The 115,343-nt window shown below is 54.9% G+C and carries 97 protein-coding genes and 3 pseudogenes (1 of these 100 running past the window's edge); 53 read left to right on the top strand and 47 right to left on the bottom strand.

The window, feature by feature from the left end; translation table 11 throughout:
* A pseudogene (locus PLU01S_RS13875) lies at positions 1 to 824 on the top strand (LysR substrate-binding domain-containing protein); the annotation flags it as partial.
* Here the strand turns inward: PLU01S_RS13875 and PLU01S_RS13880 are convergent.
* From PLU01S_RS13880 to PLU01S_RS25725, 5 genes are all read right to left on the bottom strand, one after another.
* Entirely contained in the window at positions 821 to 1,597 is a 777-nt protein-coding gene (locus tag PLU01S_RS13880) for a substrate-binding domain-containing protein (protein ID WP_074825856.1), read from the bottom strand. The pseudogene PLU01S_RS13875 and the gene PLU01S_RS13880 sit on opposite strands and share 4 nt — an antisense overlap.
* A gap of 34 nt (positions 1,598 to 1,631) precedes the next feature.
* Entirely contained in the window at positions 1,632 to 2,927 is a 1,296-nt protein-coding gene (gene tcuC, locus PLU01S_RS13885; RefSeq protein WP_074825860.1) for an MFS transporter, read from the bottom strand.
* Between the two features lie 295 nt (positions 2,928 to 3,222).
* Entirely contained in the window at positions 3,223 to 4,518 is a 1,296-nt protein-coding gene (locus PLU01S_RS13890; RefSeq protein ID WP_074825863.1) for a PQQ-dependent sugar dehydrogenase, read from the bottom strand.
* Positions 4,515 to 4,943, bottom strand: coding sequence for a DUF2231 domain-containing protein (locus PLU01S_RS13895; RefSeq protein WP_074825865.1), 429 nt, complete (start codon positions 4,941 to 4,943; stop codon positions 4,515 to 4,517). The genes PLU01S_RS13890 and PLU01S_RS13895 overlap by 4 nt, the downstream gene beginning before the upstream one ends.
* Before the next feature lie 215 nt (positions 4,944 to 5,158).
* Positions 5,159 to 5,470 (bottom strand): hypothetical protein, encoded by a 312-nt coding sequence (locus tag PLU01S_RS25725; protein ID WP_074825867.1) that lies wholly within the window; start codon positions 5,468 to 5,470, stop codon positions 5,159 to 5,161.
* On the opposite strand from PLU01S_RS25725, the gene PLU01S_RS13905 reads away from it, so the two are divergent.
* The 4 genes from PLU01S_RS13905 (at position 5,469) to PLU01S_RS13920 (ending at position 10,298) form a co-directional block, all read left to right on the top strand.
* A complete protein-coding gene (locus PLU01S_RS13905) occupies positions 5,469 to 6,089 on the top strand; it encodes a (2Fe-2S)-binding protein (protein WP_074825869.1) in 621 nt (206 codons plus the stop codon). The genes PLU01S_RS25725 and PLU01S_RS13905 overlap by 2 nt on opposite strands.
* Positions 6,089 to 7,078, top strand: a complete 990-nt coding sequence (locus tag PLU01S_RS13910; RefSeq protein WP_074825870.1) for an FAD binding domain-containing protein — start codon at positions 6,089 to 6,091, stop codon at positions 7,076 to 7,078. Before PLU01S_RS13905 ends, PLU01S_RS13910 begins: the two co-directional genes overlap by 1 nt.
* Positions 7,075 to 9,300 (top strand): xanthine dehydrogenase family protein molybdopterin-binding subunit, encoded by a 2,226-nt coding sequence (locus PLU01S_RS13915; protein WP_074825872.1) that lies wholly within the window; start codon positions 7,075 to 7,077, stop codon positions 9,298 to 9,300. The genes PLU01S_RS13910 and PLU01S_RS13915 overlap by 4 nt, the downstream gene beginning before the upstream one ends.
* 629 nt (positions 9,301 to 9,929) lie before the next feature.
* A complete protein-coding gene (locus PLU01S_RS13920; protein ID WP_010799111.1) occupies positions 9,930 to 10,298 on the top strand; it encodes a histone-like nucleoid-structuring protein, MvaT/MvaU family in 369 nt (122 codons plus the stop codon).
* 703 nt (positions 10,299 to 11,001) lie between these two features.
* Here the strand turns inward: PLU01S_RS13920 and PLU01S_RS13930 are convergent.
* Together PLU01S_RS13930 and PLU01S_RS25730 are read right to left on the bottom strand one after the other, a co-directional pair.
* On the bottom strand, positions 11,002 to 11,349 hold the full coding sequence (locus tag PLU01S_RS13930; RefSeq protein ID WP_074825874.1) for a hypothetical protein: 348 nt from the start codon (positions 11,347 to 11,349) through the stop codon (positions 11,002 to 11,004).
* A 920-nt stretch (positions 11,350 to 12,269) separates the two neighbouring features.
* Positions 12,270 to 12,410 (bottom strand): hypothetical protein, encoded by a 141-nt coding sequence (locus PLU01S_RS25730; protein ID WP_010799109.1) that lies wholly within the window; start codon positions 12,408 to 12,410, stop codon positions 12,270 to 12,272.
* A 617-nt stretch (positions 12,411 to 13,027) separates the two neighbouring features.
* Between PLU01S_RS25730 and PLU01S_RS13940 the strand changes: the two genes are divergently transcribed.
* Both PLU01S_RS13940 and PLU01S_RS13945 read left to right on the top strand, forming a co-directional pair.
* The gene (locus tag PLU01S_RS13940; RefSeq protein ID WP_074825884.1) at positions 13,028 to 14,185 is read left to right on the top strand and encodes an SDR family oxidoreductase; all 1,158 of its coding nucleotides are present in this window, start codon (positions 13,028 to 13,030) and stop codon (positions 14,183 to 14,185) included.
* A gap of 357 nt (positions 14,186 to 14,542) precedes the next feature.
* Positions 14,543 to 14,992 carry a PA2169 family four-helix-bundle protein gene (locus PLU01S_RS13945; RefSeq protein WP_010799107.1) on the top strand — a complete coding sequence of 150 codons (450 nt, stop codon included), beginning with the start codon at positions 14,543 to 14,545 and terminating at the stop codon, positions 14,990 to 14,992.
* A gap of 155 nt (positions 14,993 to 15,147) precedes the next feature.
* Here the strand turns inward: PLU01S_RS13945 and PLU01S_RS13950 are convergent, their stop codons facing one another.
* The 3 genes from PLU01S_RS13950 to PLU01S_RS13960 all read right to left on the bottom strand — a co-directional run bounded on the left by PLU01S_RS13950 (position 15,148) and on the right by PLU01S_RS13960 (position 19,161).
* Positions 15,148 to 15,411, bottom strand: a complete 264-nt coding sequence (locus tag PLU01S_RS13950) for a PapB/FocB family fimbrial expression transcriptional regulator (protein ID WP_010799106.1) — start codon at positions 15,409 to 15,411, stop codon at positions 15,148 to 15,150.
* A gap of 407 nt (positions 15,412 to 15,818) precedes the next feature.
* Positions 15,819 to 17,528, bottom strand: a complete 1,710-nt coding sequence (locus PLU01S_RS13955; RefSeq protein ID WP_074825886.1) for a cation:proton antiporter domain-containing protein — start codon at positions 17,526 to 17,528, stop codon at positions 15,819 to 15,821.
* A 409-nt stretch (positions 17,529 to 17,937) separates the two neighbouring features.
* Positions 17,938 to 19,161, bottom strand: a complete 1,224-nt coding sequence (locus tag PLU01S_RS13960) for an MFS transporter (RefSeq protein ID WP_074825889.1) — start codon at positions 19,159 to 19,161, stop codon at positions 17,938 to 17,940.
* 1,405 nt (positions 19,162 to 20,566) lie between these two features.
* On the opposite strand from PLU01S_RS13960, the gene PLU01S_RS13965 reads away from it, so the two are divergent.
* On the top strand, positions 20,567 to 20,803 hold the full coding sequence (locus PLU01S_RS13965; protein ID WP_010799101.1) for a hypothetical protein: 237 nt from the start codon (positions 20,567 to 20,569) through the stop codon (positions 20,801 to 20,803).
* An 86-nt stretch (positions 20,804 to 20,889) separates the two neighbouring features.
* Here the strand turns inward: PLU01S_RS13965 and PLU01S_RS13970 are convergent, their stop codons facing one another.
* From PLU01S_RS13970 to budC, 4 genes are all read right to left on the bottom strand, one after another.
* On the bottom strand, positions 20,890 to 21,906 hold the full coding sequence (locus PLU01S_RS13970) for a hypothetical protein (protein ID WP_074825891.1): 1,017 nt from the start codon (positions 21,904 to 21,906) through the stop codon (positions 20,890 to 20,892).
* A 152-nt stretch (positions 21,907 to 22,058) separates the two neighbouring features.
* Complete coding sequence (locus tag PLU01S_RS13975; protein ID WP_074825893.1) at positions 22,059 to 23,444, bottom strand: PepSY-associated TM helix domain-containing protein; 1,386 nt, start codon at positions 23,442 to 23,444, stop codon at positions 22,059 to 22,061.
* Between the two features lie 82 nt (positions 23,445 to 23,526).
* On the bottom strand, positions 23,527 to 23,946 hold the full coding sequence (locus tag PLU01S_RS13980; RefSeq protein WP_139803983.1) for a hypothetical protein: 420 nt from the start codon (positions 23,944 to 23,946) through the stop codon (positions 23,527 to 23,529).
* A 131-nt stretch (positions 23,947 to 24,077) separates the two neighbouring features.
* Complete coding sequence (gene budC / locus PLU01S_RS13985) at positions 24,078 to 24,842, bottom strand: meso-2,3-butanediol dehydrogenase (protein ID WP_074825898.1); 765 nt, start codon at positions 24,840 to 24,842, stop codon at positions 24,078 to 24,080.
* Positions 24,843 to 25,529: 687 nt separating this feature from the next.
* Between budC and PLU01S_RS13990 the strand changes: the two genes are divergently transcribed.
* From PLU01S_RS13990 to PLU01S_RS14000, 3 genes are all read left to right on the top strand, one after another.
* Positions 25,530 to 26,675 (top strand): aldose epimerase family protein, encoded by a 1,146-nt coding sequence (locus PLU01S_RS13990; RefSeq protein ID WP_074825900.1) that lies wholly within the window; start codon positions 25,530 to 25,532, stop codon positions 26,673 to 26,675.
* Positions 26,676 to 26,731: 56 nt separating this feature from the next.
* On the top strand, positions 26,732 to 29,134 hold the full coding sequence (locus PLU01S_RS13995) for a glucose/quinate/shikimate family membrane-bound PQQ-dependent dehydrogenase (protein WP_074825902.1): 2,403 nt from the start codon (positions 26,732 to 26,734) through the stop codon (positions 29,132 to 29,134).
* 212 nt (positions 29,135 to 29,346) lie between these two features.
* Positions 29,347 to 30,426 (top strand): nucleoside hydrolase, encoded by a 1,080-nt coding sequence (locus PLU01S_RS14000; protein WP_074825904.1) that lies wholly within the window; start codon positions 29,347 to 29,349, stop codon positions 30,424 to 30,426.
* Positions 30,427 to 30,611: 185 nt separating this feature from the next.
* Here PLU01S_RS14000 and PLU01S_RS14005 read toward each other — a convergent pair whose 3' ends face one another.
* Positions 30,612 to 31,535 carry a putative bifunctional diguanylate cyclase/phosphodiesterase gene (locus PLU01S_RS14005; protein WP_074825907.1) on the bottom strand — a complete coding sequence of 308 codons (924 nt, stop codon included), beginning with the start codon at positions 31,533 to 31,535 and terminating at the stop codon, positions 30,612 to 30,614.
* Positions 31,529 to 33,886: a diguanylate cyclase domain-containing protein gene (locus PLU01S_RS14010; RefSeq protein ID WP_074825909.1), complete on the bottom strand. Its 2,358-nt coding sequence runs from the start codon at positions 33,884 to 33,886 to the stop codon at positions 31,529 to 31,531. The genes PLU01S_RS14005 and PLU01S_RS14010 overlap by 7 nt, the downstream gene beginning before the upstream one ends.
* Positions 33,887 to 34,061: 175 nt before the next feature.
* On the opposite strand from PLU01S_RS14010, the gene PLU01S_RS14015 reads away from it, so the two are divergent.
* The 3 genes from PLU01S_RS14015 (at position 34,062) to PLU01S_RS14030 (ending at position 37,147) form a co-directional block, all read left to right on the top strand.
* A complete protein-coding gene (locus PLU01S_RS14015; RefSeq protein WP_074825912.1) occupies positions 34,062 to 34,796 on the top strand; it encodes an SDR family NAD(P)-dependent oxidoreductase in 735 nt (244 codons plus the stop codon).
* A 246-nt stretch (positions 34,797 to 35,042) separates the two neighbouring features.
* Entirely contained in the window at positions 35,043 to 35,576 is a 534-nt protein-coding gene (locus PLU01S_RS14020) for a gluconokinase (protein WP_074825914.1), read from the top strand.
* Positions 35,577 to 35,773: 197 nt separating this feature from the next.
* Positions 35,774 to 37,147: a GntP family permease gene (locus PLU01S_RS14030; protein ID WP_074825918.1), complete on the top strand. Its 1,374-nt coding sequence runs from the start codon at positions 35,774 to 35,776 to the stop codon at positions 37,145 to 37,147.
* A gap of 68 nt (positions 37,148 to 37,215) precedes the next feature.
* Here PLU01S_RS14030 and PLU01S_RS14035 read toward each other — a convergent pair whose 3' ends face one another.
* From PLU01S_RS14035 to PLU01S_RS14075, 9 genes are all read right to left on the bottom strand, one after another.
* Complete coding sequence (locus PLU01S_RS14035; protein WP_139208792.1) at positions 37,216 to 38,280, bottom strand: serine hydrolase domain-containing protein; 1,065 nt, start codon at positions 38,278 to 38,280, stop codon at positions 37,216 to 37,218.
* 666 nt (positions 38,281 to 38,946) lie between these two features.
* The gene (gene moaA / locus PLU01S_RS14040) at positions 38,947 to 39,939 is read right to left on the bottom strand and encodes a GTP 3',8-cyclase MoaA (protein ID WP_074825921.1); all 993 of its coding nucleotides are present in this window, start codon (positions 39,937 to 39,939) and stop codon (positions 38,947 to 38,949) included.
* Between the two features lie 39 nt (positions 39,940 to 39,978).
* Positions 39,979 to 40,875 (bottom strand): peptidylprolyl isomerase, encoded by an 897-nt coding sequence (locus tag PLU01S_RS14045; RefSeq protein WP_083397906.1) that lies wholly within the window; start codon positions 40,873 to 40,875, stop codon positions 39,979 to 39,981.
* 59 nt (positions 40,876 to 40,934) lie between these two features.
* Entirely contained in the window at positions 40,935 to 41,756 is an 822-nt protein-coding gene (gene narI, locus PLU01S_RS14050; RefSeq protein ID WP_074825923.1) for a respiratory nitrate reductase subunit gamma, read from the bottom strand.
* Positions 41,749 to 42,504 (bottom strand): nitrate reductase molybdenum cofactor assembly chaperone, encoded by a 756-nt coding sequence (gene narJ / locus PLU01S_RS14055; RefSeq protein WP_074825925.1) that lies wholly within the window; start codon positions 42,502 to 42,504, stop codon positions 41,749 to 41,751. The genes narI and narJ overlap by 8 nt, the downstream gene beginning before the upstream one ends.
* 2 nt (positions 42,505 to 42,506) lie before the next feature.
* Positions 42,507 to 44,045: a nitrate reductase subunit beta gene (gene narH, locus PLU01S_RS14060; RefSeq protein WP_074826190.1), complete on the bottom strand. Its 1,539-nt coding sequence runs from the start codon at positions 44,043 to 44,045 to the stop codon at positions 42,507 to 42,509.
* A gap of 10 nt (positions 44,046 to 44,055) precedes the next feature.
* A complete protein-coding gene (locus PLU01S_RS14065) occupies positions 44,056 to 47,811 on the bottom strand; it encodes a nitrate reductase subunit alpha (RefSeq protein ID WP_074825927.1) in 3,756 nt (1,251 codons plus the stop codon).
* Between the two features lie 68 nt (positions 47,812 to 47,879).
* Positions 47,880 to 49,295, bottom strand: a complete 1,416-nt coding sequence (locus PLU01S_RS14070; RefSeq protein WP_074825931.1) for a NarK family nitrate/nitrite MFS transporter — start codon at positions 49,293 to 49,295, stop codon at positions 47,880 to 47,882.
* Positions 49,296 to 49,315: 20 nt separating this feature from the next.
* Positions 49,316 to 50,569, bottom strand: coding sequence for an MFS transporter (locus tag PLU01S_RS14075; protein WP_074825934.1), 1,254 nt, complete (start codon positions 50,567 to 50,569; stop codon positions 49,316 to 49,318).
* 236 nt (positions 50,570 to 50,805) lie between these two features.
* Here PLU01S_RS14075 and PLU01S_RS14080 point away from each other — a divergent pair, with 236 nt between their 5' ends.
* Entirely contained in the window at positions 50,806 to 52,608 is a 1,803-nt protein-coding gene (locus PLU01S_RS14080) for an ATP-binding protein (RefSeq protein WP_074825937.1), read from the top strand.
* Positions 52,605 to 53,243, top strand: coding sequence for a two-component system response regulator NarL (gene narL / locus PLU01S_RS14085; protein ID WP_074825939.1), 639 nt, complete (start codon positions 52,605 to 52,607; stop codon positions 53,241 to 53,243). Before PLU01S_RS14080 ends, narL begins: the two co-directional genes overlap by 4 nt.
* Here narL and can read toward each other — a convergent pair.
* On the bottom strand, positions 53,240 to 53,875 hold the full coding sequence (gene can, locus PLU01S_RS14090) for a carbonate dehydratase (RefSeq protein WP_216822610.1): 636 nt from the start codon (positions 53,873 to 53,875) through the stop codon (positions 53,240 to 53,242). The genes narL and can overlap by 4 nt on opposite strands.
* 145 nt (positions 53,876 to 54,020) lie before the next feature.
* Between can and PLU01S_RS14095 the strand changes: the two are divergent.
* A pseudogene (locus PLU01S_RS14095) lies at positions 54,021 to 54,688 on the top strand (Crp/Fnr family transcriptional regulator).
* Between the two features lie 56 nt (positions 54,689 to 54,744).
* Here PLU01S_RS14095 and moaB read toward each other — a convergent pair.
* Positions 54,745 to 55,324, bottom strand: a pseudogene (moaB, locus tag PLU01S_RS14100) (molybdenum cofactor biosynthesis protein B).
* A 356-nt stretch (positions 55,325 to 55,680) separates the two neighbouring features.
* Positions 55,681 to 56,511, bottom strand: coding sequence for a formyltransferase family protein (locus PLU01S_RS14105; protein ID WP_074825943.1), 831 nt, complete (start codon positions 56,509 to 56,511; stop codon positions 55,681 to 55,683).
* A 604-nt stretch (positions 56,512 to 57,115) separates the two neighbouring features.
* Between PLU01S_RS14105 and PLU01S_RS14110 the strand changes: the two genes are divergently transcribed.
* The 4 genes from PLU01S_RS14110 (at position 57,116) to PLU01S_RS14125 (ending at position 61,650) form a co-directional block, all read left to right on the top strand.
* Positions 57,116 to 58,306 carry a DegT/DnrJ/EryC1/StrS family aminotransferase gene (locus PLU01S_RS14110; RefSeq protein WP_074825946.1) on the top strand — a complete coding sequence of 397 codons (1,191 nt, stop codon included), beginning with the start codon at positions 57,116 to 57,118 and terminating at the stop codon, positions 58,304 to 58,306.
* Positions 58,303 to 59,826, top strand: coding sequence for a lipopolysaccharide biosynthesis protein (locus PLU01S_RS14115; protein ID WP_376748346.1), 1,524 nt, complete (start codon positions 58,303 to 58,305; stop codon positions 59,824 to 59,826). Before PLU01S_RS14110 ends, PLU01S_RS14115 begins: the two co-directional genes overlap by 4 nt.
* A gap of 2 nt (positions 59,827 to 59,828) precedes the next feature.
* Entirely contained in the window at positions 59,829 to 60,761 is a 933-nt protein-coding gene (locus PLU01S_RS14120; protein WP_074825953.1) for a glycosyltransferase, read from the top strand.
* A gap of 112 nt (positions 60,762 to 60,873) precedes the next feature.
* Positions 60,874 to 61,650, top strand: coding sequence for a WbqC family protein (locus tag PLU01S_RS14125; RefSeq protein WP_074825956.1), 777 nt, complete (start codon positions 60,874 to 60,876; stop codon positions 61,648 to 61,650).
* Between the two features lie 126 nt (positions 61,651 to 61,776).
* Here the strand turns inward: PLU01S_RS14125 and PLU01S_RS14130 are convergent, their stop codons facing one another.
* A complete protein-coding gene (locus tag PLU01S_RS14130) occupies positions 61,777 to 62,016 on the bottom strand; it encodes a TIGR02647 family protein (RefSeq protein ID WP_019366276.1) in 240 nt (79 codons plus the stop codon).
* Between the two features lie 254 nt (positions 62,017 to 62,270).
* Here PLU01S_RS14130 and PLU01S_RS14135 point away from each other — a divergent pair, with 254 nt between their 5' ends.
* Positions 62,271 to 63,179 carry a LysR family transcriptional regulator gene (locus PLU01S_RS14135; protein ID WP_233432162.1) on the top strand — a complete coding sequence of 303 codons (909 nt, stop codon included), beginning with the start codon at positions 62,271 to 62,273 and terminating at the stop codon, positions 63,177 to 63,179.
* Between the two features lie 24 nt (positions 63,180 to 63,203).
* Here the strand turns inward: PLU01S_RS14135 and PLU01S_RS14140 are convergent, their stop codons facing one another.
* Both PLU01S_RS14140 and fusA read right to left on the bottom strand, forming a co-directional pair.
* Complete coding sequence (locus PLU01S_RS14140; RefSeq protein WP_083397908.1) at positions 63,204 to 63,779, bottom strand: helix-turn-helix domain-containing protein; 576 nt, start codon at positions 63,777 to 63,779, stop codon at positions 63,204 to 63,206.
* A gap of 226 nt (positions 63,780 to 64,005) precedes the next feature.
* The gene (fusA, locus tag PLU01S_RS14145; protein WP_074825959.1) at positions 64,006 to 66,105 is read right to left on the bottom strand and encodes an elongation factor G; all 2,100 of its coding nucleotides are present in this window, start codon (positions 66,103 to 66,105) and stop codon (positions 64,006 to 64,008) included.
* A 281-nt stretch (positions 66,106 to 66,386) separates the two neighbouring features.
* Here fusA and PLU01S_RS14150 point away from each other — a divergent pair, with 281 nt between their 5' ends.
* Complete coding sequence (locus tag PLU01S_RS14150; protein ID WP_074825962.1) at positions 66,387 to 67,109, top strand: pirin family protein; 723 nt, start codon at positions 66,387 to 66,389, stop codon at positions 67,107 to 67,109.
* Between the two features lie 440 nt (positions 67,110 to 67,549).
* Here the strand turns inward: PLU01S_RS14150 and PLU01S_RS14155 are convergent, their stop codons facing one another.
* The 3 genes from PLU01S_RS14155 to PLU01S_RS14165 are packed head-to-tail and all read right to left on the bottom strand — an operon-like array spanning position 67,550 to position 73,264.
* A complete protein-coding gene (locus tag PLU01S_RS14155; RefSeq protein WP_074825964.1) occupies positions 67,550 to 68,977 on the bottom strand; it encodes an efflux transporter outer membrane subunit in 1,428 nt (475 codons plus the stop codon).
* The gene (locus tag PLU01S_RS14160) at positions 68,970 to 72,092 is read right to left on the bottom strand and encodes an efflux RND transporter permease subunit (RefSeq protein WP_074825966.1); all 3,123 of its coding nucleotides are present in this window, start codon (positions 72,090 to 72,092) and stop codon (positions 68,970 to 68,972) included. Before PLU01S_RS14160 ends, PLU01S_RS14155 begins: the two co-directional genes overlap by 8 nt.
* Positions 72,092 to 73,264 carry an efflux RND transporter periplasmic adaptor subunit gene (locus tag PLU01S_RS14165; protein WP_074825970.1) on the bottom strand — a complete coding sequence of 391 codons (1,173 nt, stop codon included), beginning with the start codon at positions 73,262 to 73,264 and terminating at the stop codon, positions 72,092 to 72,094. Before PLU01S_RS14165 ends, PLU01S_RS14160 begins: the two co-directional genes overlap by 1 nt.
* A 151-nt stretch (positions 73,265 to 73,415) precedes the next feature.
* On the opposite strand from PLU01S_RS14165, the gene PLU01S_RS14170 reads away from it, so the two are divergent.
* From PLU01S_RS14170 to PLU01S_RS14210, 8 genes are all read left to right on the top strand, one after another.
* A complete protein-coding gene (locus tag PLU01S_RS14170) occupies positions 73,416 to 74,117 on the top strand; it encodes a response regulator (protein ID WP_074826199.1) in 702 nt (233 codons plus the stop codon).
* 12 nt (positions 74,118 to 74,129) lie between these two features.
* On the top strand, positions 74,130 to 75,434 hold the full coding sequence (locus PLU01S_RS14175; RefSeq protein WP_074825973.1) for an ATP-binding protein: 1,305 nt from the start codon (positions 74,130 to 74,132) through the stop codon (positions 75,432 to 75,434).
* Between the two features lie 15 nt (positions 75,435 to 75,449).
* Positions 75,450 to 75,842 (top strand): hypothetical protein, encoded by a 393-nt coding sequence (locus PLU01S_RS14180; RefSeq protein ID WP_074825976.1) that lies wholly within the window; start codon positions 75,450 to 75,452, stop codon positions 75,840 to 75,842.
* A gap of 813 nt (positions 75,843 to 76,655) precedes the next feature.
* Positions 76,656 to 77,075 carry a DoxX family protein gene (locus PLU01S_RS14190; RefSeq protein WP_074826201.1) on the top strand — a complete coding sequence of 140 codons (420 nt, stop codon included), beginning with the start codon at positions 76,656 to 76,658 and terminating at the stop codon, positions 77,073 to 77,075.
* A gap of 68 nt (positions 77,076 to 77,143) precedes the next feature.
* Positions 77,144 to 78,007, top strand: a complete 864-nt coding sequence (locus PLU01S_RS14195; protein ID WP_074825982.1) for a DedA family protein — start codon at positions 77,144 to 77,146, stop codon at positions 78,005 to 78,007.
* Positions 78,004 to 78,807: a 2,5-didehydrogluconate reductase DkgB gene (gene dkgB, locus PLU01S_RS14200; protein ID WP_074825985.1), complete on the top strand. Its 804-nt coding sequence runs from the start codon at positions 78,004 to 78,006 to the stop codon at positions 78,805 to 78,807. The genes PLU01S_RS14195 and dkgB overlap by 4 nt, the downstream gene beginning before the upstream one ends.
* 81 nt (positions 78,808 to 78,888) lie before the next feature.
* The gene (locus PLU01S_RS14205) at positions 78,889 to 79,800 is read left to right on the top strand and encodes a LysR family transcriptional regulator (protein ID WP_074825988.1); all 912 of its coding nucleotides are present in this window, start codon (positions 78,889 to 78,891) and stop codon (positions 79,798 to 79,800) included.
* 466 nt (positions 79,801 to 80,266) lie between these two features.
* Positions 80,267 to 81,472, top strand: coding sequence for an MFS transporter (locus tag PLU01S_RS14210; protein WP_139208793.1), 1,206 nt, complete (start codon positions 80,267 to 80,269; stop codon positions 81,470 to 81,472).
* Between the two features lie 59 nt (positions 81,473 to 81,531).
* On the opposite strand, the gene PLU01S_RS14215 is transcribed toward PLU01S_RS14210, so the two are convergent.
* Positions 81,532 to 82,248, bottom strand: a complete 717-nt coding sequence (locus tag PLU01S_RS14215) for an amidotransferase (RefSeq protein WP_074825991.1) — start codon at positions 82,246 to 82,248, stop codon at positions 81,532 to 81,534.
* A 393-nt stretch (positions 82,249 to 82,641) separates the two neighbouring features.
* Here PLU01S_RS14215 and cfa point away from each other — a divergent pair, with 393 nt between their 5' ends.
* On the top strand, positions 82,642 to 83,805 hold the full coding sequence (gene cfa, locus PLU01S_RS14225) for a cyclopropane fatty acyl phospholipid synthase (RefSeq protein WP_074825997.1): 1,164 nt from the start codon (positions 82,642 to 82,644) through the stop codon (positions 83,803 to 83,805).
* Positions 83,806 to 83,856: 51 nt separating this feature from the next.
* Here cfa and PLU01S_RS14230 read toward each other — a convergent pair whose 3' ends face one another.
* Complete coding sequence (locus tag PLU01S_RS14230; RefSeq protein ID WP_139208795.1) at positions 83,857 to 84,621, bottom strand: OBAP family protein; 765 nt, start codon at positions 84,619 to 84,621, stop codon at positions 83,857 to 83,859.
* Positions 84,622 to 84,898: 277 nt separating this feature from the next.
* Here PLU01S_RS14230 and PLU01S_RS14235 point away from each other — a divergent pair, with 277 nt between their 5' ends.
* On the top strand, positions 84,899 to 86,161 hold the full coding sequence (locus PLU01S_RS14235; protein WP_074826002.1) for a DUF2254 domain-containing protein: 1,263 nt from the start codon (positions 84,899 to 84,901) through the stop codon (positions 86,159 to 86,161).
* Between the two features lie 25 nt (positions 86,162 to 86,186).
* Here the strand turns inward: PLU01S_RS14235 and PLU01S_RS14240 are convergent, their stop codons facing one another.
* The 8 genes from PLU01S_RS14240 to PLU01S_RS14275 all read right to left on the bottom strand — a co-directional run bounded on the left by PLU01S_RS14240 (position 86,187) and on the right by PLU01S_RS14275 (position 94,093).
* The gene (locus PLU01S_RS14240) at positions 86,187 to 86,669 is read right to left on the bottom strand and encodes a DUF421 domain-containing protein (RefSeq protein ID WP_074826005.1); all 483 of its coding nucleotides are present in this window, start codon (positions 86,667 to 86,669) and stop codon (positions 86,187 to 86,189) included.
* 302 nt (positions 86,670 to 86,971) lie between these two features.
* A complete protein-coding gene (locus PLU01S_RS14245; protein ID WP_010799056.1) occupies positions 86,972 to 87,304 on the bottom strand; it encodes a Na+/H+ antiporter subunit G in 333 nt (110 codons plus the stop codon).
* An 8-nt stretch (positions 87,305 to 87,312) separates the two neighbouring features.
* Entirely contained in the window at positions 87,313 to 87,582 is a 270-nt protein-coding gene (locus PLU01S_RS14250; RefSeq protein ID WP_010799055.1) for a K+/H+ antiporter subunit F, read from the bottom strand.
* A complete protein-coding gene (locus PLU01S_RS14255; RefSeq protein WP_074826008.1) occupies positions 87,576 to 88,064 on the bottom strand; it encodes a Na+/H+ antiporter subunit E in 489 nt (162 codons plus the stop codon). The genes PLU01S_RS14250 and PLU01S_RS14255 overlap by 7 nt, the downstream gene beginning before the upstream one ends.
* A complete protein-coding gene (locus PLU01S_RS14260) occupies positions 88,061 to 89,563 on the bottom strand; it encodes a monovalent cation/H+ antiporter subunit D (protein ID WP_074826011.1) in 1,503 nt (500 codons plus the stop codon). The genes PLU01S_RS14255 and PLU01S_RS14260 overlap by 4 nt, the downstream gene beginning before the upstream one ends.
* Positions 89,560 to 89,883 carry a Na+/H+ antiporter subunit C gene (locus PLU01S_RS14265; protein ID WP_010799052.1) on the bottom strand — a complete coding sequence of 108 codons (324 nt, stop codon included), beginning with the start codon at positions 89,881 to 89,883 and terminating at the stop codon, positions 89,560 to 89,562. The genes PLU01S_RS14260 and PLU01S_RS14265 overlap by 4 nt, the downstream gene beginning before the upstream one ends.
* Positions 89,883 to 92,681: a monovalent cation/H+ antiporter subunit A gene (locus PLU01S_RS14270; RefSeq protein ID WP_074826013.1), complete on the bottom strand. Its 2,799-nt coding sequence runs from the start codon at positions 92,679 to 92,681 to the stop codon at positions 89,883 to 89,885. Before PLU01S_RS14270 ends, PLU01S_RS14265 begins: the two co-directional genes overlap by 1 nt.
* Before the next feature lie 1,220 nt (positions 92,682 to 93,901).
* A complete protein-coding gene (locus PLU01S_RS14275) occupies positions 93,902 to 94,093 on the bottom strand; it encodes a hypothetical protein (RefSeq protein ID WP_074826016.1) in 192 nt (63 codons plus the stop codon).
* 291 nt (positions 94,094 to 94,384) lie between these two features.
* Between PLU01S_RS14275 and PLU01S_RS25740 the strand changes: the two genes are divergently transcribed.
* On the top strand, positions 94,385 to 94,534 hold the full coding sequence (locus PLU01S_RS25740) for a hypothetical protein (protein WP_159435102.1): 150 nt from the start codon (positions 94,385 to 94,387) through the stop codon (positions 94,532 to 94,534).
* 17 nt (positions 94,535 to 94,551) lie between these two features.
* Here PLU01S_RS25740 and PLU01S_RS14280 read toward each other — a convergent pair whose 3' ends face one another.
* Complete coding sequence (locus PLU01S_RS14280) at positions 94,552 to 94,992, bottom strand: hypothetical protein (protein WP_074826017.1); 441 nt, start codon at positions 94,990 to 94,992, stop codon at positions 94,552 to 94,554.
* A gap of 246 nt (positions 94,993 to 95,238) precedes the next feature.
* On the opposite strand from PLU01S_RS14280, the gene PLU01S_RS14285 reads away from it, so the two are divergent.
* The 11 genes from PLU01S_RS14285 to PLU01S_RS14335 all read left to right on the top strand — a co-directional run bounded on the left by PLU01S_RS14285 (position 95,239) and on the right by PLU01S_RS14335 (position 105,928).
* The gene (locus PLU01S_RS14285) at positions 95,239 to 95,487 is read left to right on the top strand and encodes a hypothetical protein (protein WP_074826018.1); all 249 of its coding nucleotides are present in this window, start codon (positions 95,239 to 95,241) and stop codon (positions 95,485 to 95,487) included.
* Between the two features lie 663 nt (positions 95,488 to 96,150).
* Positions 96,151 to 97,449 (top strand): NAD(P)/FAD-dependent oxidoreductase, encoded by a 1,299-nt coding sequence (locus PLU01S_RS14290; protein WP_019366256.1) that lies wholly within the window; start codon positions 96,151 to 96,153, stop codon positions 97,447 to 97,449.
* A 29-nt stretch (positions 97,450 to 97,478) separates the two neighbouring features.
* Positions 97,479 to 97,844, top strand: a complete 366-nt coding sequence (locus tag PLU01S_RS14295; protein ID WP_074826021.1) for a cupin domain-containing protein — start codon at positions 97,479 to 97,481, stop codon at positions 97,842 to 97,844.
* A 24-nt stretch (positions 97,845 to 97,868) separates the two neighbouring features.
* A complete protein-coding gene (locus PLU01S_RS14300) occupies positions 97,869 to 98,534 on the top strand; it encodes a helix-turn-helix transcriptional regulator (RefSeq protein WP_083397910.1) in 666 nt (221 codons plus the stop codon).
* A 91-nt stretch (positions 98,535 to 98,625) separates the two neighbouring features.
* Positions 98,626 to 99,465, top strand: a complete 840-nt coding sequence (locus tag PLU01S_RS14305; RefSeq protein ID WP_074826023.1) for a MoaF C-terminal domain-containing protein — start codon at positions 98,626 to 98,628, stop codon at positions 99,463 to 99,465.
* Positions 99,458 to 100,243, top strand: a complete 786-nt coding sequence (locus PLU01S_RS14310) for an SDR family NAD(P)-dependent oxidoreductase (RefSeq protein ID WP_074826026.1) — start codon at positions 99,458 to 99,460, stop codon at positions 100,241 to 100,243. The genes PLU01S_RS14305 and PLU01S_RS14310 overlap by 8 nt, the downstream gene beginning before the upstream one ends.
* Positions 100,244 to 100,330: 87 nt before the next feature.
* Positions 100,331 to 101,131 (top strand): SDR family oxidoreductase, encoded by an 801-nt coding sequence (locus tag PLU01S_RS14315; protein WP_074826028.1) that lies wholly within the window; start codon positions 100,331 to 100,333, stop codon positions 101,129 to 101,131.
* A 112-nt stretch (positions 101,132 to 101,243) separates the two neighbouring features.
* Positions 101,244 to 102,248 (top strand): helix-turn-helix domain-containing protein, encoded by a 1,005-nt coding sequence (locus tag PLU01S_RS14320; protein WP_074826029.1) that lies wholly within the window; start codon positions 101,244 to 101,246, stop codon positions 102,246 to 102,248.
* Between the two features lie 53 nt (positions 102,249 to 102,301).
* Complete coding sequence (locus tag PLU01S_RS14325) at positions 102,302 to 103,231, top strand: SphA family protein (RefSeq protein ID WP_074826032.1); 930 nt, start codon at positions 102,302 to 102,304, stop codon at positions 103,229 to 103,231.
* 9 nt (positions 103,232 to 103,240) lie between these two features.
* On the top strand, positions 103,241 to 104,461 hold the full coding sequence (locus tag PLU01S_RS14330) for an MFS transporter (RefSeq protein ID WP_173869085.1): 1,221 nt from the start codon (positions 103,241 to 103,243) through the stop codon (positions 104,459 to 104,461).
* A 24-nt stretch (positions 104,462 to 104,485) separates the two neighbouring features.
* The gene (locus tag PLU01S_RS14335; protein ID WP_074826036.1) at positions 104,486 to 105,928 is read left to right on the top strand and encodes an amidase; all 1,443 of its coding nucleotides are present in this window, start codon (positions 104,486 to 104,488) and stop codon (positions 105,926 to 105,928) included.
* Between the two features lie 61 nt (positions 105,929 to 105,989).
* Here PLU01S_RS14335 and PLU01S_RS14340 read toward each other — a convergent pair whose 3' ends face one another.
* Complete coding sequence (locus PLU01S_RS14340) at positions 105,990 to 106,673, bottom strand: SDR family oxidoreductase (protein ID WP_074826039.1); 684 nt, start codon at positions 106,671 to 106,673, stop codon at positions 105,990 to 105,992.
* Between the two features lie 176 nt (positions 106,674 to 106,849).
* Here PLU01S_RS14340 and hpaB point away from each other — a divergent pair, with 176 nt between their 5' ends.
* Both hpaB and hpaC read left to right on the top strand, forming a co-directional pair.
* Positions 106,850 to 108,412, top strand: coding sequence for a 4-hydroxyphenylacetate 3-monooxygenase, oxygenase component (gene hpaB, locus PLU01S_RS14345; protein ID WP_010799032.1), 1,563 nt, complete (start codon positions 106,850 to 106,852; stop codon positions 108,410 to 108,412).
* 54 nt (positions 108,413 to 108,466) lie between these two features.
* Positions 108,467 to 108,979 (top strand): 4-hydroxyphenylacetate 3-monooxygenase, reductase component, encoded by a 513-nt coding sequence (hpaC, locus tag PLU01S_RS14350; RefSeq protein WP_074826042.1) that lies wholly within the window; start codon positions 108,467 to 108,469, stop codon positions 108,977 to 108,979.
* A 47-nt stretch (positions 108,980 to 109,026) separates the two neighbouring features.
* Here the strand turns inward: hpaC and hpaA are convergent, their stop codons facing one another.
* The gene (hpaA, locus tag PLU01S_RS14355; RefSeq protein ID WP_074826045.1) at positions 109,027 to 109,959 is read right to left on the bottom strand and encodes a 4-hydroxyphenylacetate catabolism regulatory protein HpaA; all 933 of its coding nucleotides are present in this window, start codon (positions 109,957 to 109,959) and stop codon (positions 109,027 to 109,029) included.
* Positions 109,960 to 110,110: 151 nt separating this feature from the next.
* Between hpaA and PLU01S_RS14360 the strand changes: the two genes are divergently transcribed.
* The 6 genes from PLU01S_RS14360 to PLU01S_RS14385 all read left to right on the top strand — a co-directional run.
* The gene (locus PLU01S_RS14360; protein ID WP_074826048.1) at positions 110,111 to 110,767 is read left to right on the top strand and encodes a fumarylacetoacetate hydrolase family protein; all 657 of its coding nucleotides are present in this window, start codon (positions 110,111 to 110,113) and stop codon (positions 110,765 to 110,767) included.
* A gap of 10 nt (positions 110,768 to 110,777) precedes the next feature.
* Positions 110,778 to 111,551, top strand: coding sequence for a fumarylacetoacetate hydrolase family protein (locus PLU01S_RS14365; protein ID WP_010799028.1), 774 nt, complete (start codon positions 110,778 to 110,780; stop codon positions 111,549 to 111,551).
* A 1-nt stretch (position 111,552) separates the two neighbouring features.
* Positions 111,553 to 113,013, top strand: a complete 1,461-nt coding sequence (gene hpaE, locus PLU01S_RS14370) for a 5-carboxymethyl-2-hydroxymuconate semialdehyde dehydrogenase (protein WP_074826051.1) — start codon at positions 111,553 to 111,555, stop codon at positions 113,011 to 113,013.
* A gap of 133 nt (positions 113,014 to 113,146) precedes the next feature.
* On the top strand, positions 113,147 to 114,004 hold the full coding sequence (gene hpaD / locus PLU01S_RS14375; RefSeq protein ID WP_074826055.1) for a 3,4-dihydroxyphenylacetate 2,3-dioxygenase: 858 nt from the start codon (positions 113,147 to 113,149) through the stop codon (positions 114,002 to 114,004).
* Positions 114,005 to 114,071: 67 nt separating this feature from the next.
* A complete protein-coding gene (locus PLU01S_RS14380; RefSeq protein ID WP_074826062.1) occupies positions 114,072 to 114,464 on the top strand; it encodes a 5-carboxymethyl-2-hydroxymuconate Delta-isomerase in 393 nt (130 codons plus the stop codon).
* 47 nt (positions 114,465 to 114,511) lie between these two features.
* Positions 114,512 to 115,343, top strand: partial view of an MFS transporter gene (locus PLU01S_RS14385; RefSeq protein WP_074826066.1) — the 5' portion only. 476 nt of this gene lie beyond the right edge of the window; 832 of the gene's 1,308 nt are visible here — the first part of the coding sequence; it begins with the start codon at positions 114,512 to 114,514; the stop codon falls past the right edge of the window.

The raw sequence follows: 115,343 nt of genomic DNA on the forward strand, positions 1-115,343 counted from the left end.
TCTCTCAACCGGCTTTGAGCCGTCGCATCGATAAACTGGAGGGGGCGCTCGGGGTAAAGCTGTTCGAGCGAACCACACGACGAGTAAGCCTTACCATGGTAGGTCGGGCATTTGCACCGCGGGCCGAACGCCTCCTCAATGACCTGGATGATGCGCTGCTAGGAATAAGCGAAGTGGCTTCCAACCGTACGGGGCGGGTAACCGTGGCCTGCGTTCCTTCTGCGGCATATTACTTCATGCCAAGTGTTATCGCCCGCTACCATGCTATCTATCCCAAGGTACGCATAAAGCTAATTGACACCAGTGCCAACAAGGTATCTGCGGCTGTTATCAGCGGTGAGGCTGATCTAGGCCTAAGCTTTTCCGGCAATCTCGATCAGGACGTAGAGTTTGAATGACTGGTACAGGAGTCTTATGTCGCGGCCTGTCGGTGTGATCATGCGCTGGCAGGGAAAAAAGCGGTACGTTGGGATGAGTTCTATCGCTACGACTACATTGTAGTCGACAAGACATCAGGTAATCGTTTTCTGCTGGACCAAGCACTTGCTCATATTGCACCGGAGCGTCTTAGTATTTGTGAGACCCGTCATGTGACGACCATGCTGGGTATGGTTGAAGCAGGACTTGGCATTGCAGCGGTCCCTGCCATGGCCCTGCCGGCTGGCCATCATCCGGTTCTCACCAGTGTGCCGCTTATTGATCCGGTTGTGGAACGTCACGTAGGTATTATCAAACGGCGCGGCCGCGCCCTTTCTCCAGCCGCAGCCGCTTTGGAAAAGCTGCTTATCGATATGAAAGCGCAGCCGTCAAACAGGCCGGCTTAAGGTACTGAATCCAACCCCGTCGAGCGGACCTGCTGCTGAACCTCCTTGGATGAGAGGTATTGCAGCAATGCTCTAGCCTCCTCTGGATGCGCTGCGCCTTTGGGAATAGCACCTGCAAAACGGGTAACCGACTGAACCGATTCAGGAATTTTCCCTATAAAGGTTACGCCAGGCACAGGCAATAGCTCACTCACCTGTTGAAACCCCAGTTGGTAATCTCCCCTGGCAACCATGGAACCTACCGGATCCTTTTCAATCATCTTTGCCTTCGGTTTTACCTGGGTTTCAATACCGAGTTTCTTGAACAGCTGATTTTGAATGTATACACCACTGGCGCTATCAGAATACGCGATAGAGTCGGCCTTCAGCAGTGAGGCTTTCAGCTTTTCCACGGTATCGATCTCAAGCTTGGGGGAGCCCTTTCGAACCACTGCACCTATACGGGAATCGGCCAGCTCAACTCGAGAGTTCTCCTGAATCTTGCCCTGTTTGATCAGCTCATCAAGAGCATATCCGACCATGATGACTACATCGGCCTGTTCACCTCTTGCCAGGCGATTTGGAATAGCCTCGGGAGACTTGCCCATCGAAGGACCGCGGCTCGTTTGTAAAGTATCCCCGCGCTGGGCGGCAAATTCTGGTGCCAACTGTTGATAGGCGGCAGTAAACCCACCGGATATCATTACCTTTAGATCTGCTGCCTGAGCCGTTCCCACTAGGCTATATCCCAGCAGAGCTACTGCGAACACACTTCTCTTGATAAATGCCGTCATGATTATTCTCGCTTATAGACGATACAGGGGTGTTTCAGGCGGTCTGCAGCTGCAGGGAGCTGCGGCGATACAGGTAGCACGTCGCCAACAGTGCGCAGATAGCTGCAAAACTCATCCAGTAACCAGGCGCGGCCCTATCGCCCGTCGCTTGGATCAGAGCAGTTGAAATGGCTGGGGTAAATCCTCCAAACACAGCGGTAGCCAAGCTATATGCCAGCGAAAAGCCTGCCACCCTGACCTCAACCGGCATAATTTCGGTTAACGCAGGAATCATGGCGCCGTTATATAAGCCATAAAGAAACGACAGCCACAGCAGAACGCCTAACATAAGCCCAAAGCTGGGCGCATCCGCCAGATATGACAGGGCTGGATACGTGGTCACGATAGCAAGTGCAGTCATCGCAATGAGTAATGGCTTGCGCCCGAACCTATCGGATAGCGCCCCGCCAATAGGCAGCCAGATAAAATTTGAGACGGCGACGAGCAGCGTTACCAGCAAGCTGTCCGAGGCACTTAGCTTGAGTACCGTCTTGCCAAACGTAGGCGCATAAACGGTAATCAGATAGAAAGCCGTGGTGGTCATGGCGACCATCAGCATGCCAGCTACTACTACCGTCCAGTTATCCAGCAGAGTCCTTAAAACCTCGTGCATTGCAGGATGATGACGGCGGGTGTTGAACTCCTGAGTTTCCTCAAGCTTGCGTCGTAACACGAAGATAAACGGAACGATCAAACAGCCCAGCAGAAACGGGATGCGCCAGCCCCAATCGGCAATTGCAGACTCGGAAAGCCAGTGGTTGAGTCCAAAACCTAAAGCCGCGGCTACTACGATGGCAACCTGCTGGCTGCCTGACTGCCAACTTGTATAGAACCCCTTTTTACCTGGAGTCGCAATCTCGGCCAGATAGACCGATACACCACCCAGTTCGGCACCTGCGGAAAAGCCCTGGAGTAGACGGCCAGCTAGCACGAGCAAGGGGGCCCAGAACCCTATGCTGTCATAACCCGGCACCAAGACGATCAAGAAGGTCCCGGCAGCCATAATCGAAAGGGTTACGATCAAGCCCTTGCGACGCCCTACCTGATCGATGTATGCACCCAAAATTACAGCCCCCAGAGGGCGCATTAGAAAGCCAGCGCCAAAAACTGCAAAGGTCATCATCAGAGAGGCAAATTCGCTGCTAGCTGGAAAGAAGGCCTTGGCGATATAAGTGGCGTAGAAGCCAAACAGGAAGAAATCAAACTGCTCAAGAAAGTTGCCCGACGTCACGCGGAATATTGCACCAATCTTTGAGCCAGAAGCGGCACTGTGACCATGAGCAGGAACCATAGAACACTCCACGTCTTGTCTCATATGCAGAAGGCATATGTCTTTTTGTAACAAGAAGAGTGGAGAAAAAATATTGATTTGATAAGTGCATATTAGTGATCGACTAATGCGTACACTACATTAATGACATTGCACTGGAGCACACATCTTTAACAGTGCATTACCTGCTAATGCGATGCGTCAGAGGATCAGAGTGGTAGATAAAGGATAGATAACGAGACGTATCCGCTGACTGCCCCTGATATTTCCTTGGTGGGTACGGACGGCCCTATAGGACCGTCCTGCGCAGAACCAACTACTGCGTCCGCGTCACCCGCCATACGGTGTTAGCCAGATCATCAGCGATGATGAGCGCACCGCGTGGATCGACCGTTACGCCCACCGGACGGCCACGGGTTTTCCCGTCATCTCCACGGAACCCTGTTGCAAAATCAACAGGATCACCAGACGGGCGTCCGTTGCTGAATGGTACGAAGACCACCTTGTAACCGACCGGATTCTTTCGGTTCCAGCTGCCGTGCTCGCCAACAAATACGCCATTGGCAAACTTGTCACCCATTTCCGGTATTGAGAAATCCACACCCAGCGCGGCGACATGGGAGCCCAGCGCGTAATCTGGCGCGATGGCAGAAGCAACCTTTTGCGGATTCTCTGGCTTCACTCGAGGATCGACGTTCTTGCCCCAATAACTGTAGGGCCAGCCATAGAATTGGCCCTCACGAACCGAGGTCAGGTAATCCGGAACCAGATCAGGGCCCAGCTCATCCCGTTCGTTCACCACGGCCCATAATTGCCCCGTCTCCGGCTGAATGGTCAATGCTGTCGGGTTACGCAGACCGGTCGCATAGGGTTTGTGAGCGCCCGTTTCAGCGTTGACTTGCCAGACCATTGCGCGATCTACCTCGGCTTCCATGCCGCGCTCGGTAATATTGCTGTTGGAGCCGATGCCCACGTAGAGAAAACGACCATCCGGACTGACCGCCAGCGATTTGGTCCAGTGATGGTTAATTTCCGCAGGCAGATCGGTAATCTTGGTCGGTGGACCGCTGGCCTTGGTTTGACCATCCACATAGTCGAAGCGCACCAGCGCATCCTGATTGGCCACGTACAGCTTACCTTCAAACAAAGCCAGACCGTACGGTGCGTTTAGGTTCTCGGCAAAAACCTCTTGAATCTCGTAGGTACCGTCACCGTTTGCATCGCGCAGTAATGTAAGGCGATTGCCCCCCTTTACCTTAGTATTGCCTTCCGCCTTGATGACCCCGGCAATAACATCTTTTGGCTTGAGTTTCGCTGCGTTACCGCCCCGGCCTTCCGCCACCAGGATGTCCCCGTTGGGTAGTACAAGGGTTTGCCGTGGGATTTTAAGATCCGTTGCGATCGCTCTGACGTCGTAACCCTCAGGCACTTTTGGCTTTTTATCGCCCCAGGGTGCTGGATCAGCAATCTTCATACTCGGTAGCAGGCCGCGCTCGGGATTAGGTAGCTTTGGATCACCACCGTGTGATTGGGTGGCTTCTCCCTCGCCACCGCCACACGCGCTTAGCATTACCGCCATGCTCAGTATCGTCAGTGCATTCGAATTTCTCATCTTGCACCTCCTGAGCGCAGGTTGGTCAGGCCGATCCAGGCTGCAACAACGCTAAGCAACGTTACGACAACCGAGAGAGACAGCCCCATGGGCATCGACGCCCAGGCATCCTTTGCATGCTCGAAGGCATTAACCAGCCCTAGTATCCAGGTAATCAGCAGGAGCAGGAAATACATCAACGGCCGCCTGCCCTTATGATCAGCGCGGATCAGATTGACCAGCGCGAACAATAGCGCCAGCCCGCAGAAGAGTTCACCTCCGACAATCAGCCAGGACGCAAAGTTGTTCCACTGGATCTGGTATGTCTTGGAATAGGCAATGTCGCTGAGCAGTGCGCCAAGAAACAGCGGCACGGTTCCGGCAAGCAGTATTGCATGCAGCGGACCGGGTGTAACTCTATAGGTCGGATGAAGTGCAGTGGTCACGGGAGCTCCTTTTCTCTGTTATGTCTTGCAAAAGCCGTATGCAGGTGTACCGGTGGTCAGGTGCCTGCCGGCGATGCCATAGCAAAGGAACGCAGCGCTTATGTGTTAGTTCACGGCTGCCCATTGAATGAAACATATTGAAACCTCTGAAGGCGCTCTACGCCGGGGCTTCTGCCGATCCGACCCTTCGACATGCTCCAGCAGAAGGAAGCGACCTATACAACAAGAAGGATGTTCTGCACGGCCTGCTTCATCGCAAGTTTCGAAACACACATCCTGTAATCAATGGTCGGAAAACGTATGACTATTGCCGGACCTTTCTGTCCTGAAGGCGGTCCGTCTAAAGCGGCCTTGCTGACGCAGAAGCGGTGAGCCGCCCGTGACCACTCCTGAATGGGCGTGCCCGTGATCGCTGCGAGCCAGCCCCGTCGGCAAATGGATAACGCATGTATCAGGCATGCGCGGCCGTTTTCGAGCGGGTCAAGTCTTGTGGCGAGACGGAACGTCCCAACGATGAGGACTTCCATGAGCGACTCGATATCCCCCAACCGCCGCAGCTTTCTTAAGTCTGTGGGTGTATCCAGCCTAGCCGTCGCCTCGGCTCCAGTTTGGGTTCAGGCCATTCAGGCCGCACCTGTCGACGATACCCAGCAACCTCTACAACCTGGCGAGCAAAGGATCACCCTGAAGGTGAACGGCCAGGCTCACACACTTAATGTTCCTGCTAACGCCATACTGCTTGATGTACTGCGTGACCGTCTGCAGCTGACCGGTACCAAGAAAGGGTGTGACCACGGTCAATGTGGTGCCTGCACCCTGCATGTGAACGGGACGGCAGTGAATTCCTGCCTGTCGCTGGCTGCCAGCCATGACGGTGATGAGATCACCACTATTGAAGGTCTAGAAAAAGACGGCAAGCTACATCCGGTCCAGGAAGCTTTCTGGGAACACGACGCTTATCAGTGTGGCTATTGCACTTCCGGGCAGATCATGAGTGCCGTGGCGATCCTGAATGACCCTTCCATTGGCAGCGACGATTCCAGCGTCCGCGAAGCCATGAGCGGCAATATCTGCCGCTGCGGTGCCTACAAAAACATTCTTGCGGCCATACAGTCGGCCCGCGGCAAGGTGAAGGGGGCCAGCTGATGCGTAGCTTTCAATTTGATGGTGCAACCAGCACCGAGCAAGCGCTAAAGGCTGGCCAGTCAGACCAGGCGATGTACCTGGCTGGCGGCACCACGCTCCTTGATCTCGTGAAGCTTGACGTTATGCAGCCCGAACGGCTGGTGGACATCAACCGTGTAGGCCTCAACAGACTGGAGCGCCAGGACGATGGCAGCGTGCGTATCGGTGCCCTGGTCACCAATACAACGTTGGCTCAAGACAATTACATTGTCCAGGCCTATCCCGTGCTGTCTCAGGCACTGTTAGCAGGCGCTACGACACAATTACGTAACAAGGCCACCACCGCTGGTAACGTCATGCAACGGGTGCGCTGCCACTACTTTCGCGACAACGTTTCGCCCTGCAACAAGCGCAAGCCCGGCAGCGGTTGCTCGGCGATCGAGGGTGACCATCGCTCGGTCCATGCTGTCCTGGGCACCAGCCAGCACTGCATCGCCATGCATCCATCTGACATGTGCGTGGCGATGGCGGCTATTGGTGCGACTGTTCATGTACAAGGTCCCAAGGGTGAGCGGACGATCGACTTCCTCGATTTCCATCTGCTGCCCGGTGATACCCCCGAACGTGAACACGCCCTCGCTCCTGGCGAACTGATTACTGACATCACGCTTGCACCACCACTGGCCAACAGCCGTTCGGGCTACCTGAAACTGCGCGATCGCGCCTCCTATCAGTTCGCGCTGGCGTCGAGCGCTGTCATCGTGCAGATGCAGGGTGATCGCATCACCGACGCGCGTATTGCGCTGGGAGGCGTCGGCACCAAGCCCTGGCGAGCCCATGAAGCGGAACAGTCATTACGCGGTCAGCCCGCCAATGACGAGACCTTCCGCCGTGCAGCGCAGCTAGCGCTACAGGGTGCCACGCCTTATCGGCACAACGCCTACAAAATTCCCCTGGCTCAGCAGGCCATCGTACGTAACCTGCAGACACTTACCGGAGGTATGGCATGAACGACATCATCGGCGCGGGTCCCAGGCGAGTCGACGGGCGACTCAAGGTCACCGGCCATGCCCAATACACTGCCGATCATGGACTTAAACGCATGGCGTATGCCTATGGCGTCTACAGCACCATCGCCAGCGGCCGTGTCACCCGTATCGATACCGATGAGGCTCAGCGCATGCCGGGCGTACTCGGGATCTTCCACCACGGCCATTTCACTGAACTCTATCGCCCACCCAAGATGAAGCTGAACCCAGCTAAGATTGACCGGCTTGTGAAGGTTGATGAAAGCCGTCTGCCGTTCGAGGACGACCGCGTTTATTACGCCGGTCAGTTCGTGGCCATGGTGGTAGCCGACTCCTTTGAACAAGCCCGCGCAGCGGCCTACAGGGTCAAGGTTGAGTATAAGGAAGAGCCCGCCTTAGCCACACTCGCGCAAGCAAAAAAGGAGCAGTCGCCCAAAACTGCCGGCTCGGATTACTCACGCGGAGACCCACAGGCTAGTTTTGACAAGGCAGCCCATCGCATCGATTTCACGTATACCACACCTGTCGAAACCCATAACCCAATGGAGATGCACGCCACGACCGCCTATTGGGAAGGTGATCGATTATTCGTGTATGAATCCACGCAGTCGGTAATCGTGCACCGCAACACCTTAGCCCGTATCTTTGGTTTGAGTCCAGACAAGGTTGAACTGCAATCGCCCTTTATAGGTTCGGGCTTTGGCAGCAAGCTCTGGGCGTGGCCGCACTCCCCTGCCACTTGCGCTGTCGCGCGACTTGTAGGTCGTCCCGTACAGTTTGTGGTGCCACGTCCACAGATGTTTACTACCACCGGCCATCGTCCAGCCACCGAGCAACGACTGCGGCTCGCCACGGACGACCAGGGAAAGCTACTGTCGGTACGACATGAATCGGTCAACAGCACGTCCTTTACTGACCAGAACACCGAGAGCTGCGGTAGCGTGACCAAGAGTCTCTATAGCTGCGCTAACTTGGCTGTTACCCATGCGACCTTGCAGGTCAACCACGGTACGCCTACGTCCATGCGTGCACCGGGCGCTGCACCGGGTCTGTTCGCACTGGAGTCAGCCATGGATGAAATGGCGGAGGCCATTGGCATGGACCCGCTGGCATTTCGCAAACTCAATGCTTCGACTCGGGACGAAAGCAAAGACATGCCTTGGTCCAGTAATCACCTTCAGGAAGCCTTCGAGAAGGCCGCAGCCAAATTTGGTTGGGACAAGCGAACCCCAGAACCCGGCTCGATGCGAGACGGCCATGAGGTAATCGGCTATGGCCTGGCGGCCTGTAACTGGGATGCCATGCGCTGCGCCTGTGAGGCCCGAGTATCACTGCGTGCCGATGGGACGGCTTACGTCACTTGTGGCGCGCAGGATATCGGGACCGGCACCTATACCATCGTTGCCCAGGCCGTGAGCAAGATCACCGGCCTGCCACTGGAAAAGATCACTGTACAGTTGGGTGACTCATCCTTTCCGCCCGGCCCCGTTTCTGGCGGCTCCTGGGCAACCGCCAGCGTTCTACCCGCCGTGGCGGAGGCTACCCGGGACGCTATTGAGCAACTAAAGAGCTTTGCTATAGAGGACGGGCCATTCAAGGGTGCCGACCCCAAAGCCTTGGAGTTCGCTAATGGCCGGCTGGTCAAGGATGGCGAAGCGCTGGATTTTGCCCACCTGCTTACCACACGGCGTTTGAGCAGTGCGGAAGGCGAAGCCCGAACCGAGACAGCGGATAAAAGTGATGTTTCGATCCGCTCCTTTGGTGCTCATTTCGTGGAAGTACGGTGGGACCCGGGTATCTCTCGTCTGCGTGTATCGCGGGTGGTCAGTGCGATAGATGTCGGGCAGGTCATCAACGCCAAAGCCGCCGCGAATCAGGTGGAGGGTGCGATCGTAATGGCTATTGGCATGGCAATGTTCGAGGCTACCAGTTACGACGAGCGCAACGCCATGCCCACCAACAATGACTACGCCGAGTACATGGTGCCGGTACATGCCGACCAGCCGCCGGAACTGGACGTGGTACTGCTTGATTATCCTGACTATGCCCTCAACGAGTTTGGTGCTCGCGGTATCGGTGAAATTGGTATTACAGGGTTGGCGGCTGCCATTGCCAACGCGGTGTATCACGCTACCGGCAAACGCATCCGCGACTTGCCGATCACGCTGGACAAGCTGATGGATGAGGTTCCCCAGGCTGTATGAGTCGCCGCGGCCCAGGGATGGGCGCCGGGGTTACGAAATAAGATATTTCCTGTACGCAGTCGGATCAGCTCTTGCCATCAATACCAAAAACCTTCTATCTCGTACCCGTTAAGGTGGTAATAAATAGGCGGCATTCTTTATCATCAGTGCGCACGGCTCTCTGGCGAGACAATCAAACTTTACCTTAGACTCACGTCTTACTAAAGCTATGTGCAATCATTGCTGAAAGTATGCGATACACCGCGGTTGCTTTTAAGGTAGTCTTAGACCATAGGCTTTAAATAGACGACTCCGCGCCCTACTTGATGATGTTATTTTTGCCTAAAAATAACTAATCTACCCTGATAACACACTATCGACTTCAAAGCAGCTGGGAAACAGTAGCAGGCGCTATTGAGTAATCAGCTGTCGCCTGAAACGGGTCGCTGATCCGTGTTTTAGTGACTTGCTTCAAAAAGATGTTCATTAATCAGGTGAGCAAGCCGGTTACTTAAGTTTGAACGCCTATACTTTTGACCACATTAATCGCGTAGACTAGCACCAGCTTCTTATTATATTTTAAGTCATCCAGACGTGCCGGCTAAGGCGTATCCGGGTGAAACTTTCACATCATAAACGTTAAGGTATTTATGTCCAAGCTTGCAGAATTTCGTGCTGCCGAAGAACAATTAAAGGCCCAGCTACAGCTACTCGAATCTCTCAAAAACGATGAATCTCTACAGCGTGAAATCGAGTTTGAATCCAAGCTTCAAACACTGATGAGCGATTATGGCAAAAACCTGGGCGACATTATTGCCATTATTGATCCGGGTTATTCTCGCAAACCACGTGGCTTGGTTGCGCACCCAGAAAAGGCGCCCCGCCGTGCACGCTCCGTCAAGCGTTACAAGCACCCTGAAACAGGCGAAGTGATCGAGACCAAGGGCGGCAACCACAAGACGCTCAAAGCCTGGAAGGCTGAGCATGGTGCTGACGTGGTTGAAGGCTGGCTTCAGTAAGTACCACGCTTATACGGCTGCCTATTCAGCAACCTGCAGAGTAGGCGGCCGTAACGCCCTATAGTGCTACTGCTAGAGCAAAGAGGGGTTAATACAAGGTATTTTCGCAAGCCGGCCAGGCAACGCACGGTCATAGACATCGCCATCAATTTCCGACCTGGATAACACTTTTAATATCTGACCTGGCGTTGGTAATGTGGCCCGGCCGATATGGCTGGCATCGTCCCAAAGCCCAGAGCGAATAATAAATCTACTGCACTGAAAGTAGACAGCGTTAACGCTGCCCCGGATTACTGTTTTGGGTGCCTGGTTGTTTACAGCAAAACGCGAAAGAAGATCAGGCTAAAGAGTGATTTTAGCTGCCCCGTTTACACGAAGGGTCTCGCCTACACCAGGGAGAAGAAAAAGTAGTGCTACACGTGGATCCTGAATGATGTTGCGCAAGCTGTCGATTCGGTTATTCCCTCTTCGATCCGGTAGTAATGGCGTTCAACTATTTTCAATATGTGTGACTCTGCGCGGTGAGGCATCAAGCCCCCAGGCACGGCAGTAGTATGGTTCGAAATAGATATAGCACTAGCGGCTTCAAAGATGGACGTAGCTCGTCCTAATGAGCACAGAACAATTTGAACGCTATTAGAACCTAATCGACAGACCACCAAAGTTCTAGACAATAGAGATTGTTTTTGGCCTGCTGAATCATTTAGATCTGGACCTTCATTCCATAATCTTCGTCCTCAACCTGAAGAGCAGCAAATTGGAATTGGAGATCATGCTGAAGGTGCTCAATTAAAGCATTGGCAACTGCTAGTGCGTTTCGAGATGGTTTTTCTTTAGTGTACTGACCAAGCGAGCCTTGGAAGAAACGCGCCAATTCTTCGATAGCCTCATCGCTTAAGCCTAAGCAGCGCACACTTGAAGACTCATCCAAACCTCTATGCGCCTGTTGGTGAGCGAACTTGAAGGTAAACAGAAGACCGCCTTCTTGATATACGGTACTAGAAGCGGCTGCTAAGCCTTCCAAAAAACCAAGCGTACGGTCGCTAAGCATAAAATCTCTAATATTTTGGCTAAAGGGCGAGCTTCAGCCAGTCCCAGTGAGCGAAGCGAACGACCTTGAACACTGGTTAGGCTCGACCGACAGGCTTAACGCTGGAGCTAATCGAATAGCTTGCTTCTTCGTGCACCGCTCTGAAATATAGCGAAATCGCTTCAGACAAACTTTGGATTTGGATGCTATTAAACTCCAGCGTGGCTAGCCGCCCAGGCGACCAGTCAACGAGCTGCCATGAGGGCAGTGCGGCAAATACTTGCTGTGCGAAGGCGTTGGGCGGCCGCTCTGAGCTATAGGCAAAGTCAACGATGTTACCGTATACGCTGACCCAGTGAATGGGCTTAGCATCGCTACTTAGCGTTACGATCAAATGCGGATTTAAAGGTAGTAGGTCATCGGTGCTGCACTGAAGGGCCGCAGCAATGAGATGAGCGATATTTTTCTGATGCATCCTAAAGCCTAACTATTATTAGACGTCATGTGACGGATAACACGCTGGGCGCGTTTGACGGATAACCTTCCTTGTCATCTTCATTATTTCTGTCTAGGGAGAACGTTCGCGAGGTGCGCAGACTGTATAAGGGGATTATCCATCATGCAAGAGGAGCCCTCCTCCTGTAGTAAATTACCTCACTCAACCGGAACGAAACGTGTCTATAGCGACAAGCAGAGAGGCGTTCGTTTAAAGCAGAAGCACCTGAACATACTGCACGGCTGGTTCGTGATGAATAGATTTACTCAAACGAACTGCTTAGCCATACCTACTCAACGCAATGCCCTAACCTTAACGCACTGATCGTCAGGTTTGTGTCGAAGCGTGGTGCAGGTTATCTGAATAACCTGCACCAGCATTTCTTGCGATACGAAACGGACAGTCTTTACCGCATCGCGGCCAGGCTTTTAAACCATGTTGCCTTTTACTTACCCAACACAACGCTACGCGCCGCGAGCCTCGCTTTCCTGAAGTCAAAGTGGATTCCCAAGGCTTTTGCCTTGGCCCGCGACTCTTCCATTAGAGCATTCAACTGTTCACGGCGCTGCTGGAGGGTAGTTGTCATTATTCTCACCTCTATTGATGTTATCCATTCCCTTGGCGACTTTTGCTATCCCTACGTTCAATAGATAGGTAATTAGTGACTGGCCGCTAAATGGTAGGACAGAGCCAAATTAAAAAGTTGCCTTGCTGAAAAAATAAGTTACGTAGCCTTTGATCGGAACCTGTACGAGTAAGCAGCTAAGGCTTACCTGCGACTGACTTTAAAGTCGTCAAATAGGGTCATGACTCTGCTATCAGATTTTCTATTTGGCTTTTGGCCAGCGCTTAAAGCCACTTTTAAGTCCCTTCCGTGACTGATTGTCCCCCTCTTGCATTATCCGTTTGCCGGTTCACAAATGCTGATAAGAAGAATTGAGCAAATCAGAGGTTTTCTAAAAAGGTAACTCACTGGCTAAAGCTATTCCTAGCTTTTGTATTTAAGGCTTAATGAGGCTGTGGTGTAAAACCTACACAAGCAGTTCCTGTCGCTCTATCTCAGGCCTTTCATAAAGGCTTCATGCGACGAGTCTAAAGTGTGGATGTGCTGACTTGCGGTCAGGCGCAGGCAGTTCATGTGCTTAAAGCAACATGGTAACTCCTGGCCACTTGTCCTGTAATAAACCCATGTGGAGAACATTAGTGGACAAGGCTTACGAAGGAAAGAATGTACTGATCACCGGCGCTACGGGCTTTATTGGTTCGATGTTGCTCAAGACCCTGTTGGAAAAACTCGAAGGTGTCGGTCGGATTTACTGCCTTTATCATACAACGCCTCCTTCTCAAGCTTATGCTCATGACAAACGAGTCGTATGGATAAAGGGCGATATCAGGAAGGAAAATTGGGACATTGCCACCTCTTGGCTGCAGGAAATCAGGAAGGATGTGGACATTGTTTTCCACCTGGCTGCGTATACCCGTTGGGATACCGACATACAGGATCAGGTACACGCCAACACGCTGTCTGCTCTACAGGGTGCAACGCTTGTCGCTACCTTTGAAAAACGTGCACTATTTTTGGTTACATCCAGCTATTGGGCACTATGTAATCGCTCAGCGACGGAGCATATTGAGGAACGAATCTATCAGGACTCAACGGCGGAATCTGAACTGGAAGAGATCGTCACGAAAGGAGGCAGCGCAAGGCTTAGTGAATGGCCTAATGCTTACGCCTATTCAAAGAATCTGATGGAACGCCTATTACACCAGCGCTACCCTCACCTCCCTATTATGGTCGCGCGCATTACTTCAGTCACAGGCGCCTGGGCCTATCCAAGTAAAGGTTATTGCAATTTTTCCATCTCCCTGCCCGCTTTCATCCGATCCATTGCGCTTGGAGGCGTTAAACATTTCCCGGTATCCATGAAAACGGCGATCAACGACATGATCCCCGTGGATATTTGCGTCAATATGTTATTGGCAAATGCCGTAGACCCTTCAAATAGCCTGTTTCAGGTTATCCATTGTTCATCCGCTACACGCAATATTCCTACATTGGGTCAGGTGGCTGAAATGGCTGGCCATATCAGCTATTTCGAGAATCAGTACGAGTTTGACGAGGCGTTGGCTCACCTGAATGAAAAACAGGCAAAGCTTAATAGAGTCATCGTTGAAGCGTATGGATTCGCGATGGAGAACCGCTTCATTTTCAACGATGCCCAGGTACGTCGGCCGTTGCAGTGGATGTCACAGGACGCTCTCGCCAAGTTTCCTATTGATGTCGAAGAGCTGGAATGGACTGCCATAATTGCAGCGATGAAAAAGGAACTGTCCCTACTGGCGACTGCCAGGGCCGCGTAATCAGGGCTGACGGAACTAAGGCGAGAGGACTTGAGTAATAACCTCTCGCCTACTTTATTTTCATATTGATCGAAATCGGGCCTACAACGGATAGAGAATTGCTACGCCGTTAAACTCATCCATTCAATAACGTAGCGCGCTCATGTCTCACCTAGACTCCGTTGAGGACGCGCCCCACTCCGTAGCTGATCCGCTCCTGGTGCAGCTCAAATAACCAAGTGCTTAGAGCTTCCCTTTGCACCAAAACCGCTGTTCAACCATCACGAATTGAACGAAGCCACACCGGAACGGGTCAGCTAAATAGCCTCGTCGTACAGACCAGGCTACACCTATTTGAACTGCCTGGAGGTAATCTTTATGGATAACAAAGCGGTAATTTCTGAGCTGAACGACTTGATTGAAACCTGTCTGGATGGCTACAAGGGGTTTCAGGAATGCGCCGATGACCTGAAGGATCCGAAACTCAAGTCAACCATGGCAGCCCGCGCACAGGATTGCAGCACAGCTGCAACCGAGCTTCAGCAACTCGTAACCAAGCTAGGCGGTGATCCGGAGCAAAAGGCCAGCGTATCGGGCGCCCTCCACCGCAAGTGGGTCGATATCAAATCGTCAATTACAGGTAAGAGTGACGAAGCGATTTTAAATGAATGCGAGCGCGGCGAAGATGTCGCTCTCAAGAGCTACAAGCAGGCGCTTGAAAAGGATTTGCCTGCGGATGTTCGCGCTGTCGTAGAGCGGCAGCTGCAAGGGGTGCAACGAAACCATGACCAGGTCAAGGCACTCAGAGACGCTGCACGAGCAAGCTAAGCCCTTAGGCGCCGCAAAGAGATGCCTTGCAAGAGGCTCTCTTTCGGCTCGGCTTTCAGCGGTGATGAGCACCTTCTACGACGCGTATATCAAGCAAAAATTGCTAGCATTAATCTACGCTCCGCCAGCTCAACAGTAACCTGGGAGGCTGGGTATCAATCACTGGCGTAGTTATAAAACTTGCTCAAGCGTCTCGCTCGTTCACTCTCGCTTTCTAGGGCATAAAGCCTGCGGTAGAACTGGCTGCGGTTTACCCCATTACTCTCACAGGCCTCGGTTACGGGTACACCTTTTATCAGAAAGTCTTCCAAGGCGCGAATAACCCGTTCCCCCCGGATGGAAGTACCCTCCAGTAACAGGTCAAAGTGCTCACGCTCAAGTGCTCCAGGTTTCAAGAAGGACAATGTACGGGCGCGCATGGCTCTCTCAGCAGTCTAATGACAGGTATGTGTAACAGGTAGGCGAGTAATCGTTGAGATAGAGGCAGGTCGCCTCTAGATACCACTATACCTGAGTTACCTTAATAGGTTATCAATAGTATAGCTTGTTTTTAGCAGATGGAACCTCCAGTTTCTGCTCTTCTGGTGTATCGAATGTTCAAGCCACAATGCGGGTTAGAGGCCTGGTAAACCGCTTATAGCCTTGCAAGCTGAGATCTATACCTTAAATCACAGCGGCGCTATCCGAGTTGGAATTTGTCTGAGCGCTCATCACTAACAGTGACGTAAGGTTGAAGCAAGGCGTAATTAGCTACGCCTTGCTTCACTAGCCCACAATGGTTATGTACATAATCCTCAAACTTGATTCGTCTGGGATACGCTCTCCGTTACCGATGAGCTATCAACTCCACAAAACGAGTTGAAACATGACTTGCCATGCCCTTCGCCAGTTCCTCTTCCCCGAAGAACACCGTACCGACTCCATCCCGCCGCAGGAGCTGTGATTCATCCTCACTGTGAGTGCGAACGACAACCTCTACTTCTGGATTTAACGTTTTGGCGGTTTCTACCATTTGGCGCGCGTTGAGTGGATCAGGAGTTGCGATGACCAGCATAGCGGCCTTGGCAATATGGGCCTGGATAAGCACAGCAGGGTCCGCAGCATCGCCGGAAACAGCCGCTTTGCCTTCCTTACGCAACTGATCCACCATTTCCCTGTTCTGCTCAGCAATGACGTAAGGAATCCCCTGTTCGTCCAATACCTTTGCTATCCGCCGCCCAACTCGTCCATAACCAACTAGAACAATTTGGCGCTCCAGGTATTTACGGTCCGTATCCATGGGAAGTTCAGCATAAGGGTCCTGCCTACTTTCAAGCTCGCGTGCAAACGACGAGCGCGCCAGCACCCAACGGCGTACGGGCTCGATCAGGGTAAACAATAGCGGATTGATCGCAATCGAGACGAGCGCACCGGCCAATACCAAGCTCATCCCCTCCTGCGTTAGCAGCCCCAGCGTCAAACCGAGACCGCCTAATATGAAAGAGAACTCTCCTATCTGGGCAAGACTCGCAGCTACCGTCATGCCGGTAGTGAGCGGATAGCGTAGCGACAATGTGATAACCAGCGCTGCCAGCGATTTTCCCAGCACAATGATAGCCACAACGGCCAGCACATGGACCGGCTCCTGGACCAGGATCATGGGGTCGAACAGCATCCCTACGGATACAAAGAACAATACCGAGAAGGCGTCACGCAATGGCAAGGACTCTTCGGCAGCCCGATGGCTGAATTTGGACTCCCTCATTACCATACCGGCAAAGAAAGCACCCAACGCAAAAGATACATTAAAGAGCTTGGATGCACCGAAGGCAATACCGATGGCAATCGCGACGACCGCTAGCGTGAAGAGTTCGCGAGAGCCTGTTCGCGCCACTTGCCAGAGCAGCCATGGCAGCGCTCGGCGTCCGGCAATGAGCATCAGCGCGACGAAGGCAACGATCTGCAGGAGGGTTTTCCCAAGCGTTACCCAGAGTAGCCCGTCCTGCGCGGGCAATGCTTCGCTGGTACTACCGAGCATGCCTGCCAGTGGAGGTAGCAGTACCAGCACCAGTACGGTTGCCAGATCTTCAACGACCAGCCAGCCGACGGCAATACGGCCGTTCATGCTGTCTAGCACTCCGCGCGCCTCCAATGCTTTAAGCAGCACGACAGTACTGGCACACGACAGGCAAAGACCAAAGATAAGGCCGTTACCCCAGCTCCAGCCCCACCAGTGAGCCAGTACAGCGCCCAGTACCGTGGCGAGACTCATTTGTACGATAGCGCCAGGAATGGCGATGCGCTTGACCGAAAGCAGGTCACCAATGGAAAAGTGCAGCCCTACGCCAAACATCAGCAGCATCACACCAATCTCGGAAAGCTCCGAGGCGATGTGCATGTCAGCAACAAAACCGGGTGTGGACGGGCCAATGAAAATGCCTGCCAACAAATAACCAATCAGTGCGGGTATTCGCATCTTTTCGGCCAAAAAGCCCAGTATCAACGCGACAACAAGTCCCGCAGCAATCGTCGTAATAAGGGGAATGTTGTGCTCCATAGAACTCCTTCTAACGTGTCCAGTATTCATCCGCTAGATATGAGCATAACTGGCCGGACTTTCATTCACCCTTACTGATTGGATAAAAAAATGTCCTTTCATTACAGGATGTTAATGGCATCCTTTCGGTATGGGTAATAGTTTGATGGACAATGCAAGGTTCCGTGCCCGCGTACGGGTTCAGGCTTGAGCGGCCTTTACTTCCTTATAAAGACGAAGATTGGAACAAACTACGCTGCGATAGGTATTTTGAGCGCTGTCATGTTTGCTTTTGGTGGTTATCTTGACTACAGGAATTTCCAAAAGGAAAAGCAATAAAAAGTTAGCCGAGACCTCTAGTTAGGGGCGAACAAACTCAGCGACTCCAAGAGGCAAGCAGATTGCCCCTTGGAGTACGTTAGATGTCGGCTCAATGCGTGCGTTTAGATTGGGTAGAAGGTAGAAAGATCGTAAGAATCCCCAAGAGCGGCATGAATGAGCACAGCGTGTAGACGTACTCGATACCACGCAGGTCCGCCAGATGGCCCAGCGCTGCGGCTGCAATACCACTAAAGCCGAACATAAGCCCAAAGAATACACCGGCGATCATGCCTACGTTGCCGGGCACCAGCTCTTGGGCATAGACCACAATGGCGGAAAAGGCCGACGCCAGGATAAATCCAATAATCACGCTCAACACGCTGGTCCAGAAGAGATCAACGTACGGCATGGCCAACGTAAACGGCGCGGCCCCCAGAATGGAAAACCAGATTACCGCCTTGCGCCCGATCCTGTCGCCAATGGGACCACCAAAGAACGTACCTGCTGCCACTGCGCCCAGAAACAGGAACAGATGCAGCTGGGAGCTGGCCACCGACAAGTGAAACTTCTCGATCAGATAAAACGTGAAATAGCTGGTGATGCTGGCCATGTAGATATATTTGGAGAAAACCAGCAAGGCCAGGACGACCAAGGCTCCCGTGATCTGGCGGCGAGACAGCCCATGCGTAGCTTCACGTCCCTTCTTTTTCCCCGCCGTATTCAAGTGCCCTCGATACCAGAGGCTAAGCCGATATTGCACGCCGATGGCAAAGAGTCCGAACAGGCCGAACCACACGATATTGGATTGGCCGAAAGGGATGATGATCGCTGCAGCGAGCAATGGCCCTACGGCGGTTCCTGCGTTGCCTCCTACCTGGAAAGTAGACTGAGCCAGACCAAAGCGGCCACCGGAAGCCAGACGGGCAACCCGCGAGGTCTCAGGATGAAAGGTGGATGAGCCAACCCCAATCAGCGCCGAGGCTACCAGTATGGTCGAAAAGGTATCGACAAACCCCAGCATCAGGATGCCTATCAATGTACAGACAGCGCCAGCCGGAAGCAGAAACGGTTTTGGATGGCGATCCGTATAGAAACCAATCCACGGCTGTAGCAAAGAAGCTGTGACCTGAAAGGTCAGCGTAATCAGCCCTACCTGGGTAAAGGTCAGACCGTAATTTTCCCTCAGCATGGGATAAATGGATGGGAGGACCGACTGGATAAGGTCATTGATCAGGTGCGCGAGCGCGCAAGAGAAAACAATGCTCATCACAAGGGGATTGGCGGCAGAGGCTGAACGGATGGAAGTGTCAGCCTGGGCAGTAGGCACGGACATGAACGGTACTCGTTATACTCATTGTTTGGTACCGTACTGTGCCATTTCGTAAGCATGGTATCTAGATACAATTCGAAACAGTGTGCAGGTCCGGTTGCGGTTTACTTATAAGCAAGGCAAATACGGCACCTTAAAAGCCACATGCTATCCAGTATGAAAGACGACCGGCAGGAAGACCTCACTGGCACCAGCGAGGCGGATCAATTCAGTACTCAAGACGTTACCCGGACCAGAGCCACGACGCCGCTCCATCACAGGCACATCAGTTGGGATTGATTGAGGCTACCATCCTGCCGTTTATGAAGGATCACTTTACAAGACGCTGAGCCTCTTTTAGCAGGTCTCACATCAGTGATTTATCGTAAAAAGGGCAAGTAAGGCAAAACTACCCAAGGCCGACATCCCAGCCTGTATCTTCTTCAATATTCTCTGCAACAACCTGCTTTGTATGCGCATGCCACACCTCCTGCAAAGAACTATTACCCATTTCTGAAAGCACTTCTAATAGACAGCCGTAAAACGCTGTATCACTACAGGACCGGCTAAACGGTATAGCTGTTTGTCAGACTGCAACCCTTTTCTGAACCAAGAAATACCGAGCCGATATCAAAGTAGAAGCGTTGTAATAGCACGGGCTATTAGAGGCGAGCTGAAAAATAGCCCGGACGGATATCTGTTCTGAGAGGAATAAGACAGTACAACGTCCATCCAGGCTAAAGGCCTAGCTTCAACTTACTAGCAGGACCGCTAGCACGGTAAAGATACTCAATTAGGGGATGAGAAGTTCGTCAGAAACGGTAAAGGTAAGTAAATAATCGATACAAAGGAGTAGGTCAGCATGAGGTTTTCAAGGTTCTTTTAAGACACGCCGCCTTTAATCAACAGCTGAACGGGAGATGACCTCTTGTATAAACCTCAAATCGGCCCTCGTACCAGAATGCACTGTTCGGCCTTGCGCAGCTCGGATACAAGATTGGTTATCCAGCAGGAGCAACAGGAGCGACCCGCCATCCGTAAGTGAATTATTACTCGCGGAGCCTCAAACTGTTACTCTACTGTATCGGGAACCCAATTTCTCAGATGCCGTTATTGAACGACCTACCTTAAAGACAGAACGTTGTGTCCTCTTTAGGATGAGGGATAATCAACAAAGCGTTTGCTCTAGGGTGCCCTAGCGAGGAAAGACGCCGCTGCGATGCTGTAATGGAATATGGCCGCGTTGCTTCTTCCACTCCAAAGCATGTGTTTAAAGCATCATGTGTCCGCACTGTGCCTGCCGGGCACTAAGTTCTATCAGACCGTGGGTCGTAAAGGTAAAACGTACGGCTAGACAGCCTACGTTAATGCAAATGCTGACTATACTCATGGGAGCCACATTCCGCATTAGTAAAACAGGTAGACACCAATGCGCAGAAACAGGGAAGAAATGATTGCCATGCTTGAATCCCGAGTTCATCACGAAGCTCTCTGGTTCAGCCGCATCCCTTTGCTCATTGGCATCGTAGCGGCGGTCGTTGTTTGCTTGGGCTACGCTTCATCTCATTGGACGTTCATGGCGGTTGGGCTTTTTGTCCTGATTATCGGCTTTAGCACCCAGGCGGTGCTCTGGTTTGGCCTGAGAGATTTGAATCGTCGTCGCTAGCACTCTCCAAAAGATTTAACGAAAGCCCTAGGCATCTCGGGCTTCCTGTACTTGTATATCGCCACACGGTGCGTCACCGACTTTATTTATGGCTTCCCAAACGTGACATCCAATGTCATCGAGTCAGTATGGCGCATCGGATTCTGGCCAGTGGGCAGACGATCATCATCAGGGTGCATGTAAGTCATGCCTGTACCGAGCTTCTCGGTCATGAACTGGCCGCCTTTATTCATGGTTTCTGTCGAACCATCGTAGAAGCCAGCAATGGTCTTGTTACCAGCAGAATCGGCTGTAACGATATTGCTGGGCGCAGCGTCAGCAATACTCTTGTTATCACCAATCTCGAATCCCTTGTTATCCGTGGCATGGATCGAAGCGTTTCGGCCATCGATGTCACTGGTATTGATAAAGCCGTTGAAGAATTCCAGCCGGCTGGCATCAGGGCGGTAATATCCGTCTGCATCCGCCTGCTTGAGCAGTCCGGTGGTATCGTTCTCGAATCTCATAACGCCTGTCTGCCCTGGCTCAAGCGTTAGCTCAGCGGTCAACTGCTCGTTCTTATCGAATTGGCCTATTTTGATCGGATGGTCCTGAGTATTGGTTATATTGAATGCACGCGGACCGCTACCGGCAGTGGGCCCGTCACTACTGGCTGGGTTTGCAGACGTTACCTTTTGCGGGTCAGTTTTGGGAGTTACAGCAGGGCCAGAAGCTACAGAAGGTTGTTCCGGACTGCCAGCCGCTGGTGCGGTGGCTTTTCCTACCTCCCTACCCTTACTTTGGCCCTGAGAGGATGCTCCCGTGTCGTTCTGGTTTTGCTGTAACCGTTGCGCAATCATCTGAAGGATTTGCTGCACCAGGTCACGCACCAATGCCATCAAATCTTCTTCGCTAGCTCCCTTGGCGCCACCTGGGGAATGACCAGCCCCAGCCTTGCCGAACGTAATTTCCCTTCCCTGGCTGGCAAGCTCAGAAGGCGAACCGAAATTAACCTGTCCGCCGTATGGCTGAGCCAGGCCACCGTTGAGCCCAGGCGTTGGGCCATAATCATTGCTGCCAAGGCTAAAACCTGGCTCAGCGGGCCCAAGCACTTTTACTGACATATCAGCCTCCACAGAACAAATAGGGTATTGCCTGTGTGGTCAATTTAAGTTTCGGGTTCCTACTTAATCGTCTTGACAGCTTTGGCAGTACGCGAACTGGAGAGGAGAAACGCTAACCGCTCACGGTGCAGCCAGCGTTTTTCTCCCTTGTACTACAGCTGCCTTTGCTTGAGATCTGAAAACGAAGCCTTGAAGCCCAGAATGAAATCCACCGCTAGAAACACAAGCAGGCTGGCGCCTAATACAGGCAGACAGATCCCCAGTACCGTCGAGATCACAATCGCCAGGATTCGTTGAACCAGGCCCAGTTCACGCCATGCATCGATAAGACTCGGTTGAGGAACATCATTAAAGGTCGGACGCCGACGCCACCAGAGCAGGTATCCCCAAACCACCATGACCACAAGGCCACCCGCAAATCCAATCAACAACAGCTGATTGGCAAGGCCGAAAAGTACCCCCATATGCGCATCGATACCCCACCGGGTCAGTTTGGCTGGCAGAGAATACTGAGCAAACAGGACATGATCCACCACCGCCAAGGAGCCGGGATCGATAGCAACCGCATCCACATGAGTAGGCCAGCGACGGTCGATTTCATTAACCGTCCAGGCTTTTCCCGGCTGCATGGCAGGTTTGATTTCCACCTTTGCAGCGTCAATGTGCTGGGTACGTGCAGCGGCCATCACCTGATCAAACACGTCGGGATCAACCGCTTCCATCTTCGGCATGTTATCCATGTGCATATGATGTTCGGCATGCTCGTCCATGGGCATCTTCATGGTGGTTGAGCTATCCAGCTCCGTTGAAACAACAGGCGTCGACCATCCATAATATGCACGCAGAATGCCGATATTGCTCCCTGCATACTGTGACCATGTCAGCCCCGTGGCCGAAAAGAACAGCAGCCCTGCCAGCAGCCATACCCCTGTGGACCCATGCAGAGAGCGTAGACCCGCCGGCGTCTTACCACGCGTACGACTCCGTCGTGACGCCCATAACACCAAGCCGCCCAAGGTGGCGACCCATAGCCAAGATGCCGCCAGTTCACTATAGATTCGGCCTACATCACCCAACAGAAGGCCCCGGTGAAACTGATCCAGCCAGGTACGTAATGGCAGGACACCACTCGTCCCGTATACTTTCATATCGCCTTTGATCTCACCGGTCACCGGGTCGATAAAGATGGCACGGCTCTCGGAGGCGCTCAGGCCCGGCGCGTTGAACATCACCCGGGTAGTATCACCGGCTGCAGGCGCAGGGCGTATGGCAGTGATGCGAGAGGACGGATCTACCGCTGCCTGGGCCGCACGCACTTGGGCGGCAAGGCTGAGAGGAGCGCCCTGGCTATCCGTATGCAGGGCATCGGCATAAAGGTAGTCCTCAAGCTGAGGGGTCAAAGCGTAGACAATACCGCTCAGCGCCGCCACGAGAAGAAAAGGACCAACAAAAAGCCCGATATAGAAGTGCAGTCGTTTGAGTAACTGGATAAACGCGCCCGGTCTATTCTGGACCGACGCTGGCGAAGAACCTGACATGAAAATTCACCACGGCTAAGCACGACGACAACACATGGCTGCCGCCAACTAAGGGTTAGTAAGTAAATGCCGCCAGTGGCTGTCAGGGCGCGCGGGGATTGAGGCAGGGAAATGCATCTCGGGGAGGCCGTCGACAATCGGCGTCCAGATGATACAGGCGTTGCCGTTTATGACGCAGCAGCCAGCTCAGCGCCGTGAAAACCATGAGCGCCAGTGGAAGCGTACCAGCGAAGGCGCAATCGCTCACGGCAAGCTGCTTGATAGCTGAATCATGAGATGAGTCAACCATGGGTATACTGCCCTGGTGCGTATCAGGCGCGGCGGCCATAGCATGGTGATGTACGTGATGGTCCATCTCCACCGTTGTTTCGTGGGGCGACGGGAGACGGTATGTCTGGCCATGCATGATGCCGTGACCAAAACTGCAGGCGAGACCATTGAGCAGGACGGCGGCAACCAGCATCCAGGCAAGAGAAGTAAAATGGGCTCGAACTAACTTCATACCAACCAATTTAGCACTGATGTCAAACACAGACCAGATGCGGGATTTGTTGTCGAACGGTGCATATCCAGCAATACCGTACGTAAACGCCAGGCTGCGGCCACATGCCGCAACCCCGGGTTTTGAAGAACTCAAGCCTGTCTGGGCTGCCCGTTGGAAGCTGAGAGCCCACCATCGACAGGGAGATTCACGCCGTTTACGAAACGGGCATCATGACTGGCCAGGAACGCAATGACATCGGCGACCTCTTCGGCCTCGGCTGGCCTTCCCAATGGAATCCGCTCACGGAAGCTGGCCATAAGCGATTCATTGCCAAGCATATCTTCCGTCAGCTCGCTTTTAGTGAGGCTGGGGCATACGGCATTGACCCTGACGCCTTCTTCACCAAAGTCCATTGCCAAGGCACGGGTAAAGTTGGTCACTGCCCCTTTTGCCGCGTTGTAAATACTCATCCCCCAGTCACCGCCCAGGCCTGAGACCGAGGAGACATTGACGATGCAGCCCTTCTGCTTGATCAACTCAGGCAAGGCGCTTCGGCTACAATAAAACACACCGTCGAGATCGGTGGACATGACCTTGCGCCAGTCGTCGACATCAGCCTCGGTAATCTTGCCCTGGGCCACCGTACCCGCATTGTTCACCAGCACATCCAGGCGGCCATACTTCTGGATGACATCCGCGATCAGCTGCTCTACTTGAATCCGGTCCGAGACATCAGCGGTCTTGATGTAGTTGCTATCTGCCGGAAGCGTACGCGCCACGTGCTCAAGCTTTTCGGTCGTTCTGCCCACCAGCACGACCTTAGCGCCCTCTTCCGCAAATCGTTTGGCAGTTGCTTCACCAATACCCGATCCTGCCCCTGTCACGAGCACCACCTTGTTAGTAAAACGAGTCATGTCAGCCTCTCTGGATCATGGAAGGTATGCACCAGTAGAACCGCAGCAGCAAACCCAAGTTCATCAGGAGGTGCATTGCAGAGCCAAGCGATCGCTAGTTAGAAAGTACATTCTGGCGAGGGCACGCATACCACTTTACAAGCGATGCTTATCGAGAACACAACGAATGAGACACAAGCGGCCCGCTAGTGCTTCGAGAGTCACTTAGACGTCGTCTATGCAAACCTTCATTATTGATTTCTCAATGCTATGTCGTTCACTTGATCGCTTGGGCAGGTTCAATGCCGCGATTACATGTCGCGCCGACAACGCCTCTACTCGAAACGGCATGCAATAAATTACACAACGAAAACAAATTTTGAATCGCTTTAAAAGCATTTAAATTTTTCACAGAATTCAAGGATTGCTATTCGTTCCGCTTGCTCACGACCCTTAAAACTTTCATTAGCTACAGCCTTGTCTGCATATCGTACGACTGCAGAAAACCTCGGGCAAATCGGCCATATCAGGCTACGTTCAGTTATTAACGCAGAGACGAATAGAAGTCCAAATAGAAGTCCAAACCGCCTAATTTCCTGAAACTTTGTACGTGAAAGATCTAATCCAGTGTTTATCGCACTTTGGCAACGAACGAGTTGTAACATTTTGACTCTGACCTGTATTGCTCAATTAGGTGGACTTATAACAATGCGGGCTTCAGGTTTGTTCGTAGCTGCTTTAGGCATATTCGCCAGCCAATACAGCGCTGCTTCGACGTTGTCTCAGGAATCTTACGGCACCACGCGAGATGGCCATTCTGTAATGCGCTACACCATGACTAACGACAAAGGCGTAAGCGTCTCTTTTTTAAGTTTTGGTGGTGTTATTACGGAGATCATTACGCCTGACCGACACGGCAAACGCGCCAACATTGTGCTGGGGTACGATGATCTGCATGGTTACGAAGTCGTGGATGCTCGTGAAGGCATCCACTTTGGCGCTCTGATTGGCCGCTACGCCAATCGCATCGCCAAAGGGCAGTTCACACTTGACGGAAAAAACTATCAGCTCGAACGAAATGATGGTCCTAATACGCTGCACAGCGGTAGCAAGGGCTATGACAAGCGCATCTGGCAGGTCACGCCATTGGTGACTGAAGGCCCTGTGGTCAAGGCTGCCCTGAAGCTAAACAGCCCAGAGGGCGATCAGGGGTTTCCAGGCAACCTCCAGCTAACCGTTACCTACAGCCTTTCTGACGACAACACATTTCGTATTGACTATCAGGCCCAGACGGATAAGAGCACGGTCATCAACCTGACCAACCACAGTTACTTCAATCTGGCCGGACCTGACAGTACTCATGGAGTCCTGGATCAGGTGGTGCAGATAAATGCCGATCATTATCTTCCCACCGATGCTCAGTCGATCCCTACCGGTACCCTGCAACCGGTGGAAAACAGTGTTTTTGACTTCCGAAGGCCTAAAGCCATTGGCAAAGACATTCGCGCCAACGACCCACAGCTCCTTTATGCCCATGGCTTTGACCACAACTGGGTATTGAACAAAGGCGCTGATCCAAAGGCGTTACAAGATGCGGCCAAGGTCGTTGATCATGGAACGGGCCGCACACTTGAGTGCCTGACTACAGAACCCGGCTTGCAGTTTTATACCAGTAACGCTCTCAAGGGGAACGTAACGGGCGCAGGCGGCAAGGTATATCGGCAGACTGAAGCGTTTGCCTTTGAAACCCAGCATTATCCAAACAGCCCGAACCAACCGGACTTTCCTAGTACGGTATTAAAACCTGGGGAGGTATTTAATAGCACGACCGTATTCCGTTTCGGTATTCAATAACGCCTTTGATAGTTCACTAAAGGATCCGCGCGTTTTTACAAAGAGAGAAACAGTTGATGAGCACTTTATCGACAAGGTCTGGATTGAGAACTTTCACTGCGGTTATCGCCGTTATATTCGCGGTAATTTTAGTGATTGGAGGGGCCTGGCTTGCAGTATTAGGCGGCTCGTATTATTACGTGATCAGCGGTATTGCTCTGCTGATCAGCGCTATTCTGCTCGCGCGTCGCTCTACCGCCGCGATCTGGCTTTATGCGGTACTGATGCTCGTGACGCTCGTATGGGGCCTCTGGGAAGCAGGCACCGATTTCTGGGCTCTCGTACCACGCCTGAATATTCTCGGTCTGTTGGGCATCTGGCTGTTGATTCCCGGAGTAACGCGTGGCATTGGCGCAGGTCTTAGAGCCAGCAAAACCTTTTTATCTGCAACGCTGGTGCTGTCCATTGCCGTACTGGTGTATTCGATCTTCAATGATCCGCAGGAGATCAATGGCAGCCTGGCGTCTACCCAGCCTGCCCAGGCTCAGCCGGTAGAGGGTATCAGCCCGGCGGACTGGCCTGCCTACGGCAGGACCCAAAACGGTACGCGCTACTCGCCGCTGAATCAGATCAACGAGAACAACGTCAAAGACCTGCAGGTCGCTTGGACATTTCGTAGTGGCGAGTCCAGAACCCAGAACGATTCGGGGGAAACCACTAACGAACTGACCCCAATCAAGATTGGCGATAACATGTATATCTGCACCACGCACCAGATATTGGTAGCGCTGGACCCGGCTACAGGCAAGGAAAAATGGAGGTTCGATCCCAAGCTTAAATCGGAACCCTCCTACCAGCACCTGACCTGCCGTGGGGTATCCTATTACGATCAAGCCAACACCACGGAGTTTGCAGCCAGCCTCGCCGGTAAACCCCAGGCTCAAACCAGCTGCCCACGCAAGGTCTTCCTGCCCGTCAATGATGGCCGTCTCTTTGCCATCAACGCAGACAATGGCCAACCATGTAGCGAATTTGCCAACAATGGCGAGCTGGATCTTAAGGAGATGCATCCTTATACCTATCCAGGTGGTTTACAGCCCACCTCACCGCCGGTTGTAACGGGCACTACAGTAATCATTGGTGGCTCAGTTACTGACAACTTCTCTATCCATGAGCCATCAGGCGCCATCCGGGGTTATGACGTCAATACCGGCGCGTTGCAGTGGATATTCGATACGGGTGCAGAAGATCCCAATGCGATCCCGACTGACGGCAAGACCCTGGTTAACAACTCACCCAACGCCTGGGCACCCTTGGCCTATGATGCCGCTGCAGATGTAGTCTATGTACCGACAGGTAACGCCACGCCTGATATCTGGGGCGGCCACCGTACGCCGCTTATGGAGCGCTATGCCAGTGCCATCGTTGCGCTGAACGGCTCGACCGGTAAACTGGTCTGGTCTTATCAGACTACCCACCATGACCTCTGGGACATGGATGTACCTTCCCAGCCTACTCTTGCTGATGTAAAGACAGAATCTGGCGACACGGTTCCTGCTGTTTACGTACCGACCAAGGCGGGTAATCTGTTCGTACTGGATCGTCGTGACGGCAAGCCCATTGTGCCCATTACGGAGGTGCCGGTACCACAGGGCGCCGCAGAAGGCGATTGGGTAAGCCCGACGCAGCCTCGCTCCGCCTTGAACCTGACCCCCATCCAGACACTGACTGACAAGAACATGTGGGGCGCCACCATGTTCGATCAGCTGATGTGCCGCGTGATCTTCAAGCGCCTGAGCTATAAGGGTCAATACACGCCACCGTCCGAACAGGGCACGATTGTTTTCCCCGGTAACCTTGGCGTCTTTGAATGGGGTGGCATTTCCGTCAACTCCGATCGCCAAATAGCGTTAATGAATCCTATGGCGCTGCCCTTTGTGTCAAAGCTGATTCCGCGCGGCCCGGGTAATCCCATGTGGCCAGAAGAAGGCGCCAAAGGGACCGGCACCGAAACGGGCATTCAGCCCCAATATGGTGTGCCGTTTGGTGTAGAGATCAATGCGTTCCTGTCACCGCTGGGTCTTCCGTGCAAGCAGCCGGCCTGGGGCTATGTCGCCGGGGTCGATATGAAAACCCACGAAGTGGTTTGGCGTAAGCGAATCGGCACGATTCGGGACAGTCTGCAGGGGCTTCAGCTGCCACCGTTGAAAATTGGTGTCCCTATGCTGGGAGGCCCGATCTCGACAGCTGGCAACCTGATGTTTATTGCCGGTACTCAGGACAACTATATCCGCGCTTATAACGTGACCAATGGCGACAAGGTATGGGAAGCACGTCTGCCGGCAGGTGGCCAGGCGACACCCATGACCTACGAAGCCAATGGCAAGCAGTACGTTGTCATCATGGCGGGCGGGCACGGCTCTTTTGGCACCAAAATGGGTGATTATCTGATTGCATATGCCCTTCCCGATACGAAGTAATCTCTGTAATCAGAGCTGACCTCTACGCGAAGCCCGGAAACCTCATCCGGGCTTCGCTGTTTCTGCATTATGCCTAGGAATTGGCCTGCCAAAATGAACGTCATTGTTGGCAGAGTTCATTGCCGCTGCGTTATGCTTGGCAATACAGCTTTCGGGCAGATGAGACCTGTCTCACTTGCTGCATCACTATTACAACAAGAGTCCCCCAACCGATGCGAGCACTCTTCAAATACTGCGCCGCCGTCCTGGCCTTTGGCGTTCTGGCAGGCCCTATACAGGCTGCAGACAAGGTTATTTTCGATACCGACTTCAATGTACTCAATGATGACGGTCAGGCGTTCATCATGCTGGCGCAACTGCATGCGCAAAAACGGATCGAGCTGTTGGGCATGACATTGGTGAGCGGCAATGCCTGGGTGGATCAAGAGCAGGTAGAAGCCCTCAAGGCCGTCGAGCGTATGGGCGTGGAAAAGGAGGTCGGCGTTTATTCTGGCGCAGCCTACCCGCTTCTACATGACCTCTCGACGTACCCGCAAGAACAGGCGCTGTTTGGCGCAGGATGGCCTGGCGCCTTCAAAGGTCCACGACCGACTTCAGCCGATGCGCTCATCGCGCCTCCGGATGGCCGCGCCACCCATACGACGGTACGCCCTGAATCAGCGACCCAGTTCATTATCGACAGCATCAAGCAGCACCCCCATGAAGTCACAATTCTGGCTGTCGGCCCGCTGACTAACCTTGCCCTGGCCATCCGCAGCGCACCTGAGATCGTGCCGCTGATCAAGCGGATCGTGTACATGGGCGGCGCCATCGGGATTCCAGGCAATACCACGCCCGCAGCAGAATTCAACTGGTGGTTCGACCCGGAGGCTGCACGGATCGTTTTACGCTCGCCGATAGAGCATGTGATCTTCCCCAACGACGTCTGCGAAAAGGTCATCTTCAACGCAGGCGTCTACAAGCGCATCGTGGCCGCTGAAGGGGTTATCCCTGACCTGTACAAGACAGTCCTGGGCCCTGAGTTCGACAAGGACCCTGCCTACCAGAGTTTTACCTGGGACAGTCTGCCGGCGCTCTTCCTGGTGCACCCGGAACTGGTAACCGAATCGAAAGACCTTTGGGTTGACGTTGATACCCACTTTGGCCCGAACTACGGCAGGTCACTGGGCTACCACAAGAATCCCCCATTAGGCACCCAGAAAGCCAAGGTGGTATTTGGTATCGATCAACAAGCCTTTTGGAATGATTATGTAAAGCTGGTTACGTTGCCTGCCCCAGTCAAACGACCATGAAGCGGTGCCTAGGGTTGCCAGCTGTATTGTTGCAACCCTGTCCTTGCCTCCACACAGGTCTGCGCTGCTGGCGCATCCTCCGCTGCCAGAAATTCTAAATAAAAACTTAGCGGATAGTGTTTAATCCCTTGCTGCTTTAACCAAGCCCCCGTGGTACTAGGGAAGTTGCGTATCTACAAATCATGCTAGTGAGTCATAAGCAGATCACCCTGCGCGGGGCGACCTAAATAAAACCCTTGTGCCTGATGGCAATTAAGCCGAGTCAATAATTCAAGCTGTTCCTGGGTCTCAACGCCTTCAGCCGTAACAGTGAGCGATAAGGCACGACCCAAACCAATGATGGCTTCGATAATTGCCTCGCCACTAGACGAGCCATCCAACGCGGCAATAAAGCTACGGTCGATCTTGATGCCGTCGAAGGGATAAGTATGGACGTAGCTTAATGAGGAGTAGCCGGTGCCAAAATCATCCATGGCTAGCCTAACGCCCAGCTCCTTGAGTGCTCGCATAATAGCCAAGGCATCGTTGGTATTATCAAGCATAACGCTTTCGGTAATCTCAAGCTCCAGGCGCTCAGGCGCAAGCCCGGTTTCCTCTAGAACCGCTTGTATGCGAGCTACCAAGTCACTGCGCTTGAATTCTATCGGTGAAAGATTGACTGAGACAAAGGCCGAGTCCTTCCACTGCATAGCCTCTAGGCACGCCCTGCGTAATACCCAGTCACTCAACGGCACGATTAGGCCGGTTTCTTCCGCAATGGAAATAAAATGGTCAGGGCTTAAATAGCCGCGTAGAGGATGCTGCCACCGTACCAAGGCTTCGGCCCCTGTTAGATGACCACCTCGTATCTTATAACGGGGCTGAAACTCCAAGCGCAATTCGTCTCGGCGTAAGGCCAGTCTAAGATCCGTCTCGAGTTGCCGCCGAACCAGAAGACGACTACTCATCCGTGAGGTGTAAAACTGCCACGTGTTCCGGCCTGACGCTTTGGCTTCGTAAAGCGCTATGTCGGCAAAACGCAAGAGATCGTCAGCCTGACAGCTATCCTCCGGCGCCGAAACGATCCCTATGCTGCATCCTACACTCACTTCATGCTTATTGATCAACACAGGCTTTCGCAGACTATTAAGGAGTCGCTCGCAGAGCTTTTCAATAAAGCCCGGTTTGGCAGACCGCTGGCCACAATGACGAACTCATCGCCCCCAATACGGGAGACAAGATCATCCTCACGCATACATTGTTTCAGGCGGTGAGAAACCTCAACCAACATCTGATCACCAGCCGCGTGCCCAAGGGTATCGTTTATGGGTTTGAAACCATCCAGATCAAGGTATAAGAGCCAAAGCGGATTCTCCGCGGTAGGCTTGGCCTCCAACCTCGCCTTGAGAAAGCGATACATCATACGCCGGTTGGCCAGGCCCGTCAGAGCGTCCTCCTGAGCATCTCTTAATCGCGCTTTTTCCTGGAGTTTGCGCGGCGTAATATCCTGTACAAAGGCGCTGAAGATCGTACGGCTGTCAGTCTGGATCGCCGTGATGCGTGTCTCGACGGGAATCAGCATCCCATCCTTACGCAACGCCGAATGTTCGACAACCTTGCCCACATTGCTGCTTTCTCCTGTGGCGAGGAAGCCTTTCAAATCGTCACGATAAGCCTGACGCATCATCGGCGGAATAATCAAATCCTCTATAGACGCGCCTATTGCTTCTTCTCGACTCCAGAGAAAGATCTCTTCGGCTTTGCGATTCCAGGCGGTAACAGCCCCCCTTTCATCCGTACAGATGTACCCGTCACTGGTATTTTCCAGGATGGCACTCAGTTCAGCCTCACGCTTATGCAGCGTTTGAATATGCTCTTGCGCCTCTTTGGTTAGCGAGTCTTTCCTGGCAAGGAGAACCTCCTTATCGACCAGCATTTTCTGCAGCTGCCCATTCAGCCCTTGGAGCATGTCTTTCATGCGCATATCAAGAAGCGCCCGGCCAAACTTTCGGGCTGAATCTATTTCAGCCTTTGACCAGGGCTTGGCTTGATAGCGAACCGTTTCTTTCCAGTCTTCAAATGACTTTCGCGGCGTCAACTGCCCAGGAGTAGAACCTGGCTCAACTGGCTTATGGGGATTACCTGCCCAATTAATGGTTTCAAGATATTCGGCCCTGAACCATAGCAATACAAACGGAGGACTATGCGAGATTACAACCGCCAATAAGCCGCTGGCCTGGGTGGCATACACCTTTGCAGGCTCATAATGATCTACAAGACTTTTGGTCGCAAAGGTAGTCGGCATGGATGGCTCCAGAAGCCACTCTATCAATGCTCGGGCCTGCTCCTCAGATGGCGTACTGCCCATTAGGGTAAGCTTACCGTGAAGAAGCAGTGCTGCACCCTCTGCGTGAACAAGGTGCTGAACATCCTTCAAATAGCGCCGAATACTTTCTTCAACAGCAGACAACCCTGTCAGCCTATTGAGTAACTCTTCACGAGCAAAAGCCAATTGCTGCGCCTGATTGTTAATCGCTTTTTCCAAATGCGCCTTAATCGATTGGCCCAGCGTCTGCCCTAATAGTTTACAGGTCTCGCGCATATCATAAGAGACCCGTTTGGGAGAGGTATGATGGCAGGAGACAAGTCCCCATAGTTGCCCATCCACGACTATCGAGACGGACATAGAGGCTGTAACGTTCAGGTTTTTAAGATATTGAACATGAATGGGCGAAACGCTGCGCAAGCTGCATCCGCTCATGTCCAATGGCTGACCTGTAATGGGGTTCAATACCGGAATGAGCGGAGCAGGTGTATACCCAGCATCCGCTATTGTTCTGATGGGATTCCGAAGATAAAGCGCTCGCGCCTGCCTGGGAATGTCGGAGGCGGGATAATGATGATTGAGGAGCGCGTCAAGACTATCGATCTTGTCTTCAGATGCGACAAGCCCAGTCCCATCCTCTAGAAACCGATAAATCATTACCCGATCAAACCCGGTCAGGCGGCGAAACTCCTCACTTGCACTCTTAAGCAGAGCGTGCAGACTGGTTGTGGCACTCCAAATTGTAAGAACCTGATGGATCTCGCCGACCCTCTGCGCCGCAGTGATTTGATGCTCTGAGGAAGGCTCCAGCTCTAGAAACAACACACCATTGCAAATATGTGCTGTTGGATCTACAGGTATACCAAGGTTGCCTGCTGGCGACAACGAGCCTAAATACAAAGGTTCAGTCATATCAGGCTCGAGCGTCAGAAGAGATGTCGCGGCCTCGGCCCCAAAAACCGTATCGACTGGCTGCCCCAGCAAGTCAGTAGGGTTTCGTGTTAAAAACCGCACAGTATCACCGGCAACTTGTTGAATAGTCTGGGTATCAGGGTCGATAGCAAGCAATATACCGTGTGGCTGAATCGATCCGGGAATATGAATCGGTTCCCTGTCACACTGCGCAAGATCAAGAGGCTGGGTCGTTTGATCCATAATTAAAAGGTACGCCTGAAGGTCAGTATGCGGGTAGAGCAACAACCGCTCCACGATAGGCTACGGCTTGGCTTGTTATAGGTCTGAGCCAATACACCGCCATTGGTTCGTTAGAGATTCCCCGCTTTACTTGATTAAGAACAGGCACGCCCTGAAACCACGTAGAGAGCAAACCATGTTTATCGTAACGGGTGGCACCCAGGGCATTGGCGCGGCGGTGGTTGAAAAACTGGTTGCTGAAGGGCATCAGGTCGTTTTTACCGGCCGGGACGAAAATGCAGGGCAAGCCCTGCAGACACGGCTGAAGACAGCAGTTTTCGTGGCAGGCGATGTCTTAAGTGAGCAGGACTGCCAAAAGGTCGTATCGCATGCAATGATATTGGGAGAGGGCCGACTGTCCGGCCTGGTCAACAGTGCCGGCATGTCCAGCCGTGGTGAGTTCGCCACGATGACTCAGGACACCTGGGATCATCTTTTCGCGGTAAACACGCGCTCGGTGTTTTTCTATATCAAGCATGCGCTTCCGGGCCTGCGGGCAGCACATGGCGCGGTCGTTACAGTGTCTTCCATTGCAGGCAAGACGGGTGAACAAGGACTTGCAGCATACTGTGCAACCAAGGCCGCTCTGCTGGGACTCACCCAGGCGCTGGCGTTGGAATATGGCTCAGAGGTGCGCTTCAACGCGGTGTGCCCTGGGCAGATCGCTACGCGCATGATGGACAAGGTTATTCAGGACGCCGCTCATCTTGCTGCGCTTACCTCACGGATACCCGCAAGCCGCCTGGGCTCGCCCCAAGAGGTAGCCGAAGCGATCTACTGGCTGCTGTCGCCTGCATCAAGCTATATCAATGGCGCTACGCTCACCGTTGACGGTGCTGAGACCGCTGGCCTTATGAGCCCAAAACAGTAACGAACAACTCATCCTTCAGCAGGCGTCAGCCTTTACCCCGCCACGTTTTTGGCGGGGCCTAGGCACTAAAAGCGCTTGCCAAGTCCGGGCGGTATGCTTAAGTTAGCGCTGTCTCGAAAATTAAAGCAGTCAATTGTCATTGTTTTCGAGATGCATCATCTGGCAAACAAGAGCTACAACATACGAAGCCGCTATCTGTTCAGATTTCTTAATTAAAGATAGCGCTATCTTCGGCTGGAGAACCCTATGAATACGTATATCCCTGCCCTGGTTGTGATGGGCGTGGCTGGTTGTGGCAAGAGCTGCATTGGTGAGGCCATTGCTCAACGCAGCGGTGGTGTCCTGATCGAAGGTGACCAGTTTCATCCTGCTGCGAACATCGCCAAGATGAGTGCTGGCATTCCGCTCACCGATGAAGACCGCGCCGACTGGCTGACTCGCCTGGGTCAAGAAATGGCTAATGCCGTAAACGCAGGTATCAAGCCCGTTCTCACCTGTTCCGCTCTCAAACAGAAGTACCGTGACAAGCTCCGTTCCGCCGTTCCAGGCTTGGGCTTTGTATTTCTGAATCTTACCCGTGAAGACGCAGCCGTGCGTGTTGCCAACCGGCCTGGGCATTTCATGCCTGCAAGCCTCGTGGATAGCCAGTTTGCAGCGCTGGAGCCGCCTCTTGAGGAAGACGCGACCCTCGTTGTGGACGCGACACTGCCCATCGAGGTGATCAGCCAGCAGGCGTCCGACTGGTGGAACGATACGTTTGCGGCTGTTAAAAGCGCCTGATCGGCCGGACTCCCGTTAACGCTTCATCTATAACAATAACATGTGAGGCGACATGTCCGGCATGTATGGCTTTGCTCCTTACCTCACCCTCACTGCATGTTGCAGCGAGGGTGTTGACGTTCTGGTAGTCCTCAGGCGTCAGGCGCACATATGTATGGCTTTCGCTAACGACCAACAACAATAGAAAGTGGCCCACCATGACTGAACCTACTGCGCTCAGCGCCAGTATATTGCTCCTCATAGCAGCAGGCGCTGTAATTCTGCTGCTCCTCTTGATTATGCGATTCAAGGTCCATGCTTTTCTGGCGCTTGTGCTGGTAAGTATCCTGACGGCACTCGCGACGCAGATCCCTTTTGACAAGGTAGTCCCGACACTATTGACCGGCTTTGGTAATACCCTTGCCTCGGTGGCATTGCTGGTTGGCTTGGGCGCCATGATCGGACGTCTTCTGGAGATTACAGGCGGTGCCCAGGTTCTCTCCGACACCCTGATCAATCGCTTCGGTGAACACCGTGCGCCCTTCGCACTTGGCGTAGCATCGCTGCTTTTCGGCTTTCCCATCTTCTTTGATGCGGGGCTGATCGTGATGCTGCCGATCATCTTCAGTGTGGCCAAGCGTCTGGGCGGCTCTACGCTGAGCTATGCATTACCGGCGGCCGGTGCATTCGCCGCCATGCACGCGCTGGTTCCGCCGCACCCAGGCCCGGTTGCTGCCGCAGAACTTCTGGGTGCAAACATCGGTTTGCTGGTTATCGTTGGAGCCATCATCGCGCTGCCTACCTGGTATTTTGGCGCTTATCTGTTCGGCCTGTGGTCGGGCAAGAAATTTCATGTTGGTATTCCGGCAAGCTTTTTGACCGATGCTGACCGTGATACGACAGTTACCCCGCCCCGCTTCTCTACCGTACTTGCTATCCTGTTGTTGCCCTTGATCCTGATCTTTCTGGATACCGGCCTGAATACCTTGAGCGTTATGGGTACAGTCGATGGCAAAAGTACATGGGTCCAGTTCCTGCGGATGCTGGGCAAGACGCCAGTGGCCTTGCTGATCACGGTATTTTTTGCGTTGATCGTCTTTAGCGGTAGACACAGCCGTAAGCATCTGGAAAAAGTATGTGACGGCGCACTCGGCCCTATCTGCTCCATCGTGCTGGTGACGGGTGCAGGTGGCATGTTTGGTGGTGTGTTGCGTACAAGTGGCATTGGCGACGCACTGTCTCAAATGCTGGCAGATACCGGACTTCCGGTAATCGTTGCGGCCTTTGTGATTTCGGCGGCGCTACGGGTAGCCCAAGGTTCGGCAACCGTTGCCCTCACAACCGCAGCCGCGCTCATGGCACCGACCGTAGCCGCAACCGGTGGACTGAGCCAGTTCGACCTGTGCTTTATCGTCGTGGCGATTGCCGGGGGCGCTACTGTGCTCTCCCATGTAAACGACTCCGGCTTCTGGCTGGTGGGTCGCTTCCTTGATATGGACGAAAAAACCACGCTCAAGACCTGGACCGTGATGGAAACGCTCATTGGTACTATCGCTTTCGTGTTGGCCTGGATAGGCAGCCTGATACTCTGACAGAGCGTAAAACCGGACAGGTGAGCAACCACCTGTCCGGAAGACTATCCCAGTCTTGTCGTAAAGCCTTACTGCGCGTAAATCTCGATAATGCTGCCCAACAAGCGGTGCAAGTCGTCCCGATGCCCTGAGCGCGCAGCCGAGGCGCTACCATTTGAGGTCATGACGACCGTCAACTTCTGGCGGGGCACGATATACAGCATCTGCCCACCGAATCCCCAGCCGTAATACACCTCCTGGTTCGCGATTCGCGTAACAAACCAGCCATATCCATAACCATCCCTGGTATAGCGTGAGTAGGTACGAACCTGCCAGGATTCTTCTACCCAACGGGATGAGATCAGACGGCGACCGTCCTGGGTTACACCCTTCCTCCGGTACAGTTCGCCAAATGCCAGCAATGATCGTGGGCTCATGGCCATTTCGTTACCACCGATATAGACACCCTGCGGATCGCGACTCCAGCTGGTAATGGCAAAACCATCAAGAGGTTTCAGCCAGAGCTGGGCCAGCTGCAAGGTCGAGCGCCCGGTTTGTCGGGTCAAAATAGCCGAAAGCAGGTGAGTTGAGCCGGTGGAGTAGATCATGGGACCACTAGGGTCGTTTTCAAAAGGACGCGCCAGCGCAGCTTTCACCCAGTTTCTGCTAGCAACCCAGGCGCCATAGTTCGGCCCTGAGGTAGACGCCAGTCCCGCCTGCATGGACAGGAGATTGCCAATCGTAATGTCCTTCAGCCGCGGGTCCGGTTTTGCCGGAAGGTCTTCTGACAACAGCGGAGCGATTGTTTGATCAGTCCCTTTGAGAATCCCCTTGTCAATGGCGATACCGATCAACGCTGATACCACCAGCTTGGAGGCAGATTTGATATTGGTGGGTGTAGTTGTGCGGTGCCCTCGATAACCGCGCTCAGCCATCACCTGCCCATCGTGACTGACAATCACCGTTTCCAGCGGCCCAAGTGCTTGAGCATCATCCAGCACTTGGGACAAGTTGGGATTGGCAGAGGCGCTGATAGACACCCAGCACAAGACAATAAGCCCCATAGACCTAAAACGTGCCAAACGCCGAACAAGCGGAAGGATCGGAGGCATGACCAGAACCACACTGACCTGAATGACAAATCCGACCGTCATTGACGGACAAACATGCCCTTCAACTCGTTACGTAGGATTTCATTCAGGCGCTATATAAGAGTGGAAAACCTTGTGAAGCCTGAACCATCCAGTCACCTAAATTACACTTGGAAGACGCTGACTCGATCCGCTAGCTGACTTGCCAGGCCAGCAAGCTGACGACTGGCATCCGCGATATGTTGTGAGCCTTTTGAGGTTTCCAGGCTTGCCCCGTGAATACGGTTGATATTGGTGCTTACCTCTTCTGCCACCACAGCTCTGCTGTGCAGACGCTGAGGCAATCTGAGCTGCGTCTACCTCAAGCAATCAGCATATTACTCTGCTCTAGCTCTTCATCCGCATTGCCTGTTGCCTAATCAGCACCCTGTCGTCACTTCGTTGACCGCAGCAGTCATGTGTTCAGCCTAGGCCAATTCCTTATATTTAGTTATCGATATAACAATTAATGGAAAAAGATTTTCTAAGCCGGTGTGATGAACGGCTAGTTTATGAGAGGAACGAGATACCAGACGGTGAAAAATTCAGGCATTCGATGAAATGAGAGAGCGTCATAAGGCATGGAGGTCCATTTTTAAGCTCTCTCCTTTTCATAATAAACCACCACCTATTGTTTACTTTTATTGGATGGTTGGGGGTTGATATTTTTAATTTAATAATGGGCTGGTATTACCCTCCACTTACGTTCATGAAACGGAGTTCCTGAGGATCGTTGTTCGAAGTGAACTCATGGCGTAGCGGTTTTTGAGCCAATGCCGTGTGTATCGCTTCAGCAACCTGATGATCAGATTCAGGATAACGGCGCATTAGGTATTTAAGATCCAGCGCTTTTTCATGCCCAAGGCACAGCAGCATGCGGCCATCTACTGTTACTCGCAGGCGGTTGCAATTGGCGCAGAAGTTATAAGTGTGCGGTGATATGAAGCCGATTCGGGAGCGCGGATATTCTGCAATGCGCACATAGCGAGCAGGCCCACCGCTCTGCTCGGCAGAGTCGATCAGGTTATAGCGGGACGCAAGCTGGGCTCGTACCTCGTCGCTTGAACAGAAACGTTCCTGGCGTTGGTTACCTACCCTTCCCAACGGCATCTCCTCGATAAAACTGATGTCCAGTTGATTCGAAAAGGCAAAGTTCGCCAGGTTAAGAATCTCATCGGCGTTGCGACCCTTCATGACGACACAATTGAGTTTGATACGCTGGAATCCGGCATGCCGTGCCGTTTCGATACCGCGGAGCACCTGCTCCAGATCACCGATACGGGTAATGGCCCTGAACCGGCCGGGATCCAGGCTATCCAGGCTGATGTTGAGGCGTTTGACACCGGCGTCTGCCAGCGGGCGGGCCAGACGGGTCAGATGAGAGCCGTTGGTTGTCATCACCAGCTCTTCTAGTCCATGGAGTGTTGAAAGGTCACGGCATAAGTCGACAATGCCAGGCCTTACCATTGGCTCTCCACCCGTCAGGCGTATCTTCTTGACACCCTGACTCACAAAGAGGCTGGCTAGGCGATATAGTTCTTCCAGGCTCAACACCTGCACCCTGGGTAAAAAGGTCATCTTCTCGGCCATACAATATACACAGCGAAAATCGCAACGATCCGTAACCGACAGCCGCAAGTAGTCGATTTTTCGGCCGATACCGTCTTTCAGCTCTATCGTCATAACATCCTCAATACCCACTGGCTTATATCTCACCGTGCGCTACTGCAGCAGTGGCGAGTCGACTCCAACAAAATGAATGCCTTCGATATGAGCCTGGCTGACCAGAATGCGTAGGTGGTGAGCCAGCGCTGTGTGCCAAGCTCGCTGAGTCAAGTCGTCTCTGATGGCTGTTTTCACTGCGTCATAAGGCAAGAGTGATCCTTCCAGGCGCTCATCCACTCGTACGATATGGAGTCCGTAGCGGGTTTCCAGAGGATGTTTGCAAAGCCCTTTCGACAGGCGAAACAGTACCCGTTCGAATTCGGGAACGGTTTGGCCCTGACTGAGCTGGCCCAGCGAGCCACCCTGGACGCTGGAGGGGCAATTTGAGTAGCGCTGCGCCAGCTCACCGAATCTATCGGGAGTGTGGTCCAGGCACTTGATCAACTGCAAGGCCTGTTCACGGGCCTCACTGCGGGCCTGCACGTCATCCGGCGCACACGCCAGCAGGATATTGGAAGCGGCAAGCAGAGGCGCTGAAACAAAACGCGCCTGATTGCTGGCGTAATAACGACGGCATGTTTGCTCATCGGCGTCCGGGCTTTTTACCTCTCGCTCCAGCAAGTGGCAGATCGCTGCCTCCTCAGCCTCGGCCCCTATGCCCATGATCCCCTGCTCCGCTACCCGCTGGCGTAACACCTCGCGAATGACCAATGCCTGCACGGCTTGATAAATAGCGTCTTCTCGGGACAACGCAGGGTGATATTGCAACTCCTGGGCAATACCCTCCGGTGCGATGGGTACCCCGTTAACCCGGACATGAGGCCAGTCCTGATCACTGCTGGCAATCAGAATAGGCTTGGCGTCACAGGTGCCTGCCAGCGCAGGATCTTGCGAGGCGAGTTGTTTGCCCTCTTCTCTATCGCTATACCCGCTTACCTTGCTAGCGCATGCCATGGTGCTTCTCCTACTTATAGGTGACAGGCGGGTGGGTGGTTATACCCACCCCCTTGAGGCTAATGGACGGTGTCTTTGTGTCTTGCCAGAGGCGCGGTCTGTTTGGGAGCGATCGCAGGCAAGCCATAGGCAGGGGCAGGTGTTTCGACACGGAGTTTGCTGGGCACGCCTTGTGCTTGTGGTCTGGTCTGCTCGGGCCGTTTGGCTTTCAGCCGTACGATCTGATAACGGCGCCCCAAATACCAGACCGGCGCGCTGACGATATGCACCAGCCGGGTAAAGGGAAACAGCACAAACAGCGTCAACCCCAGAAAGACATGCAGCTTGTACACCAGCGGTACCGCGCCGATGGAGGCCGCCGCTGCTTCGGGTCGCAGTGTCACGATAGCTTGGGCCCAGATAGCCAGACGCGCCATAACTGAACCATCCATATGCTGGGTCGACGCGACAATGGTGCTGAGGCCCAACAGTAGCTGCGCCAGTAGAACAAACAGAATCATGATGTCGGAGGGGCTAGAGCTGGCCCGTACGCGTGGTTCAGTCAGACGACGATAGATCAGCATGCTCAAGCCAATCAGCGCCAGACAGCCAAAGAAACCTCCAGAGAGCATGGCCAGGAGCTGTTTATTGGCCGTACTGATGACGGTGTGATAAAGCGCTTCCGGCATGAGTAGTCCAACAAAGTGTCCTGCCAGGATAAACAGTACGCCAATATGAAACAGGTTACTCGCTACCCGCATGTTGCGTTTGCTGAGCATCTGGCTGGAACCTGCCTTCCAACTGTACTGCGATAAATCGAACCGAGCCCAGCTTCCAACCAGGCAGATGGTCAGAGCGACATAGGGATAGATGCCAAAGGCAAACAAATTTACTTTATCCATGATAGGCCTCCCGAACCGGCATCTGCACCGGTCTTTCCTGATTGAAATCGATCCAATGCAGCGGCACCGCTTCCTCCTGTCTGGCCTTATCAGGCCGGGACGCTTGCGCACCGCAACGCCCTTCCTGCTCAGCCTTGAGGAAGTCCACGGCCTCCTCTTCCCATACCTTATCCAGCGCTTCGAGCGAATCGTCTCGGGATTCAGAGGCTACCTGCTCACGCAGCGCCTCTACCGCCTGTACAGGGGGTTCTCCTGCGATCTGCAGCAATGCGGTAAAGCAGGCAGAATAAGGACTCTGGCGTTCGGCAAGGCGCGCCGCCAATAAGGCCAGCAGATGAGCCACGTCGGCCAGTCCTTCACGGGCTGTCAGTTCATCACGGGTGGCCAGGTATTCGAGATAAAGCGGCAGATAATCGGGAAGCTCCTTCACCCCGAGCGAGAAGCCTGCGGCTTCGTACTGCGCCAGCAGATCCACCATGGCCTGCCCACGGTCACGGGACTCGCCATGCACGTGCTCGAACAACAGGAGAGACAGGGACCGGCCACGATCGAACAGTTCAGTATAGGTTTCCTGGACATCCATCAGTTCTGCGCTTGTCAGCTGGCCCAGCAGACCCTGAAGGAGGCTGCGTTGCTCAGGACTGATCTCGCGGGCACTGTTAATGGCGCCAGCCAATTCCTGCTGTGCTGGGGCCAGCATTTCGGAAGGGTAGTCCATCAGCAGTGAGATTACCGTGAGGATACGCATATCTATTCCTCCCAGAGCTGGACGGTTTGGATCACGTCCCGGCGATTGGCTTTTTTCGACCCAAACATATTGAGATCGGACGAACCGCTACAGCCGCTGCCAAAGCTGAAGCCACAGCCGGACCGCTCGGCAAAAACATCACTCATGGCCTCCTCGCGGTGGGCAGAAGGCACAACGTATCGGTCTTCATAGTTGGCGATGGCCAGGTAGCGATACATATCCTCAACCTGCGATACGCTCAGCCCGACCTCTTTCAACACCTCAAGGTCCTGCCGGCCTTCGACCTGTTCGGCTCGCTTGTAAGCGCGCATGGCCAGCATGCGCTTTAGGGCGCGTCGAACCGGGCGCTCATCTCCCGCCGTCAGCAGGTTAGCCAGGTAGCGCAGCGGGATACGCAAACTATCCACATCGGGCAGTACCCCGTTCATGCCTACCGCTCCAGCCTTGGCAGCGTTTTGAATCGGCGAAAGCGGTGGGATGTACCAGACCATGGGCAGTGTGCGGTACTCAGGGTGTAGCGGCAGAGCCAGCTGCCACTCCACAGCCATCTTGTAGACGGGCGATTTTTGAGCAGCCTCGATTACGGATTGTGGCACACCATCGGCCAGGGCCTGACGGATCACATCCGGATCGAAGGGGTCCAGGAAAACATCGAGCTGCCTTTCGTAGAGATCTTGCTCACTGGCAGCACTGGCAACATCTGCGATGCGATCGGCGTCATACAGCAGCACGCCCAGGTAGCGGATACGGCCAACGCAGGTTTCTGAACATACGGTAGGCATGCCGGCTTCTATACGTGGATAGCAGAAGATGCATTTCTCGGACTTGCCGCTCTTCCAGTTGAAATAGATCTTCTTGTAGGGGCAGCCACTGATACACATGCGCCAGCCCCGGCACTTTTCCTGGTCAATCAGCACAATCCCGTCTTCGTCACGCTTGTAGATGGCGCCACTCGGACAGGATGCTGCGCAGGCCGGGTTGAGGCAGTGTTCGCAAAGGCGTGGCAAATACATCATGAAGGTATTTTCGTATTCGCCGTAGATATCCGCCTGAACCTTGTCGAAGTTCTTATCCTTGCGGCGCTTGGCGAATTCGGTTCCCAGGATTTCCTCCCAATTGGGACCCCACTCAATCTTTTCCATCCGCTGACCGGAGATCAGCGAGCGAGGCCGCGCCACCGGCTGATGGTCCGATACCGGAGCGGTATGCAGGTGCTGATAGTCGAAATCGAACGGCTCGTAATAGTCATCAATGCCCGGGAGGTCAGGGTTGGCAAAGATATTAGCCAAGACCCGGAATTTGCCGCCGATCCGAGGGTTGATTGAGCCATCCTTGTTGCGTATCCAGCCACCTTTCCATTTGTCCTGATTTTCCCACTCCTTGGGGTAGCCGATTCCGGGTTTGCTCTCTACGTTGTTGAACCAGGCATACTCCATGCCCTCGCGGCTGGTCCAGACGTTCTTGCAGGTAACCGAGCAGGTATGGCAACCGATGCACTTGTCCAGATTCAGTACCATGCCGACTTGCGAACGAATTTTCATGACAACTTCCTCAATCCAGTTGGGTCGGCAGGGGCTGGGGCAGTGCATGGCCATTGGGGCCATCCAGCCAATCGACCTCTTTCATCTTGCGCACCACGACAAACTCGTCGCGGTTACATCCCACGGTGCCGTAGTAGTTGAAGCCATAAGCCTGTTGGGCGTAGCCACCGATCATGTGGGTGGGCTTGAGCACCACGCGGGTTACGGAGTTGTGATGGCCACCGCGGGTTTTGGTGGTCTCGCTGCCCGGCACGTTCACGATGCGCTCCTGGGCGTGGTACATCATGACCATCCCTTCCTTCACGCGTTGACTGACCACGGCACGGGCCGTCAGGGCACCGTTGGCGTTGAAGCACTCGACCCAGTCGTTGTCCTCGATGCCGGCCTTTTTCGCATCGATCTCCGATAGCCAGACGATAGGTCCGCCACGGCTCAGGGTGAGCATGATGAGGTTGTCGGTATAGGTGCTGTGGATACCCCATTTCTGGTGGGGAGTGATCCAGTTCAGAACGATCTCGGTGTTGCCGTTGCCCTTCTTGCCCTTTACATAATCAATGGTCCGGGTATTGATAGGTGGCCGGTAGCTTTGCATCTGCTCACCAAAGGCCTGCATCCAGGGGTGATCCTGGAAGAACTGCTGGCGACCGGTGACGGTGCGCCACGGGATGAGCTCATGAACGTTGGTATAGCCCGCGTTGTAGCTCACGTGTTCATCTTCAAGACCGGACCAGGTAGGGCTGGAAATGATCTTGCGCGGCTGAGCCTGAATGTCGCGAAAGCGAATGGCTTCGTGCTCCTTGGGCAGCGCCAGATGGCTGTGATCGCGCCCGGTGAACTCCGACAGCGCCGCCCAGGCTTTTACAGCGACGTGACCGTTGGTTTCCGGAGCCAATGAGAGAATGACCTCAGCAGCATCAATGGCCGAATCGATCCTAGGCCGGCCTTGGCTGACGCCCTCATCGTTCACGCGGTAGTTCAGCTCGCCCAGAAATTTCACTTCGTCCCGAGTATTCCAGTTGATGCCCTTGCCACCGTTCCCCAGCTTTTCAAGTAGCGGCCCGAGCGATGTGAATTTCTTATAGATTCCTGGGTAGTCGCGCTCGACCACCGTCATGTTCGGGCAGTTCTTGCCAGGTACCGGATCCATACCGGCGGTTTTCCAGTCGGCGCCACCAAAAGGCTGGGCCAATTCGCCGGGGCTGTCGTGCAGCAACGGCACCGTTACCAGATCCTGCTCGATACCCAATACGCCCTCGGCCAGTTCCGAGAACTTTTTCGCGATACCTTTATAGATCTCCCAGTCGGAACGGGACTCCCAGGCCGGATCGATGGCTGCCGAAAGCGGATGGATGAAGGGGTGCATGTCCGATGTGTTCATGTCGTCCTTCTCGTACCAGGTTGCGGTAGGCAGGACGATGTCGGAGTACACACAGGTGGAAGACATGCGAAAGTCCAGCGTAGTGACCAGATCGAGCTTGCCAATGGCGCCCTCGTCTACCCAGTCGGCCTCGTCAGGCTTGAAACCACCTCGCTTGCCAAGGTCTTCGTTCATCACGCCATTTTTGGTGCCCAGCAGGTACTTGAGCATGTACTCATGGCCTTTGCCGGAGCTGCCCAGAAGGTTCGAGCGCCACACGAACATATTGCGGGGGAAGTTGGCCGGGTTGTCCGGCTGTTCGCAGGCAAAACGTAGCGAGCCATCCTTAAGCGACTGGATGACGTAATCAACAAGTGGCATGCCCGCGGCGGCCGCATCCCGAGTGATCTGCAGCGGATTACGATTGAGCTGCGGCGCGCTGGGCAACCAGCCGGCGCGCTCGGCACGAATGTTGTAGTCGAGCATATGCTCAGGAAACTGGGACTTGTCGGCCATGGGCGAGAGCACTTCATGAATGCTCATCTTCTCGTGGCGCCACTGTGAGGAGTGGTTGTAGAAGAAGCTGGTTCCGTTCATCTGACGAGGCGGACGGCTCCAGTCCAGGCCAAAGGCCAGTGGCAGCCACCCACATTGTGGGCGCAGCTTTTCCTGTCCCACATAGTGCGCCCAGCCGCCCCCGGTCTGCCCTACGCAGCCACACAACATGAGCATGTTGATCAGGCCCCGGTAGTTCATGTCCATGTGATACCAATGGTTCATGGCCGCGCCAACAATGATCATCGACCGGCCACGGGTCTTGTCGGCGTTATCGGCAAACTCTCGGGCTATCTGTATGGCCTTCTCGCGGCTTACGCCAGTAATCTGCTCCTGCCACGCTGGGGTTCCCGGCACGCTGGCGTCGTTGTAATCCTGCGCAACGTGATCGCCGCCCAGACCCCGGTCGATCCCTAGATTAGCGGCCATCAGATCGAAAACGGTAGCAACCTGCGCGAGGGAGCCGTCGGCCAGCGTAATCGTGCGGCTTGGAACCCGGCGGTATTGCACTGCATCGCCTGGCACATGCGGGAAGTGCTCATGACTCTGCCCACCAAAGTAAGGAAACCCTACTTCGGCATAGTCGCCGCTGTCGATCAGGCTTAGCGTCAGGTCGACTTCCCGGCCCTGCCCGCCTTCACGCGATTCGATGTTCCACTTGCCCTTCTCGCCCCAGCGATAGCCGATTGATCCCTGCGGAGAGACCAGCTCACCCGTCGCATCCAGGGCAACGGTTTTCCACTCGGGATTGTTGTCCTGGCCCAGGTTGTCGGCCAAATCCCATGCCCGCAGGAAGCGATCCGCCTTGTAGCCACGCTCGTGAGGTTCCAGCAGTACCAGCATGGGGAGATCGGTATAGCGCTTGGCATAGTCCTGGAAATAAGGGCTGGGCTTTTCGAGATGAAATTCCTTGAAGATCACATGATTGAAGGCCTGTGCCAGGGCGGCATCAGTGCCTTGCTTGGGGTTGAGCCAAAGGTCGGTCAGCTTGGCGACTTCGGAGTAATCGGGCGTGATCGAAACGGTCTTGGTGCCCTTGTAGCGAACCTCGGTAAAGAAGTGCGCATCCGGGGTACGGGTCTGCGGGACGTTGGAGCCCCAGGCGATGATGTAGTTGGAGTTGTACCAGTCAGCCGACTCCGGCACGTCAGTTTGCTCACCCCACACTTGCGGAGAGGCAGGAGGCAGGTCGCAGTACCAGTCATAAAAGCTCAGGCACACTCCGCCGATGAGCGAAAGATACCGCGCCCCGGCAGCGTAACTCACCATGGACATGGCTGGAATGGGTGAGAAGCCCACCACCCGATCCGGGCCATACTGCTTGATGGTGTACAGATTGGCGGCGGCAATCAGCTCGTTCGCTTCCTCCCAGCTGGAGCGGATAAAACCACCCATGCCCCGCTTGCTCTTGTAGGACTCTGCCTTCGCCTTATCCTCAACGATGCTTGCCCAGGCTTCCACAGGCGATAAGCTAAGACGAGCTTCTCGCCAGAGCTTTAAGAGCGGCTTGCGAATCTTGGGATACTTGAGACGGTTGGCACTGTAGATGTACCAGCTGTAACTGGCCCCACGCGGACAGCCCCGTGGCTCGTGGTTGGGCAGGTCATTACGAGTGCGTGGATAGTCAGTCTGCTGCGTCTCCCAGGTAATCAGCCCATTCTTGACATAGATCTTCCAGGAGCAGGAGCCGGTGCAATTCACACCGTGAGTAGAACGTACGATCTTGTCGTACTGCCAACGTGAGCGATAGACATTTTCCCAATCACGGGACTCCAGGCGCGTCTCACCATGCCCGTCGGCAAATTCACCCTGCTTGCGGTTGAAGAAGCGCAGTTGGTCAAGTAGATGACTCATGGTTATATCCTCTCAGGTGGGCGCTCGCCGTGCGGCGCCCGGTCATCAATGTTCTAAGTGGCAGGCGTCTAGCAGGGTGTCTCGGCTCCTTTGCGCGAGTACCACCACCAAGTCACGAAGAGGCAAGTCACGTAGTAGGCAACGAACCCATACATGGCCATTTCAGGGGCACCACTCAGGGCGATGGACGTGCCAAATGCTTTGGGGATGAAGAAGGCACCAAACGCGCCGACCGCCGAGCTGAAGCCCAGTACCGCAGCGGACTCTTTGCCCGCCTGCCGCTGCGCCTGCTCTTGTTCAGCCTGGCGCTTGCCTGCGCTGGCGCGCTCATGGAACAGCCGGAAGATCACAGGGATCATGCGGAAGGTGGAGCCATTGCCGATCCCGGTAGTAACGAAGAGCAGCATGAACACCGCCAGGAAGCCATAGAAATTCCCTTCGCTCCCGTGGCTTGGCAGGAAGTGCATGACGCCGAAGACCGCTACGATCATCAGAATGAAGTTCCATAGCGTGACGCGGGCGCCCCCCAGCTTGTCGGCCACCCAACCGCCCAATGGTCGTGCCAGGGCACCTACCAGTGGGCCCAGAAAGGCGAACTTGAGTGCATTGATGTCTGGGAAAGAGGTCTTGATCAGCAGCGGAAAGGCGGCCGCAAAACCAATAAAGGAGCCGAAAGTCGCAAGATACAGCCAGCACATCAGCCAGTTGTGCTTGCGGGTAAAGATGACAGACTGCTCGCGGAATGAGGCCTTGGCACAGGTCAGGTCATTCATACCAAACCAGGCCGCCAGAGAAACCAGCAGGATAGGCGGAACCCAGAGAAAGCCTGCGTTCTGCAGCCATTGCACTGAGCCGTCAGCTAGCTGTTGCGGTGCGCCGCCTGCTACACCGAACAGCCCCAGGGACACTACCAGCGGCACGCTGAACTGCATGACCGAGACGCCGAGGTTACCGAGCCCGGCATTGAGACCCAGTGCAGTACCCTGCTGAGCCTTGGGAAAGAAGAAGCTGATGTTGGACATACTTGAGGCAAAGTTGCCGCCGCCCAAACCACACAGCAAGGCGATGACCACGAATACGCTATAAGGCGTCCCGGTATTCTGGACGGCAAATCCCATCCACAAGGAGGGAATCAACAGGGAGAGCGTGCTTAGCGTGGTCCAGCGCCGTCCGCCAAAAATCGGAACCATGAATGAGTAGAAGACCCGTAACGCCGCGCCGGATAGACCGGGCAAGGCTGCCAGCCAGAACAGCTGGTCCGTTGTGAAGCCAAAGCCGATGGCGTTAAGCCGTACGATCACCGTGCTCCAGACCATCCACACGGCAAAGGACAGCAGCAGCGCCGGAATGGAAATCCATAGGTTTCGTGTCGCTATCGCCTTGCCGGTGTGCCCCCAGAATTGAGGATCTTCCGGTCGCCAGTCATTGATTACCGGCCCCTGCTTGGGTAACTGCCCTACGGCTGGGTGCTTGATCACGGTCATCATCGTTCTCCTTGAAAAGGTCAGGAAAGGGAGGCGGCGCGCGCCCGGCCAAGGACAGGGGTCTGGCGGACCTCGCTCAGGTACATCCAAATCAGGGAGACCCACACCACGCCATATAGCAGTACGAAACAGGAGCTGCGGATGCCGGTCAGGTCGACCAGCGCGCCGAAGAGAATGGGTAGAACGAAACCGCCAAGGCCACCCGCGAGGCCGACGATGCCGGAGATTGCGCCCATGCGATCCGGGTAGTCGCTGGCGATATATTTGAAGACTGACGCTTTACCGAACGCCCAGGCAGTACCCATAACAAACATGAGCACGGTGAAGACGTAAGCGTTAGGGCCGACTTCAAAGGTGTGAGGACCATTGACGGTCTGAACAACCAGTGCGGTTTGCGGAACGGAGAGTAGAAAAAGGCACACCCAGCTCACCCACAGTACCCACCAGGTGACGCTATGGGCGCCGAACCGGTCCGACATCCAGCCCCCTACCGCGCGCAGGATGCCGCCCGGTAACGAAAAGCAGGCGGCCAGCACAGCCGCGCTCTGCAGGGTCAACCCGTACTCCTGGACGTAGTACTGGGTCATCCATAGGGCGAGTGCGACATATCCGCCAAAGACGATTGAGTAGTACTGGCAGTACCGCCAGACGGCCGGATCCTTGAGCGCGCGAAGCTGTTCGGTCAGGGATGGCGCATGGCTTGTACGAGGCGCCTTGTCTTCGGTTGTGAGAAACCAGAACAGCACTGCCATGATGAACAGGATGGCTGAATAGACCTTTGGAACCATCTGCCAACTCGCGGCAGCGATAATGGCAGGGGCCACGAACTTGGTCAGCGCCGAGCCTGCATTGCCTGCGCCAAAGACTCCCATCGCCAGTCCCTGGGTAGAGGCATCGAACCATTTCGCCACATAGGCAATACCTACCGAGAAAGACCCTCCCGCAAGCCCGACGAAAAGCCCCAGTACGAGAAACTGCCAGTATTCGTGCGCATAGCTGACCAGGTAGATGGGCAGCACGCAGATCAGCATCAGGATGAAGAAGACGGGCCGTCCGCCAAAACGGTCGGTCAGTATGCCGAGCGGCAGCCGGATCAAGGAGCCGGTCAGAACAGGCGTAGCCGCCAGAAGTCCAAACTCCGTTTCGTTTAGCTGAAGCAGCGCCTTGATGGGTACGCCCAACACCGCGAACATCATCCAGACCATGAAACACAGCGTGAATGCCAGGGTGCTCATCCCCAGCGCCATTCCTTTCTGTATTTTCTCACTGCCCATGATCCCGCCCTCCTGGTCGATAGGGGTGAGACTAGAGAGCACAGCAGGTCAAACGTTGATCCAGATCAATATCAAAACGCCAGTCAACTTCCTATGATGGCGCGCCCTACCTCTTCGGAGGTAGTCGTTTAATTATAAAAATCCCTTTAAATACATAATCTTAGATTAATTAACGGATTTGGAAGCGCAGCGGGCACCTCTACCGAACTCTTTGGAGGTATCCACGGGAGAACATCATGTTTCACTGGTTCAAGAGTTCCCTTCCGGCGCGTGCAGGGTTGGCTGTCATTCTCATTTCCATGTTGGCGCTGGCCAGTACCATCAGTGCGGGGCTAATGGCCTGGGTTACGGAAAAGGACGCCGCAGCCATCAACACGGCAGGCTCTCTGCGCATGGCGACCTACCGCCTGAGCTGGAAGCTTGAAGCTAAAGCGGCAGATCCGGTCATTCAGACCCTGCAACACGATCTTGAGCAGCGCCTGCATAGCCCTGACCTGTCTCGCCTGGTCCAGCGTGATGACCGCTCCTTGCTGCGCCAGAGCTTTACTGCCCTCCAGGATAACTGGACAGAACACCTCAAACCTGCACTGGAGGCGCACCAACAGGCGGCCTTTCAGCAGCAGGCCGATATCTTCGTTGAACAGCTGGACCGGTTCGTCATGCTCCTGCAGCACCAGAGCGAACGACGCCAGATCTGGCAACAGGCCATTCAAGGCGCTGCACTTATCTCGATTATCATCATTTTATTGGTAGGCATGTATGAATTATTCAGCAGTGTCATCACCCCTTTACAGGAGCTGGTAGGCGCAACCGAGCGATTCAAGGCAGGCCAGTTCGATGCCCGTATCAATTACCGATCCGACGATGAACTGGGGCAAATGGCGGTGAGCTTCAATGCGATGGCCGAAGCGATCGAAGAGTCCCACCGCACACTGGAAAGCCGGGTCGAGCAGAAAACCCAGAGCCTTGCTCAGGCCAACGCTGCGCTTGAACTCTTGTATCAGAGCAGCCGAAACATTGCCGGTAGCGCGGCCAATGCCGACCAGCTGAACGCCCTGATCGACAGCTTTCAGCAGCGCCTGCCCGGTCTCAGATTGACGTTATGCCTGCGCGGCCATGCACTGGAGCCGGCAGATCATCTCATTGCGCTACATGGCAATCAGTCCCGGGAGATCTGCTCACGCAACGACTGCGCCAGCTGCAGCCGTCATCATGACGGCCAACCACAGACCTATCTCATCAGTAACCAAGGCAATACGCTGGGCGAGCTGCGTGCACGGTATCTGGATGGTCGTCTACCACACGCCTGGGAAGAGCGGCTGATCGAAGCCTTGTGTAATCTGATCGGCACCTCGCTGTCGCTTGAGCGGCAACGCGAGCAGGACCATAAACTGCTGTTGCTAGAGGAGCGTGCCATAATCGCCCGGGAGCTGCATGACTCCCTGGCCCAAGCCCTGTCGTACATGAAACTTCAGGTGAGTCGTCTGCAGGCGCTGATTCGCCGAGGCGAACCAGCCGACAACCTGGAACAGGTTAGTGAAGAGCTGCGTGACGGTCTTAACAATGCGTACCGCCAGCTACGAGAACTCCTGACGACCTTTCGCTTGCGCATTCAAGAGGGCGGCCTTGAACAGGCGCTTGACGATACGACCAAGGAATTCGCCGAGCGTGGCAATTTCGAGGTACTGCTCGAATGCACGGCTTTTGCCTTCACCCTGGCCGCCAGCGAACAGATTCACCTGCTGCAGATCGTTCGGGAAGCCTTGTCCAATTGCGCCCGGCACGCCCAGGCACGCCAGGTATGGGTAAGGCTGGAGCAGAAAGCGGACCAGGTTCGCCTGTGCATCGAAGATGACGGCCGTGGTATCGACCGGGATTTCGACACACGCCAGCATCACGGGCTAAGCATTATGCAGGAGCGCGCCAGCAGCTTGCATGGACAGCTTGTCATCCAACCTCGCCACCCTAACGGAACCCGAGTCGATCTTGTTTTCGCCCCTCACTTTCTTGGCCACCACACCTTACAGGAGCTGTCATGACATCCTCTACCGCCTACCGACTGCTTCTGGTCGATGACCATCCGATGATGCGGCGCGGTCTTAAACAACTGCTGGGAATGGAGGATGCGCTCAGTGTCATTGGTGAGGCCAGCGATGGGCTCGATGCGCTTGAGCAGGTTGCGCTGCTCACGCCTGATCTGGTCCTTCTGGACAACAACATGCCTCGGCTCAATGGGGTTGAAACGCTCAAGCGGCTGAGAGAGCTGGGATACAACGGCAAGATCCTCCTTTTCACCGTCTCGGATGACGAGCAGGACGTGCGTGACGCACTGCGTCTAGGAGCGGATGGTTACCTACTCAAAGACATGGAGCCAGAGGTTCTGATCCAGCAGGTCCTCGAGGCCTTGACCGGCTCGCTGGTAGTGAGTCCGGCCCTGACACGCGTACTGGCCCAGGCATTACGGACGCCCTCCCCGGCTTCGCAGGTCGAGCTGACAGAACGTGAGCGTCAGGTACTGAAAATGATCGCAACCGGAATCAGCAACAAGGTTATCGGTAGCAAACTGGGCATCACTGAGGGTACGGTCAAGGTTCATGTCAAGAACCTGCTACACAAGCTTGGTTTCCGATCCCGTGTCGAAGCGGCAGTCTGGGCGCTTGATCACCTGCGTTAGGAGCCCATATCGTACAAAAATACCTCATCAAGTGCTTCAAGGCCCGAGATGCTGACACCCAGGTCTTTTACCAATCCATCGGTCAGCCCATAGATCCAGCCATGGATGGCCAGAGGCTGACCTCGCTGCCAGGCCTTTTGTACAAGTGTGGTGTGGCAGACGTTGCGTACCTGCCGCTTCACATTCAGCTCACAAAGCAGATCCACCTGCTGGTTTTCAGTGAGGCCTTCGAACTGCCCGCGATACTGGTAATGAATGGCTTTGATTGCTCTCAACCAGTTATCGATCAGGCCGAGCGATTCATGCCCCAGCGCGGCACGCACGCCGCCGCAGCCATAGTGACCACAAACGATCACATGCTTGACCTGGAGAATATCGATCGCATATTGCAGGACCGAGAGCAGATTCATATCCGTTGCCACCACCATATTGGCCACATTGCGGTGTACGAACAGTTCTCCAGGCATTAGCCCCACTACTTCATTGGCCGGCACGCGGCTGTCAGAGCAACCGATCCAGAGAAACTCGGGCCGCTGCTGACGTGCCAGCGTGGCGAAGAACTCTGGGTCCCGCGCACTGAGCGATTCGGACCAATAACGGTTGTTGGCAATCAGCTGGTCGATATCCATGATCATTCATCCGCGATAGCACAATGCCTCAACGATACCGCGTTTCCCTTTTTGTACAAGTGCATCAGCCAGCCTCGTTGGAGGTAACGCCTTGGAGGCATAGGCTGTAAGGAGCGGCTTACCTATGATGGTCATCAGGAGGTGAGCCATGCTCAACGATGCAACTATCCATGCCACGCTACGCCGGCATGCCCTGCTTGAGCTCCTACCGGAGGCGGCCTTCAAAGCGGTTTGCGCCCAGGCTCAAATTCGCCACCTTAGCCGCCAACAGGTGCTGTTTCGACAAGGCGAGCCGGCGAACCGCTTCTATGTTCTGATCGAGGGCCAGGTAACACTGACCCGCCTGTTGGATGAAGGTCAGGAAAGGCTGGTCGAAGTGATCCAGCCGGGTAACAGTTTTGCAGAGGCCCTGTTGTTCAGCGGCGTGCAGCAGTATCCGGTGACGGCCAGCACGTCGAGGGCTAGCACGCTCGTCAGCCTTGCAGGCACGCATTACAGAACGTTGCTGCAAGAGCACCCTGGAATCTGTCTGAGTTTACTCGCCAGTTTCAGCGCCTGCCTGCACCAGCGGCTCGTAGAAATCGATACCCTGACGCGTGCCAATGCAGTGCCCGCTTTCTGTGTCAACAGCAGGAGGCGGACCAGGGCACGGTCGAACGCCGGGTATCCAAACGGCTGGTGGCCTCGCAGCTAGGCATACAGCCTGAGACCTTTTCCCGCATTCTTCACAAGCTGATTGGTACCGGGCTCATTACCATGCAGCAACGCACCATTCAAATAATGGACAGGCCGAGTCTGCTGCATTATTGCGAGTGAATTCCCGATGGCGATGCACCGGACAGCGCATCACCACCATCACCAGGAAGCTCTCATTAAAGTGCCGCAGGCTTTATGGAAACGATCCGTCGCTTACACCGCCCTACTTTCACACAGCGTGTATGCATGACCTGACCTGTTTTTAAGTTGCAGGGCTGGGTACGGCTGTCCAGCTGAGCCCTGAGCAGCTTCTGCCATCCGGTACGGCAGGCATTGGGCGACCCGGAAGACAACAGATCAAAGTACCGTTACTGAAGCCAGCCAATGCACGGGACTGAAGGGTCGAGGTGCCAATCTCATCAAAAGACACCTGCCTGAACAGTTCGCCAAAACCTTCTACGGTTTTGTCCAGCAGAGGCGAAACGGCCTGCGGAGTATTGTCTCGCTCGGTAAAACCGGTACCGCCGGTAAGCAGAATCACTTGAACATCGGCATCCGCAATCCAGTGCGAAACACGTGCTCGTATCTGCCAGATGTCATCTTTGACCAAAGCACGATTCACAAGGCCGTGACCGCGTCCAGTAATTCAGTCACCAACACCTCTCCGGAGACATCAGTCTCTAACGTACGCGTATCGCTGATGGTCAGTACGGCAATCTGGAGTGGTTGGAATCGGGTATGTGCAAGATGGCCCATGGTGTATTCCTCATCAGAATCATGAAGAAAGCCTGAGCCTCACGTCTTGGTGCGCCTATCCCTCATTGGAGGTATCACTCTGCGTTCTGATGTCGCATGACTACCCGGTTGCTCCGTTAACGAAAGAGAAACCTTGGCCATTGGCAATGGTAAGGTTTCAGCGGTATGGCAGGCTGAGTGGTAGCCAGAGAATACGGTTCAAACGATAAGCGCATTTGCCCAGTTGATCCTTCAGAGCGGAGCCGCCATGACTTCAGCTACTAGATGAGCAGGGTTATGAAATCCGCCTACACCACTGGAGAACAGGCCGCCGGCAGCCACTATAGGCGGCCCGATGCAGGCATGTGCAACAGCTGCTATTCGGCAGTGACATCTGCGAATTTAAGACAGTAGGTGTGATCGATCTGCATGCCGATAGGTTGCTGCCCGTTTATGAGCAGACGCCCGAAAACTTCATGATCACCCAAGCAACTCATCTGGGAAACCGTAATTGTTCGAATCCTGAACCACTGACTGCCGTACGCCAGACGGACACCGGCGTAGCATGCCTGACTTCTTGCGAGATTAAGGATGTCTGACGCAGGCATGCTTTCGTTGATGACGATGGAGGCTGCCGCGAAGGGCGGATAGTAAGAGCCCTCGCTGTTTTGAACGGGCTCCAACTCACCGTTCAGATAACGGACAAGGTCACCCATAAGCACAGGCGTCTTCGCAAAGAGTGCCTGTAACAGATCCTTTTCGCTCATCCAATAATAAAAAGCGACCTTTTCTCTGGAGATGATCGCGCCTTCATCAACGGCCACCGTAACCTTGTGCAGCGATATACCGATCTCCTTCTCTCCCGCCGCGATGGCATGAAAGAGTGGGTGCTTTCCCTTATAGGTTGGCAGGTAGCTCGTGTGAATATTGAAGAAGGTGAACCTGCTTAACAGATTGGGCTTGATGATCCGACTGAAATAACAAATGACGCAGAAGTCAATGTCATTAACACCTGCCAGGGCCGTTTCGATGTCCTTATGGGAAGAAGCTACGCTGAGTGGAATATTTCTTAGAACGGTACAGGTTAAAAGGTCGTCATTCAAAAGCTGACTTTCGCAAATGACACCCACAACCTCAAAATCTTGACTGCAACAAAAATAATCTAGAACAGCGGCATTACTGCCCAAAAAAACCATCTTATACGTCATAAGTACTTGCCTGATCGCCATGCCCATATGCTGGCAGTTTAAAACAAGTGACTGTACCGATATACAACAAGCGCTGTAAAGGCATTAATACCTGAATAATAAAAGGATTAATTATTTATATATTAAGACGGACGTTTAACTTTTTTCACCCGGAATATTTTCAAGCCATTTCTCATAATCAAAGAATGTATCTTTTTTTGTTTTCCTCCTATGCTCGAAGCATCAAAAGCTCAATACCGCTCTGCTTCAACACTCTACTTGTTCCCAGCGCCGAATCTTACATACGCCGCCAACACAGGCCTACAGGCGAACGTAAGCCTGAATGCAAGCCTGTAAATAAACCTGTATGTAAAAAGCTTTATATAACCGTCCCTGAGCCACTTACGCAAAATAATAACCAAATATTCTTACCAGCCATTTGAACTTAATTAATCTCAGGCTATTCCTATTACGTGTTTCACAAAAAGACACGATTCAGGCTACCGCTGTAATGGGATGCTGCTTTTGCTTGGGACCATCCGTATAGATAGGCGACATTGAGAAATCTATAAATAGTAATCAATCCCGTTTTAAAGGTTTAACTGCTCATTGGACGAGGAACAAAATGATCAATGTTACGCAGCCTTTCCCTGGCAACAAAGTCAAACTCCAGTCTTATATAGATCAGATATATGCTTCAGGCTGTTTTACCAATCATGGTCCTCTTACTCGTCAGCTTGAGCAGCGTCTGAAAGAGTATCTAGGCGTACGGAATATCGTGCTTACAAGCAACGGTACCCTGGCTCTTCAGATCGCTTACCGTGCTTTGGGTATTCAAGGTAGCGCAATCACAACACCGTTCAGCTTCATTGCAACCAGTAGCACACTGCAATGGGAGCATATTCGTCCGGTTTTCTCAGATATCGATCCTGTTACCTGGAACCTTGATCCCAGCCAGATCGAAGCCAGGCTGCAAAAGGACACTTCAGCCATCGTTGCAACCCATGTATTCGGTAATCCGTGCGATGTGGAGCGCATCCAGGCAATCGCTGACCGTAACGGTCTGAAAACCATCTACGACGGCGCTCATGCCTTTGGCGTTCGCTATAAGGGAGAATCGATTGCCAACTGGGGCGATATCTGTACCTTGAGTTTTCACGCTACCAAGGTTTTCCATACCATCGAAGGAGGCGCCATCGTCACCAATGATGATGATTTGGCTCAACGTGCCCGTGAACTTGCCAACTTTGGTTTCTCCGAAGGCAATCGATTGAGTGGTCCGGGTATTAACGCCAAGCTCAACGAATTCTCTGCCGCAATGGGGCTCTGTGTTCTTGACGATATTGATCTGATCCTAGAGGAGCGGGCTGAAATCGGTCATCGGTATGAATTAGCCTTGGCAGGCTATCTGGATCTTCAGCATCAGCAGCCGGGTAGCGAACGTAACTACAGCTATTTTCCAATCGCTCTGCAGGAAGAAAGCGAGCTGCTCAGAGTGGCAGGTCAGCTTAACGAAAGGCAGATCAATCCACGCCGCTACTTCTACCCTTCTCTCGATACCGTTGAATACCTTCAGCCGCAGCAGCCTCAATGGATTTCCAGAGGCTTGAGTAAACGCGTGCTCTGTCTGCCGATCTTTCCTGGACTTACCTGGGAGTCGCAGCGCACGGTTATCGAAACGGTGCTCAGAGAAGTCGAGGCCAGACAACTTGTACGCTCGCAGCGCGAGACGTCCGGGCCTTACCAGGATGCCTTTACTTTCAACACCATGAGTGCCCTGCCTCTGTCCAACATGTGCAAGAAGTTCACCCTGTGAGCACTTCCCTAAAACGTTTTATGCTCAAGAACACCGGGCTCAGTTACCTGGGTCAGATCTATGTAATGCTGGCCGGCATCCTGATCATGCCGTTCTATCTCAGGCATATGGGTGCCGAAGCCTATGGCCTGATCGGTTTTTTTACGGCCATGCAGGCGTGGCTTTATCTGTTGGATGCGGGACTATCGCCCGCGCTTGCCCGTCAGATCGCTCATTTTCGGGGCACTCAGCAACACAGCCGATACACCTCCAGCCGTCTGCTGCGCTCGTTCGAGCTGCTTATCCTGCCGATAGCCGTGCTGACCGGCCTAGCTATTCATATGGGCAGTAATGCCATAGCCCATGGGTGGCTGCAGGCGAGCCAGCTCGATCCTGTAATGATTGGGCAGTGCATTAGCCTAATGGGGCTGATGATAGTGCTGAAGCTTTACGCCACGCTCTACAAGAGCGGTATTCAAGGCATGGAGCAGCATCATTGGCTCAACGGCATCAATGTCTTTTTTGCAACGCTCCGGTATTTTGGCGCGCTGTTGTTTATTACCTATGTCAGTGCACAGCCCCTCCACTTCTTTCTCTATCAGACACTCGTAGGGCTGCTGGAAACGTTGTCCTTTGCTCACCGAGCCTATGATCTGATGCCCCGCCCTCGTCGCCTGACCGGATTTCACTGGCGGCTGGTCAAGCCTGTTTTACCGTTTGCCCTGGGTATGTCGTCCAGCACCGTACTGTGGATGCTGCAAACCCAGTTGGACAAAGTGCTGCTTTCCAAAGCGCTTACGTTGCAGGAATACGGCTATTTCTCGTTGGTTGCCCTGATCGCGACCGGCATTCTGTCGCTGACCAACCCCCTTGTACAAACGTTGTTGCCACGCCTGACCATGCTGACAGCGGAAGGCCGAATGACTGAGATGCGGGCGTTATACCTGAACGTATCACGTCTGTTTTGCAGTGTGCTGTTTCCCATGGCGGGTGTGATCGCCTTCCATGGACAAGCGCTTCTCCATGCCTGGACAGGCAACGCCGAGGCCGCGCTCTGGAGCGGTCCTGTCTTGGTCTGGTACGTTCTTGGCAGCGCGTTACTGGCCATGAGCGGGTTTCAATTCTATCTGCAATATGCCCATGGCCAACTGCGGATGCATGTCTGGTTTGGTATCTGCTCAACGGCTATCAGCGTGCCGCTCATGGCTTACGCCATTTTGACCCATGGCGCGCTAGGAGCTGCCGGGGTCTGGTTTGCGGTCAGCCTTGCCTCCTTGGTCATCTGGCCTCATATCGTTCATGAGCGGTATTCACCGGGCCTTAGCTTCCTTTGGTTGTCGGACCTCTTGCGTATAGCCGGCATGACCGCCCTCGGCCTGGCGGCAGGCGACTGGCTGCTGCCAGCCCTGGATGGCAGCCAACGGATCGAGACCTTTATAGGTCTGGCGGGACGAGGACTGCTCTGTCTGCTGCTGGTGTTTGTGTCTGCCAAAGCCGTATTTTCAAAACCGTATCTTTTGGATCAAACCCCGAGCGTTTAATCATGGAAGCAAGAACCGAACAGGTCATCAGGGAGCACTGGGGTGCTGATGAGAAACCGCTGGTCAGTGTTGTCTGCCTGACCTTCAACCAAGCGGCGTTCATCCGAGAAACGCTGGAGGGCTTCCTGATTCAGGAGACGCGGTTTCCCTTCGAGGTCATCGTGCATGACGACGCTTCGACGGATGGAACACAAACCATCATCCAGGAATATGCCGCACGCTATCCCTCCATCATCAAGCCTATCTACCAGCAGCAGAACCAATACAGCCTGGGGGTTCCGTTCATTACTAAAATCTTTGCCTCGCTGGACACCCCTTATATTGCCATTTGCGAAGGTGATGATTTTTGGACGGACCCGCACAAGCTACAGCTGCAGGTCGACTTTCTTGAGCGCCACGAAGATTATGTGATGGCGTTTCACGACGCCTATATGTTCAACGAGCAGGGCATCATCCGGAACGTTCAACTGGCCGGACTGCATCGGCGCGATGCAAGTCAGCAGGAACTGCTGCGGGCTCGGTACTTTTCTACGCTCACCGTCTGCTTTCGCAACGTGATCAAGGCCCTTCCGCCCGAGCTGCACGGTGTGCGTATGGAGGACATGTGCTGGTGGTCATTGCTGGGCGCTCACGGCAAAGGCAAGTACATGAAAGAAATCCGTCCGGCTGCCTACCGTGTGCACAAGAATGGTGTCTTGTCGATGCGTCCGCAAAAGCACCGCACCGCCATGAGCCTGCACGCCTACTACAGCCTGGCCCGCTACTACCAGCGCATCGGCCAGCAAGACCTGTATGAATATTTCATGACCCAGGTATTCAGCCAGTCTCTGATTGTAATGACCCACCGCAACCGCATTCAGGCCTTCCTGCAATTGGTCCGCAAGGTTCTATTCAAACCCTTCACCAACATCATTCCTTCGGTCATTCGAAAATGATCAGGCTTTCCTCAGCGGTATTGCTGCGCTGCGGTGCAGCTTCTGGCCTCAAGAACGCTCACGCGAACGTACGCCTACCTGATTCCCGTCATGCCGTGCAAGGAGAAGCACCATGCTTAAAACGATTTCAATGATGCAGCCCTATCTGTTTCCCTACCTGGGCTACTTTCAGCTGATCGCCGCCAGTGACGTCTTTGTACTGGTCGATGACCTGCAGTTCGTCAAAGGCTCCTGGATGAACCGCAACCGGGTATTAACTCACGATGGTCAGCCCAAGCTGATTACCTTTCCGCTGCGTAAGGGCAGTCGCCGGGCCGCTATCAATGAGCGCTGGCTGTCAGAGACGTTCGACCAGGAAGCAGACGCACTGCTTACCATGCTTGAGCACACCTACAAGAAAGCTCCCTATAAAACAGAAGTCCTGGCGCTGCTCAAAAGCATCTTTGCTAATCCGGATCGTAACCTTGCGCGGTTCACCGAAAACTCGATTCGAGCCCTGTGCCAGTATATGAAAATCGAGACGCCCATCCTGATGCTTTCAGAACTGGCGGATACCCGGGCGATGGATAAGCAGGACCGCATCATTCGGATCGTTCAGCAGCTGGAAGGCACCCGCTACCTCAACTCAATCGGCGGTGTCCCACTCTACTGTCCTGACTATTTCGCCGATCATGGGCTGCAATTGCGCTTCATCAAGATGGATGAAGTGACCTATCCTCAGCTTACCGCTGAGTTTGTCCCATCCCTTTCCATTATCGACGTGCTGATGTTCAATTCAGCGGAGTCTGTAAAAGAACTGCTTACTCGCTATACGTTGATAGAGGGCGTGGCACAGTCGGACTTACAGGTTGAGGTTGATACAATCCAGCCTGAGTATGCCGTCATATAGACGCGATCACTTGACGGGTGTATCAGTATCAACAGGCAGGCTACTGTGTTTTCAATACGATACCGCAGCCTGCCATCATAACGATTTACTCAGACTACCCTGTAACGAAAGACTTTTTTGCAGTCCTCACGCCGTTGGGTTCAAGATCGTCAACAATACCTGAGCGTGTTCTGCTGCATCCCTTCCCAAGCCTGTCAGATAACCACCGTCGACTTGACTGATCAGGCCCTTTTCATGAAGTCGCTTGATAGCGGCCAGGACTTCTTGCGTGGCGTCGTGGTGCACCTTTAAACCGGCCAGACTGTTGCTGAGGTCATATCGAGCCAGAAGGTTCATTTCTTCGATGAGTTCTTGGGTATACGGCATAGCGTGTCCTTATTTAAGTAACCCTCTTTCTGAGTCTAGCTGCCCTGCTTCAAAAAGCCTGCCTGAGAAAATGTTTCACTTTAAATCACATGCGGTGTGCCGTTATCCGCTTATGGCCATATACAACACCAGCGCTGAAGCCATAACGTAAACCGCACTATGCAAAAAGGTGTTCATGATGCGCTTCCCTCACGTTTAATGACAGGAAGGAGCCTAATAGTCATCCAGATCTGGAAAAAGCCAGTACACTAGGAATGACTGTCAACCAGGAAGAGACTCAGGCCATGCAATTCGAGGATTTAAGGCTGTTTGTAACTACGATCAACGAGCAGAGCTTTACCGCTGCGGCAGAAAAACTGGGGCTTTCCAAACAGTACGTCAGCCGAAGAACCATGGCGCTGGAAGAAGAACTTGGTGTACGCCTGCTCAACCGGACGACACGTAGCCTGAAACCTACCGACCTGGGTATGACCCTCTACGAACGGGCCGTTCGGATTCTGGATGAAGTCAACGAAACGCAGGAGTTAGTATCCAGCCAGGGCGTGAACGTTCGCGGAACTTTACGTGTTTCGGCCCCAATGACATTTGGTACGCTGCATGTCAGCCCGCTGTTGCCCAGGTTCATGCAGGAAAACCCGTTGATCAGTCTGGAGCTGGATCTCAATGACCGATCAGTAGACCTGGTGGCTGAGGGATATGACATGGCGATCCGTGGCGGGATACTGGAGGATTCTACACTTATCGCCAAGCGTCTGATGGACATTCCAATGACGGCCTGCGCAAGCCCGGCGTACCTGGAGCGCCACTCAACCCCCGAAACGCCAGATGACTTGCGTCACCATGAATGTTTGCTCTACGGGCACGTGAAAAGTGTAGAGTGGAAATTTCAAACCCAGGGCCAGCTCGTATGCGTACCCGTGAAAGGCAAGCTGCGCACCAATAATGGTGAAGTTGTCCGGGACGCGGCGGTAGCCGGTCTTGGCATTGCCTATCTGCCGGTTTTCATTGTCAGTGATGCGCTCAACGATGGGCGTTTACAGCCGGTCCTGCAGGCGCACCAGCCACCCACTTCAGCCTTTTATGCGGTCTATCCTCAGCATCGTCAATCATCCAGAGCCGTGCAGACATTCGCCACCTTTCTCAAGGACCATCTGGCGGTGTAGGTATGCCCATAGTCCGCGAAACCCTCAGGCTTGCCGCATGACCTGCTGGTCTCCCGAGCGACGCCAGTTGAGCGGTGTGCATCCTACCGTCTTTGTGAATACACGGGTGAAGTGTGATTGATCTGAAAAACCACATTCCGCACCGATCTGGCTTATCGGCAAACACGTGTTTAGAAGCATCCGCTTGGCCTTGGCAATTCGTAACTGCTGATACCAGTCACGTGGCGAAACGCCTGTGTTTTTCTTGAAGGCTCGGGAAAAATGGCTTCTTGACAACGAGCAGGCACTGGCGATCCCGGACACTGACAGCCCATCGTCCAGTTGTTCCATCATCAGACGCTTGGCCAGCTGTTCCTGCCAACGAGACAAGGCAATCCGATCCTCACTCGGTAGAGTCACCTGTACAGTCTCTGGCAAAAGGTGAGCCTGTAGTTCATCTATCAAGGTACGACTGATCGGACCCGCCATATCTTGAACGTTATCCAGCGTTTCGAGCAGGCGTCGCACAAATACCTGTGCAGCGTTGGTAACGCTTGACTCAGGTTCTTCAGCCGTAGCTGCAGATAAGTGGTTCGATGAGATGAAATCCAGCGAGGCCATTCCAACACTCCTTGAAGCAGTAAGGTTGGAGTCCAGTATTGGCTTTAGGCACCCTTAAGGTCCTTGTCTGAAGTTGAAGCGTTCTTAAACGAAAATACCTGCTTGTCATCAATGATTAACATGTGATCGCAACGCCTTTATCTCAGGCGAAACGAAAAAGGCCGGCTCCCCAGAGGGAGTCGGCCTAAAAGTACTAGCGGTGCTTGGAAAAGATCTGAACCGATCCTTAAGATTTCTTAATCAACGCGTCGACAATATTTCTGGGTGCCTCTGCATAGCGCGAGAATTCCATCGAGTAGCTGGCACGACCCTGTGACATCGAACGTACATCAGTCGCGTAGCCAAACATCTCGCCCAGCGGAACCTCGGCCCGAACCACCTTGCCGGAAAGGGTATCTTCCATGCCTTGAATCAGGCCACGCCGACGGTTGAGGTCTCCCATTACATCACCCATATAGTCTTCAGGTGTCACCACCTCGACCTTCATGATGGGCTCGAGCAGTACCGCGCCCCCTTTCTGGGACAACTGCTTGGTTGCCATCGAGGCGGCAATCTTGAATGCCATCTCGTTGGAGTCCACATCATGGTAAGAGCCGTCGAAGACCGTGGCCTTGAGACCTAGCAAGGGATATCCGGCAAGCACACCATTCTTCATCTGCTCTTCGATACCCTTTTGAATGGCCGGGATATATTCCTTGGGAATCACGCCACCCACGACCTCACTGGTAAACACTAGACCCTCCTCGCCTTCATCAATGGGTGCAAATCGAATCCAGCAATGACCGAACTGCCCACGACCACCCGACTGGCGAACAAACTTGCCTTCGATTTCGCAGGTGTTGCGTATGGTCTCGCGATAGGCCACCTGAGGTTTACCAATATTCGCTTCGACGTTGAATTCACGCCGCATGCGGTCGATGAGGATATCGAGGTGCAACTCGCCCATCCCAGAGATGATGGTCTGCCCGGTTTCCTCGTCCGTCTTGACGCGGAAAGAGGGGTCTTCCTGGGCCAGTTTGCCCAGGGCAATCCCCATCTTTTCTTGGTCAGCCTTGGTCTTGGGCTCAACCGCTACCGAAATCACCGGCTCGGGGAAATCCATACGTTCCAGGATGATCGGCTTTTCAACCGAACACAGAGTGTCGCCGGTCGTCACATCCTTCATACCGATCAAGGCTGCAATGTCGCCTGCACGCACCTCCTTGATCTCTTCCCGGGTGTTGGCGTGCATCTGCACCATACGGCCGACGCGCTCCTTCTTGCCTTTTACCGAGTTGAGCACTGAGTCACCTGATGAAAGCACGCCCGAATACACCCGTGCAAAAGTCAGGGTGCCCACGAAGGGATCCGTGGCGATCTTGAACGCCAGTGCCGAGAAAGGCTCGTTATCGTCGGCATGGCGTTCGTCAGTCCGCTCGGCATCGTCAGGATGCACGCCTTTGATGGCGGGAATCTCGGTAGGTGACGGCAGGTAATCGATGACCGCATCGAGTACCAAGGGTACACCCTTGTTCTTGAAGGATGAGCCACATACAGCCGGAACGACTTCACCCGCCAGTGTCCTCAGCCGCAGACCCGTGCGGATTTCATCGTTGGTCAGGGGCTCCCCTTCCAGGTATTTGCTCATGAAGTCTTCATTGGCTTCGGCAGCAGCTTCGACCATGCGCTCGCGCCACTCCTCGGCCTCAGCCTGCAGCTTGGCAGGAATGTCCTCTTCACGATAGGTCATCCCCTGATCATCATCATTCCAGTAGATGGCCTTCATCTTCAGCAGATCGATCTGGCCGACAAAGTTCTCTTCACGGCCAATCGGCAGCTGAATCGGAACTGGAGTATGACCCAGGCGTTTCTTGATCTGGTCAACGACGCGCAGGAAGTCCGCTCCCGCACGGTCCATCTTGTTCACATACGCAATACGAGGCACATGGTATTTGTCTGCCTGACGCCAGACCGTCTCGGATTGAGGTTCTACACCATCCGCACCGCTGAACACCACGACCGCGCCATCGAGTACCCGCAGCGAGCGCTCCACCTCAATGGTGAAGTCCACGTGTCCAGGCGTATCGATGATGTTGATCCGGTATTTGTCGAACTGCTTGGTCGAGCCAGACCAGAATGCAGTAGTCGCCGCGGACGTAATGGTGATGCCGCGCTCCTGCTCCTGCACCATCCAGTCCATGGTCGCGGCGCCGTCATGCACCTCGCCCATTTTATGGTTCACGCCAGTATAGAAAAGGATTCGCTCGGTTGTGGTGGTTTTACCAGCATCCACGTGAGCGACGATGCCGATGTTGCGATAGCGGTCGATAGAGGTCGTTCGGGCCATAGAAGATTCTCCTAGAAACCAGCATGGGTCAGCCGGCAGACAGGCGATACGGATATCCGCCCGGGTTGCAATAACAATAGACTGACTTACGAGGCTTGTATTGAACGTTTGTGCGTATCGCTAAAGGGAGCCTGTCTAATTGAGCAGACTCGTCTTACTGTCAACCAGATGGAGACTTTTTTACGCATTTCAAGTGGTTTATCACCCCACTTGATCGCTTTACTCTTGGTCGCATACCGATACAGGTAACAACATACTGTTGATTGACCAGGAGACCGAATATGTTAGCCCTTCGCAAAGCAACCGAACGTGGATTTGCCAACCATGGCTGGCTCAAGTCTTTCCACACCTTTTCCTTTGCCAATTACCGCAACCCACAAGAACAAGGGTTTTCGGATCTGTTGGTCATCAATGATGACCGTGTCGCTCAGGGGCGAGGGTTTGGCACTCATCCCCATCGGGACATGGAGATTTTCTCCTATGTACTGGAAGGTGCGCTTGAGCACAAGGATACCCTGGGTACAGGGTCCGTCATTCGTCCGGGCGACGTGCAGCTCATGAGCGCCGGGACGGGAGTAGCCCACAGTGAATACAACCACTCTCAGAGCGATCCCGTACACTTTTTGCAGATCTGGATTGTGCCCAACGCTCGAGGTGCTGAGCCTCGCTACCAGCAAACGCACTTCAGCGCGGATAGCAAACGTGGTCAGTTGCGCCTGATCCTTTCACCTACAGGTGAGCAGGGCTCGCTGGAAATCCGTCAGGATGCTCGGGTCTATGCGGGTTTGTTCGATGGTGAAGAGCAGGCAACACTGAACCTGGGGCCAGATCGCTACGCCTATGTGCATGTCGCCCAGGGGCAGATCGAGCTCAATGGCCAGACATTGACGGAGGGAGACGGTGTGCGTGTGCGTAACGAGCAGGTGCTTACGCTAGCCAAGGGCAAGCAGGCCGAGGTCATCGTTTTTGACCTGCGCCCCAATGAGCTGCCCATGATGCCATGATTGACGAGGGCCTCGAGTAGTCGAGGCCCTATCAGCCTCCGCTGTCGCTAACCGTAAACACAGTGTTTACGCCCCGCCTAGACATAAATGCTTCCGTCATGGGATGAATAACGGAGCGACAGATACCCACTTCCACTTCATCCCGCTGCTCCTGGAAGAAAAGAACGCGTCGAAGAGAGGATCGCAGCCATAGTTTCAACGCGCTTTTTCTTTTCTCCACGCGTAGTCACTCTGATCCCTCAACAGTACGAGCCCTCACATTTACAAGATCCATATCGCCTCGTCCGTAATAGGACTCCAGCGATGGATACTACTGTTGCTGCACGACAGGAGACCCGATCGATTCAGCCGATGGTCTGGCCTATAAAAAAGGCGCCACGTAGGCGCCTGAGGGCATGTCTTCCATCCAAAGGAGCATCAGAAGACATGCATAACCTTAATTAAGGACGGTCTCGGCTCCAACCTCCGCCAAGGCTCTTGAACAGATTGATCTGTGACAAGGCCAGCTGAAGCCTGGCGTCTATGAGGGTATTTTCAGCCTGATACAGCGTGCGCTGACTATCCAGTTGCGTCAGGTACTCATCGAGCCCCTGCTGATACCGTTGCTGTGCAAGGACAAGGCCTCGGGCAGCGCTATCACGAAGCCGCTTTTGAGCGTCGAGCTGACGCTGAAGTGGTTGACGCGCAACCAGCTCATCGGACACCTCTTTGAAAGCGGTCTGTATGGATTTTTCATATTCCGCCACACTGATCTCTTTGCGCAGTGTCGCGACCTCAAGCTGTGCGCGGTTACGACCGCCTGTGAAAATTGGCAGGTTGATCTGAGGCGTAAAACTCCATGAGCGATTACCGCCGTTGAACAGGTCTGAAAGTTCTGCGCTGCTAAAACCAGTATTGCCCGTAAGACTGATGCTTGGAAAGAACGCGGCGCGCGCAGCTCCGATAGTGGCGTAATTGGCTTTCAGCCGGGCTTCGGCAGCCTGTATATCCGGTCGGCGGGTCAGCAGATCTGCTGGAAGCCCGGTGGGTAAGGGCTTGTCCAACCCTTGCCTTTCCAGCGAAAGGGCGGGAGGCAGATCATGAGGCAATGGCTGACCGAGCAGGAGGGCCATCGCATTGTCCGCCTGTCTTATACTACGCTCCAGTGCAGCAAGATCACTGGCAGTTGTCTCTAGCAGTGTCTGGGCCTGAGCGATATCCAGTTCAGAACCAATCCCATAGTCGAAACGTTGATGAATCAATTCCAGACTCTGCTGACGGCTCTCATAGGCCTGCCGGGTTATGGCTATTCTCTCGCTCAGGGCACGCTGGTTGGTATAGGCCGTAGCGATTTCAGCGATCAGTGATAGCTCAACCGAACGTCGCGTCTGCTGCAACGCCAGATATTCACCCAACGCTGCATCTCGAAGATTGCGGACACGGCCAAATAGGTCTACTTCGTACGTGCTCAGCCCTACCCCTACGGTATACAGGTTGGTGACCTGGCTTCCACTGCTTACGGCCTGAGCCGGTAGCCCACCGGTGTTTTCCAGCCCGAGCGCTGGGGAGTGCTGACGGGTTGCCGAGCCGCTTACGCTCACATTCGGCAACAGGTCCGCCCGCTGGATTCTGTATTGCGCCCGCGCCTCTTCAACGCGAAGCACTGCCATACGCAGGTCACGGTTCTGATTCAGCCCAATCTCGATAAGCCGACGCAGGCGCGGATCTGTAAACAATGCCTGCCAGTCCGGAACCGTTTCAGCTGGGTTCACCGGGGCTGATACCACCGGATAGTCCGCTGGTATGGGTGCAGGGGGCTGCTCGTAGGTAGGCGCCAAAGAGCAGGCACCCAGCAGGCCGGCCAGCAGAAGAACAGGCAACTTACTCATGGCGCTGCCCTCCTCTGGCTTGCGAGCGGGTAAGGCGAGAGACCCAATGCATGACGCTCACAAAAAACACCGGAACAAAGACAACCGCGAAGGTAGCAGTCAGCATGCCACCGATCACGCTTGTGCCAATGGCCTGTTGACTGGCGGAGCTGGCACCCGTCGCAATAGCCAGGGGAACCACACCCAGGATAAATGCAAGCGAGGTCATTACGATCGGACGCAGACGCAGACGTGCTGCCTCGACGGTGGCCTGGAATAGGCTATGGCCCTGGTCATGAAGACTCTTGGCAAACTCGATGATCAGAATCGCATTTTTTGCCGACAGTCCAATGATGGTGATGAGCCCAACCTTGAAGAACACATCGTTTGGCATGCCTTGCAGGACGACTGCGACTACGGCACCCAGGATGCCCAGTGGTACGACCAGCAGAACGGCTGTTGGAATCGACCAACTCTCGTAAAGCGCGGCCAGAACCAAAAAGACAATCAACAAGGACAGTCCCAGCAACAAGGGAGCTTGTGCGCCGGAGGTCTTCTCCTGAAGCGAAAGCCCTGTCCATTCCAGACCAAATCCCTGAGGCAGCTGATCGACCAGACGCTGGATTTCATCCATGGCTTCGCCTGTACTGTGTCCCGCCGAAGGCTCACCCGAAAGGCTGACCGCGGGATAGCCGTTGTAGCGGGTCAGCTGCGCCGGTCCCGTGGTCCACGTTACTTCGCAAAAGGCAGCCAGGGGCACCATCTTGCCGGACGCGTTACGCACCTCAAGCTTGAGGATATCCTCTGCCTGAAGGCGGGAATCGGCCTCGGCCTGAACAATGACCTGCTGCATGCGGCCCAGGTTGGGGAAATCATTCACGTAGGCCGAACCCATGGCAGTCGAAAGCAGGTTGCTGATATCGGCGAACGAGACACCCAGAGCGCTCGCCTGGAGCCGATCGACTTTGACCTCTACCTGTGGCGCTTCGGCCAGCGCGGTCTCTCGTACGTTTGCCAGTAGGGCGCTTTTTGCAGCGGCAGACAGCAATGTATCCCGCGCCTTCTGCAAAGCCTCGTATCCTTTTCCGCTTCTGTCCTGTAGACGTAGCTCAAAGCCGCTGGAAGTCCCAAGCCCTTCGATTGGCGGTGGGCTGAGCGAATAGGCAATGGCATCCTGCAGTCCAGCAAATGCCATATTGGCACGCTCGGCAATGGCGTCGGCCGAATCTTCGACACGGCGTTCGGCCCAATCCTTTAATGTGGTAAATGCCAGAGCTGCATTCTGCCCGCTGCCGGAAAAGCTGAAGCCCAGCACCATGGTGGTATTGGCTACGCCAGGTTCCGTAGCATTGTGCGCTTCGATCTGCCGTGCGATTTCAATCGTGCGGTTCTGGCTGGCTCCGGGCGGCAGCTGGATATCGGTAATGGTAAAGCCCTGATCCTCGATAGGCAGAAACGAAGACGGCAGGCGAGTAAAGAGCAGCATGAGCCCTGCAAGCAGCACACCGTAGACCAGCATGTAACGACCTGTACGGCGTATGGCATTGGCGACCCAACGCTGGTAGCCGTCCGCGGTATGATCAAACCGTCGGTTGAACCATCCAAAAAATCCTTTCTTCTCGTGATGTACACCGTGCGGTATCGGCTTGAGTAGCGTTGCGCACAGCGCAGGTGTCAAGCTCAGCGCCAGAAACGCCGACAATAGAATCGAAACCGCCATCGAGACAGAGAACTGCTGGTAAATGATTCCGACCGAGCCCGGCATGAATGCCATCGGGATGAACACCGCCGTCAGCACCAGCGTGATTCCGATAATCGCACCGGTAATTTCTGTCATAGCTTTTCGCGTGGCATCCCGAGGCGTCAGGCCTTCGCTCGCCATGATTCGCTCGACGTTCTCAACGACAACGATAGCGTCGTCCACCAGGATACCGATCGCCAATACCATGCCAAACATGGTGAGCACGTTGATGGAAAATCCTAGGGCCAACATGCAGGCAAATGTCCCCATCAAGGCCACAGGAACCACCAGTGCGGGTATCAGGGTATAACGGAGGTTTTGCAGAAACAGAAACATGACGGCAAAGACCAGCACCATGGCTTCGATCAAGGTATGAACCACCTTTTCGATCGAGACCTTGACGAACGGCGACGTATCGTAAGGAATGTCGTAGTTCACACCGGCCGGGAAGTAGTGTGACAGCTCTTCCATCTTGGCTTTGACCACGGTAGCCGTGCTCATCGCATTACCGCCTGGCGCTAGCTGGATAGCCACAGCGGTGGTCGGCTTGCCATTGAGGCGAGTCCCGAACTGATAGCTTTGGCTGTCCACTTCGACCCGTGCGACATCACCTACGGTAACCGTCGATCCGTCGGCGTTGGCTTTGAGTACGATGGCCGAGAATTCCTCAGGTGTAGACAGCTGCCCTTTCACCTGTACGGCTGCGGTAATTTCCTGCGTGCTGCGGGTAGGCAAGTCGCCGATACTACCGGCGGGCACTTGCACATTCTGATCGCTGATCGCCTGGCTAACATCGGCCGGCGTCAGGTTGAAAGCCACCAGTTTTTGCGGATCAATCCATATTCGCATGGCGCGCTCGGCACCAAACAGCTGGGCCTTGCCCACCCCTTCAATACGCTTGAGCTCATTAACGACGTTACGCGCCATGTAGTCGCTCAGGCCGGTTTCATCCAGGCGTCCATCGGTAGACGTCAATGTGATCAGCATCAGAAACCCGGCCGAGACCTCTTCGATCTCCAGACCTTGCTGCGTAACCGCTCGAGGCAGTCTGGACTCGATCGTTTTCAAACGGTTCTGTATATCGACCTTGCCTAGCTCCGGATCAGTGCCTGGTTTAAACGTAACCGTAAGCGTCGCCATTCCCTGGCTGCTGCTGGAGGAGAAATAGAGCAGGTGATTGACCCCGTTAAGCTGCTGCTCGATCAGACTGACAACACTCTCATCCAGGGTTTGCGGCGTGGCGCCCGGGTAGGTTGCGGTAATCTCGATCTGGGGGGGCGCAACATTGGGATACTGCGCCACCGGAAGATTGGGAATGGCCAGCACACCCGCCAGCAGAATGAACAGGGCGACGACCCAGGCAAATACCGGGCGCCTGATAAAGAAGTCTGGCATTATCGGGCTTCCTTGTCGGCAGGTGCATCGGTTGTAATTCCTGCCTCTTCTGCCTGGACAGACATCCCCGGCCTGACGTATTGCAGGCCTGCAACGATTACGCGGTCACCTTCATGCAGTCCTTCGTCGATGATCCAGCGATCATTCTGGGCACCGCCAAGACGGACCGTCCGTTCCTCAACCTGATTCTGAGCATTGACCAGCAAAACATTAGCCTGCCCTGCCGAGTCGCGCTGAACGGCCCGCTGCGGAACACTGATACCTCGCTCGTTCCTGGCCTGCTCAAGGCGCACTCGAACAAAGCTGCCGGGCAGCAAGTCAGCCTGCGGATTGGGAAACTGGCTACGCAGGGTGATCTGCCCGGTACTTTGATCCACTGTAAGGTCCGAGAACAACAGTTTTCCGGCTATTGGGTACGCTGTACCGTCATCCTGTACGAGCGTTACGGCGGCCTGGTCCTCCCCTACGGTTTGTAACTGGCCCTCCCGCAGCGCACGGCGCAACGCGTTGATCTGTCGGGTGGATTGAGTCACATCGGCATAAATAGGCTCGAGCTGCTGAATAATAGCCAGAGGTGTGGCGCTATCCTGTCCTACCAACGCGCCTTCCGTGACCAACGCCTTGCCGATGCGCCCGGAGATAGGTGCTGTGACAGTGGCATACCCCAGATTGAGCCGGGCGCGTTTGAGCGTGGCCTGTGCAGCAGACACTTCGGCTTCTGCCTGCAAAAAGGCAGCGTGCGCATTTTCGAAGTCCTGCTGGCTGACGGCGTGAGTCTTGATCAATGCAGAATAACGCTCGGCCTGCAAATGGGCCTGATAGCGATTGGCCTGGGCTTTTTTCAGGCCTGCCACGGCGCTGTCGACGTCCGCCTGCAGCGGCGCGGGGTCAATCCGAAACAATACGTCGCCTTGCTTGACCTGGCTTCCCTCACGGTAAACCCGTTGCAGCAGAACGCCTGCTACGCGGGCTCTGACTTCCGCCACACGGGGCGCTACCAAACGGCCATTGAGTTCAGTCACCAAGCTGAGCGGCTGAGGTTTGATCGTCTCGACGATGACAGACGTATCGGGTGCTTGCTGTGCAGAGGGCGCTGGGCGGTCACATCCTGTCAGCGCTAGTAACATCAGTAGGCAAAGGGAACGTAGGGAAAACTTAACGGGCGGCATCATGGTGTGCATCCTTCAGGAACAGCGCCATGCTAAAAGCCCTGCCCTGTCGGCTTTGTAAAAGCTTGTAGGGCATTTGTGAAAAAGTGTAATGACCGCTACAGAAGCTGTCGGGTTTGTTTATGCTCTTTCAAACCCTTCAGCGTGTCCTGCTATGCCTACCATCCTGTTGGTCGAAGACGATACCGCCCTGGCTGAACTGATTGCCACCTACCTGACACGTCATGCCTTCGCGGTTTCCATACTGTCCCGGGGCGACGAGGTTCAAGCGCATGTCCGGAAAAGATACCCGGATCTGGTCATCCTGGATCTTATGCTGCCGGGGCTTGATGGCTTGCAGGTGTGCCGCCAGCTCCGCGCAGATCATGCCGGCCTTCCTATTCTCATGCTCACCGCCCGCGATGATAGTCATGATCAAGTGGTCGGTCTCGAGTTGGGGGCGGATGACTACGTCACCAAACCCTGTGAACCGCGGGTGCTATTGGCCAGGATTCGTACGCTGCTCCGGCGCAGCCAGCCGGAAACAGTTCGCAAGGATGCTTCGCGTGTCACCTTTGGTCGTCTGGAAATCGATTTAACCGAACGGGTTGTTCAGTGGCGGGACCAGCCGATCGAGCTGTCATCAGGCAAATTCGATCTTCTGGTAGCCCTGGCTCGTCATGCCGGTGAAGTACAGAGTCGAGACCAGCTCTTGCAACAGGTACGTGGTATCGAGTTTAACGGTATCGATCGCTCCATTGATGTCGCCATCTCGAAGTTGCGCCGCAAATTCGAAGATACCTCTGGCGAAGCACGCAAGATCAAAACAGTTTGGGGCAAGGGCTATCTCTTCAGCCGCTCCGAGTGGGAAGACTAGGATGCACCGGTCATGCTGAAGGTTCTGATCCGTTTATATCTGGTGGTGCTGGTTACCTTCAGCCTCGCCAACTATGCAGTACCCAAACTTGTCGTTTCATTATCTGAAGATCGTTACGTTGCATGGAATCTGGATCAGTTCAGAGGTCAGATGGCCTTGATCCAGCAACGATTCCTGGAGCGCCCCAAAACAGAATGGGATCAGTTGGAAAAGGAACTCAAAACCTCTTTTGCACCGCTTGAGGTCAGTCTTCGAGAAATGGCGAATGCTCGATTGAGCCCGGATGAGCGTGAGCAGCTTGAGCAGGGACTTATGGTCATACGCCTTGGTGAGTATGGCCTGCCTGATACGGTCCTGGCTCCGCTGGACAATGAGCATTTCATAGAAGAGTCCAGTCCCCCCCTTCCGCTGGATATCAACCTGCTGTTCTGGGCCATGAACGTCCTGACAGGCGCAGCGCTTCTGGCCTGTCTGCTGCTCTGGCTACGTCCTCATTGGCGGGATCTGGAATCGCTGAGGCGTACCGCCTCGGCATTGGGCAGGGGAAACCTGTCTGCCCGAACTCACCTCTCCTCACGGTCCAACATTGCCGAGCTGGGCCATGTATTCGACTCGATGGCCACCGATATCGAGCGCCTGCTCAATCAGCAGCAGGAGCTGCTCAATGCAGTATCCCATGAACTTCGCACTCCGCTTTCCCGGCTCGACTTCGGCCTGGCCCTGGCGTTGTCCGAAGATATTCCAGAAGCCTCTCGTACCCGCCTACTGGACATGACCCGTCACGTTCGCGAGCTGGACGAACTGGTACTGGAGCTGTTGTCTTACAGTCGGCTGCACAGCGTGGCCGCTCAGTTGGAGCGGGTCGAACTCAATCTGGGTGAGTTTATCGATAGCATCGTTGGAGGGTTCGCTGAAGAACTGGAGCAGCGTGGAATCCTCTTGGAGGTGGACATGGCGATGGAGAAACAGCGAGTAAGTCTGGAGCCTCGTCTGACAGCCAGAGCATTACAGAACCTGATCCGAAATGCCATTCGCTACTGTAACCACCGCATCCGCCTGAGCGTAAGTGTTTTGGATCAGGATCGTTATCAGATCACAGTTGAAGATGACGGCATTGGCATCCCGGAGGCAGAGCATGAAAAGATCTTCGAGCCCTTTTACCGGCTCGACCGCAGCCGCGACCGCACAACAGGCGGCTTCGGGCTTGGCCTTGCCATCAGCCGCAGAGCGATCGAGACCCAAAACGGGATATTAGCTGCAGACACCTCACCCTTGGGCGGCGCACGTTTCCGCCTGGACATGCCATTTCAGATGTAGCAACCGAGAGGCTCTATGTTCTTTTCTCTACTGGCCGCCACCTTTGTCGTTGCATTAATCACTTCCGCCACAGTCGTCGTCTTGTTCTACCATTCGACCAAGGCTGTCCTGGCCCGAATTATCAAGGATGACGTCAGTAGCGCCTGGCATCGATACATCACGTTCGCCAGCTTTGTGGTAGGTATTTCAGGTGGCGTGCGAATCTACGACCTTGAGCGCTATATCAGCGCGCCTACTACGGATGCTCAAGTACTGGTGCTTAATTCAGAACGCTGGACGCTCGAGATCTATCGCTCGCTGATTGAGACATTACAAAGTATCGCCTGGATGTATCTTGTCGTGTTTGTCGTTGCGTTGATTGCCTTCGTCATTGTTCGCGGAATCGAGGCCCGACATTCAAGATCCTGATGATGCCAATTCCACAACTAGCGTTTTGGAGGCATGCAAAGGTTATTAGGCTTATTGTGCTTGCGGATAGATGACTACATTCGCCCACCGAGCATGCTCACGACAACCAAACCAAGTGGATATAAAGTCCATACAAGGGCCGCGCATGCCCAGTGACAACAGTAAGAGTCCGTGGAAGGTCTGAACTGGATATGCGGCTCGGGTAGGCCAGACCCTTTAACCAGCGATGGATACCGTTACCTGGGTCCTACGGTAAGAAACCGAGCCAAGCGTGGCGATAACGACAGAACTCACGAACCAACGCGTCACGCTTGGCATGATGAAAGGCGCCGATGCAAAGGTGATCAGCAGGTTACTCCCAATAAAGCCACCCAATATGCGAACCTGAAAATAAGATGGCATAGATGTGGAATGTTCATGACTAACGTACGGTTTAAGGGATCAATCAGGCCGTTTCCGAGTCAGCAATGGCGCTTGGCATGGTAGCTCTCCAGCTGCAATGAATGTACGACAACTTTTGTCGAAGTGCGCCGCGGGAGCTTGAGCGGTTGTGCTGTGTTTGGAACGTATGTGCTATTGATTGTGCTTTTTAGGCCGTTCCTCTGCTTTCGAGTGCCTATCACTGCACACTGATTAACCGAGGTCAGGCAGCTTTAACCAACACGCAGGCTCTCGAGCTTTATTGTCCACCCAAATGTTACTATTTTTTATTTTTCACCTAGTTACTCATTTAAATGGGCGACATTAAGCTTTCTTCCATACTCGCTTCGGCACCTCGGCGAAGCCCTTGAACCCTTAATGGAAGAACTGAACATGACTACCCTAAACTCCTCTCAAGCCTTTACCGCCACTGTTGGACGTCTGCTGCTAGGTACTCTGTTTCTGTTCAGCGGTATCGGCAAGTTGGCAGCGCCTGCGGCAACCATGGGCTACATCGGGGCCTCCGGCATGCCCTTTCCACTCCTGGCCTACCTGGGTGCAATCGGCGTTGAGATAGGCCTGGCCAGCCTGTTGCTGGTGGGGTACCGAACACGGTGGGTAGCAGCCATCATGGCAGGCTTCACCATCCTGACGGCTGTGGTCTTTCACAACAATCTTGCCGACCAGAACCAGCTGATCCACTTTCTCAAGAACATCGCAATCGCCGGTGGCCTGTTGCAGATCGTTGCATTCGGCGGCGGCGCCCTCAGCCTGGACGGTGTTCGCTCCAAGCGCCGCCTCGCCCTCGCCTGATCTGAACCTACGGTACGCCCCCAGCGGGCGTACTACCTTGCCCTGCACGATCAAAGAGACTCGCTGCCATGTCGTCCGTGATAAACGCCTTGCTGACTGGAAATGCCGTGTTGCTGTTCGTGAATGTCTTCGCCGAGCAGTTGGGCGCGCCGTTACCTTCCTATCCGCTTCTGGTCGCTTCTGGCGCCTCTGCCGACGCTCCCATGAGGCTGGTCGAGTTTCTGTTTCTCGCTTCGCTGGCTTGTGTTCTGGCAGATCTCGCCTGGTACTGGGCAGGGCGCCATCATGGCGAGCGCATTCTCACATGGTTAGCAAAACTACCCTTCTCTCACCGCAAGAACGCCGGTACCTGCTCGGCTCGCTTCACCGAACGGGGTGCACGGTGGTTGCTGGTGTCCAAATTCGTACCCGGCATGGGAGCAGTCGCCACATTGATGGCAGGCGCGCAAAGAATGTCGCTGGCTCAATTTTTCTTGTACGACATCCTAGGATCAATACTGTGGGCCGGTTCCGCACTCCTGTTGGGGCATACCTTTCAGACTTCGGTGTTTCTGGCGCTGGACATGGTTCAGGAATACCTGTTCACCGGTCTGGCTGCTGCTGGGCTGCTGCTTGCTGCAACCCTGCTGGCGGCGCATCGTCTAAAACGCCATACCATCCGGCGTCAGACAAGACATTTCAATCAGCAAACAATCACTCATCGTTCGCAGCCGGCTAATCAGCTTTTTGCAGAACACCCAGTCGAGGCGTCTTTAGCCCACCCATCCAGCGTTACAGCCTTGCCGTCTTTACAACGGTTCAATCGGTCTCCTTATTCACCTGCGTGTCGTAGCGTACAGCTACCTGTGGCTCAGCGGATGTGGTGCACCACTCATGCTGACGCCTGGAATGAAGGGTCTGCTACCCGCGGCGCCCTGCCGGAGGCCTCATGACGCTGCCCGCAGTGAGTCTGGCGACGTCTCACCTGGCGCCAACGGCTGTCACGCGATGCATGAGGATGGCATTGGACGTAGGTTATCGCGCCATCGATATTGCGCAGGTCGACGGGCATGAGGTAGCTGTGACCAGCGCCATTGCCCAAAGCGATGTCATACGGGAACAGCTGTTTTTAACCGTCAAGCTCTGGGTCGACAACTTAAGCCGTGATCGCTTGATCCCGAGCTTGCGCAAAAGCCTGAGCCGCTTGAAAATCGACTATATAGACCTGGCGCTGATTCATTGGCCTTCGCCGAAGGGCCTGGTTCCTCTCGCCGAGTATATGACGGCTCTTCGCGAGGCGAAGGACGCAGGGCTAGTCCGATCCATTGGGGTAGCCAACTTCACGCGCGCCCTGATGCGGCAGGCCATAGCGTCGATTGGCGCTGAGTCTATTGCTACCAATCAGATCGAGTTGAACCCCTATCAGGCTAATCGTGGGCCTGTTGATCTGATGCAGCGACACGGAATTGCAGTTACAGCCTATTCTCCGCTGGCAAAAGGCAAGGTGTTAACAGACCCGGTTGTTCTGGAGATCGCACACCGCATGGCCATCACTCCGGCACAGGTCGCTCTGGCCTGGACACTGCAGCAAGATCATTCCGCCGTGGTTACCGCGACGCACAAGGAGCATCTGGTAGAAAATTTTGCCGCTCACGGCATCATCCTGGCGGCCAAGGATATGGCTGCCTTGTCCGGCCTCGACAGAGGACTGCGTCAGACCAACCCGCCAGGCCTTGCACCGGCCTGGGATTGATATCAGCCTATCGAGCGCCTTCTGTTCCAAGGCGGGTGCTTTATGATGCCCGTCTCTCAGTTACGTTTATGGAAACCTGCAATGGACAAGTTCCTGGCGCTGCGCTGGTTCGTAGAGACTGTCGATACGAAAGGCTTTTCGGCCGCAGCGCGATCGCTGAACGTTGCTACCTCCTCCGTTACACGCCTCATGGATGCACTCGAGCAGGAGTTGGGAACGACATTGCTGAACCGGTCCACGCGTCAAGTCACCGTGACTGAGGCAGGCTCACTCTATTACATCAAGGCCAGACAGCTTCTGGAAGATCTGGAGTTAGCCGATGCCCAGGTTCACGACCAGGGTACTGAGCCTGCCGGGCCGCTCAGGGTCACCGCCCCTACGGCGTTTGGCCGAGCTTATCTTGCCCCTTTCCTGGCTACCTTTCTGGCACGCTATCCCAAGGTAGATTTGGAACTGGAGCTGACGGACACGCTTGTAGACCTCTTTGCCGACCGGGTCGATGTGGCCATACGGCTTGGTTCACCTGGCGCCCATGATGAGCTGATATGCCGTTCGCTCGGTTACTTTCAGCGTTACGTAGTTGCCAGTCCTGTATATCTCTCACGGCGCGGGTGTCCCGATCAGCCAGAAGACCTGACTCGTCATGACTGTCTGCGCTTCAGCTTTAGCAAAACCCCACAGACATGGACATTCGTCAAACAAGGCGAAACCCGTCGGGTAGCTATCAAAGGACGCCTACGCAGTAATAATGCCGAGGTCCTGCATGAGGTCGCATTAGCAGATGGAGGTATTACCTTATTGGCCGACTGGCTGGTGCAAGCCGATATCGAGAGCGGCCGACTGACTCGACTGTTCCCGGATCATGACGTCAATCCGAATCAGGCCAGTGCCGCCATTTCGGCGCTGTATCTGCCCAATCGGCGCGGCTCAAGGCGGGTCAGTGCCTTTATCGAATTCTGCGAGGAGCGCCTTTCCAGCCTGCGTATCAGCTAGCCATTGCCCCTGGCGCAACGCTGCGTTGCTCTGCAGTCCGATTCTCTTACTCTGCCCTACTCTTTAAGGTATGCCTCATTGAAGATGATGAACGAGGCACCCGTCATGCATTCAAATGACCAGAACATCACCCAGGCTGCTTTCTGTTCAAGGTTTGGGACCGGTAGTAGTCGTGCGGATACAGGCAATTGGGTAGTGCCTTGCGTGGAGTCCATTTGCAACAACCGCACATCCGCACCAGACGCGAAGATAAGAAAAGAGCGTTATCACTTCCGACTTAACGGCCCCTCGGAACTACCTGAAACGCAACCTTATAGATCATCAGCCCTACAGGCTGACCTCCGAGGAACTTGATCGTATATCCCGCTCGCATCGAATAAGCGGGTCCTGCTCCATCCTGCCCGTCGCTTTTCTTGAAAAGACCTTGAACCGAATTGAATAACCGTTGCCTTGCCAGGAGATCCTAATGAGTACTGCATCGATGATCGAACATGAGCATTTCCCTACGACTCTCTCAAAAGGGCTGGTATTACTTTTTGCCTTTTGCTGTGGCGCCATTGTTGCCAATCTCTATTACTCACAGCCCATCATCGAACTGATCGCTCCCGCCGTCGGGCTTAGCGAGCACGATGCCAGCCTGATCGTCTCGCTGACCCAAATCGGATATGCCCTGGGGCTGCTTCTGCTGGTTCCGCTGGCCGATCTCCTGGAAAATCGTCGTCTGATGGTTATCACGGTTCTCGCCTCGGCTGTCATGCTGATGGCGGCGGGCCTTACGACCCAACCCAGCGTCTTTCTAGTGGTCTCGCTGCTAATTGGTGTCAGCTCGGTGGCCGTACAGATACTGATTCCTCTGGCCGCCCATCTTGCCCCCGAACAGTCACGTGGGCGCATTGTGGGCACCATCATGAGTGGACTGCTGCTGGGTATCTTGCTGGCCCGCCCGGCCTCTAGCCTGATAGCCGATCACTTCGGCTGGCGTACCGTGTTTTTTACTAGCGCCCTGATTATGCTGGCGATTGCGGGCGTGGTCTTGAAAGTGGTTCCCGCACGTCAACCGTCCCACCAAGCACACTATGGCCAGCTCCTGTTGTCATTGGTTCATCTCTTCAGACGTGAATCTGTGCTACGCCAGCGCTCGCTGTATCAGGGGTTAATGTTTGCCGCCTTCAGCCTCTTCTGGACGGCCGCGCCCCTTGAGTTGATCCGCCATTATGGTCTGTCGCAAACCCAGATTGCCGTCTTTGCTCTGGTAGGTGCTGTCGGCGCAGTGTCTGCACCGATTGCAGGACGCCTTGCCGATGCAGGCCATACCCATCGTGCCTCGGCAGTTGCCATGCTGCTTGCCGCCCTGAGTTTTCTACCAGCGCTGGTTCATTCACCTTATGGGGTCGTCAGCTTGGCAATAACCGGCATCCTGCTCGACTTTGCCGTGCAGATGAACATGGTTCTGGGTCAACGTGCCGTCTATATGTTAGATGCCAAGAGCCGCGCCCGTTTGAACGGCCTGTACATGACCAGCATCTTTATCGGAGGTGCCATGGGATCGGCGATAGCCAGCACCGTTTATGAACGAGGCGGCTGGCCAGCTATCGTTCTGGTGGGCAGTAGCCTGCCGCTGCTGGCCCTGTTGTTCTTCGGCATTGGTCGCTTACGAGGCGCCAACGCATGATTGAGCTTTGATACCGAGGCGGTCTTTTCAGACCGCCTTTTTTGTATCGCGTCGGCTTATTAGCTACGAGGGGCTGCCACAAAATTCACCATCCACTGCGCGATCAGGGCGCCCTGATGAGGCTGCTCCAACGAGGCTACAGCCGTCTCGTATTGTTCGGTGGAAAAGACTGACTGGCGCCTTACCAATAGCCGGTTCGCATACTCGGCCACAAATTCCGGATGCCCCTGAAAACACAACACCTGATCGCCCATGACGAACGCCGCATTCGGGCAGTAGGCGCTACTGGCCAGGCACTGCGCAGCGGGAGGCAGCGCCGTGACCTGGTCCTGATGCGAGACGATCAGCGTGACATTCTCCAGCGGAGGCTGCTGCCAGGAAAAGCCCTGCGCGACCTCGAAACGCTGTACCCCAATTCCCCACCCGCCCTTGGCGCGTTCGGCCACCCCTCCTAGCGCCAGGGCCAGGAGCTGATGACCAAAGCAGATACCCAGGAGCTTGTCACCGTGCTCATAACGTTGTTGCACATAAGTTTTGAGGCGTTGAATCCAGGGCTCTTCGCCAAAGGAGTCCGCTTTGCTGCCGGTAACCAGATATGCATCAAAACGGGCACCTTCCGGTGGGTAGTGGCCTTCAACGACGTTATAGACCGTACATTCAACCTGCTCCGGCACCTGCTCGAACAGACGAACAAACATGGCGCCATAGCCGTCGTACAGCTCGGCCAGTTCAGGGACAAGAATATCGGTTTCGAGAACACAGATCCGAACAGACATGGGACTCCGAGGCAATAGCAAGGGGTATGAAGCCGCTGCGCAAAAGCGCGGGCAGGAGAAATATGGTACGTCAGCTCAGGAGCGTGGTTCTACCTGGAGCTATTTTTTCGCTCCTCCTTCCTGCGAACTTAATGTTCATGGAAGCGTTTTTCCTGCGCCTCGTCGCGAACTTATTGAACACAATGCCCTCAGTAAATTTTACAAAATGTGTATTCAGCGAAAGCACTTTCGAGGCCAGGTGCACTCCACGTTTCATATAAATAGAAAAACACTATTTCACTCAAAGCACTCTTTTGGCCTACCACATCCGCTGTACATTTTATTCAATCAAAAGGAGCAGTACGTTCACGGAAGTCATGAGCAACTTTGACAGGATCAAGGAGATAAAGGCGCATGGCTATAGTTTCGCACAAGCATCAGGATGAAGAGCTTTACTGTCCCGACCATACCCGAACGTTTGACTACTTCGAAGAATTGCTCGATCTTGCTGGAATCAAGGTCAACGGTTCCAACCCTTGGGACATCCGGCTACATAACAAGGGCGTTCCAGAGCAGGCATTTGCTCGAGGCAACCTGGGCCTGGGCGAGACGTACGTTAATGGCGACTGGGATGTCGATCGGGTGGATGAATTCATCTACCGCATCCTGAAGGCAGACTTGTCCTCGCGCATACAGCCGTCGCGGCTGGTGTTTCATTACCTGAGAAGTCAACTGTTCAACCTTCAGACCCAAAGCCGTGCCTGGCAGGTTGGGCAAACACATTACGATCTCGGTAATGACTTTTATGCCGCCATGCTGGATCCGCGGATGACGTACACCTGCGGTTACTGGAAAAATGCGACGGACCTTGCTTCTGCGCAGGAAGCCAAACTTGACCTCATCTGCCGAAAGCTCAGCCTGCGTCCCGGCATGAAGGTGTTGGATATCGGCTGCGGCTGGGGCAGTTTCATGGGCTACGCAGCGGAGCACTATGGCGTTACGTGTGTAGGGGTTACGATCTCAAGAGAGCAGGCCGAATTTGCCAAACGCAAATATGCGGGCCTGCCGCTCGAATTCAGGTTGCAGGATTATCGTGACCTGGACGATACCTTCGACCATATTGTCAGCATTGGTATGTTCGAGCACGTCGGGCGCAAGAATCACAGGGCGTTTATGGAGGTCGCTCATCGCTGCCTGAAGGATGACGGGCTCTTTCTGCTTCATACCATTGGCAAGAATCAGCGGCATTCCTCTCCCGATCCCTGGATCGACAAGTATATTTTTCCTAATGGCGACCTTCCCTCGATTGGTCAGATAGGCGATGCCCTTGATGAATTATTTGTGGCTGAAGACCTACATAACTTCGGAGCGGATTACGACAAGACGCTAATGGCCTGGTTCAAGCACTTTGATGCTGCCTGGCCAAGCTTTGAGAAAAAACTCGGCACACGCTTCTATCGCATGTGGACGTATTACCTGCAGTCTTGCGCTGCCGCCTTTCGCGCCCGGAATATCCAGTTGTGGCAGTGGGTCTTATCCAAGCGGGGCGTGCCGGGCGGCTATAACCGGCTGAGCTGAGCCTTGTGCAATCGACCCAGGCACAAGAACCATGCCTGGGTCGTTTTACCTTCAGGGCTGCGAATGCGCGCCATGATTTTGAGACCCAGTGGGATCCTTGATTTGGATGATCCTTCCCTTTTGCCAGGCATCGGCACCGGGATCGATGGCCGGAGCGACGATATCGGCCCGGGCAGCTTTTTTTGCCTTGCTGTCGATGCCCATACGACGATCACGCGCCTCGACCATCTGTGGATTGGCCTGGCCGTCGGCAGTAAATCCCATCATCAACTGAGGGACACCCAGCGGTAGCGTCTTATCTTGGTCTGTGTGCCAGGTATGCCAGGTTTTTCCATACGTATGAACAAGCTTTTCCATCAGCTTATGCTCCGCCGGTTCGGGGATCCCGGGCGCTACCAGCTGCCCCGATTTCACCTCGTGGACATGGCTGTGCCACAGGGCTTTCTCCGCGGCAGGCAGCTGCTTGAAGAGCGCCTCATCAATGATGTACTCCACGCCCATGATCTTGGCATCCCTGGTATTGCCGTCATAAATGACACACTGGATGACCTGTTCGTTAAGGACCGAGCAGTAGTGATGAGCCTCCATCTGCCCATGCGGGTGCCCGTTATAGAAGTGGAAACCGTCCAGGTAGGCATTGAGGGCATCGATAGGCGGCTTGTTCTGCAACACGTCGGCACCGGTCTCCAAGGTCTTGGTCATCGCCTGCTTGGGCGCACCGGGCGCGGTGACATAGGACTCCGTATTACCGCCGCTGGAGCAGGCGGCCAATAGGCACACCAGGGAAAGGGGAATCGCTCTTGCATTGACGCTCATGAAACACCTGTAATGATTACGCGAAATCATTTTCAGCGTAATAGAGATCTCCAGGAGCGCAACGAGGCAAGAGCTGAAGATAGGTTGCGCAACCTATGCATTAAACGAGCGACTGAGTCATGCAACAAGGGACGCCGCAAGTAATAGAGCAGATCAACTTTTCGTTTGGTCACGGCATGACACCGCTCCCCTAGTCACAGGAAAAGAGGACATCAACCGAACCCACCCATGAGCGCCGGGTCGCTATAGAAACTTGGGTAGTTGATGGAGCGGAGCAATGGTCGAACGATGGAAATGGTTTTTACTTAGGAAGAGCAAGCGTCCCTGGTTTAGGGCAACGCTTTTTTCGGTATTGGGCGTTGTGACCGCTCTATTGGCCTTAGTGTTTGCCCCGTACATTCCAGATGAGCTTCCTACCAGGATCGGCGCCGATGCTGTTGACAATATTTTGGGCATCATTGCGTCAAGTATGCTGGCCGTTACTACCTTTTCTCTAAGCACCACAGTATCAGCCTACAGTTCAGCCACCAATAACGTTACCCCACGGGCAACCTCTTTACTGGTAGAGGACCCTACTACACAAAATGCTCTTTCGACCTTTATTGGGTCGTTTATTTTCAGTCTTGTCGGAATCGTTGCGCTAAGCACTGGGCTCTATGGCGCCAAGGGGCGCGTTATTCTCTTTGCGGTAACGCTTTCGGTCATCGTCCTGATTATCTATGCCCTGCTACGCTGGATTGATCGCTTAAGTAGCCTGGGTCGGGTAGGCGAAACCACAGCCCAGGTTGAACGTGTCACCCTTAAGGCGCTACAGCACCGCCTGGAGCAACCCTACCTGGGCGGCAATCCATTACCGGAGAACGCCTTCTATAAAACCCTAGGCCGCCCTGTATACGCAAACCGGATTGGGTATATACAGCATCTGGACATGCCGGCTCTGGCGGAGCTGACCAAACATGAGCGAAGTCGCGTATACGTGAATGTCTTGCCTGGCAGTTTCGTTGATCCTGGTTGCCCTTTAGCATGGGTAGACGGACTCAATGAGCAATGTGATGACGAGCTCCGGAATGCCTTTGTCATGGGTGAGCAACGTACTTTTGAACATGATCCTCGCTTCGGCCTTTCGGTAATGGGCGAGATCGCCTCACGAGCGCTGTCCCCAGGCTTCAATGATCAGGGTACAGCCATTGATGTCATTGGACGCGCGGTGAGAGTACTCGCCTGTGTGGCAAATCGGCCTAAATGTTCACCTCCAGTCGAACAGGTCTTAAGCCGCATTTACATAAGGCCCCTTGACGTGAATGACCTGTTCGACGATCTGTTTACCCCAATCGCACGGGATGGCGCAGCCATGATCGAGGTAAACATACGCCTGCAAAAAGCACTCTTTTCCCTTAGCCACCTGGATAATGATGCAATGCGCGTCGCTGCTGTCAGGCAAAGCGAGCTGGCCTACACGCGTGCCAGCCAGGCGTTGGCAATGGACGAAGACCGGCGGCGACTTGAGCAGCTACGGGCCGAACTGGAGCGGGAGTACTGATTGAGTGCCGCTGCTATCGCCTTTCTCAAAGCGCCTTCTCAGGTGCATTTTGGAGGATGGAAAAACTGCCGTCTGTCTCAAGCACCACCGCACCGACTTCATTCAATGCACTTTTTCCCTGAGTCCGCAGGGCCTGCATGACTTCATCTTCCGTGACACGGTTGCTCCGTAGGTTGTCATGCATCCATTTCCCTTGGTAAACCAACAGGGACGGCGACGATCGGGCCAGCTTACGCACAGCTGGCCAGCGAACGCTGCTCCAGGTAACCACATACTGCAGACCAATAAGCAGCGCGAACGCAGTCAACCCTTCTGCCAGCGCCACGCTGGACGACAACAGCACCGTAGCCAGGGTTGAGCCCAATGCTACCGTCACGACAAAATCAAAGGCATTGAGCTGGGCCAATGTCCGTTTGCCCGAGATACGCAAAAGCGCAATCAAACAGACATAGGCCGCCGTTCCGACTACGATGACCCGGATCAACCCACTCCAACTATCGAAAAACATAACGCCCCCTGTCTGGTGCATTGGCCGGTGTATGAGGTATTCAAAACCTACAGATGTGAGGGGCAACGGGCCGGAGTCGTTCACTAAACCATCGACGATATACGGTCCAGCCCTGCGACGTTCTGGCTCTTCGTGACAACGGTAGGTTTATAGCGCGACGGGCAAAGCATGAGCGCGGCGGCCAGCTGCGGAGTCATGACCCGCTCTGCTGCGCTTCCCACGCCTTGCAAGGCTATCGGTAGAATTCAACGGAAGACAGGCGCACGTTCAATCGGTCTGCAGACGCCGCACCTTACATAGGCTCAAGGCTGCCAGGGTTCGCCTTTGGTCTTTTCGGTGCGTTTCAATCGCTGTTGCATTGCGCTTTTACACAGGATTTGAGCGCTGACGGGCGCGGTAATGAACAAAAACAGGGGAATCAGCAATTCATGCAGGCTCAGGCCATCGTGCTGGGTCGTGAAATACAGCATGGATGCAATGACGGTACTGCCTACGCCCAACGTGGTGGCCTTGGTTGGGCCATGCAGCCGGGTAAAGAAATCAGGTAGCCGTAACAGCCCGATCGAGCCAATCAACGTAAACACGCTACCCACCAGGAGTAGTACACAAACGATACCTTCAAGCCATGGGTTCATATGTCTCCTTACTCAATGATGTCGCCACGGGTAATAAATTTGGCCAGTACAACCGTGCTGATAAACCCCATCAAGGCAATGATCAGCGCCGCTTCGAAAAACAGGTTTGAGTCCAGCCACAGACCAAACAGTACAATCAATGCGATCGCGTTGATGTTAAGGGTGTCCAGCGCCAGGATACGATCGGACTGATGTGGCCCTCGTACCAGCCGGATAAACGCCAGCAGCACGGCAATCGTACATAGAGCCAGGCAAATGGGAATCACAATGGTCAGCATGGAAATATCTCCATCAGCGGCTGCTCGTAACGCGTCTTGATACTTCTAATCAGCTGCGCGGGATCTTCTTCGTTGAGTGCATGAACCAGAATGAGGGAATGATCTTCATTGAGTTCAGCCGATACGGTTCCAGGCGTCAGCGAGATGATACTCATGAGCAGGGTAAGGCCAAGGTCATCCCGAATATCCACAGGTACCTCGACAAAGATGGGATTGAGCCGCCGTGTCGGCCCCAAGACCAGTACAGCTACCTGAATGTTAGCGACGAGTGCGTCCCTGGTAACTCTAAGAAGCAACTTAACTGTCAGCCAGCCGTGTTGGGGCCGCGCGTTCTCGAACCACATTCGAGTACATAACCGTGGAATAGCCCAGCCCAGGAAAAGGCCCATAATCCAGCTTCCCAGACTGATACTGTTGACCAATAGCAACCAGAGCACTACCAGAACTGCGCTTAACCATGGATGCGGAAACAATCGGTTCATCGGCTACCCTCCTGTAATACAGCACTGGCGTAAGCCGCTGGAGACATGATTTGTTGCGCAGCCTGGTCAAGGTAAAGCGTCAGCGGTTTTGCGACGACTACCAGCACGACACTGGCGGACATCAGCGTTATCACGGCTAACAGGCGCCAGCCATTTGCCCTCTCCTGCCCGGCGATGCCCTCACCGCCTCGCCAGAACACCGTACTGCCCGCCCGGCTTAATGCAATGACGAGGCCGAGACTGGAGATCAGCAATACCGGCCAGAGCCAGCGCGCCTCCGAAAGTGGTGCAGACTTCAGGATCAGCAGTTTTCCAAAAAATCCTGAAAACGGCGGCAGGCCCGCCATGGACACCGCCCCGATGAAAAACAGGCTGCCCAGAAGCACGGGCTGTCGCAGGGCAGGCCCTTTCTCCAGTCGGGCCCCGGTTTCCCCTCGCTGCCTGGCGACCATATCACTGAGCAGGAAGAGCCCTCCGGTAATCCATGTGGTATGAATCAAGTAGAACAGACAAGCCGAGATCGATTCCACACGTCCAAGCGACATACCAGCCAACAGCAGCCCCACCGATACCAGCACCAAATAAGCCACCAGTTCCTGAAGTTGGCGCGCCGCCAGGGCACCAATGGACCCCAGGGCAAGGGTCAGCAAGGCCAGAGGCCACAGCAAGGGTTGCGCCAGATGGGATAATGCTCCGGCGTCAGGGCCGAACAGCAGCGCATAGATACGCAAAATTGAATATACACCGACCTTTGTCATCACGGCGAACAATGCAGCGACCGGAGCCGTTGCCCCTGCGTAGGCACGTGGTAGCCAGAAGTACAGAGGTAGCAGGGCCGCCTTGAGTGCAAAGACTAACAGTAGCAGGAGCCCGGCGGCTGCAATCAGCGGGGCATCGCCCGGCCCTACCTGTGCGATGCGTTCAGACAGATGTGCCATGTTCAGGGTGCCTAGCAGCCCATACAGCACGCCTACGGCCACCAGAAACAACGACGAGCCCAGGAGATTAAGCAGTATGTAGTGCAGGCCCGCACTTGTGCGCTCCTTGCCACCGCCGTGCAACAGCAGCGCGTAGGAGGCGATCAGCAGGATTTCGAAGAAGACATACAGATTGAACAGGTCGCCGGTAAGAAAGGCGCCATTCAGGCCGGCTACCTGAAACTGGAATAACGCATGAAAATTAGGGCCGCGAGCATCGTCGCCCTGGCAGGCATAGAGTATGGCACCACTCGCCAGAACCGATGTAATCAGCACCATAATCGCACTCAGCCGATCCAGCACCAGCAGAATGCCAAAGGGAGCCGGCCAGTTACCGAGGGTGTAGGTTACGATTTCATCGCGGGCAGCAACAGTGATCAGCCACGCTGACAGCGGGATCAGCAGGAAGGTAGCCAACGCTGAAAAGTACCGTTTGTTTTGCGATGTCATACTATTGAACAGTAACAGGGCCGCCCCGCTGAAAAGCGGCAGTAGAATCGGCAGGATGATCACATGACTCATTGTTCCTCTCCGTCCACGTGATCGTTTCCAAGTTCGCAAACCGCACGGATGGACAGCACCAGTACGAATGCTGTCATCGCAAAGCTGATGACGATGGCAGTCAGCACCAGCGCCTGGGGCAAGGGGTCAGCATAGGTCTGGCTTTGACCAATGATGGGAGCAGCACCGGTCGACAAGCGCCCCATGGCAAAAAGAAAAAGATTCACAGAATAAGTGATCAGGGTCATTCCCAGTACGACCGGGAACGTACGTCCACGTAGCATCAGATAAACACCGCTCGCTGTCAGCACACCCAAGGTGATGGCAAATAACAGTTCCATCAGGACACGCCCTCCTCTTGCGGTCGGCCGCTTGAGGCCAAATGCGCCAGTGTCAGCAACGAGGAGCCTACAACGGTTAGGTAGACGCCCAGATCAAACAGCGTCGCGCTGGCCAGTTCGACGTCACCGATCACTGGAATATGCAGGTGCGTGAACCCAGAGGTCAGGAAGGGCTTGCCAAACAGCCATGCGACCAGCCCTGTCGCCCCGGCCAGCAAAATGCCGCTGCCTGCCAGGCGGCGATAATCGAGAGGCAAGCGTGCAGTCGTCCAACGAAGCCCACTGGCAATGTACTGCAGGATCAATGCTGCCGTTGTGATCAGGCCCGCTATAAAGCCGCCACCGGGCAGTTGATGGCCACGCAGAAACATGAAGACGGAAACCAGCAGGGCCAGCGGTAGTAGGAGCTTGGCCATAACCTTGAGCATCAGAGGGTGCCGATCACGTATCCAAGGGTACCCACCCAGCCCCCGCTCGGGAAGTTTGGGGTTTAGCCCGTCCAGCATGGCGTAGACGGCGATACCGGTAATGGCCAGTACGCTGATTTCGCCCAGCGTATCGAACCCCCGAAAGTCCACCAGAATCACATTGACGACGTTGCTGCCGCCGCCTTCCGGTACGCTCCGGTCCAGGAAGAACTGCGCAATGCTCTCGTAGGGCCGCGTCAGTACCGCATAGGCCAGCAAAGAAACCAATCCCCCGCATCCCACCGCCAGTAGGCCGTCCCGTCCTCTTCGCAGTGCGGAGGATTCACGCGGTGTATGCCAGGGCAGGAAGAACAGTGCCAGTACCAGCAGGACCGTGGTGACAACCTCAACCGACAACTGAGTCAATGCTAGATCAGGCGCCGAGAACCGGGCAAACAGCAGAGACACCATCAACCCGGCTACACTGCTAAAGACGACGGCTTGCAACCGCCGACGGTGGAACAAGACGACTGAAATCGAGGCGGCCATAAGAATCACCAGCCCTGCCGAGGTAACCGGGTCGAGTGGAGTCATGGCCATCGGCCCCGTCACTACCTCGAGATCCCACAAGGCACTCCCGGTTACGAGCAGTACGCCTATCAGCATAAGCGTTATGTATCGTTGTAGCGAGCCGTTCTCTACACGTTCGGTAAACAGGACGGTCAGCCGGACCAGACACTGGATTGCGCCCTCGAACACATCCCGCGCTTCGGCATCAGGAAGTTGGTTATACAGGCGAAACAGGGGACGCCGCACTCCAAAGTACAGCAGTACGCCACCGCCCAGCGCAATGAGGCTCATGACAAGAGGCAGATTGAACCCATGCCAGAGGGCCAGACTGTATTCGGGTAACGGTCCGCCTAATGAAACCCGTGCCGCCAGCGCAAGTAGATCGCCTACGGTCTGCTCAGGCATCAGACCTACCAGGACACACAGCAAGACGAGGATATTGACCGGCGCGCGCATCCAGAACGGCGGTTCATGGGGTGGAAAGTGAGGCATTGCCGAGGGATCAGGCGTCTTGTCCAGAAACGCCTGATGAATGAAGCGTACGGAATATGCCATGGTGAGCAGATTGGCAATGGTGGAGACGACGGGAATGACCCAGTTGAACGGGCCCAGCAACCCTTGCTCCAGGGTCTCACTCAAAAACATTTCCTTGCTCAGGAAACCGTTGAGTAACGGCACTCCTGCCATCGACAACGACGCGACGATCGCAAGCAGTGCCGTATGCGGCATGTAACGGTAGAGCCCTCCCAGCCGACGCAGGTCACGCGTACCGGTCTCATGATCGATGATCCCGGCCGCCATGAACAGTGAGGCCTTGAACGTCGCATGGTTGATGGTGTGGAAGATGGCAGCTACCGAACTCATGTCGGTATCCAGCCCGAACAGCAAAGTGATAAGACCGAGATGGCTGATGGTAGAATAGGCCAATAGCCCTTTAAGGTCTTGCTGAAAGAAGGCCATGGCTGACCCGAGCACCAGGGTAACCAACCCGGTAAGGCTGACGATATAGAACCATTCATCTGTACCTGAAATAGCCGGATACAGGCGTGCCATGAGATAAATGCCAGCCTTAACCATGGTGGCTGAGTGCAGATAGGCTGAAACAGGCGTGGGCGCTGCCATCGCGTGAGGAAGCCAGAAGTGGAACGGAAACTGGGCAGACTTGGTAAAGGCACCTAGCAGAATCAGCACCAGCATCAGCGGATAGAGAGGATGTTCGACGATACGTGAGCCGGAAACCAGGATGTGGCTCAGCTCGAAGCTGCCTGCAATGTGCCCCAGCAACAGTATGCCTGCCAACAGGGCAAGCCCCCCGCCTGAAGTAATCGTCAGGGCCATTCGCGCCCCGCGCCGCGAGTCGGAGCGATGGGACCAGAAACCGATTAGCAGAAACGAGGAAAGACTGGTGATTTCCCAGAAGACGAGCATCAGCAGCACGTTTTCGGAAAGAACGACCCCCAGCATGGCTGCCATGAATAACAGCAGGTAGCTGTAGAATCGTCCAATGGCCTCCTCAGACGATAGGTAGTATCGCGCGTAGAGAATGACCAGAAGGCCGATCCCCAGAATCAGCAAGGCAAAAAGAAAACTCAGCCCGTCCAGACGAAGGCTCAGGTTGAAGCCCAGGTTTTCCAGCCATGTGTACGAAACAGTGATGGCGGCTCCCTCTGCCAACCTGGAGCGCAAATTCAACAGGATGAAGAAGGCAATCGCCGCGGGTATCGAGGCCGCAATGGCAGGCAGGCGTCGACCGCCCCGATCAAACACTACAGGTAACAGGCTGCCAAGCAGCGGCAGTACGACAATCAGCACCAGCATCATACGGCGCGCCTGCTCATCACAATGTAAACAATCATGGAATGCCTTCCGACTCCCCTATTCCAGATACAGGCTCGACTCCAACGAGCTCATTAGGGGGTGGGACAAGCGACCGTCGCGTTAGTGCGCTGCATAATGGCATTCAGACAGGCACATGATTGATGACAAGACGTTAACAATAGCCATCAGGCGATTGATACCCTTATCCGCTCCCGGGGGATCGTTCGTTACGATGGAGCTGTGTGCCTGCATCAACATCGTCCAGGCTCCAGCGAAAGCACTCTATGCTTAATCACGCCTGCGCCGAAAACGCATGCAATGATCAATCAGTGGCTAAGAGAAGAAGGCGTTCGGGCTTGAGCTGTTGAAGACCCAATGTGTTTGAGCCTGCCGGTAACTGCCTCATAAGCCCTTCGTAACAATCCTGTTACGCCATGGTGACAGTGCTGGGTCAATGCGTAACGAAATCAGGAACAGCATCGGAACACCAAAACAGGCCAAACCTTCAAGTCACTGATTAATAAAGATTTTTTAAAGTTGGCACGGCACCTGCTTTATTCCTGGTATAACAAGAACAACAAATAAAACAGATCACTTCAAAACAACAAAAACAAGATTGAAAGTGGCGAAGCGAACTGATCATTTTAGAACTTGTGAAGTGTCTAAAGTAATCCGTTCACTTAAAGACAACATAATGCATCCGAAGCATCCAGGGGTTGCTTAGGGCCATACAAGAAAAACAAAAGGCATCGTGCAGCATGGTTGAGAGGGAGCTTAGGCTCCCTTTGTGCTATTTGCAGTATCGTTCAGTCAATGAATAGTTCTGAGCACGTTGCCGGTTATCCAGCGCTAGGCAACCTGATGGAACGAAATCAATCCAGGCGGGTATAGATGTAGAGTGCGGAAATTGTTAACGCAAAAAGCATCGTTACAACGCTGAGGGTGCCAGACAGTGTAAGCGCCGAAACCCTGCTTATCAGTCCCAGCCAGTCTGCTACTATCAATCCTGTGGCCATGCACACCAAAAGAGCAACTACTCGCGCCAGCATCACATCACCTGCGTTTTGCTATTTGACCATTAAGGAGCATTGCGAGATGGCACGCAATGCTGGCATATAAGTGTCAAATTGCCTCCACAAGTTCACCAAGTCACAGACCGCTTGTCGACCTGATTGCAGTTAAGTGCACACACCTGTGACGGACTTCTCTTTTGTTGAACAGGCTTATCGCTGATGCCGTCCTCGACGCCATGATTCACCCCCCAGGATGACCAGATAAATCGCCCATGCACTCAGCAGGACGAATACGTCTCGAGAGGACCAGTGAAGGGGATTGAAACCTTCTCGTACACCTTGAACCCCATAGAGAATCAACGCAACGACAACCGCGCTACGACAAAGCCGCGCAAACGTCATGACTGGCTCCTTAAAAATCTCTGAACACCATGACTATAAAGTTTTCATCAGACCCCATACAGTACACGAGCGTTGAAAGCAGTGGCTGGCCTGTCACCCAGTCCCAGCCAGAGCACGCTACCCACACATTCAGGTAACCATTTTTAATTTAATGTCTGTCAATCCTTGCAGCGCCGTTTCGTCCTTACTTGGGAATCACTTGACGACCCACTGAAAAGGCGTACGGCTTAGGGTAAGATGACTACGTAATGTAAAAGCAGATCTTGATAATGATCACGGAGGATAACCGCAATGCTGTTTGCTCTGGGTACATTACTCTGCCTGAGCGGTGTAGGTTGCCTGGCATTCGACCCGCTGGACCCTATGCTTCAGCTTGAAGGATTAGCGTTGATAGGATTGGCGCTATTGATTGTTCGTGAGGGCATACTCGAACTTAACTGAGGTATCGCCTGTAGTTCTCACGATACCTTGCCCGCCTCGCTCCGGCACATCTGATCCACCAGCTCCCGTGGATACTCGTTGAGTTCCAACTCATCACAAATGTAAGCCAATACGCTGAGACTATCCTGTTCCAGCAATCGGACCGCTGAGAGTTCACCACATCGATAGTCATAACAGGCCCAGCTGCCTGGGTGTTTCTGACAAAGCAGAAAAGCTCGCGAGACATTTATCTCCTGCGAAACCAGCAGAGCCTGCAGCGCGGCAGTATCAACCTCACCTGTGGATTCAGACGCTTCTGAGCCGGAACTGCGCACAACCATAATTGCGTCTTGCTCAAACCTGAAGACTTCGATGTCCGACTGAGCGGTGCGACTGTAGAGGGTCGGCTGGTCCGGATTCTCGGGCTTCAATGGCGCAGGCTGGATACTCGTGGGTGGGCTCATATAAGGGATAGGCATGTCATTGCAGCACTTTGATCAAGCGCACCTGGGTAGCCGCGTGGAAAAGGCTGATCCATATCAACGAACTCTGGCATTTCCGTATCCAGACTGTACGCTGTGCTTTGCAGCCAGCCAATAATCTATTTACATTTTTTTCACGAAAATTTCACGACGTGATCATGTCTAGCGATAAGGTCTGCCTGTTGTATCAGGGAGCAGTTTGGGTTCGGGTGGTGAAGTGAACTGAAAGGGAGCAAACAAGGTATGAGTCACTTTATTAGCAATACGTACGAGCTTTTAAAGGAGCCGGCCGGCCGGCTGATACTAGAGTCCCTGCAAAGCGTTGAAAGTTATGGTCGCTCCTGGCGCCTCGATAAGGGCTCGGTGTATGGAAATCGCCTGTCTACCCTGTTTTCTGCAAGCAAACCAGACGGCCAGGGCCGTGATCGGTTGATGGTCGTTGCCGTGGAGACCCCGACGTGCGACTGGACGGTTAGCTACCAGCTCTTTTAACGCTATTTTGCCCGAACGCAGGCCAATTCTCTGATACGCGACGCGTACCACGCTTTTGGGCGCCTGTCTTGCCCTGTTTATTACCTAATAGGTGGCTGAAAAGGAAAGCTCTTTTATGGGCTGGTATTATCAAACAAATTACAATAAGGCTTGGAGATGTGTTTGTGCAGGAGGCCTAACGGCGACGTTTCTTAAACGGCTTGCAGCTAACTAGGGGGTGCCTGGCGTCTGAGCGGTACTTTCAGCGCCTTTTGAGGGAGCGGGCCGTAAGTCCCACAGGTGCGCGATATACGTATCGATTCGTCAGGACGATCCGTCTGCTGCGCTCCAGCCTCGCACGCATAATGTACCTGCAAACGCTACCCCTCCCCCTTTTGCCCGATCAAACCCGTAACCTCCACATAAGTGATACCTGCTTGGTATGGCGGCTCGGCAGTAAGACGCAAAACGGTACGTCACGCTACACATTAGTAGATGAGCCCGCTGCACAACATCACGTCGTTGCGGACGATTTGGATGCTGTCAACGCGGGTCGGCAGCCAGGATCAAGTCCCATGGCAGCCAGGAACAATTCTTGCCACCCGAACGCTGCATTAATAGAGGCATGAGCTTGCTAGCGTGGCTCAAACGGTCACTTTTATTTTCGTTCGTCCAGGCAGTCCCATGATTACAATAGAAACGCCTACCTATTACACCGCTACCAAGAAATACAATCTGAGCTTCCCAACGCTCGATGCGGACATCGAAGCCGACGTCGTTGTGATCGGAGGCGGCTTTTCAGGAATCAATACCGCTCTTGAGCTAGCCGAGAAAGGCATCACCAATATCGTGGTGCTCGAAGGTCGTTACCTGGGCTTTGGCGGCACGGGCCGTAATGGCGGACAGATCATGGCGGGTATTGGTCATGACCTGGACAAGATCAAGAACCAAGTAGGTGAAGACGGCCTCAAGACTATTTTCGAGATCAGTGACAAAGGCGCTGACATCATCAAGGGCCGGATTCAGAAATACAATATCGATGCGGACTTCCATCATGGCTACGGCTATATGGGCTTTAACGCACGCCAGGAAAAGACACTACGCACCTGGGAGAAAGAGTTCAAATCACTGAACTCCGGCCACGAGATTGCCTTGCTGACAGGCTCGGAAGTCCGCCGCATCATTGGATCGGAAGCCTACACCAGCGCCCTGTTGCACATGGGCGGCGGTCATGTTCATTCACTCAACCTGCTATTGGGCGAGGCCAAGGCGCTAGCCAGCTATGGCGTCAAGATCTTCGAGCACAGCCCTGCCCTTGCCGTTGAGTATGGTGAGCGGATCACTGTGCGCACCGGGCAGGGCTCTGTCAGGGCAAGCAAGCTGCTTTGGGCATGCGACAGCTTCCTCAACAAGCTGGAGCCGGAACTCCATACCAAAACGATCAACACCTATGCGTTCCAGATCATGACCGAGCCGCTCTCGGATGAATTGATCGAACGCATCAGCCCAATCCGTGGGGCCTACAGCGATATCCGCCCGGTCATTGACTATTACCGCGTTACGGCCGAGAACCGGTTGCTATTTGGCGCTGCTACGCCTTATCTCGACTATATCCCCAAAGACCTGAAGGCCTGGAACCGCAACCTGATGCTCAAGATCTTCCCATACCTCAAGGACGTGAAGATCGATCTGGCCTGGGGTGGCCCGATGGCATGCGGTGCCAACTTGTTTCCACAGATCGGCACCTTGTCCGGCCGGCCCAATGCGTTCTACGTACAGGGCTATTCAGGCTTCGGCGTAACGCCAAGCCACATTATTTGCAAGGTTCTGGCTGAGGGCATGAGCGAGGGTTCTGCCCGCTACGACCTGATCAGCTCGGTTCGCCATAGCAACATCATAGGCAAGGATCATTTCCGCCCGGTTATCTGCAGCCTGGGCAAGATCATGCATCAGAGCGCCGGCTACATGACAGGCCGCCGCTGATATTTCCCCTTAACGAAAAGGACCATTTCATGTCGTTATTCACTGTTAAACAAGGCACCGCACTGACCGATCTTGAAGCCTGGGGCACCGTGGCGGATCTGGGTTCGGAAATCCTGGAAGGCGACGGCAAGTGCTTTGGCAAAATGACCTTTGGTGCGCCGACCGATCCGGTCAGCTCTGCTTATTTTGGTACCACTAAAAGCAAGTTCCGAATGGTGTACCCGTTCAATGAGCAGGCAACGGTTGTTTATGGTGAGGTCATCCTAACTGACGAATCCACAGGCAAAAGTACCCATTACAAGACCGGAGATAGCTGGTCTGTCACCAAGGGCACACCTGTCCTGTGGGAAGTCGTCAGTGATGGGTTTGTCAAACACTACCTCGCGGCTGCATAAATCAGAGCCAGGCAGACCTTCGTCATGATGCCGGCCACTGAAGGCAAACAGCGATGCCTACAGGCGGTAACGCGAATCGTACCGGCTTCCTCTGCCGTGCTCTATCAGGTAAATCAGCAGCTTGAGGCTCACCACTACGAGCTGCTGACTATGACGCCTCAGGTACATCAGTGCTACCTGGACGTCTACCGCGAATTTGATCCGTTGCGGCCCATCTGCTGTCACGAACTGGGATTGGCAGTCGTTCCCCTCAGCGTGGCAGCGACTCGGCAAGAAGCACATCGCTCGCGCCGATACGCCACCTTTCTCGATACCTACTCCATTTGCGATGTCATCGAAATCCTGACCTATCAGGCCGGACGGCCGGCATTTGGTATCTCGCTTCTGCGCACACGGGCACTAGGCGCATTTACAGCCGAAGAGATAGAGCGGCTGACAGGCCTGCAAAGTCTACTGGAGCTTACGCTGCCGTTGGCCTTCATCCATGAACCTGGCGAGACAGCCCGCCTGACCGGCCTGACGCCTCGAGAGCAGGACATTGCGTTGGCACTCAAGGATGGCCTGAGCAACAAGGCGCTGGCGCGGCATCTGGATATGGGACTACCGACCGTTAAAACGCACCTGAATAACCTGTATCGCAAGTTCAACGTCACGAACCGCACTGAATTGATCCGGCACCTGTTTCTGTGAGCGTTCTCCTGCCGACCTCAACCATCTGGTTGATACCGGGCGCCAGGCCGCTGGTGGATGATGACCTCACCTATCAAACGGAGTGTATGACATGACCCAACAACAGGACTGGATCACCGTAGGCGCACTGGCCGATGGCTTCTACCTCGACAACTACACGTTGCCTGTCTCGAACGACCTCAACGGCAGGACGCTGGTGCTCGACGGCCCGTCCGGCGAATCCATTACCTACCGCTTCAGCCAAAATGCGGTTGGCTGGTCCTCTGCAGACCATTCGACATCTCACGAGGCGGCCTCTCGTGTCACTTCCATCCGGGAAGGGATCTACCTGATCGACTTCCTTCAGCAGACCGACACCTCCACTGCCTCGATCAGCCTCGTGCTGGACGTGAAGCAAGGCGTTTTCACGCGGGTCTACGGGCAGCTCCCAACGCAGGATGATCAGCGCAGCGATCTGTTCAGGTGTGCCTTGTCGGGCCAGGATCTGACGCCAGTCTCGGCGCAGTTCACTCATGGGACGATACAGGGCCTTTATTCAGGTACATCACCGTCGGAAGCGAATCACCCACATCAGCCGACCCACGAACTGGTCGGCATCCGCAACTGCTACGCCTACAGTCCTCATGAGGTTTATGAACACATCTATCTCAACGAAAACCTCTACAGCTGGCATTGCCTGAGTGGCGTTGAACGTGGGCTGGCCGATACGGACCGCTGCCATTATTTCAAGCTGGAGAACGAGCTCTATCTGTTCGTATGGCGGGAAAAGATCATTCCTACGCTCGGGCTGGTGCTGATCGACCTGAAGCAACACCGCAGCGACGGAAAGATTTGCGGCCATACGGGTGATGATCTAGGGCAGTGGTCGAACTTCCCGGTTGGCTCATTCAGCAGAATCCTCAACACAACCGAGTACCCAGGCCATGAATGAGGTGAAAACCTACGTAATCACCGGGGCCGGTAGCGGTATCGGTGAGGCATGCGCCTATCGCCTTGCCGATGAAGGCGCCCAGCTTGTACTCATTGGTCGCCGTCGGGAACCGCTGGAGGAGGTAGCCGCTCGTACAGGTGGGCTGGTACTGACGGGTAATGCGGCCAGCAGTGCGGATTGGGAGACGTTCATCCCTCGGATCATCGAGCGCTTCGGCAGAATCGATGGCCTTGTGGCGTCAGCGGGCGGTCTGGGCCAGGGCACCGCACTTGAGACCAGCGACACCCGATGGCAGCAGGCGATGCAAAGCAATCTGGACACCGCTTTCTACAGCGTCAGGGCGTGCCTGCCCTCACTGATCGAGCGACGGGGCGCTGTCGTGCTGCTGGGCTCTATCGCTTCGCTGGCCGCAGGAGGGGGAGTTTGCAGCTATACCACCGCCAAACATGCCTTGATCGGCTTGACCCGCTCACTCGCCAAGGATTATGGCCCTGCCGGCGTCCGCGTCAATGCGGTCTGCCCAGGTTGGGTGAAAACGCCGATGGCCGACGAAGAGATGCAGCCGCTGATGCAGCATTACGGCGAAAGTCTTGAGGCGGCGTATAGCCGGGTAACCCGCGATGTCCCTCTTCGCCGCCCCGCCACATCAGCGGAGATCGCTGAAGTCTGCCGGTTTCTGCTTTCTCCTGAAGCCTCGATCATCACAGGCGCTTCAATCGTGGCGGACGGTGGATCCAGCATCGTCGATGTGCCCACGCTTGCCTACGAGCACCTGTAAGGCCAGCCACGCCAGCGCAACAGCCAACGTAAACACAGGCCCAGTGGCGGACCTACTTTCATTCGACATAACCGCAGGAGCAGGATGATGCAGGATCAGACATCAGCAGGATCGATACACGACTTTACCGGCAAGGTCGTTCTCGTCACCGGGGGCGGCCAAGGCATCGGGCGAGGAATTGTCGAGCACTTTGCCGGAGCTGGCGCACAGGTCGTCATTGCCGACCTCAATGCGGAGAACGCAGCAGCGGTCGCGCAGGGATTGCAAAAGGAAGGAAGACACGTGACCGCCCATCCGGTAGACCTGGCCGAGCGCGATCAGATCAGGACACTCATGGAAACCGTCAAGCAAATCTACGGCCGGCTGGATGCCCTGGTACACAACGCCGGCTACTTTCCACTAACTCCGTTCGCCGATATTACACCTGAAGTGCTGGAGCGTACCCTGGCCGTCAATCTGTCATCCCTGTTCTGGCTGACGCAGCAGGCATTGCCACTGTTCCGGCTACAGGGCAAGGGATGTGTACTGGTTACGTCTTCTGTTACAGGACCTCGAGTCGCTTATCCCGGACTCTGTCATTACGCGGCGGCCAAGGCCGGCGTGAACGGATTCGTTCGTAATGCCGCCCTGGAACTGGCACCTCATAACGTTCGGGTGAATGGCATCGAGCCGGGGATGATCCAGACACCTGCCATGGACAACTTGGGCGACAGCGACGTCACCCGACAGATCAGGGCCAGTATCCCGCTCGGGCGTCTTGGTCAGCCGTCCGACATTGCCAGTGCGATGCTGTTTCTGGCCTCAGAGGCCGCCTCGTTCATTACAGGGCAGACGCTGGTCGTTGACGGTGGCATGACGCTGCCTGAATCCAAGATGGCCCTGGTGTGAACGCGCTACCAAATAGCCATTTTTGGCACATCTACATCTGAATGGTACGTTGAGGAACAGAACTTGCCTCAGTACGCAGGAAAGGCCTTTAACGAGCAGAAAGGTTTCCAAAATGCACCAAGACATCAAGGCTGCGTTACCGGTAAAGGCTCGAATGCATCACACCCATACTCAGGACGTATCGGAGCACTCCCACGCCATGACAGGCTGGGCATTGCATTATGACCAGGTCTCGTCTGGACGCTTCGAGGGCGAACTGATCGATATCCAGCTGGACTGGATGCATCTGACCCGCGATCGGTGCAATCAGGCATTGCGCAAGAACGGCTCGGCATGGTCAGGTGCGATTGCATTCAGCCTGCCCCTCAACGAAGCGTGCGAGCTTCATTGCGCCGGACACTCGTTGAGAGAAGCCAGCCTGTTGGTCGCCCGCGGCGCTCACCTGCCAGAGTTGCAGACGCCTGCCAATCTCGACCTGCTATGCATCACCGTTGCAGAGGCCGAGCTGCTTCCCATACTAGAGCAGCAACAGAGCCCGTTCACACTTGACGACTTGCCGAAGTGTTACCGTCTCCGCCCCCATCAGCGTTACAGCGAGTTCGTCAGGTTGCTTGACGACATCGCAAATACGCAAAGCCAGAGTCAAGGCCTCTTGAGGCACGAGGCTATCCGAAACGGTATCCGGGAAACCGTTCTGTTGCACCTTCTGGATCTGCTCGATGCTGGCGAAGAGGTTCCGGCACTGACTCCCACAGCCCGCAAGCGGATGGTAGACCGAGCCCGCGAGTATGCGCTTTCGTGTCAGGAAACGCCGCCTTCGATTTTGGAACTCTGTAACCGCATCGGCGCCAGCCGACGCAAACTGCAGTACTGTTTTCAGGAGGCGTTGGGCGTCAACCCGACCACTTATCTGCGTACGCTGCGCCTGAATGCGGCGCACCGTGCGCTTTGTCACAGTGACGGCACGGTTTCGGTGCAGGACGTAGCAGCCCAATGGGGCTTTTGGCACCTGAGCCGCTTTGCCAACGACTACGCCAAATTGTTTGGCGAAAAACCATCCGCCACTTTACGCCGTGTTCGTGAAGACTATATGACCAGTTTTGCCAAATCCGGATAACAACCCTCGCTTGACCTCCCCCACCCTAAGAAAAAACAAAGGGAGAGGTTTCGATGTACGAAGCATACAAGATCACAACAATTAGCTCCGTATTGTTAGCCACTTTATTTCTGACTCATCCCGTCCAGGCGACTGAAGGCGGAGCCCCTACAACAGCCTTTGGTGTCTATGATTTTGGCGCCGGGTTCACACCGCCACCGTCGCCAACAGGCACCGTTGGCCTGCGTACCAACTACTACTGGGCCAATACTGTCAAAGACCGCCACGGCCGAGACAACGGGACTGATTTTTCCCTTGGCGTCCTCTCACTCGGCCTGGCTTATATCCGCATGACCGATACCGAACTGCTGGGTGCAAAATACGGGTTTGGTGTGATCGCGCCTTTTTTTGACATGGACGCTGATCTCAAGGTCAAGGTGGGCGGCACCACCGTCTTTTCGGACAGCACTCACGTATTCCGGCAGGCGGACCTGCAGGTGTTGCCACTGATTCTACAATGGACGCCCTCACGTAACCTTGGTATCAACGCGCAGTTCCAGATTCAGGCACCTACCGGCGATTACGACAAGAACCGTCTGGTCAGCCCCGGCCTCAACCACTGGACGTTTTCACCTATCGTCAATGCCACCTATATCAGTGATTCAGGATTCGAGGTGTCATCCAGCTTCGAGCTGGACGTGAACACCCGTAACCATTCTACGGATTACAAGAGCGGAACTGAGTACCGCCACGAGTTCGCAGTGGGCCAGCATTTCGGGCCTTGGACAGCCGGTATTGGCGGTTACTACTACCGCCAGCTCAGCGACGATGACGCACCCAACCTTACCTACGGCAACCGCGCCCGGGTACTGGCTATCGGACCTGCAGTGAGCTTTTTCCAGCCGGGGCTGCCACCTGTCTGGGTGCATGCTTACAAGGAATTCGACGCCCGTAACCGTACCGAGGGTTATGCCGTCGCCGTACGTTTTTCCCACAGTTTCTGAGGAATTACCATGTCCCAGTCCTATCTAGAAGGCCGGCATACCGCTGGTCGCGCGCAGGGCGCTGTCCTCATGCTTGGTAGCAGCCTGACAATCATGGGCTCCGTGATGGTCGCGCCGGTTCTACCCAAGATTGCCGCAGAATTCGGGCCGGTAGAGCCCCAGACGGGTGTTCTCATCCCTTTGGCCATTACGGGGCCGGCGCTGGCCATTGCGCTTTGCGCACCGCTGGCTGGTTGGCTGGCCGACCGGCTCGGACGCAAACGTCTGCTGATTCTGGCGACACTGGTCTATGCACTTTGCGGCGCCGCACCTGCATTTTTGGACAGCCTGAAAGGAATTGTTGGTCTGCGACTGCTCTTTGGCTGTGCCGAGGCGGCAGTCATGACTTGCTGCGTCACGCTCATCGCCGATTACTGGCATGGCGAACAACGCATGCGCTACGTAAACGGGCAAGTCATCACGATTGGTCTGGTAGGCTCGATCTTCTTTGCCATCGGTGGCGCACTGGGGGAACACTCCTGGCGAACACCGTTTCTGCTGTACCTGCTTCCCCTCCTGCTTGTCCCGGCCATGCTCAAGCTGCTCTGGGAGCCCGAGGTTCATCATGCCTGGGCAATGCATTCAACCGAGCCTGGGCAGTCCTCCCTTCCGCCGCTAATCATCAACTATCTATTGGTGTTCTTTGGCATGGTGCTGAGTTTCATCGTCCCAGTCCAAAGCCCCACCCTGCTGGTCGGGCTGGGGGTTACGTCCAGTACGCTGATCGGGCTGTGCGCAGGGCTGGGGCTTCTCACTTCACTGGGAGGCTCGCTGCTCTGGCCCTTCGTTCGTCGACGTGTAGGGCTCGCGGGGTGCAATGTGCTGCTGCTACTGCTCATGGCCAGCGGACTGTGGCTACTCATTACCGCCCACACCTATTACCAGGTTCTGCTCGCCGTGACGATTCACGGTCTGGGCGCCGGCATGCTGGTTCCCAATTCCACGGCACCGGTGATGAATGCCTTGAGCGCGACCGCCCGCGGCCGGGGACTCGGTATCTTCACCGCCTGCCTGTACCTGGGCCAGTTCTCAAGCCCACTGATCGTCATTGCTCTGCTTGGCCAAACCGGTGATCTGCACCATGCCATTGGCCTGCTTGCCGTCGCCAGCGTCATCACCGCCCTGGTGTGGGCGCTGCTCAGCTTCCTGCGCCGTGGAATCAACAACCCGGCCCGCTCCACCCATCCCTGAATTCAGTTACAAGGAGCTCCGCTTATGAATGACATCGACTACCTGCTGGACACCCTGGATGCCACAGCCCTGAGCCTGCTCGTACGGCAAGGTGAAGTGACGCCAATCGAATTGCTCGACGCGGCGATCCAGCGGCTCGACCGGGTGAACCCGCAACTCAACGCCATCAGCGAGCGGTGCTATGACGTGGCCCGGCAGATGGCACAACGACCGGAAGCCCGACAAGGCGTACTGGCCGGTGTTCCGACCCTCATCAAGGACCTCTTCTCCCCTGTCCAGGGCGCCCGCATGACACAGGGCTCGCGCGTCATGGGTGAGGCACGCGCTGATCTTGATTGTGAAGTGGTTGCCCGTCTGCGTCGCGCGGGCTGTGTGTTTGCAGGCACGACCACGTCACCGGAATTCGGAACCTCCTACACCACCGAGTCGACCTGTTTCGGCGCTACCCGAAATCCCTGGAATACGGAACGCAGTGCCGGCGGGTCCAGCGGTGGTGCTGCCGCCCTGGTCGCTGCCCGTGCCATCCCGTTTGCTCATGGTAACGATGGGGGCGGCTCACTGCGTGTCCCGGCATCCTGTTGCGGGGTCTTCGGTCTGAAACCCACCCGAGGCCGACTGCCTTCCGGTCCGCTGGTAGGCGAAGGGTGGGCCGGAATGGGGACGCCCCATGCCATTACGTTATCCGTACGCGACAGTGCCCTTCTGCTGGACGCCACCGCTGGGGCGGACCTGGGTGCGCCCTACGCAGCGCCGGCTCAAGCGATGCCGTTCGTCCAGGCCGTCTCGGCTGATCCCGCACCGCTTCGTATCGCGGTGATCGAGCAACTGGGACCGTGGCCAACAAGTCCGGAGGCGTTGAAGGCGGTACGTCATACTGCATGGCTGTGCGAGCAGCTCGGCCATCATGTGGAGCTTGCCACGCTACCCGTCAATCTGCCGGGACTTCTGGACCACCTCTTCAATATCATTGGCCCAAGCACTCGAAACTTTCTGGATATGGTCGGCCAGCTGAGAGGGCAACCTGTAGCAGACGAAGAGTTGGACCCCCGTACGCGCATCATTCTACGCGAGCGGGGTGATATTCCGGCCGCACGTTATGCCGCCGCGGTAGAAAGCATCCATGCGCTGGGCAGGCAGCTGGCTTACTTCCTGATTGACCATGATCTGATCCTGACGCCAACCCTGACTCGGGAACCACCCTTGATCGGTGACCTGGACGCCTTTGACCCCAGCCTCAGCCTGGCCGAAGTAATCGAAGCCTTCCATAGCTATTCACCCTTCACGGCGCTGTTCAATGCGTCCGGCCAACCGGCCATGTCCGTTCCGCTCTACTGGACAGAGAATGGACTGCCACTCGGCTCGCATTTTGCGGCACGCTTTGGTGAGGAGCACACCCTGCTTGCGCTGGGGGCACAACTCGAACGCGCCCAACCCTGGGCGAACCGCAAGCCACTGGTCTGTGCATAAAAGTACGAGGCACAGGACGGAGCAGGTCCTGTGCCTTATTTCCGTACTAACGTGCCTCAACTTACCAGGGCAGCGACTCGCCCTGGTAGCTGACAAAATCACACTGGCAGCGACCCGCCTGCTGCTCGATGACGGCAATCAGACCCTTAGCGCTTTCGGTTGTGGTCAGTGGTGCCGAGTGGCCGCCCATGTCGGTCTGAACCCACCCCGGGTGTAACGCCAGCACACTGAACGACAACGGGGTATGCGAGGATGCCCAGCTCCTGAGCAGGCTGTTCAGGGCCGCCTTGCTGGCTCCATACAACGGCATATCTGCGGCACGATCAAGCGTGACACTTCCCATCTGGGAACTCATACACGCCACCACACCGCCGTCTGCGATGCAATGGCTTAACCCTTCGACAATACGCAGCGGCGCAACTGTATTTGTCGAGAACAACTCTGCAATCTCTTCGGTATTGATTGCCATGACATCCTGGTGATCAGGTCCATAAATCCCTGCGTTGACGATCAGACGATCCAGCGTTGTGTTCTGCAATTGCTTCTTGAGAGAAGGAATTAGTGTCGGGTCCGTCATATCGCCGGACAGCAGCACCAGCCGATCGCCGTAAGTCGCGCTCAATTGTTGCAAGGCTTCGTTATCAGACCGACGAACCAGCGCAAAGACTTGCGCACCGCGTTCCAGGTACTGCGTAACCAGCGCCAATCCGATACCCCGTGACGCACCCACGATCAATACATTCATTTCGTTCAGCTCCCCTGGCGAGATTCATCAGCCTGAAATGGCAGATGAAATCGCTCCATGAAAAGTACAAGCGGTTGTCTGGAAAAGCCATTCTTCCGCCGCGGCGGCAGGCTCATGATCTCTTCCAAGCGTTACGCATTACCTGCATAAGAACAATGATACGGAGACATGCCCTCATGATGCCCGAAGATTATCGTGCCGAGAAAAACCGTCCACTGACGGGCGAAGAATACTTGGCCAGCCTGCGTGATGATCGTGAAATCTACATCTATGGCGATCGCGTCAAGGATGTCACTACCCATCCGGCCTTCCGTAACGCCGCGGCCTCTATGGCCAAGCTGTACGACGCCCTCCATGATCCCGAAACCAGAGAAACGCTCTGCTGGGAAACCGACACGGGCAACGGCGGCTATACACACAAGTTCTTTCGCTTCGCCCGTAACGCTGATGAACTGCGCGAACAGCGTGATGCCATCGCCGAGTGGTCGCGTCTGACCTATGGCTGGATGGGCCGCACACCGGACTATAAGGCCGCCTTTGGCAGCGCACTGGGCGCCAACGCCGAGTTCTATGGCAAATTCGAGCAGAATGCCCGCACCTGGTACAAGCGTATCCAGGAAGCGTGCCTCTACCTCAACCATGCTATCGTCAATCCGCCCATTGATCGCGACAAGCCGGTCGATCAGGTAAAGGACGTATTCATCTCCGTGGATGAAGAAGTTGACGGTGGCATCATCGTCAGCGGCGCGAAAGTCGTGGCGACCAACTCGGCCCTGACACACTATAACTTCGTGGGGCAAGGCTCTGCGCAGCTGCTCGGAGACAACACAGATTTCGCCTTGATGTTTATCGCCCCGATGAATACCAAGGGCATGAAGCTGATCTGCCGTCCCTCCTATGAGCTGGTGGCAGGGATGACGGGTTCTCCATTTGACTATCCGTTGTCGAGCCGCTTCGACGAGAACGACGCCATCCTTATCATGGATCGGGTGTTCATCCCATGGGAGAACATTCTGATCTATCGAGATTTCGATCGCTGCAAGCAATGGTTTCCACAAGGCGGCTTTGGTCGACTGTTCCCCATGCAAGGCTGTACCCGTCTGGCCGTCAAACTGGACTTCATCACCGGTGCACTGTTCAAGGCACTGCAATGCACCGGCTCGCTGGAGTTCCGCGGCGTGCAGGCACAAATGGGCGAAGTGGTCGCATGGCGTAACCTTTTCTGGTCACTTACTGACGCCATGTACGGTAATGCTTCCGAGTGGAAAAACGGCGCCTGGCTACCCAGCGCTCAAGCCTTGCAAGCCTACCGTGTGCTGGCGCCACAAGCCTATCCGGAGATCAAGAAGATCATTGAGCAGGTCGTGGCCAGCGGCTTGATCTACCTGCCGACCGGATCGCGCGATCTCAAGGACCCGACGCTGAACAAATACCTGAGTACCTATTGTCGCGGGTCCGGCGGTATGGGCCATGAGGAACGTATCAAGATCCTGAAGCTGCTTTGGGATGCCATCGGCACGGAATTTGGCGGACGCCATGAGCTGTACGAAATCAACTATGCCGGGAGCCAGGACGAGATCCGCATGCAGGCGCTGCGCCATGCACAAGGAACCGGTGCGATGAAGAGCATGACTGATATGGTAGAGAAGTGCCTGTCGGACTACGACCTAAACGGTTGGACCGTTCCGCACCTGACCAATCCGGACGATATCAACATGCTGGACCGTATTCGCCAGTAATCCTGCAATGCTGTCGCCGAATCGCTGATCCGGCGCCCCGTGGAGGTAGAGGTCATGACCCAACTCAGTCCAACCCAACAAGCCTTTCGCAATGCCATGGCGTCGCTGTCCGCCGCCGTGAATGTCCTGACCACCAATGGCCCTGGTGGACGCTGTGGCATTACGGCCACTGCCGTCTGCTCGGTCACGGACACGCCGCCCACCGTTATGGTGTGCATCAACCGCAACAGTGCCATGAATAGTGTCTTCAAGCAGAACGGGCGGCTGTGCGTGAATGTCCTGGCGGGCGAACATGAAGAAGTGGCCCGTCATTTTGCCGGGATGACTGGTATCGACATGGATGAGCGCTTCAAGCGTCACGCCTGGAAGGAGGGCCGCGAGGGCGTTCCGATTCTTGACGATGCCCTGGCCAGCCTGCAGGGAAGGATTACCGATACCCAGGAAGTCGGCACCCACTCGGTGCTTCTCGTAGAGCTCGATGAAATCTGTACCCGCGAGCGATGCGACAGCCTGGTGTATTTCAGCCGTAATTTTCATCGACTGCAACGCGAGCACAGCGCTGCCTGACCGGTCGCCCCCTTGCCGCGTCATATGTGGCGCGGCTTTTTTAGGGATTACGACTCGATTGCCAGAGTGCTGGCGCGACGGCTGAGCCGATAGTCGCTGGGTGTAATGCCTGCCTGGCGCGTAAAGAAGCGACTGAAGTAGGCCGGATCCTTGAAGCCCAGGCGAAAGCATATTTCGTTGGCGGAACTACCTGTGAACACCAACAGCCGCTTGGCCTCTTGCATAAGGCGGTCATGGACGAGCCGTTTCGAGGGAATGTCTGCGGTACGTCGGCAGATGTCGTTCAGCCGCGATTCCGTCAGGCCCAACTGATCAGCGTATCGGGACAACGGCCAATGCTCGGTGTAGTGCGCTTCGATGAGTTCATTGAAGCGCCGAAACAACTGCAGGTCATCCTGCCGCACAGGCTGTGCCGCGATTGATTTTGGAGAGAGACGAAGCATGCTGATAAAGATCAGGCGAGTCAGGGCTATCAGGCCACAGGCCTGGCCAGGACGAGATGTACCCGCCTCCAGCCTTAGCAACTCAAACAACGAGGCCAGCCGCTCGGCCTCTTCGCGAAACTCAGCCTCCAGGCTGGCCAGGCCTACACAGATCGGCAGGAATCCCGACGCGGTCCAGAGATCAGGCACCTCCTGCAATAGCGACCATACCAGCTGTTGGCGAACCGTCAGGACATGTCCGTCGCTGCCCTCCTCCGTCACAAAGGCATGGGGGACCGGAGGCGGTGTGATGAAGAACATAGGGCCCTGCTCCTGGTACTGCCGGTCATCCAGGTACACCCGAACCTTGCCGGTCTTCACGTAATGCACCTGAAAGAACCGGTCATGCCGGTGGGCACGCATGTTGCGCCCGAAGAACTCCGCCAGTCTGCCTAGCGCATCGTAATGCACCTCGGCATCGGCATAACGCTGGTCGTAGACCTGACCGATGTTGATGTTGGGGATCGGCTGGATAGACACGGACGCAAGACTTTTCATGAACATCATTCTTTTTGTTGTTGAACCAAGCATACGCGAACTCAGGTAACACTTGACCTTAGTTAACATATTAAATATAAAGTTAACACATTAACTATTTACTCCCAAACAGGTATGCCCTGTTTCCACACCAATAACAAGGGAGAGCGCCATGTCGCGATCACTTAGCGAATCTGCCAATGGAACACTGTTCGGCGTCGCCCTGAATTTCCAAGGCCTTTTGCGCAGCCGACTTGAAGAGTTTCACGAATCGCCTTACCAACAGCCCCCACTGAAACCGGTCCTGTTCATCAAGACGCCCAACACCCGTAACGGGCACCAGCAGCCCGTCATCATGCCCCAGGGGGAGCGTCTGCAGGCAGGCCCAGCCCTGGGAGTAGTGATTGGCAAACGGGCCAGCCGGGTAACTGAAGACCAGGCCATGGGCTACGTGGCGGGGTATACCGTCGTCAACGAATTCAGCCTGCCGGAAGAGAGCTACTACCGGCCTGCGGTGAAGGCCAAATGCCGGGACGGATTCTGTTCCATAGGTCCTGAGCTGGTGCCGGCAGAGGCCGTGAGCGACCCGAATCTGCTCACCCTCAAGCTCTATGTAAACGGCACGCTGCGCCAGGAAAACACGACGGCTAACTGGGTACGCACCCTCCCTCAGCTGATCGCCGAGCTGAGCGAGTTCATGACGTTGAACGAAGGCGACGTGCTGATCACCGGTACGCCTGAGGGCCGCGTCGATGTCACGCCGGGTGATCGCGTAGAGGTCGAGATCGACCGCATCGGCCGCCTCATCAATACCGTAGTTGCGGAATAAGGAGCACCCCATGAAACATGCACGTATTCGCTATCAGGGTGAGATCCATACCGTTACCGTCGACGATGACCATGCAGTACGTCTGCCCAGTGGCGAACGGCTATTGGAAGACCAGGTGGAATGGCTGCCGCCCGCCACAGGCAGCATGTTTGCCCTGGGCCTCAATTATGCGGACCACGCGGCAGAGCTGGCTTTCAAAGCACCCACCGAGCCACTGGCCTTTATCAAATCGCCCAACACCTATACCGGACACAGGCAGATCACCTGGCGGCCTGACAACGTCAAGTACATGCACTACGAGTGTGAGCTGGTGGCTGTCATTGGCAAACCGGCACGTCATGTAAAGCGCGCGGACGCTCTGGACTATCTGGCTGGCTATACCGTGTGCAATGACTACGCGATCCGCGACTACCTCGAGAACTACTACCGCCCCAACCTGCGGGTGAAAAACCGCGACTGCACCACACCGATCGGTCCCTGGATCGTCGACACCGCCGATGTGCCAGACCCGTCCAACCTGCGCCTGCGCACCTGGATCAACGGTGAGCTGAAGCAGGAAGGCACCACGGCGGACATGATCTTCGATATCCCCTACCTGATCGAATACTTTTCGAGTTTCATGACCCTGCAGCCCGGCGACATGATCGCCACCGGCACGCCGGAGGGCCTTGCCGATGTGGTGCCTGGAGATGAAGTCGTCGTGGAAGTGGAAGGCGTCGGTCGCCTCGTCAATACCATCGTCAGCGAAGAAGCTTTCTTCGCCGCAGCTGCCAAAGAGGTCTGAAATGATCAAGCACTGGATCAACGGCCGTGAGGTCGAGAGCAAGGAAACGTTTACCAATTACAACCCGGCGACCGGCGAGGCACTGGGCGAAGTGGCCAGCGGCGGCGCCGAGGAAGTCGCCCAAGCCGTGGCGGCTGCCAAGGAAGCTTTCCCCAAGTGGGCCAACACCCCAGCCAAGGAACGGGCCAAGCTGATGCGCAGGCTGGGCGAGCTGATCGACAAGAACGTGCCAAATCTGGCCGAGCTGGAAACCCTGGATACGGGGCTTCCAATTCATCAGACCAAGAACGTACTCATACCCCGAGCCTCCCATAACTTCGACTTCTTTGCAGAAGTCTGCACACGGATGGATGGGCATACCTATCCGGTCGATGACCAGATGCTGAACTATACCCTGCACCAGCCGGTAGGGGTCTGCGGCCTGGTTTCACCCTGGAACGTACCGTTCATGACAGCGACATGGAAAACGGCGCCGTGTCTGGCACTGGGCAATACCGCCGTGCTGAAAATGTCCGAGCTGTCGCCCCTTACGGCCAACGAACTAGGCCGTCTGGCCTTGGAAGCAGGCATTCCGCCAGGCGTATTGAACGTCGTGCAGGGCTATGGCGCCACAGCTGGAGACGCCCTGGTTCGTCACCCGGACGTGCGGGCCATCTCATTCACTGGCGGCACCGCTACCGGCCGAAAAATCATGGAAACGGCAGGACTCAAGAAGTATTCCATGGAGTTAGGCGGCAAATCGCCTGTGCTCATCTTTGATGACGCCGATTTAGGCCGCGCGCTGGACGCTGCTCTCTTCACCATCTTCTCGCTCAACGGTGAGCGTTGCACGGCGGGCAGCCGTATCTTCATCCAGGAAACGGTTTACGACCAGTTTGTCGAGGAGTTCGCTGCACGCGCCAAGCGCCTGATCGTGGGTGATCCGCAAGATCCAAAGACCCAGGTCGGCTCGATGATTACCCAGGCTCATTACAACAAGGTCACAGGCTACATCAAGATCGGCCTGGAAGAAGGCGCCACGCTCATGGCAGGTGGTCTGGAGCGTCCAGCGAACCTGCCCGCCCATCTGACAAAGGGGCAGTTCATCCAGCCCACCGTATTTGCCAACGTCGACAACAGGATGCGTATCGCTCAGGAAGAGATTTTCGGTCCTGTCGTCTGCCTCATCAAATTCAAGGATGAGGCCGAAGCCCTGCGCCTGGCCAATGATACCGAATACGGCCTTGCGTCCTATATCTGGACCCAGGACATCGGCAAGGCGCACCGTCTGGCCCGTGGCATCGAGGCCGGCATGGTGTTCATTAACAGCCAGAACGTACGGGACCTGCGCCAGCCATTCGGTGGCGTGAAAGGCTCTGGTACCGGCCGTGAAGGAGGCGAGTACAGCTTCGAGGTGTTCACGGAGGTGAAGAACGTGTGCATCTCCATGGGCAGTCACCACATCCCGCGCTGGGGTGTGTAACCACTCCCGCCCCAGGGCCAGCGCCTGCTAGCGGTATCGGCAGGCAAGCACCCGGGTTTTCGGGCTTATCACGACCAAGCAGTTACAACACAGCGCCCTGATCTTCTGTTCGGGGCTAACAAGGAGAACTGTCATGGGCGAAGTCGTCCTTGCAGCCAAGATTACACATGTTCCATCCATGTATCTGTCTGAACTGCCCGGAAAGCACCAGGGTTGCCGCGAGGCAGCCATCGCCGGTCACAAGCTCATCGGTCAGCGCGCCCGCGACCTGGGCGCCGACACGGCCGTCGTGTTCGATGTTCACTGGATGGTCAACAGTGGTTACCACATCAATTGCGGGCGGCAGTTCGAAGGGATCTACACCAGTAACGAGCTGCCGCACTTCATCAAGGACATGGCGTATCAATATCCGGGCGATCCCGAGCTGGGAGCCCTGATCGATGGGGAAGCCAATGCCGCGGGGATCCGCACCATGGCCCATAACATCCCTAGCCTGGAGCTTGAATACGGAACACTCGTTCCCATGCGCTACATGCACATGGGCGTACCGGACAGCCAAAAGCTCAAGGTCATTTCCATTGCCGCCTGGTGCGCCTGGCATCGGCTGGAAGACAGCTTTGCCTTTGGTGCTGCGGTTCGTCGCGCCATTGAAAAAAGCGACCGCAAGGTACTGGTACTGGCATCCGGATCACTCTCCCACCGGTTCTCGGACGATCGGGTCGCCGAGGCGAATATCCACAAGTGGACCCGCGAATTCGACAGGCAGGTCGACCTGCATGTGGTGGAGTTGTGGCGGCAAGGTCGCTTCAAAGAGTTCTGCGCCATGCTTCCAGACTACGCCGAGCACTGCTATGGCGAAGGCAAGATGCACGATACCGCCATGTTGCTGGGCCTGTTGGGTGGCGCTGAGTACGACAAACCCGTCGAAATCGTGACCGAGCCGTTCGGAAGCTCGGGCACCGGCCAGATCAACGCCATCTTTCCTGTTTGACTGGTGTTAGCAGCCTCCAGGGTCCGCACAGGCTCCTGGAGGATGCACGTCCGCTGGAGTAAAAACCATGCCTCACTTTATTGCCGAATATTCGGCCAATCTTGAGCACGACGCAGACCTGCCGGGTTTGTTTGAAAAAGTCCACGCCTGTCTCGGCAACAGTGGTGTTTTCCCCCTAGGCGGTATTCGTAGCCGCGCGATCCGCATGGATACGTTCCGCATGGCTGATGGAAAACATGACTATGCGTTCGTTCATATGACGCTGAAGCTAGGTGCTGGCCGCGACCTGGAGACAAGGCGTCAAGTAGCTGATGCATTGTTCGAGGTGATCAAGCATCACTTCGCCGAGCTTCAGAGCAGACGCCTGCTGGCACTGTCGTTCGAGATGACCGAACTCTCGGCCGAACTCAATTACAAGCACAACAATATCCATGCCTTTCTGAGCGAGCAGGCCGGTTAGGCAGCGTTACGTTTGCGTCCTGACAACAACAATAAAAGGCACCCACCATGGCACAGGCAATCGATACGCTTTCGGTTTCGGAAAAAAACGATGCAACTTACCGGTACATCACCTGGCGACTGATGCCACTGCTGCTGGTCTGCTATGTCTTCGCTCATCTCGATCGCATCAATATCGGCTTCGCCAAGCTGCAAATGAGCAGCGACCTGCACTTCAGCGATACCGTTTATGGATTTGGCGCAGGCCTGTTCTTTATTACCTATGCCCTGTTTGGCGTACCTAGCAACCTGATGCTGGACCGTGTCGGGCCGCGCCGCTGGATTGCCACGCTGATGGTGGTCTGGGGCATCCTGTCCACCGGCATGATGTTCATCGAGTCCGCCACCGGCTTTTATACCCTGCGCTTTCTGTTAGGCGTGGCGGAAGCGGGCTTTTTCCCTGGCATCCTGGTTTATCTCAACCGCTGGTTTCCGGCCCATCGGCGGGCGTCGGTCACTGCACTGTTTGCCATTGCCGTCCCTATGGCAGGGGTCATCGGCGGCCCCCTGTCCGGCTGGATTCTGGAGCTGTTCAAGGACAGCGGCGGTCTGCGGGGGTGGCAGTGGATGTTCATGCTGGAAGGTCTGCCAGTGGTGTTGCTTGGGTTGGTCGTCCTCAAGGCCCTGCCGGACAGCTTCGAGAGCGTCAGCTGGCTTGAGCCTACCCAAAAGCGTCAACTCCGTGATGCCCTGGCGGGAGAGGAGCAGCGCAAAACGATTACCTCCTTTTCAGGCATTGTTCGCAACGGACAGGTGTGGTTGCTCGTGGCGATTTATTTTGCCGTCATGTTGGCCGTCAATACCCTTGCCTTCTGGATGCCAGCTCTTATTCACGGCGCTG

It is taken from the genome of Pseudomonas luteola NBRC 103146 (genome assembly GCF_002091675.1).
GTDB classification, from domain to species: Bacteria; Pseudomonadota; Gammaproteobacteria; order Pseudomonadales; family Pseudomonadaceae; genus Chryseomonas; species Chryseomonas luteola.

Bases quoted from the DNA above. Each gene is read 5' to 3' on its own strand.
- PLU01S_RS13945 (WP_010799107.1), top strand. From the start codon at position 14,543: ATGGATAACAAAGCGGTAATTTCTGAGCTGAACGACTTGATTGAAACC.
- PLU01S_RS14160 (WP_074825966.1), bottom strand. From the start codon at position 72,092: ATGCCAGACTTCTTTATCAGGCGCCCGGTATTTGCCTGGGTCGTCGCC.
- PLU01S_RS14305 (WP_074826023.1), top strand. From the start codon at position 98,626: ATGACCCAACAACAGGACTGGATCACCGTAGGCGCACTGGCCGATGGC.
- PLU01S_RS14215 (WP_074825991.1), bottom strand. From the start codon at position 82,248: ATGTCTGTTCGGATCTGTGTTCTCGAAACCGATATTCTTGTCCCTGAA.
- dkgB (WP_074825985.1), top strand. From the start codon at position 78,004: ATGACGCTGCCCGCAGTGAGTCTGGCGACGTCTCACCTGGCGCCAACG.
- PLU01S_RS14180 (WP_074825976.1), top strand. From the start codon at position 75,450: ATGTTCTTTTCTCTACTGGCCGCCACCTTTGTCGTTGCATTAATCACT.
- PLU01S_RS13880 (WP_074825856.1), bottom strand. From the start codon at position 1,597: ATGACGGCATTTATCAAGAGAAGTGTGTTCGCAGTAGCTCTGCTGGGA.
- PLU01S_RS14065 (WP_074825927.1), bottom strand. From the start codon at position 47,811: ATGAGTCATCTACTTGACCAACTGCGCTTCTTCAACCGCAAGCAGGGT.
- PLU01S_RS14235 (WP_074826002.1), top strand. From the start codon at position 84,899: ATGGTCGAACGATGGAAATGGTTTTTACTTAGGAAGAGCAAGCGTCCC.
- PLU01S_RS14210 (WP_139208793.1), top strand. From the start codon at position 80,267: ATGAGTACTGCATCGATGATCGAACATGAGCATTTCCCTACGACTCTC.
- PLU01S_RS13890 (WP_074825863.1), bottom strand. From the start codon at position 4,518: ATGAGAAATTCGAATGCACTGACGATACTGAGCATGGCGGTAATGCTA.
- PLU01S_RS14275 (WP_074826016.1), bottom strand. From the start codon at position 94,093: ATGACGTTTGCGCGGCTTTGTCGTAGCGCGGTTGTCGTTGCGTTGATT.
- PLU01S_RS13915 (WP_074825872.1), top strand. From the start codon at position 7,075: ATGAACGACATCATCGGCGCGGGTCCCAGGCGAGTCGACGGGCGACTC.
- PLU01S_RS13905 (WP_074825869.1), top strand. From the start codon at position 5,469: ATGAGCGACTCGATATCCCCCAACCGCCGCAGCTTTCTTAAGTCTGTG.
- PLU01S_RS14335 (WP_074826036.1), top strand. From the start codon at position 104,486: ATGAATGACATCGACTACCTGCTGGACACCCTGGATGCCACAGCCCTG.
- PLU01S_RS14155 (WP_074825964.1), bottom strand. From the start codon at position 68,977: ATGAGTAAGTTGCCTGTTCTTCTGCTGGCCGGCCTGCTGGGTGCCTGC.
- PLU01S_RS14300 (WP_083397910.1), top strand. From the start codon at position 97,869: ATGATGCCGGCCACTGAAGGCAAACAGCGATGCCTACAGGCGGTAACG.
- narJ (WP_074825925.1), bottom strand. From the start codon at position 42,504: ATGCGTATCCTCACGGTAATCTCACTGCTGATGGACTACCCTTCCGAA.
- PLU01S_RS14030 (WP_074825918.1), top strand. From the start codon at position 35,774: ATGACTGAACCTACTGCGCTCAGCGCCAGTATATTGCTCCTCATAGCA.
- PLU01S_RS14270 (WP_074826013.1), bottom strand. From the start codon at position 92,681: ATGATGCTGGTGCTGATTGTCGTACTGCCGCTGCTTGGCAGCCTGTTA.
- cfa (WP_074825997.1), top strand. From the start codon at position 82,642: ATGGCTATAGTTTCGCACAAGCATCAGGATGAAGAGCTTTACTGTCCC.
- PLU01S_RS14175 (WP_074825973.1), top strand. From the start codon at position 74,130: ATGCTGAAGGTTCTGATCCGTTTATATCTGGTGGTGCTGGTTACCTTC.
- PLU01S_RS14280 (WP_074826017.1), bottom strand. From the start codon at position 94,992: ATGCCTATCCCTTATATGAGCCCACCCACGAGTATCCAGCCTGCGCCA.
- PLU01S_RS13950 (WP_010799106.1), bottom strand. From the start codon at position 15,411: ATGCGCGCCCGTACATTGTCCTTCTTGAAACCTGGAGCACTTGAGCGT.
- PLU01S_RS14110 (WP_074825946.1), top strand. From the start codon at position 57,116: ATGATCAATGTTACGCAGCCTTTCCCTGGCAACAAAGTCAAACTCCAG.
- PLU01S_RS14240 (WP_074826005.1), bottom strand. From the start codon at position 86,669: ATGTTTTTCGATAGTTGGAGTGGGTTGATCCGGGTCATCGTAGTCGGA.
- PLU01S_RS14045 (WP_083397906.1), bottom strand. From the start codon at position 40,875: ATGGCATGCGCTAGCAAGGTAAGCGGGTATAGCGATAGAGAAGAGGGC.
- PLU01S_RS14165 (WP_074825970.1), bottom strand. From the start codon at position 73,264: ATGATGCCGCCCGTTAAGTTTTCCCTACGTTCCCTTTGCCTACTGATG.
- PLU01S_RS14080 (WP_074825937.1), top strand. From the start codon at position 50,806: ATGTTTCACTGGTTCAAGAGTTCCCTTCCGGCGCGTGCAGGGTTGGCT.
- tcuC (WP_074825860.1), bottom strand. From the start codon at position 2,927: ATGGTTCCTGCTCATGGTCACAGTGCCGCTTCTGGCTCAAAGATTGGT.
- PLU01S_RS13965 (WP_010799101.1), top strand. From the start codon at position 20,567: ATGCGCAGAAACAGGGAAGAAATGATTGCCATGCTTGAATCCCGAGTT.
- hpaD (WP_074826055.1), top strand. From the start codon at position 113,147: ATGGGCGAAGTCGTCCTTGCAGCCAAGATTACACATGTTCCATCCATG.
- fusA (WP_074825959.1), bottom strand. From the start codon at position 66,105: ATGGCCCGAACGACCTCTATCGACCGCTATCGCAACATCGGCATCGTC.
- PLU01S_RS25730 (WP_010799109.1), bottom strand. From the start codon at position 12,410: ATGACAACTACCCTCCAGCAGCGCCGTGAACAGTTGAATGCTCTAATG.
- PLU01S_RS14285 (WP_074826018.1), top strand. From the start codon at position 95,239: ATGAGTCACTTTATTAGCAATACGTACGAGCTTTTAAAGGAGCCGGCC.
- PLU01S_RS14245 (WP_010799056.1), bottom strand. From the start codon at position 87,304: ATGAACCCATGGCTTGAAGGTATCGTTTGTGTACTACTCCTGGTGGGT.
- narH (WP_074826190.1), bottom strand. From the start codon at position 44,045: ATGAAAATTCGTTCGCAAGTCGGCATGGTACTGAATCTGGACAAGTGC.
- PLU01S_RS14135 (WP_233432162.1), top strand. From the start codon at position 62,271: ATGACTGTCAACCAGGAAGAGACTCAGGCCATGCAATTCGAGGATTTA.
- PLU01S_RS14015 (WP_074825912.1), top strand. From the start codon at position 34,062: ATGTTTATCGTAACGGGTGGCACCCAGGGCATTGGCGCGGCGGTGGTT.
- PLU01S_RS14340 (WP_074826039.1), bottom strand. From the start codon at position 106,673: ATGAATGTATTGATCGTGGGTGCGTCACGGGGTATCGGATTGGCGCTG.
- PLU01S_RS13960 (WP_074825889.1), bottom strand. From the start codon at position 19,161: ATGTCCGTGCCTACTGCCCAGGCTGACACTTCCATCCGTTCAGCCTCT.
- PLU01S_RS13990 (WP_074825900.1), top strand. From the start codon at position 25,530: ATGCGGGCTTCAGGTTTGTTCGTAGCTGCTTTAGGCATATTCGCCAGC.
- PLU01S_RS13970 (WP_074825891.1), bottom strand. From the start codon at position 21,906: ATGTCAGTAAAAGTGCTTGGGCCCGCTGAGCCAGGTTTTAGCCTTGGC.
- hpaC (WP_074826042.1), top strand. From the start codon at position 108,467: ATGACCCAACTCAGTCCAACCCAACAAGCCTTTCGCAATGCCATGGCG.
- PLU01S_RS14140 (WP_083397908.1), bottom strand. From the start codon at position 63,779: ATGGCCTCGCTGGATTTCATCTCATCGAACCACTTATCTGCAGCTACG.
- PLU01S_RS13955 (WP_074825886.1), bottom strand. From the start codon at position 17,528: ATGGAGCACAACATTCCCCTTATTACGACGATTGCTGCGGGACTTGTT.
- PLU01S_RS13975 (WP_074825893.1), bottom strand. From the start codon at position 23,444: ATGTCAGGTTCTTCGCCAGCGTCGGTCCAGAATAGACCGGGCGCGTTT.
- PLU01S_RS13920 (WP_010799111.1), top strand. From the start codon at position 9,930: ATGTCCAAGCTTGCAGAATTTCGTGCTGCCGAAGAACAATTAAAGGCC.
- PLU01S_RS14020 (WP_074825914.1), top strand. From the start codon at position 35,043: ATGAATACGTATATCCCTGCCCTGGTTGTGATGGGCGTGGCTGGTTGT.
- PLU01S_RS14230 (WP_139208795.1), bottom strand. From the start codon at position 84,621: ATGAGCGTCAATGCAAGAGCGATTCCCCTTTCCCTGGTGTGCCTATTG.
- PLU01S_RS14325 (WP_074826032.1), top strand. From the start codon at position 102,302: ATGTACGAAGCATACAAGATCACAACAATTAGCTCCGTATTGTTAGCC.
- PLU01S_RS14380 (WP_074826062.1), top strand. From the start codon at position 114,072: ATGCCTCACTTTATTGCCGAATATTCGGCCAATCTTGAGCACGACGCA.
- PLU01S_RS14295 (WP_074826021.1), top strand. From the start codon at position 97,479: ATGTCGTTATTCACTGTTAAACAAGGCACCGCACTGACCGATCTTGAA.
- PLU01S_RS14130 (WP_019366276.1), bottom strand. From the start codon at position 62,016: ATGCCGTATACCCAAGAACTCATCGAAGAAATGAACCTTCTGGCTCGA.
- PLU01S_RS14000 (WP_074825904.1), top strand. From the start codon at position 29,347: ATGCGAGCACTCTTCAAATACTGCGCCGCCGTCCTGGCCTTTGGCGTT.
- narL (WP_074825939.1), top strand. From the start codon at position 52,605: ATGACATCCTCTACCGCCTACCGACTGCTTCTGGTCGATGACCATCCG.
- PLU01S_RS14365 (WP_010799028.1), top strand. From the start codon at position 110,778: ATGAAACATGCACGTATTCGCTATCAGGGTGAGATCCATACCGTTACC.
- PLU01S_RS14310 (WP_074826026.1), top strand. From the start codon at position 99,458: ATGAATGAGGTGAAAACCTACGTAATCACCGGGGCCGGTAGCGGTATC.
- PLU01S_RS14315 (WP_074826028.1), top strand. From the start codon at position 100,331: ATGCAGGATCAGACATCAGCAGGATCGATACACGACTTTACCGGCAAG.
- PLU01S_RS14250 (WP_010799055.1), bottom strand. From the start codon at position 87,582: ATGCTGACCATTGTGATTCCCATTTGCCTGGCTCTATGTACGATTGCC.
- PLU01S_RS14190 (WP_074826201.1), top strand. From the start codon at position 76,656: ATGACTACCCTAAACTCCTCTCAAGCCTTTACCGCCACTGTTGGACGT.
- PLU01S_RS13980 (WP_139803983.1), bottom strand. From the start codon at position 23,946: ATGAAGTTAGTTCGAGCCCATTTTACTTCTCTTGCCTGGATGCTGGTT.
- budC (WP_074825898.1), bottom strand. From the start codon at position 24,842: ATGACTCGTTTTACTAACAAGGTGGTGCTCGTGACAGGGGCAGGATCG.
- PLU01S_RS14075 (WP_074825934.1), bottom strand. From the start codon at position 50,569: ATGGGCAGTGAGAAAATACAGAAAGGAATGGCGCTGGGGATGAGCACC.
- hpaA (WP_074826045.1), bottom strand. From the start codon at position 109,959: ATGAAAAGTCTTGCGTCCGTGTCTATCCAGCCGATCCCCAACATCAAC.
- PLU01S_RS14120 (WP_074825953.1), top strand. From the start codon at position 59,829: ATGGAAGCAAGAACCGAACAGGTCATCAGGGAGCACTGGGGTGCTGAT.
- PLU01S_RS14360 (WP_074826048.1), top strand. From the start codon at position 110,111: ATGTCGCGATCACTTAGCGAATCTGCCAATGGAACACTGTTCGGCGTC.
- PLU01S_RS25740 (WP_159435102.1), top strand. From the start codon at position 94,385: ATGCTGTTTGCTCTGGGTACATTACTCTGCCTGAGCGGTGTAGGTTGC.
- PLU01S_RS14255 (WP_074826008.1), bottom strand. From the start codon at position 88,064: ATGAACCGATTGTTTCCGCATCCATGGTTAAGCGCAGTTCTGGTAGTG.
- PLU01S_RS14290 (WP_019366256.1), top strand. From the start codon at position 96,151: ATGATTACAATAGAAACGCCTACCTATTACACCGCTACCAAGAAATAC.
- PLU01S_RS14265 (WP_010799052.1), bottom strand. From the start codon at position 89,883: ATGGAACTGTTATTTGCCATCACCTTGGGTGTGCTGACAGCGAGCGGT.
- PLU01S_RS25725 (WP_074825867.1), bottom strand. From the start codon at position 5,470: ATGGAAGTCCTCATCGTTGGGACGTTCCGTCTCGCCACAAGACTTGAC.
- PLU01S_RS14320 (WP_074826029.1), top strand. From the start codon at position 101,244: ATGCACCAAGACATCAAGGCTGCGTTACCGGTAAAGGCTCGAATGCAT.
- PLU01S_RS14070 (WP_074825931.1), bottom strand. From the start codon at position 49,295: ATGACCGTGATCAAGCACCCAGCCGTAGGGCAGTTACCCAAGCAGGGG.
- PLU01S_RS14035 (WP_139208792.1), bottom strand. From the start codon at position 38,280: ATGACGGTCGGATTTGTCATTCAGGTCAGTGTGGTTCTGGTCATGCCT.
- hpaE (WP_074826051.1), top strand. From the start codon at position 111,553: ATGATCAAGCACTGGATCAACGGCCGTGAGGTCGAGAGCAAGGAAACG.
- PLU01S_RS14170 (WP_074826199.1), top strand. From the start codon at position 73,416: ATGCCTACCATCCTGTTGGTCGAAGACGATACCGCCCTGGCTGAACTG.
- PLU01S_RS14010 (WP_074825909.1), bottom strand. From the start codon at position 33,886: ATGGATCAAACGACCCAGCCTCTTGATCTTGCGCAGTGTGACAGGGAA.
- PLU01S_RS14260 (WP_074826011.1), bottom strand. From the start codon at position 89,563: ATGAGTCATGTGATCATCCTGCCGATTCTACTGCCGCTTTTCAGCGGG.
- PLU01S_RS14205 (WP_074825988.1), top strand. From the start codon at position 78,889: ATGGACAAGTTCCTGGCGCTGCGCTGGTTCGTAGAGACTGTCGATACG.
- PLU01S_RS14330 (WP_173869085.1), top strand. From the start codon at position 103,241: ATGTCCCAGTCCTATCTAGAAGGCCGGCATACCGCTGGTCGCGCGCAG.
- PLU01S_RS13995 (WP_074825902.1), top strand. From the start codon at position 26,732: ATGAGCACTTTATCGACAAGGTCTGGATTGAGAACTTTCACTGCGGTT.
- PLU01S_RS14150 (WP_074825962.1), top strand. From the start codon at position 66,387: ATGTTAGCCCTTCGCAAAGCAACCGAACGTGGATTTGCCAACCATGGC.
- PLU01S_RS13910 (WP_074825870.1), top strand. From the start codon at position 6,089: ATGCGTAGCTTTCAATTTGATGGTGCAACCAGCACCGAGCAAGCGCTA.
- PLU01S_RS13930 (WP_074825874.1), bottom strand. From the start codon at position 11,349: ATGCTTAGCGACCGTACGCTTGGTTTTTTGGAAGGCTTAGCAGCCGCT.
- PLU01S_RS14125 (WP_074825956.1), top strand. From the start codon at position 60,874: ATGCTTAAAACGATTTCAATGATGCAGCCCTATCTGTTTCCCTACCTG.
- narI (WP_074825923.1), bottom strand. From the start codon at position 41,756: ATGGATAAAGTAAATTTGTTTGCCTTTGGCATCTATCCCTATGTCGCT.
- PLU01S_RS14195 (WP_074825982.1), top strand. From the start codon at position 77,144: ATGTCGTCCGTGATAAACGCCTTGCTGACTGGAAATGCCGTGTTGCTG.
- hpaB (WP_010799032.1), top strand. From the start codon at position 106,850: ATGATGCCCGAAGATTATCGTGCCGAGAAAAACCGTCCACTGACGGGC.
- PLU01S_RS14105 (WP_074825943.1), bottom strand. From the start codon at position 56,511: ATGACGTATAAGATGGTTTTTTTGGGCAGTAATGCCGCTGTTCTAGAT.
- moaA (WP_074825921.1), bottom strand. From the start codon at position 39,939: ATGACGATAGAGCTGAAAGACGGTATCGGCCGAAAAATCGACTACTTG.